Genomic DNA, 99,687 nt, shown 5'->3' on the forward strand with positions numbered 1-99,687 from the left:
TAAAAATCTGGTTTATCTGCTGTTTTAGGAGCAAACTGCTCTACTTTTGGGCCTTTTATAAAAGCTACATTATCTTTATATGCCGAAACAATATCGTTAGGATATTGTTTTGATGTTTCTTTAATTAATTTAAAAAGCGATGTTGGTTTTTCTACGCCATCGATTATAAAAGTTCCGTTAAAGATTTTATGACGACAATGTTCTGAATTAACTTGAGAGAAACCAAAGACTTCAGAGTCTGTTAATGGTCTTTTAATTTTTTTTGCTACACTTTCTAAGTATTTAACTTCTTCCTCACTTAATGCTAAACCTTCTTGCGTGTTAAAAGCTGCAATATCTTTTATATTTAAAATAGGTTCTGGTTTAATAGCTATGGTAAACGCTTGTTGGTTTAAGCTATTATATTTTTCATAAATCATAGGATCGAAATCTTTAAAATCTATGGTACAAGCTTCAAATTCTTCAATTCTAATAATGCCTTCTATTCCCATGTTTTGGGTAATTTCAACCGCATTTGTACTCCAAGGCGTAATCATTGCAGCACGAGGACCAATAAAAAAAGCGTCTAGTGACGCTACATTTATTTTTGGTTGGTCTCCAAAGAGCCATGTCAGTTTTGAAATGGTTTCAGTTGATAATTCTTTTGTTGCTTGAACAGCAAAAAGTTTACTGTTTTGGTTTCCGAAGAAATGAATCATTTTATAGAAGTTTGAAGTTAATTTTAATACGCACAAATTTAAGTTTTTTACTTAGATTACTTTATAAAAAACGCACATTAATTTTTGAGTTATCCACTAACTTTTAAACATAAAAAAGCGACTCTATTTAGAGTCGCTTTTTTATGTTAATACAAATTTTTTAAAAAATTATTGCTTAATTATTTTCTTTGAAGTAATTCCAGCTTCATTTTGAAGTCTTAAAATGTAAACACCTTTGTATAAAGACGAAACATTTAATTTGTTATGGTTAGTTGTAATTTTTCCTTCTAATATTTTTTTACCCAAAACATTATAGATTTCAAAACTTGTATTTTGTTTAACCTCAACTGTTAATTGATTTCCTTTAACTGGGTTAGGATAAATTTTAAAGCTATTGATTTCTAGTTCTGGGACACTTAATGTTTGGCTATGAGTTCCTAGACCAGAGCACGTGTCTTGAGCTAAAACATTCCACTGACTACTATCAAAAGTAGTAGTTGGACTGGTTATAGTTGGTTGTCTTACTAAAGTAACATTTTGCGCAAAATTAGTAGAGTTTCCTTCTTCTCCAATAATATCTATTAATACATCATTTTTAAAAAGTCCTATTGCATCATTACCATTAAATCCAGTTATTGTATTATTTACAAAGTCTTGTTGAGCTTGACAAGCAGAAGAAAGTCCGCTGTTAGCTATTACGTAAACATCGCCATCTGCTATTGTAGCATTAACCGGAAAACTTACAGGACTACCAAACGCATTACCGTTTGATGCTAATTTTAAAGTGTAATTTGTTAATGAAATAGCGTTTCCAGTAAAGTTAGCAATTTCAAGTGCTTTGTTTGTGCTTCCACCTTCAACATATTCTGATAAAAATAATTCGTTTGAACCTCCACCAGAACCAGTATTTGTTGTCGTTTCACAATCTTGATTACTTTGATTTGATGTGTTGCCTGCAGCATCTTTTGCTAAAACAGTAAAGCAATAGTTGGTGTTAGCCGTTAAACCTGTTACTAAATAATTATTTGTAGTAGAGTTGTAAGATAATGTTCCATTTTGAAAAATGTCATAACTAGTTACACCAACATTATCTGTTGCTGCTAACCAAGTTAAGTTTATTGAGGTGTCTGTTGGGTTATTAGCAACTAAATTTGATGGATCTGTGGGATTTGTGTTATCAGGAGAAGGATTCCAAATTAAATTAGCATAGGTTGGATTATCAACAAACGGATTACGGTTTCCTTGTACTATATAAGAAGCATTATTACGGTCAATTTCAAATTGAGAAGGAGGATTTGCATTGTGCCAATCTAGCATGGTGTTTATAAACCAAGTTTCATAAAACTGGTTGCTTGTTCCGTTCAACGGATTGTATTGTGTAGTGTGTGAGCTCCATCCAGAATCATTCCAATTATCTTCATATCTAACTGCAAAATATAACATCGCACGTGCAACATAACCTTTAAATTCATCAATAGGTTCAAAGCATCGTCCTGTGTAACCATAGTTGTTTCCAGTTCCCCATTTAGAACCATTACTATATGATGTATTAGTACTTGAAACAACACCAAAAGGATAATTGCTACGACCATTATTAACAAAACCATCTGTTGGAATTACATGATGAATGTCTGATACCATCGGTAAGTTATCTGCATTATTAAAAAAACCTTGTGGAAACAAATGCTCTCTATTATAACATTGTCCTTCTGCATTGTAACTACCACCACATTGGTCTGCTCCAGAGTGGTTGTAATTAAAACTATCTGTTGTGCTTGGTTTTTCTGTATAAATGTCTAAAACAGTTCCATCGTTTTCATAATAAATATCGGTATCTGTGTTTGCATATTCATTATATAAATTATCGTAACTATTACTATTCCAGTTATGACCATTAGTTATAATGGTTTTTAGCTGTGTTTTAAGCGTGTAACCACTCCCAGTAGCAGTATTATAATAACCAGCAGGAATTTGGGCAAATACCGAAATACTGATTAACAGAACAGATAAAGTAAAGTAAAATTGTTTCATTGTAGGAGTTAATTTGTTTTTTGAGATTTTTCTAAAAGCGCCATATAGAATCCATCAAAACCAGATTGATGAGATAATATTTTTTTGTCTTTTACAAAGGTAAATTCTTTTCCGTTTTCTGATGCTAAAAATTTTTCAACTTGCTGGTTGTTTTCAGAAGGAAGAATTGAGCAAGTAGCATAAACTAATTTGCCTCCAGGCGCTACCATTTTAGAATAGGAGTTTAATATTTCAATTTGTGTTTTTTTGATTTTCTCAATAAATTCTGGTTGCATTTTCCATTTTGCATCAGGATTTCGTCTTAAAACGCCTAGTCCAGAGCATGGTGCGTCTATTAAAACGCGGTCTGCTTTGTTGTATAATTTTTTAATAGGTTTGGTAGAATCTATTACTCGCATTTCTATGTTATGCGCACCAGCACGTTTTGCACGACGTTTTAATTCCTTTAATTTATTTTCATAAATATCCATAGCAATTACTTGGCCTTTGTTTTCCATTAAGGCAGCAATATGAAGCGTTTTTCCACCTGCACCTGCACAAGTATCAACAACTTTCATTCCGCTTTTTATATCAAGAAATTCTGCAACTAATTGAGAAGAGGCGTCTTGTACTTCAAACCAACCATTTTTAAAAGCATCTGTAGTAAATACGTTACCACGTTCTACTAACTTTAAAGCGTCTGGATAGCCTTTTATTTCCTCAGTTTCAATATCTAAATCAAATAATTCTGCTTTTAATTTTTCTTTTGTTGTTTTAAGCGTATTTACTCTTAAAATAACTTCTGCTTGTTCGTTAAGTGCTGTTGCTTCTTTATTCCAAACTTTTTCACCAAGCTCTTTTAAAATAAGCTCATCCATCCAATCTGGAAAAGACTCTTTTATTTTTCTAATTTTAGACAATTCATCAAAACGTCCTTTTATTTTTCTTGTTGGTGTGCCTTCAAAGTATTTCCAATCTGGTAGTGTTATCCCTTTTAAGGTTGCCCAAACTGCAAATAAGCGCCAAATATCGTCACGAGAAAAAGGTTCTTTTACATTTGCTATTTCTGCATATAAGCGTTTCCAACGTACAATATCATAAGTCGTTTCGGCTACAAAACCACGATCTCTACTTCCCCAACGTTTATCTCGCTTTAGGAGTTGTTGTACTACTTTATCTGCATAGTTGCCTTCGTTAAAAATTAGTAATAATCCATCAACAGTGGCAAAGCATAAATTTCTATGTAATCTCATTTTCAATATTTAGTTGAATTAGAAATCAAGTTGTTATGATTGATAATTCAGCGTGCAAATGTACGTTAAATTGTTTGTTTTTTTAATAGATTATCTGTTTATTCATATAGCTTTTTTACTTTTATAGAAATTTGAAAATTATGAAACAACTTCTAATAATATTTTGTGTAGCATTAACAATAGTTTCTTGTAAGAAAGAGGAAGATGAAAAAGAAGCTATTTTTATTCCTCGTGATTTTACTGAAGTTGAAATTGGTTTGCTTCTTAGAGATTCGACTTTAAATGTCAGAGCATTAGAATTAGTGAAAGATTATGATGGACTCTTTTTCTTAACATCTAGTGGAAAAGCTGGAATGATTGATAAGGATGAAGTTGTGTTTCCTATTGAAATTGACGACGACAATGAAAAGTTAAATTTTAGAGCTTTCGCTAGCACCAAGGACGCAGGCTTTGCATTATCTGTGGCAAGTCCAGCTTATTTATATAAATTGGGAGATGAGGAAACAAAATTAGTCTACCTAGAAAACCACGAAAAAGCATTTTACGATGCTTTGGATTTCTGGAACGACCAAGAAGGCATAGCTATTGGAGATCCAACAGACGATTGTATGAGTATTATAATTACACGAGATGGCGGAAACACTTGGAACAAACTATCATGCGATGTATTGCCAAAAGCAAAAGAAGGTGAGGCCGCTTTTGCAGCAAGCGATACAAATATTGCCATAGTTGGTGATAAAACTTGGGTAGCAACAGGAGGAAAGGCAAGTAGAGTATTGTTTTCACCAGATAAAGGTAAAACTTGGGAAGTTTTCGAAACTCCTATAGTACAAGGTTTAGAAACTACAGGAATGTACTCTTTAGATTTTTACGATGAAAATAATGGATTTGCTATTGGTGGAGATTACACTAAAGCTGGAGATAGCACTGCTAATAAAATAAGAACTCAAGATGGCGGGAAAACGTGGCAATTGGTTGCGCAAAACCAAAGTCCAGGTTATAGAAGTTGTGTACAATACATTCCAGGTAGAAATGCTAAAGAACTGGTTACTATTGGTTTTAAAGGTATTGACTATTCTAAAGATGCTGGAGAAAACTGGAAGCATTTAAGCGATGAAGGTTTTTATACGCTTCGTTTTGTAAATGATAGTGTTGCTTATGCTGCTGGAAGTATGAGAATAGCCAAGTTAACGTTTAGGTAAATAAATTGTACTTTTATACAAAAAGAGCAGCCATTGGCTGCTCTTTTTTTTTTAAACTATTTTTTGGATTTTTCTCCACGATGACGTTCTTTAAACTCTTGGATCATTTTATGTCTAAATGTTTTTTCAGCATACATGAGTTTTAAAATCTTTTTTGAAGATAATATGTCACTCAATTTAGTAAAATATTCTTTTTGAAGTTGTTGTCTAGACAATTCCATAGTTACAATTTTATCTAAATAGGCTTTAGCTTCAGCTTCAGTAACATTATCAAAATTTTCTAAACGCTTTAAACCAGAATTATCTCTAAGCTTATCGTTGGCTTCTTCGTTTGTATTGTAAACAGGCCAAAATGCTTGTGCTTCTTTTGCTGTTAAATCTAATTGCTCTGTTATGTGTGCAACTTTTAGGGCTTTTACCTTTTCTTTATTTGGTTTTTGCGCATATAGATTTACAGATAATAGTAAAGCAAAAACTGGAATAAGTATTTTTTTAGTTGTTTTCATTTTTATTCTGAATATAAGTCGTTAACATCTATGTCTTCTAGATAACTATCTAAAGTTTCGTCACTTATTGTGTAATCTATAAACTGAGTTTCACTTAGCTCGTTGTTTTGAAATAGTGATGTTAAATCACCTATTTCAGTTTCGTCTAAAATATAATTTTCTACAGTTGTACTGTCTAAATCTGTAAGCGTTAATGGTGAATTATTAAATATATTTAAACTAAAAAACAATACAATGGCAGCTGCTACGCTAGAAACAAATAATATGTTCTTTCTAGAAAATATAGAAATAACTTTAGTTTCTTTTTTAATAACAACCTCAAAATTATCTAAATAGCCTTCAGGTGCTTTAAAACCAGAGTTGCTAACTAAGCTTTTAAGCTTCGCTTGAGTTAAAATAGAATCTTCTAGTCCTTCAAAATAATCTTTAGGCACTTTAAATCCTGAGTTTTTAATGTTATGTAAATTTTCGTTTTTCATGTTTATATTCCAAGGCTTTCAAAATCTCTATGTTTAGTATTAAGACTCTTAATTTGTTAAATAGTTTAATTGTTAGTTAAATAAGCTTCAATTTTTTTTGCTGCAATATGGTAAGATGCTTTTAAAGCACCTTCACTAGTCTCTAAAATAGTAGACATGTCTTTATATTTTAAATCCTGAAAATATTTCATATTAAAAACCAATTGTTGTTTACTTGGAAGCGTTGCAATAGCCTTTTGAAGTTTTAATTGAATGGCATCTCCTTCAAAATACACATCAGATTCCATATTATTTATGGCTAGATTTTGTGCTTCTTCATTGGTAATTTGTAGACGTTTAGCATTTTTGTTTAAAAGTGTAATGGCTTCGTTTGTTGCAATTCTGTACAACCAAGAATATAGTTTGCTTTCTCCTTTAAAACCATCGATGCTTTTGTAGACTTTTATAAAAGTATTTTGAAGCACATCGTCTGCATCGTCATGAGATTTTACAATGTTTCTAATATGCCAGTATAATCGTTCTTTGTATTGTGCCACAAGCTCTTTAAAAGCAATGTCTTTGTTGCCTTTAGCTTGTAGTTTTAATAAAAGTTCGGTTTCAGTAGTCAACAAAAATGATTTTCTTTTAGACTGTAGTTTTTTATTTTGGTTTAAAACAAAAGTGTTTTTATTTTAAACTAAACAGATATTAATCAAAACTTTGCATATTTACAAGTTTTCTGTATGTACCATCCATGTTCATAAGTTCGTTGTGTTTGCCTTGCTCTGCAATTTCACCTTTATGCATAACTATTATTTCGTCTGCATTTTGAATGGTAGATAATCTATGAGCTATTACTATAGACGTTCTGTTTTTCATCATGTTTTCTAGAGCGACTTGTACCAAGCGTTCGCTTTCTGTGTCTAATGCTGAGGTGGCTTCGTCTAAAATCATAATTGGTGGATTTTTTAAGACAGCTCTTGCAATACTCAAGCGTTGTTTTTGTCCGCCAGATAATTTGTTTCCAGAATCACCTACATTAGTTTCTATGCCTTTAGGTAAATCTTTTACAAATTCCCAAGCGTTTGCAATTTTAAGTGCTTCTATAACTTGTTCGTCTGTAGCACCTTGCTTTCCAATTAGAATATTGTTTTTTACAGTATCGTTAAATAAGATAGAATCTTGCGTTACCAAGCCCATTAAACCTCGAAGCGAGTTTTTTGTAAGGTCTTTTATATTTTCACTGTCTATGGTAATACTACCTTCGTTTACATCGTAAAAACGCGTTACTAAATTTGCAATGGTACTTTTACCACTTCCAGATTGTCCAACTAGTGCAACGGTTTTTCCTTTTGGAACATTTACAGTGAAGTTTTTTAGTACTAAATCGTCTTCATATTTAAACGAAATATTATTGATTTTGATACCTTGGCTGAATTCGGTTTTAGTTTTTGCATTTGCACTATCTTTTATTGGACTTTCGCTTTCTAAAATTTCAAGCACACGTTCTGCAGAAGCATTACCACGTTTCACGCTATACAAAGCTTTACTTATTGCTTTTGCAGGTGTAAGTATATTATAAGCTAGTAATAGAAAAACTATAAATTCACCACCATCTAGTTGTTTATTAAAAACCATTGTGCCTCCAAATAATAAAATGGCTGCAATGGTTAAAATACCTAAAAACTCACTTGCAGGCGAGGCTAAGTTTTGCCTATTCATTAAAGAATTAGAAAATCTATAAAGTCTGTTTGTTGAACTTTTAAACTTGTTTTCAAACTGTTGTTCTGCATTATAACCTTTAATCACTTTTAAACCACCTAAAGTTTCTTCTAATGAAGACAAAAATTGCCCAACTTCATTTTGAACGAGATGCGATTTCTTTTTTAAACTTTTTCCTATAAATGAAATGATAAAACCTGAAATGGGTATAAAAACAAAGACAAATAATGTTAATTTTGGACTTAAAATTAACATAGAAATAATAGCAAATATAATTGTAAGTGGCTCGCGAATAATAAGTTCTAGCACTGCTAATAAAGACATTTGCACTTCTCCAACATCTGATGCTATTCTAGAAATAGTGTCACCTTTTCGTTTTTCGGAAAAGTAAGAGATGGGTAAGTTTACTACTTTTCTAAACATTTCATCTCTAATGTCTTTTAAAACGCCATTTCTTAAAAAAGTAATAAAATAGAGTGATAGGTAGCTGAAAAGATTTTTTAAAAGGAATAAAACTACAATTATTGCGACTATTAAAAACAAAGCACTTTGTTCTCCTTCAATTTCAATTCTTTGACTAATTGTAAAATTAAAAGAGTCTACTAAATAGTCTTTTAAATTTGAATAATCACCATCCCAAAGTGGTTGCGATAGTACTTTGTCGGTTTGTCCAAAAAGCACATTAATCATCGGCATCATTGCAATCATAGACAATGTGCTAAAAAGTGCATAAAAAATATTACAAATAATATTTAGTATACCATACTTTTTATAAGGAATTGCGAAGCGTAATATTTTTTTTAAGTAATTCATTTAGTTAAAGATTCATGTCTTTTAAAATGGCATCAATCTTTGTTTCCAATTGTTGTTCCGTTTTTTTAAAAGCAGACATACTGTCTAGACTCGTGTTTACGCTAATGTAGAATTTTATTTTTGGTTCTGTACCACTTGGTCGTAAAGCAATTTTACTACCATCTTCTGTATGGTATATTAAGACGTTAGATTTTGGAATATATATAGTTGTAGTTTCTCCAGTAATTGTGTTTTTTGATAATGATAATTGGTAGTCTTCAATTAAAACAACTTTAGAGTTATTAACTACTTCAAGTGGTTTTTCTCTAGCATCAATCATTATTTGTTTGATTTCTTGTGCGCCTTCAATTCCTTTTTTAGTGATAGAAACTAAACGTTCTTTATACAAACCATGTGTTATGTACAGTTTTATTAATTCTTGATATACACTACTGCCTTTAGCTTTGGCTTGTGCTGCAATTTCGCAAGCTAAAAGCGTGGCAGTTACAGCATCTTTATCGCGAACAAAATCGCCAACCATAAACCCAAAACTTTCTTCTCCACCACCAATAAAATTAAGGTTTGGAAAATCTTTTATCATTTTTGCAATCCACTTAAAACCTGTTAGGCCAATTTTGCATTCTACATCGTATGCTTTACCTAAAACGCTCATCATTGGAGTAGAGACTATGGTGCTTGCTATAAACTCTTTACCATTAATTTTATTCTCATTTTGCCATTGTTTTAGTAAGAAATCAGTCATTAATATCATGGCTTGATTACCATTTAAAATAACCAATTTGTTATCTAAATCTCTAACTACAATTCCTAATCTATCGCAATCTGGATCTGTACCTATTACAATATCGCCTTCGGTTTTATTGGCTAAATCCATAGCCATTTTTAATGCTGCTGGTTCTTCTGGATTTGGTGAGGCTACTGTTGGAAAATTGCCATCAGGTTTGCGTTGTGCTTCAACTATATTTACGTTTGTATATCCAGCACGTTTTAGCGTTTCTGGAATTGCAGTAATAGAGGTTCCGTGAAGCGATGTAAATACAATATTCAAATTTTCTTTAGCTTCCGCTGAAGTATTAAAGCTTCCGTTTTTAACAGAAGCATTTATAAAAACATCATCTATGTCTTTACCAATGTAATGGATTAACTCTTCGTTTGCATTAAATTTAATTTCAGCATAATCTAAAGTATCAATCACTTTAATAATTTCTGCATCTTGAGGTGGCACTAATTGGCCACCATCTTGCCAGTAGACTTTATAACCGTTGTATTCTGGAGGATTATGTGAGGCTGTTAAAACAATACCACAATGGCAATTTAGATGTTTTAAAGCGAACGATAATTCTGGAGTAGGACGAAGGTCTTCGAATAAAAAGACTTCTATATTGTTAGCAGAAAACACATTTGCTACAACTTTAGCTAATGTTTTACTGTTATGTCTGCAATCGAAAGCAATAGCTACTTTTAATGTTTCGTTTGGAAACATGTTGTGCATATAATTACTAATGCCTTGAGTATTTTTTCCAAGTGTATATTTGTTAATTTTGTTGGTGCCAATTCCCATAACACCTCGCATTCCACCTGTTCCAAACTCTAAGTTTTTATAAAAACTTTCTTTTAGTTCTTTTGGGTTGGTAGCTATTAAGTCTTTAATGTATAGTTGTGTTTCTTTATCGAATGTAGGCGTTAACCAAGTGTTAACTCTATTTAATAATTCTGGTTCTATATAAATCATATTCTAATGTAATAGAATGCAAAAGTAAGCATTATAAAAAAGGTAATGATTAACAGTTTGTTAATTTGAAAGTTTGTTATTGAAATTTAATTCATTCTTTATTAAATAACGGTTTTTGTGTTGCTTAGAGCGTAAAATGATTTCGCCTAAAAAGCCAGCAACAAAAAATTGGGTACCAATTATCATGGTAAAGAGCGCAATATAAAATTCTGGTCTTTGCGTTATTAATATTCCATTTTGATGAAAAAACAATTTATCAATTCCTAAATAGGCAGAAAAAACAAAACCTATAGCAAACATTATAACACCTAAAGCGCCAAATAAATGCATTGGTCTTTTACCAAAACGTGAGATAAACCAAATAGTAATTAAATCTAGAAAACCATAGATAAAGCGCTCCATACCAAACTTAGTTTCACCATATTTTCTTGCTTGATGCTGTACAACTTGTTCTCCAATTTTTGTAAAGCCAGCATTTTTAGCTAAAACAGGAATATACCTATGCATTTCACCATTTACATCTATGTTTTTTATAACTTCGTTTTTATATGCTTTAAGTCCGCAATTAAAGTCGTTTAATTTTACACCAGAGGTTTTACGGGCAGCCCAATTAAATAATTTAGATGGTAAGTTTTTAGTAAACTTATTATCAAAACGCTTCTTTTTCCAGCCCGAAACGAGATCAAAACCATCATTAATAATTTTGTTATAAAGTGCTGGGATTTCTTCAGGATTATCTTGTAAATCGGCATCCATTGTAATAATAACATCTCCTTGCGCTTTTTCGAAACCTGCATGTAATGCTTGAGATTTTCCAAAGTTTTTTAAAAATCGAATGCCTTTAACATTGTGGTCTAATTTTGTAAGTCTTTCTATAGTTTCCCATGAACCATCGTTAGAACCATCATCTATGAATAGTATTTCATAAGAAAAACGATTGGATTGCATAACTTTTGCAATCCAATCGTGTAATTCTGTAAGCGATTCTTGTTCGTTAAGTAGTGGTATGACTACTGATATATCCATGTGCTATTTTTGAAATGATATTTCAAATATAAAACTATTATGCGTTTTCCGTGTCTCTTTTTACTATTAAAGCTACAATTAACCCAATTACTGCTTGTATTACCAAAAAGATAGCATTAGACTGTAATTGAGGAGCGATAGAAAATTGGTTTTTTTGGGCTTCCATTTGCTCTAATGTTTGTGCAACAGCTTCTTCGGGAGCATTAAAGCTACGCATCATTTGTATAGTGGCATCAATTGTTTTTTCTTTTAAAGCAATAGCTGCATCTGGATCAATAAAATTAAATATTAAAATACTAATGACCATACTAATAATTATTCCGATGGCAACTGTAATAAAATAAGAACTAAAAGCCTCTTTAAAAGTGATCACTCCATTTTGTATGCTTTTAGATTTTAATGCAGATAGTATTCCAAAAACAATAATTACAATAAATAATAATATACCAAGCCACCATTTTGTTAGCAGGTCTAGATATAATGCATAACCTAAAATTGTAGTAAGTGCCATTAGGCCACCTAAATAAAGCCCATAATTAATTGCAGATGATTTTGTTGAAGTTTCCATGTTTTTTAGTTTATTAGTTTTAGTATAATTGTTAGTAGTCAAAGATAAAAAAACGTTACATAAATAAGTTTAAATAATTTTTGTAAAAAGTGTTGTTATTTTGTAAAAAACACTTAAATTTGCACCTCGAATTTAGAATACAATAAAAGCATTTAGCGATGAAAAAAGATATACATCCAGAAAATTATAGATTAGTAGCATTTAAAGACATGTCTAACGAAGACGTGTTTTTAACAAAATCTACTGCTAACACAAGCGAAACTTTAGAAGTAGACGGTGTTGAATACCCATTAGTAAAAATGGAAATCTCTAGAACGTCTCACCCGTTTTATACTGGTAAATCTAAATTAATAGATACAGCTGGACGTATTGACAAGTTTAAAAACAAATACGCTAAATTTAAAAAATAATTTAGTAAGCCATATTTTTAAAAGCCTTTCATATAATTTGAAAGGCTTTTTTGTTTTATACATTTACATTACTTTTGAAATTATAAACCTAAGTTAGAAGCTATGAGTGAGAAAAACTTATAACTTATAACTTATAACTTATAACTTGTTTATGAATTACATTCTTTTTGACGGACCTTCAAGAAACCAATTATTACCATTTACATACACACGACCAGTAGCAGAAATAAGAGTTGGTATTTTAACCATTCGAGAGAAATGGGAAACCTATTTGCAAGCAACCACAACTACAGTTACAGAAGAGTATTTATCTGAAAAATGGCCAATGGTTGAAATGGAAGTAAATGTAATGATTAATGCATCGTTTTGTCCTACGGAAGCATTAGCCGAAAAGATTAAAGATTTAAAAAAGAATCAAGCGATTTTTAAAGACGAAGAAGTGATTGCTTTTTTTACTGAAGAAGATCAAGAAGATATAGATTTATCAACTTTTGAAGCCATAGAGTTTGAAGACAATTTAATTACCATAGAACATACTTGGGATATTTTTTCTAAAAATGCCGAAGCAATAGCTCAGGATTTTCAATTATTGACTAAAGATAGAGACTCTCAGCCAATAGCAAAGACAAACAATATAATTGCACCAGAAAATATTTTTTTAGAAGAAGGTGCAAAAATGGAATTTGCAACACTAAATGCTAGTTCGGGCCCAATTTATATTGGAAAAAATGCCGAAATTATGGAAGGTAGCGTGGTTCGTGGCCCATTAGCTTTATGTGATAATGCTACTTTAAAATTAGCCACTAAAATTTATGGAGCAACAACCGTTGGACCGCATTGTAAAGTTGGAGGAGAAGTCAATAACTCTGTTTTATTTGGATATTCTAACAAAGGTCATGATGGTTTTTTAGGAAATTCTGTACTTGGTGAATGGTGTAATTTAGGAGCAGACACTAACAATTCTAACCTAAAAAACAATTACGCAGAAGTGAGGTTATGGGATTATGAAACCGAAGGTTTTGCAAAAACAGGATTACAATTTTGTGGCTTAATGATGGGTGACCATAGTAAATGTGGTATTAACACCATGTTTAATACAGGCACTGTAATTGGTGTAAATGCAAATATTTTTGGAAGCGGATTTCCAAGAAATTTTGTACCAAGCTATAGTTGGGGAGGAAGCGCAGGTTTTACAACCTATTTAACAAAAAAAGCTTTTGAAGTTTGCAACGTAGTAATGTCTAGAAGAGCTGTTGCGTTTACAGAAACAGACCAAGCTATTTTAGAACATGTTTTTGAAGAAACAAAAAAGTTTAGAAGAGAATAATTGGTATTATTTTTTGGTGACGTGCTTTAACTCTAGCATGTTTATTGGGTTTATACCCAGATTATTTACGTTTTTTTGTGTAAACCTTACAACTTCGTCGTAATACAAAGGCACAATTGGTGCTTCTTGCATAACTAAACTATCCATTTTACTATAAATTTTTTCTCTAGTTTTAGTAGTGGTTTCAGTAAAAGATTGAGAATACCAAGTATCGAAGTTTTCATTTTTAAAATGTGTATAATTAGGGCCATTTGGCGCAAAATTACCACTGTAAAATAGAGATAAATAATTTTGTGCATCTGGATAATCTGCAACCCAACTGGCTCTAAATAAATTTAGCTTTCCATTTGCTTTAGCGCTTTTTAAGGTTGATGCTGGAATAACATCTACAGTTACTATTAGTCCTGTTTTTTGGAGTTCACGTTGTATGTATTCACAAAAATTTAAATAGTTACTAGTGGTTGTAATGGTTATTTCTGGAGCATTATTTCCAGTTTCTTCTTTAAATTGCTTAATTAAGGCTTTAGACTTTTCAGGATTATAAGTATAGCCAATAGTAGCATTATAACCTGGAAGTCCTTTTGGAATAAAGCCACCATTTGCAGGAATACCAATGCCATTTCGAAGGTAATTCATCATTTTTTTTCTATCGAAGCCATAATTAACAGCCTGTCTTATTAATTTAGATTGTATTTCTGGAGTTTCAGAATCCATAAAAAAGCCTAAATACTCTGTGTTTAAATAAGGACCACGTATCATGTTAATATCAGTTTCATACTTTTCTCTTAACTCACCTTTACTAGTTAAAATATCATCTTGATAAGACGCATCAAGCGAGTTTAAAAAATCCAGATTTCCTTGAATAAATTGTAAGAATTCACTTTGTTTGTCTGGTAAAAAAGTAATAGCAACTGCTTCTAAATAGGGTAACTTTTTACCATTGCTATCTTTTTCGAAATAATTATTATTTTTCCTAAAAACAAGTTTTATATTTTCTTCCCATCGCTTAAATTTAAAAGGCCCAGTACCTATTGGGTTAGCTCTAAAATTACTTCCATAATGTTCCACAACTTCTTTTGGTACTACAGAGCAGTATTTCATGGTTAATAAACCCAAAAAAGCAGGAAAAGGTTGTTTAAGTTTAATAGTGAAAGTACTATCATTTTCTGCTGAAAAGCTCTCGACTTTATTTAAAACCCAACGTCCAGAAGATGCTATTTTAGTATCTATTAGTCTGTTAAAACTATATTCAAAATCTGAAGCTTTTACAGTTCGTGTTGAATCTTTACCAAACAGTTTCTGTTTATGAAAAAACACATCGTCTCTAAGTAAAAAAGAGTAAGTGAGTGCATCTAGAGAAACTTCCCAACGTTTTGCAATACAAGGTTGTACGTTAAGCCCATCATCCATTTGTACCAAACCATTAAACAATTGGTTTACTGCCCAAATATCTGCATTGTCTTTTGCAAAAGCAGGATCTAATGAGCCAATATTTTTATGTTCATTATATCTAAATACTTGGTTTAAATCTTTTTCATTTTTAGTGTTTCCACATGAAAAAAACAGATACGATAACTGTAATAACAATAAGCCTTTTAAAATTGTATTTAGTGTTCTGGATTTCTTTTCTTGTTTAAATTTTATCATATTTTAAAATCACTTATAAGCTTACTTGTAAACAATTATGTAAATTTGCAATCTCAAATAAAGTTTAAAGTAAATATAAGAATTCTAACTTAGGAACAGTATAATATTTTGACAGTAAACACTAAAAAGAAAGTCGCTTTTTACACTTTAGGATGTAAGCTTAATTTTTCTGAAACCTCTACAATTGCTAGGAGTTTTAAAGATGAAGGTTTTGAGCGTGTTGATTTTTCTGAAACTGCAGATATTTACGTTATTAATACTTGCTCTGTAACCGAAAACGCAGACAAACGTTTTAAAACCATTGTTAAGCAAGCACAAAAAACAAATGCAGATGCTTTTGTTGCAGCAGTTGGTTGTTATGCACAATTAAAACCACAAGAGCTAGCAGACGTAAATGGTGTTGATTTAGTGCTTGGTGCTACCGAAAAATTTAAAATCACAGACTATTTAAACGATTTAACCAAAAACGATTTTGGTGAAGTACACTCATGCGATATTAACGATGCCGATTTTTATGTTGGCAGCTATTCTATTGGAGACAGAACACGAGCTTTTTTAAAAGTGCAAGATGGTTGCGATTACAAATGTACGTATTGTACCATTCCTTTAGCAAGAGGTATTTCGAGAAGTGATGAACTTGAAAATGTAATTAAGAATGCCAAAGAGATTTCTGCTAAGGGAATAAAAGAAATAGTATTAACAGGAGTTAATATTGGAGATTATGGAAAAGGTGAATTTGGTAATAAAAAACATGAACATACTTTTCTAGAATTAGTTCAAGCCTTAGATATGGTAGATGGTATAGAGCGTCTAAGAATTTCTTCTATAGAACCCAATTTATTGAAGAATGAAACAATAGAGGTGGTAAGTCAATCTAGAGCATTTGTACCACACTTTCATATTCCCTTACAAAGTGGTCATAATGCTATTTTAAAGCTAATGAAACGTCGCTACATGAGAGAATTATATGTCGATCGTGTTAAAAAAATTAACGAAGTCATGCCACATGCTTGCATTGGTGTAGATGTTATTGTTGGATTTCCTGGTGAGACCGATGAACATTTTTTAGAAACTTATAACTTTTTAAACACCTTAGATATTTCTTATTTACATGTGTTTACTTATTCTGAACGTGATAATACAGAAGCTTCTAATTTTCAAGACATTGTACCTAAAAATATAAGAAGTAAGCGTAGTAAAATGTTACGTGGTTTAAGCGCCAAAAAACGTCGTGCTTTCTATGAAAAACAAATAGGGACTTCCAGATCTGTTTTGTTTGAAAGTGAAAATAAAGCTGGTTATATTCATGGTTTTACAGAGAACTATGTAAAAGTAAAAGCGCCTTGGAATCCAGAATTGGTAAATACTATACATCAAGTAAACCTTACGACTATTGATGATGATGGTTTAGTGCGTTTTGAGTTTAAAAATATAATGGCATAAAAAAAGCCAAAACAATAGTTTTAGCTTTTTTATTTCTTATTTATAATTTGAGATTAAATCCTTAATCCAACAGGTAATAACTTTTTATATTGTCTATTTTTTCTAATAAATTTTGCAATTTCTGGACTTGTAGGTACAACGCTTAAATTACGCTCTTCTATGTTCTCGAAAACCAGTTTTAAAAAATGAGGCGTAAAATTTTTATCTGTTACACCTTCAGGAATAATTAATTTTGTAAGGAAAATTTTGCGTTCTTGTAAAGAGTATTCAATCTTAGCAAAATGGTCTTCGGTTTTTAGTTCAAATTGACGAAGAAAATCATTATCAACTAGTTCATCAGCATCAGTCATAAGTAATAAGTTTAATTTATTGATGGAGTTTCAAAAATAGTGCCAACTATTTTATAGCTTTACATTCTACAAAAGTACTAAAAATTATTGTTAATTCGCTTTAAAACGCTATTAAAACCTTATGAGTCAAGACATAATACATGTTTATTTAATGCCAGGAATGGCTGCAAATCCTTCAATTTTTGATAATCTGTCTTTACCTGAAAACCAGTTTCAATTGCATAAATTGCATTGGGAAATTCCTTTAAAAAATGAATCTTTAAGTAACTATGCATTAAGGATGACTAAGAAGATAGAACATGAAGACATTGTGCTTTTGGGAGTTTCTTTTGGTGGTATTTTAGTGCAAGAAATGAGTAAGCATATTACGTTACGCAAATTATTTATAGTATCAAGTGTTAAAACAAAGCACGAACTACCCACAAGATTTAAAGTGCTAAAAGCAACAAAAGCCTATAAGCTATTGCCAACCCAACTCGCTAGTAATTTAGACTTACTTGCTAAATTCTCTTTTGGAGACACCATAAAGAAACGAATAGATTTATATAAAAAGTACCTTTCGGTGAACAATAAGTATTATTTAGATTGGTCGATTGAGCAGGTTATAAATTGGGAACAAGATAAAGTTATACCAGAAGTAATACATATTCATGGAGAAAAGGATCTTGTATTTCCTTACCAATATATTTCGAATTGTATTACAATTAAGAATGGAACACATATAATGATAATAGATAAATATAAATGGTTTAATAAAAATTTACCTAAATTAATTTTAGAGTAAAATAGGAGGTTTTAATAGTAAATTATCATAATTTTATAAAAAACGAAACGATGATGAAAATTGTACAAAAAGTATTGGCTGGAATTGGTTTTTTATGTTTAGCAGCATTATTTATAAATGCCTTTCAAGATGCACCAACAGATGAGAATTTAGAAAAGAAAATTATAAACGATTACAATATATATGCATTAAAAGTTCCAGATTATTTAGAATTTGCTGGTGAGCCTGTGCCATTAGCTAATCCAGATATATTAGAACGTATGGATAAAGAATTACTAGTAAACACTTATTGGCAGTCTAATGGTTTGTTAATGTTTAAACGTGCACAAAAGTATTTTCCGGTAATCGAACCTATTTTAGCTAAAAATGGGATACCAGACGATTTTAAATATTTAGCTGTAATAGAAAGTGGACTTACAAATGCAAGGTCTCCTGCTGGAGCAAGTGGTTTTTGGCAAATTATGAAAGCTACAGGAAGAGAAAATGGATTGGAGGTTAACGATAATGTAGATGAACGTTATCATTTAGAGATGGCTACAAAAGTAGCATGCGATTATTTAAAAAAATCTAAAGAGCGTTTGGGATCTTGGACTAATGCTGCTGCTGCATACAATGCAGGGAACTATGGAATTTCTAAACGATTAGACGAGCAAAAGGTCGAGAATTACTACGATTTGCTTTTGGGCGAAGAAACAGGTCGTTATGTCTTTAGAATTATTGCTTTAAAAGAGATTTTATCACATCCTAAAAAATATGGCTTTAACTTTAGAAACAAAGATTTATACACTGCAGTAACAACTTATAAAGTTGGTGTAGATACAGTGGTAACAGATTTTGCTTCTTTTGCTAAAGGATTTGGAATTAATTATAAGATTCTTAAAATCCATAATCCATGGCTTAGAGAGAATAAGTTAAACAACGCTTCAAGAAAGCAATATTACATAGAGATACCAGAGAAAGGACATTATTCTACGACACCTTAAATGATTGAATTTCTTAAAGAAAATTGGCTTGTAATAATAATAGTTTTAAATTATTTACTAACTATTTCGGCAGTAATTACAATCTTTTACAGAAACTTAAATCCTACAAAAACACTAACATATATTATTGTGCTAGTGTTTTTTCCATTTTTAGGACTTTTGATTTATTATTTATTTGGTCAAGAATACAGGAAAACTAAAATATTTAACAGAAAGAATATTCTTAATAAGCAAATTATTAAAGAACTTAATAGTCAGTTAAATCTCGATAACAAAGCACTAGAAGATCTTGAAGATCATTTTTTAAATGAAAAAATAAGATTAGTAAAGCTGATTCAAAACAATGACAAAACGCCTTTAACACTTTACAATAAGGTAAAGATTCTTAAAAATGGAGAGAATAAGTTTAAAAAACTTTTTGAAGATATTAATGCAGCCAAACACCATATTCATTTAGAATATTACATATTAAAAGACGATACAATAGGCACTGAGCTTTTAAATTTACTTTGTAAAAAAGCTAAATTAGGAATTGAAGTAAGACTAAGTGTTGATGATGTTGGCGCAAGTATTTCAGGAGATATGAAGCAAAAAATTATTGATAGCGGAATTGAATTTTACGCGTTCATGCCTGTTTTATATCCTAAGTTTACCAGTAGAATGAATTATAGAAATCATAGAAAAATAGTTGTTATAGATGGAAACATAGGATATCTTGGAGGTATTAATATTGCAGACGACTATGTTAATGCTCCTGACAAAAATAAATACTGGAGAGACACACATATTCGTATAGAAGGAGAAGCTGTTATAACTTTACAGATTCAATTTCTAATAAATTGGGAATTTGTTTCAAATTCAAAAATAAATATTATTGCAAATTACTTTCCAAAAAAGCCTTGTAAAGCTAAATTAGCAATACAAATTGCCGCAAGTGGACCAGATACAGATTGGCCAAATATTTTGGATGCCCTTTTTTCTGCGATTACATCTGCAAAAAAATATATTTATATTACAACACCCTATTTTATTCCTAATGATGAAATTATTATGGCTTTACAAATAGCATCACGAAGTGGAGTAGATGTTAGGTTACTAATCCCGAATGAGAGTGACTCTTGGACTGCTAAGTATGCAACAAATTCTTACTTACAGCGTCTTTTTGATGCTGATATTAAAATATATCGTTATACTAAAGGATTTTTACACGCAAAAACACTAGTTGTAGATGGCATAATTTCTACAATTGGAACTTCTAATATGGATTACCGAAGTTTTAGTATTAATTTTGAAATTAATGCATTCTTTTACGATAAGAAAACAAGTGAAAATTTAAAAGATATCTTCATAGAAGATTTAAAAAATTCAATTGAAATGTCTCTTGAAATTTGGAAAAATAGATCTAACCTTGAAAAGTTAAAAGAAGCTTATTGTAAACTTTGGGCGCCTTTACTTTAGATAACTAGATAAATGAAAACAAAAATGGATTTACAAATACTACTTATTCTAATAATTGTTGGATTACTAGCAGGATTGTTTAGTGGTATGTTTGGTGTGGGAGGTGGTGTAATAATGGTGCCTTTATTGGTTTTTGCTTTAGGTTACACGCAGCATCAAGCACAAGGTACAAGTTTAGCTGTACTTGTAGTCCCTGTTACTTTTTTGGCTGCATATACATACCATAAAACAGGAACACAACCACTTAATTTTAAATATGCATTAATTATTGCGGTTTGCTTTGTTTTAGGAGGCTATTTTGGGACTAAAATAGCAATTTCAATAAACGAAACACTTTTAAAAAAAATGTTCAGTGTACTTTTAGTTCTTGTGGCTGTAAAAATGTTTTTTAGTAAATAGCCCAAACAAAATTTTAAAACTTCAATTCAATAATAAAACCAACAAAAAAGCCCACTTATGTGAGCTTTTTTGTTGGTTGTGTAGTTTTTATTGTTATCTAGAAGCTCTTCGTTGAGCTCTCATAGAGCCACCTTGTCCAAAATGTTGATTGGGAACACCTTGAGCACGCTTCATATTAGCTTTCATTTCTTTAATTTGCTCTTTTAACATGCCCTGTTTATCTAATTTTTGAGCTTCATTAATAAGTTTTGTTGCTTCTTGTTTTCTACGCTTAGAAAAAGCAATTCCAGCTAAGTTTAATTTAGTCATAGCCATGTCTTGATCCATACTTAAACCAAGATTCACTGCTTTTTTAAAGTGCTTTTCGGCAAGATTCATATCTGTTTGAGATACCATAATGCCTTGCAAGTAATTATAGTAACCTTGTTGTTTTGTTACTAAAGCTGCTTCAGGATTTTTAATTTTATTTAACCATTTTTGGGCACCTGGAAAATCTTGTTTACGTAATTTTAAGAATGCAAGTAGTATAAGCTCATTTTTAAAATATAAGAATACAAAAATTAGAGCTAAGAAAATAAGCGCGATTCCATTTCCTATACCACCTTCTGTAAACTGCCATACAGCAGTAGCTATAATTAAACCTGCAATTATTAATTTAAATACTTTATTATACATTGTAATTTGTTTAATTGTAATTTTAGAGTACAAAGAAACTCATTTTTTCTGAAATAGCAATCTATAAAAATTGTATTTATGGACAGTATACTCCATAATACATAGTAAATAACATTAAATTTTAGGTTTAAAATAAACTTAATAAAATATTTTAAAATAAGGTTTGTGAAATAAAAAAGTCGTTGTATATTTGCGCTCGGTTTTAGAGGAAAGCTAAAACAAATAAAATATTTACAATCCAGATTTAAAAATATAAGACAATGCCAAAAAGAACGTTTCAGCCATCAAAAAGAAAGAGAAGAAATAAACATGGTTTTAGAGAAAGAATGGCTTCTGCTAATGGTAGAAAGGTATTAGCTCGTAGAAGAGCAAAAGGAAGAAAGAAAATATCTGTTTCATCTGAAACTAGACATAAAAAATAATGATTAACAATTGTTAATATTTTAAAGGCGTTACTTAGGTGTAACGCCTTTTTTTATATCCATTGATTGCCTATTTTTGAAATCGTTAAAAAAACTAGAAAAATGCCAAAAAATCCTAAATTAAAATCTATTCTAATTATTGGTTCAGGTCCAATTATTATTGGTCAAGCTTGTGAGTTTGATTACTCTGGTACACAAGCTCTAAGATCTTTAAGAGAAGATGGAATTGAAACTATTTTAATCAACTCTAATCCAGCAACAATTATGACTGATCCAAGTATGGCAGATCATGTTTACTTGTTGCCTTTAACCACAAAGTCTATTATAAAAATATTAAAAGAGCATCCTCAAATTGATGCTGTTTTACCAACAATGGGTGGACAAACAGCCTTAAATCTTTGTATAGAAACAGACGAAAAAGGAATTTGGGATGACTTTGGTGTAGAAATTATAGGTGTAAATATAGATGCCATTAATATTACTGAAGATAGAGAACAGTTTAGAGAATTAATGCTTAAAATTGGTGTGCCAATGGCACCTCAAGCTACAGCTAATTCTTATTTAAAAGGCAAAGAAATTGCACAAGAATTTGGTTTTCAATTAATTATTAGAGCATCCTTTACTTTAGGTGGAGCAGGAGCTTCTTTTGTTTATAAAGAAGAAGATTTTGATGAGTTATTAACACGTGGATTAGAAATTTCGCCTATCCATGAAGTCATGATCGATAAAGCCTTAATTGGTTGGAAAGAATATGAATTAGAATTACTTAGAGACTCCAATGGTAACGTAGTTATTATATGTTCAATAGAAAATATGGATCCTATTGGAATTCATACTGGAGATTCAATTACTGTTGCTCCAGAAATGACATTAAGTGATAAAACGTACCAAAAAATGCGTGATATGGCAATTCACATGATGCGTAATATTGGCGATTTTGCTGGTGGGTGTAATGTGCAATTTGCTATAAGTCCAGATAAAAACGAAGACATAATTGCTATAGAAATTAATCCAAGAGTATCGCGTTCTTCAGCATTAGCAAGTAAAGCAACAGGTTATCCTATTGCTAAAATTGCTGCAAAATTAGCTTTAGGTTATCATTTAGACGAGTTGCAAAACCAGATTACAAAATCTACTTCAGCATTATTCGAACCTACTTTAGATTACGTTATTGTAAAAATTCCGCGTTGGAATTTCGACAAATTTGAAGGAAGCGATAGACGTTTAGGTTTACAAATGAAATCTGTTGGTGAAGTCATGGGCATTGGTAGAAGTTTCCAAGAAGCGCTTCATAAAGCAACACAATCTTTAGAAATTAAGCGTAATGGATTAGGAGCTGATGGGAAAGGCTATAAAGATTACGACCAAATAATACAGAAATTAACTTACGCAAGTTGGGATCGTGTTTTTGCTATTTACGATGCCATACAAATGGGAATACCACTAAGTCGTATTCATGAAATCACAAAAATAGATATGTGGTTTTTAAAGCAATATGAAGAATTATATTTCATAGAAAAAGAGATTTCTACATTTACAATAGATACTATTCAAAAAGATTTATTGCTGGAAGCTAAACAAAAAGGCTATGGTGACAGACAAATAGCACATATGTTAGGTTGTTTAGAGAGTCAAGTTTATAATAAAAGAGAAGAACTAGGTATTAACAGAGTCTATAAGTTAGTAGATACTTGTGCTGCAGAGTTTAAAGCAAAAACACCATATTATTATTCAACTTTTGAAAGCGATGTTGAAACTGCAGATGGTAAACGTTTTGCAGATAATGAAAGTATTGTTACAGATAGAAAAAAAGTCATTGTTTTAGGTTCTGGTCCAAATAGAATAGGTCAAGGAATTGAGTTCGATTACTGCTGTGTACATGGTATTCTAGCAGCTGCAGAATGTGGTTACGAAACCATCATGATTAACTGTAATCCTGAAACCGTTTCAACCGATTTTGATACCGCAGATAAGCTATATTTCGAACCTGTTTTTTGGGAACATATTTATGATATTATTAGACATGAAAAACCCGAAGGTGTTATTGTACAATTAGGTGGACAAACTGCTTTAAAGCTTGCAGAAAAATTATCTAAATATGGCATTAAGATTTTAGGAACAAGTTTCGAATCTTTAGATCTAGCCGAAGATAGAGGGTTGTTTTCTAATTTGTTAAAAGAAAATAATATTCCATATCCACAGTTTGATATCGCTACAACAGCAGATGAAGCAGCAGCAATTGCAGATGTTTTAGATTTTCCAATTTTAGTTAGACCATCTTATGTACTTGGAGGACAAGGCATGAAAATAGTAATTAATAAGCAAGAACTAGAGGAACATGTAGTAGACTTATTAAGACGTATGCCTGGAAATCAATTATTGTTAGATCATTATTTAGATGGCGCAATAGAAGCAGAGGCAGATGCTATTTGCGATGGCGAAAATGTTCAAATAATAGGTATTATGGAACATATTGAACCTTGTGGAATTCACTCTGGAGATAGTAACGCCTTGCTTCCACCTTTTAATTTGGGTAATTTAGTGATGCAACAAATAAAAGACCATACTAAAAAAATAGCTTTGGCTTTAAATACTGTTGGATTAATAAATATTCAATTCGCTATAAAGGATGACATGGTTTACATTATAGAAGCCAATCCAAGAGCATCAAGAACGGTTCCATTTATTGCAAAAGCTTATGGACAACCTTATGTAAACTATGCTACAAAAGTTATGTTAGGTGAAAAGAAAGTAACCGATTTTAATTTTAATCCACAATTAAAAGGATACGCTATTAAACAACCTGTATTTTCTTTCGATAAATTCCATAATGTCAATAAGAAATTAGGACCAGAAATGAAGAGTACTGGAGAAAGTATCTTATTTATAGATGATTTAAAAGATGATGAGTTTTATAACTTATATTCGCGTAGAAAAATGTATTTAAGTAAATAGTAACATTTACAGTTTTAATTTTTTTCTTTTTAAACAATCACTAAGTGAGTTATATTATAGGTATTTCAGCGTTTTATCATGACTCAGCAGCATGTTTAATTTACGAAGGTAAAATTATTGCAGCAGTACAAGAAGAACGTTTTACCAGAATAAAGCATGATTCAGCATTTCCTATAGAAGCCATTAACTTTTGTTTACAAAAAGCAGAAATAGATATCGCATCTGTAGATTTAGTTGTTTTCTACGAGAAGCCTTTTATAAAGTTCGATCGTATTATTAACACATTACAAAACCAAGCACCATTTACTTTTAATTTATTTAGAAAGACACTCATGTCTTGGTTAAAAAGTAAACTTTGGGTGTCAAGTACCATCGCTAAAGAATTAAATTATAAAGGCGAAATTATTTATACCGAACATCATGAAGCTCATGCTGCAGGAAGTTTTTTTACCTCTCCTTATAAAGAGGCAGTAATTGTAACTATAGATGGAGTAGGAGAAAAAGCATGTACTACAATTTCTGTTGGAAAAAACAATACAATAGAGATTATTAAAGAGCAACATTATCCACATTCCGTAGGGTTGTTATATTCTGCATTTACACAATATTGTGGTTTTATGGTAAATTCAGGTGAATACAAACTCATGGGTTTAGCACCTTATGGAAAGCCAATTTATAAACAACAGATTTTAGACCATATTGTTAGTTATGATAACACAGGACTAATAGAATTAAATTTAGATTGTTTCGCTTTCGAAAAAGGAAAATCTACAATAAACTCTAAATTTTGTAATGTTTTTGGAAAACCACAAAGGCAATTAGAAGATAAAATGGATGATTTTTATTGCGACATAGCTTGCTCAATTCAAGCAGTTATAGAAGATATTATTATTACAATATTAGCTTACGCAAAAGAACTTACTGGTTTAGATAATTTATGCCTTTCTGGAGGTGTTGCATTAAACTGTAAAGCCAATGGAGAACTTTTAGGCAATTCTTTATTTAAAAACATTTGGGTACAACCAGGTTCTGGAGATTCTGGTTGCGCTAAGATACATAATAAATAAAAGCAAAATAACCAGCTATTAGCATTACAATTACAATACCTGTTTTAAAAAGAAATTTCATAGTCGTTTTTTAGTAATTAAAAGTCTTCGTTGGCGCGCTTAATAATTTTTTCTGGTAAAGCTTTTTTTGCTTTCGCTCCTAATTTTTTTATTTTTTCAACGCTTGTAATTAAGTTTCCTTTGCCATCTACTAATTTGTTCATAGCAGCAGAATAATCTTTTTTGGCGTCATCAATTTTCTTACCAACACCAGTTAAATCTGTTACAAGACCATGAAATTTATCGTATAAGGCACCAGCTTGACGTGCAATTTCTATGGCATTTTGTTGTTGTTTTTCGTTATTCCACATGCTATCTACAGTGCGTAAAGTAGCTAGAAGTGTAGCAGGTGTTACAATTACAATATTCTTTTCGAAAGCTTTGTTGTAAATCGAATTATCAGCATTAATAGCAACAGCAAATGCTGGTTCTATAGGTATAAAAAGCAAAACAAAATCTGGACTTTCTATATCGTATAAATCTTCATATTTTTTATCAGAGAGCTGGTCTACGTGTCTTCTTATAGAATTAATATGTGCTTTTAAATAGGTTTCACGGTCTTCATCATATGCATTTACATAACGTTCGTAATCTGTTAAAGAGACTTTACTATCAATCATCATTTTTTTGTTGTCTGGTAAGTGTAATACAATATCTGGTAATACTCTTGTGCCATCTTCTCTGGTAAAACTTTGTTGTACAAAATATTCTCTATCTTTTTCTAAACCAGATTTTTCAAGTACACGTTCAAGTACTAATTCACCCCAATTTCCTTGCATTTTACTATCGCCTTTTAAGGCTCGTGTGAGGTTAGTGGCTTCTTTTGTCATTTGTTGGTTTAAATCTTTTAGACCTAGCAATTGTTCTTTTAAAGCCGAGTGCATCGAGATACTTTCTTTTTGTGTAGAATCTACTTTCTCTTCAAACGTTTTAATTTTTTCTTGAAGCGGATTTAATATATTCTTAATGTTTTCTTTGTTCTGAAGTGTAAATTTTTCAGACTTAGCATCTAGGATTTTATTGGCTAAATTTTCGAAATCTGTGCGCAATTGCTTTTGGCGTTCTTCTAATTCTTCGTCTCTTTTTATATTAAGTTGTTGAAGGTTTTCGTATTCTGAATTTCTACGTGTTAATTCGGTATTTAAAAAATCTTTTTCACGACGAATAGCTTCACGCTCTGCTTCAATTTTTGAAATAACATCTCTTAACTCCGTTAGTTTAACATCGAAATTATGATTTTGTTTTTGGTTTTCGGATTCCGAGAATTGCTTAAAGTCGTTTAACTGTTGTTGTAAATTAGTGTTTCGTTCTTCAAGAGTACTTTTTTCGCTTTTGCTTTTTAATTTTGTAACGAGCATACCTAAGTAGGCTCCAATTATAGATGAAATTAAAATAGCAAGTATAAGAATTAGGTTATCGTTCATTTAAAACATTGAATTTTATCAAAGATAAATAAATTTGAGTGGAAGACTCACAAACTGAGACTGTAAACTGAATACTATTTTTTTACTCTAAAACTTCCTGTTTTGTCATCAAAAGCAATTAAATCTTTTGGAAATAAAGTGTTAAATGTCCCTTTTTCTATAAGATTACAAGGCGCATCGCAAATCACTTCAGTATTTGTCATTACAATTATAGTATCGCATAATTGTATTGCTAAATCTATTTCATGAGAGGAGAAAAGTATCGTTTTACCAGTCTCTTTAGTTATTTTTTGAAGTAGTTTTAATATGTATGCTTTGTGATACATATCTAAATGAGTTGTGGGTTCATCTAGAATAATAAGGTCTGTATCTTGAGCTAAAGCTCTTGCAATCATTACTTTTTGTAGTTGTCCGTCGCTAAGTTCGAAGCATCTTTTAAATTTTAAAGACTCTATATTTGTTTGCGAAATGGCTTTGTTTATTATTTCTAAATCTTGATTCGATAGGTTTCCAACCCAATTAGTGTAAGGTTGTCTACCTAAAGCAATGAGCTCGAAAACAGATAAATTTTTAGAAGCAATCTGCTCTGTTAGTACCAAACTTTGCACTTTTGCTAAATCTTTGGCTGCATATTGATTTATTGGTTTGTTATGAATGCTTATTTCTCCATGTAAAATAGGTTGCACGTTTGTAATTGTGCGTAGTAATGTAGATTTACCAACACCATTTCCACCTACTAAACCTATTAATTCTCCTTTTTGTAAATTTAAATTAATATTTGAAGCCACAATAGTTGTAGTCTTTTTAGACTGGTAACCAATGAAAAGGTTTTTTGTTTTTAGGATGGTATGTTGGTTTTTGCTTTTCATTTAAAATACCATTTTACGTTTTCTAACTAATAACCAAACCACAACAGGAGCACCAATTAAACTAGTAATTGCATTAATAGGTAAAGTATAATCTGTATTTGGTAATTGAGCTATACTATCGCAAATAAGCATCACAATTGCACCAAATAAGAACACTGCTGGTAATAATAATCTATGGTTAGAGGTATTAAAAATCTGTCTGGTAATGTGCGGAATTGCCAAACCAATAAATGCAATTGGTCCTGCAAAGGCAGTTATAGTTCCTGCTAATAAACTAGTAGCTATAATTATAATAAGACGACTTTGTTTTAAATTTAAACCTAAACTTTTTGCATAGTTTTCGCCTAATAAAAGCGTGTTTAGTGCTTTTATAGATGCTATACTAAACAGAATACCAATAGTGTAAATAATAGCAAATATTTTAAGTTCTTTCCATTGTAAATCGCCTAAACTACCAAATCCCCAAAAAATGTATTGCTGTAATTCTTCGGCAGAACTAAAATAGGAGAGTACGCTTACAACTGCAGCTGTAATACTGCCAAACATAAGCCCAATAATTAAAATAGCCATAGTATCTCTTACTTTAGACGATACTATTAAAACCGTTAATAACACCAAAAAACTACCTAAGCTAGCAGCAATAACTAAACTCCATTTTGATACTAAAAGCGTTGCAAAAAAGCCACCAAAAACCGAAGAACCCATTATTAAAAGCGCGACACCTAAACTTGCGCCAGAAGTAATACCTAAAACAAAAGGACCTGCTAATGGATTACGAAAAAGCGTTTGCATTAATAATCCTGAAATTCCTAATCCAGAACCTACCAAAATGGCTGTTATTGCTTTTGGTAGCCTATAGTTTTGAATAATGTATTCTTGTCTAGTATAATCTTCTGCGTGAGCAAAAAAACTATGTAATATGGTTTTAAATGGTATTGAGATAGAGCCCAAACTTACATTCGCAAAAAAGAGTATAACAAGTATTATTATAAGTATTATAAAATTGTATTTATAGTTTTTGCTCATGTAATGTAAATCCGTATTCTATTTTAATTTTTTAAAGAAAAAAGTATTGTAGTCTGGTAGTAGTTCTGGATGGCAAATTTTAACAATGTCTTTTAAAACTAAATCTGGTCTTGCTGTACCTAATTCGTAATATAAAACACCACCAGTTTCTCCTGTGGTATTTGCAAACGTATAAATATTATCGTTTTTAAAAGCATTAAATTTAGAATAATGCGAACTGCCTTTTAATAGAGCGTCTTTGCTAGTATAGTAAGATGGACTCAACCAAAAATCTGCATTTTGTGCTTTATTAAATACAATTTCAAAGTTAAGTGGTATACTGCCTTTGTCCTTAGTGTGGCTCCATAAATAATTAGTGTTGCCATCTTTTAAAAGTTGGGCTTCTGTGCTTGTTCCATTTGGCAAATACCAAATATCTTTATACATCGCTCCACATAAAATAGTAGGTTTAGCATTAGCGTTTTGAGCTAATATTTTTGCTTCATTGTAATCTTGTTTAATGGTATTAAATATAGAATCGGCTTCTTTCTCCTTGTTATAAAGTGCGCCAAAAAACTTGATCCATTCTGCTTTTGCAAGTGCAGATTTTTCTATCCAATCGCCATTATAAATTACTGGAATACTAGCTTTTTTTATTGTTTCTAGAGACTTGCTTTTTCCATCTACACCAAAAGCAACAACTACATCTGGATTTAATTCCAAAAGCACTTCTGTATTTAGACCTTCATTTTTACCAAGTTCTCTAATGTTTTTATTATCTATTCTCGCTCTTGTTTTATTAGAAGAGACATAATCTGTTCCAGGAAACCCAACTAAAGTTTGTTCTACTCCTAAAAGTTCTAATGCAGGAATGTGTGTGGTAGAGGTTACAACTATTTTTTGAACTGGTGTAATAATAATACCATCATACGCATCATTATTAAATGTTGTTTTCGCAGCTTCTTCTTTAGAAATTAAAACATATTTAAAGGTTTGGTTGCTTTCAGGCCAAGGATTTTTTATTTCTAAAATACTGTGGTTATTATTTTTTGTTACTAAAAAACCTTCTGCATAATTGTTTTTAGTATTATCTCCTTCTTCAATATAAAAATCATCAGGTGTTAAGTTTTGAGTCGCTTCTTTACAATTCAGTAAAATTGAGAATGAAAATAAAAACAATAAAAAAGGTTTGTTTGGTAACATTAGTGACATTTAGGTAGGTGAAATTCTTGTAAATTTATATTAAAATCTAGACCATGAATAATAATTCAAATTTAATAATATATATAGTAGGAGGCATTATTTTACTTCATTTTTTAGTTGGTTTTATTTATTTATTCTACAAAATGAATAAGAAAAAGTAAATTTTGTTAGTCTGTAACTAAAAAACACTCTACTTTCGCGTCGAATTTTGGTTTGATTTCGCAAAAAAAAGCAAAATCGATTAAAAGGGAATCTAGTTAAAATCTAGAACTGTTCCCGCAACTGTAAGTTTTTACTGAAATTATTTTTAGTACTTCTATAGAAGGTGTTATTACTTCAAAACCACTGGCTTTGGCTGGGAAGGTATAATAACATATAACGAGTCAGGAGACCTGCCATTTTCAAAACAAATAAGTATAACTTTCGGGATAAAAGTTGCTGTATGGAAATCTATACGCTCTCGATTTAATTTAATTTAAACATGAACAATAAAACTGTTCTTGGCTTACTATATATGTTAGCCTCAAGCTTTGCGTTTTCGCAAACTCAGGAAAATGAAGCAAAATCTTTTGATTTAGATGAAGTAATTCTGTCTGACTCGCGCTTCGAACTAAAAAGAGAAAATTCTGGTAAAACTGTAATTAAAATTACAGCTCAAGAATTAGAACAAAAATCGGGACAAACGGTTGCCGAAATTATTAACACTAAGTCTGGTATTACAATTAATGGTCAATATGGTCAAGCAGGAAACACTTTAAGTACCTTTGTGCGTGGTGGCCAAAACCGACAAATATTAGTACTTATAGATGGAATTGCGGTTAATGATCCTTCGCAAATTGAAAACAATTTTGATTTAAACTTATTAAGCTTAGATCAAATAGAATCTATAGAGATTTTAAAAGGCGCATCGAGTACATTATATGGAAATAGGGCATCTACTGCAGTTATAAATATTCAACTAAAAAAAGGAGGTGAAGAAAAAATTAGTGCTAATTTCTCTTCTTTTTTAGGAACAAATAATACTCAAAATGATTCTGATTTTGATATTAATAACTTTACTAATGCAGTTGGAGTTCAAGGACGTATAGAGCAGTTTAACTATCAAGTTAATTTTAGTAATACATATACTGATGGTTTGTCTGCCATACGTTCAACTGATGGTCAGCCAGAAAACGAAAGTGATGTGTTTTCTAAATATTCAACAAATACAAAGCTTAGTTATACTTTTAACGATGATTTTGAGCTTACAGGATATGCAAATTATGATAATTATAGAACAGGTTTTGATGGTGGTTTTACTCTAGCAGATGAAAACAATACCTCTAATAACAAACAATACCGTTTTGGCGTAGCACCCAAATACAAGTATACTAAAGGTAGTGTTAATGTAAATGCAGCTATAAATACTGTAGAACGTGAATTCGAATCTGATTTCCCTGCTCAATTTTATGCGCAATCTTTAGTAGTAGATGCTTTTAATAAATATAAATTTAGTAAAAACCTTTATACTGTTTTAGGTATTAATTATATAAAATCTGACATGAATACTATAGACGATTTTACAACTATTTCTGAACAAACAGCAAACGATGAGAATCTAGATGTTTATGTAAATGCAACCTATTTATCAGATTTTGGATTGAATATTAATGGTGGTTTGCGTTTAAATAACCATAGCGAATATGGTAGTAACATGGTTTATAATTTAAACCCAAGTTATGTGTTTAAATTTAAAGACAATTCTATTAAACTAATGAGTTCTTATAGCACAGCTTACATAACACCATCTTTATATCAATTATTTGTACCAGGTTTTGGAAATGAAAATTTAGAGGCTCAAGAAGATAGAACATTAGAAGGTGGTTTTGAAGCTAAAGTGCTAAAGAATAAATTACGTTTTAGTGCACTTTATTTTAACAGATTACAAAAAAACGCAATTGATTTTATAATTTTAGACTTTACCACTTTTGAAAGCGAGTACCAAAATATTGATGATGAATTTACAGTAAAAGGAGTAGAAGTAGAACTAACATATAAGCCAATAGAAGCTTTAGAGTTTAATGCTAACTATACGTTTACAGAAAGTAAAGATGCTTTACTATTTCGTGTACCAAAACAAAAAGTAAATGCAAGTATAGGTTACCAAATGTGTAATACAACGTTTATGTCTCTAGATTTTCAATATACAGGAGACAGAAAAGCTGCTGCTTTCGAACCAGACTTTATTAACAGAAGAACTTTAGAATCTTTTAGCTTAATCAACTTTAATATTAACCACAAAGTATTAGATAACAAATTGCAGTTATTTGCTGGAGTTAGTAACCTTTTAGATGAAGATTATGAAGAAGTGTTTAGATTCTCTACTAGAGGAAGAAACTATCGTTTTGGATTTAAATTAAGTTTGTAATTTTTATAAAGTAATTAAACCATAAATTAAAAGAGCCTACATATTGTAGGCTCTTTTTTTATCGTTCTATATACATTTCTTTGCTATGTGGTAATAAATCGTTGCTATCAAATAAAGAAACAGCTTTCTTACTTTCTTGAATATTAGGCATGCGATTAGTTGCAGCAATATGTGCTAACGCTTCAGCTAAAAGCGGTTCGTTTTCATCACCTAAAACTCCAAAATTATTTATTTGCTCTTCAATTTCTATAAAAGGCGTTAAGCCTTGAGCAGGAACTTGAGAATCGTTTTTATTTACAGTAATAGCAACAAGAGGTTGCATGGCATATGTATGACGAGGATCTGCCTCAGTTCTTGTAAAGTTAGGTGAATCGTAAAGTGTAATTGACGCTTGAGATTTTCCAACAGTTAAAGTGCCTACATGTAAAACCTCTATATAAGCATCTAAACTGTTTATAAGCATTTCGCTAGCAGATGCCGAAGCTCCTGTGGCTATTACATAAACTTTATTAAGGTTTAAGATATTAAGTACATCTCCACTACTATTACTAACAAAAGTGTAATCAAAATTATTGCTTTGTTGTATGCTGTTGTAATTTAGTTTTGCAAAAACTTGACCAGAAAATTGTCCTGTAATTAAACTACCCAATAAGGTAGCAGAGTTTACAGAACCTCCCGGATTATAGCGTAAATCTACAACTAAGTGTTGTACATTATTTGCTTTAAACTCCGCAAAAGCCGTATTTAAAGCAGAATCAAAATTACCTACAAAGCCATTATACATTAGATAACCAACATTTTCACCTTCAACTTGCAGTATTTCTGTTTTAAAAACTGGATTTTCTACATACTGTATAGCAGAAAGTTCTATTGTATTAGCAGTCGCATCTATACTATCGTCGTCTATGGTAGAGGTTCCATTGTTATTATATTCGGCAAGATTTAAAGTTAAATTATCTTGGCTCAGTAAGCTTCTCCAATTATTTACTGTTAATTGTACACCATTTACTGCATTAAACAAATCACCACGTTGTAATCCGTTAGTTTCTGCACTTGTATTAGGTAATATAAAGCGAACTATTCCATACAACTCATTACCACCTGGAACATAACGCTCTAATCCAAACTCCATACCGTTAGATTTTGTAATACCATCAAACTGTTGTTCAAGTGCAATATAATCGTCTACTATCCAGCTAAATTTATCAGTATTTTGCCTGTCGTAAATTAAGCTTTCAAAAAGTGCTTCAGGAGAATCAAAACCATTTAAATAATTATTAAATGTTGTACTATTAGCTTTATCTTCAATTAAATCGTCCACTAAATCTCTATATAAATAATAGGAATCCATACCACGATATACAAAATTATTAATTTCAAGAGTATTAATTGGGTTATCATCTTTATCTTCAAAACAGCTAGTAAAAAATAAAGAAAATAGTGTAGTTGCAAGCAGTAACTTGTAGGTTTTCATAATATATAATGTTTTCTTTTTCAGCTTAAAAGTACTTAATTTAAAATTAAATTTAAATGTTTTGTAACAAAATAGAAAGACGTTCGTCGTAATAACATAAACCAACCAATTTAAATGACACCATTAGAATTTCTAAATATTGTATCTCCTTTTAAGGATAAAGTCTTTAGGCTAGCAAAAAGATTGCTAGTATCTCGAGAAGAGGCTGAAGATGCAACACAAGAAGTTTTAATTAAACTTTGGAATAATAAAACAAAGATTAAAGATTATAAAAATGTAGAAGCTTTTTCTATGACGATGACAAAGAATTTTTGTTTCGATAAATTAAAGTCTAAACAAGCACAAAATTTAAAAATTGTGCATAATAATTATCAAGACCATAGTGTTTCGCTTCAAAAAGAAGTAGAATTAAACGATAGTATTGATTGGGTTGGTAAAATAATGGAAGCGTTACCAGAACAACAAAAAATGGTAATACAATTACGAGATGTAGAGCAATACGATTTTAAAGAAATAGCTAAAATGCTTGATATGAATGAAACTGCAATACGTGTAGCTTTATCAAGAGCAAGAAAAACAATAAGAGAAAAATTAACTAATACACATAATTATGGTATTAAATAATATAGAAAATTTACTAGAAAAGTACGAAAACGGTGAAACATCACTACAAGAAGAGCAACAGTTAAAAGACTATTTTTCGCAAGACACTGTTGCGCCACATCTAGAAATGTATAAACCAATGTTTACCTATTTTTTGATAAACCAACAAAAACAGTTTACTAAACAACTACCACTAAAAACGAAAAAGCGATTTAACTACAAGTGGTTATCTGTTGCAGCAGTTGCGGTTCTTATGGTATCTGTTTTTATTACTAAACCTTTTAGTACAGGAGAACCAACATTTACAGATCAAGAGATAATTGAAATTAACAACGCCAAAGAAGCTTTAGCAATTATGTCTAAACACCTTAACCAAGGTACAACACAAGTAGGTTATTTAGATGCCATTAATAAAGCTGGCACACAAATTGACTATTTAAAAGAAGTAATCAATCCTATGGATCGCATACTAAAAAGGTAGTATAGTTTACTTGAAACTAGCGCAAAATAAATTTAAACACTAAAAACAAATTTTAAACGCAAACTCAATAATCTAACTACAACACATTAAAATGAACACTTTAAAAACGAAAAAAATGAACACAATAAATAAATTAAACACAATGAAAAAGACCCTAATTGCATTTGCTTTTGCAATAGTATTAATGCCATTAACAGCAATGGCTCAAAGCGATATTTTTGAAAAATATAGCGCAAATGATAATGTATCATACGCTTCTATTAAGCCTAAAATGTTTCAAATGTTAGCAAAGATTAATGTAGACACAGATGATGCCGATGCTGAAGATTTTATAAAAATGGTAAAAAGTATTACTAGCTTTAAAACTCTAGCGACAGAAAATAAAACCATTTCAAGCGATATGGCTAAATGGGTAAACTCTCGATCAAGTGCTTTAGAAGAATTAATGGAAATTAAAGACAATGGTATGGTGGTGAAATTTTATGTTAAAGAAGGTAAAAACGAAGACCATATAGCAGAACTATTAATGTTTGTTAATGGCTTAGATGCTGTATTAAAAGATTCAGACATCACTATTAACGGAAAGAAAAGAGGTATGGAATCTGTGTTAGTTTCTTTTGTAGGCGATATAGATTTAAACCTAATTTCTAAACTTGTTAACGCATTTGATTTACCAGGTGGAAAAGAATTAGACAAGAAAAGTAAAAAATAAAAAATCACTAAACTCATCAATCCTATCACTATGAAATCATTTATAAAAACCATTTGTTTTAGCTTTTTGTTTGCACTTGCTTTTGTGAGTTGTAAAGATGAAAATTCTATACAAAACTACTTTGTAGATCATCAAGATAAACCAGAATTTTTAACTATAGATTTCGCTCCAGATATGTTTGACCTCTCTGAAGTTGAGTTTAGCGAAGACCAGAAAAATATTTATAATTCCTTTGAGAAGGTTAACGTACTTGCTTACAAAGTTACAGGTGATAATAAAGAAAATTATGACGCTGAGTTAAATAAAGCAGTAACCATCTTTAAAAATGATAAGTATGACGAGTTAATGGAGTTTAGCGATAATGGCTTGAAATTTAGAGCTAATACCATGGGAGCAGAAGATAGTGTCGATGAATTTTTAGTATTGGCAAGCTCTAGCGATTTAGGATTTGCTATAATTAGAGTTATAGGAGACAATATGCAACCAGAAAAATTATATCAATTAATTTCTGAAATGCAAAAATCAGATGTAGATGGCAATCAACTTCAAAAAGTTATGGACTATTTTAGAGAGTAATTTATAGCTTATATTTAAATAAAAAAGGCTTATCGAGAGATAAGCCTTTTGTTATTTTAAACGTATTTCTTGTTTAAGAGTCTTCGGTCTTTTCTTTGTTGTTTGTAACTATTACTAAGTTAACTAAAATTAAACAAAACAGGCATCCTAATACAATTTTTACAATCAGGTAATCCAGTAGGTTATTTAAGCCAGCTAAAAAAAATAGACCAGTTAAAATACCAATTAGATAAAGCGATTGTCTGTCTGTAAACATATTATATTCCTGTATAATTACTAGGTGAAATGGCTTTTAATTCTGCTTTAATAGTATCGCTTACTTCTAAAGTGTCTATAAAATTAGAAATAGAAGATTGAGTTATAGCTTCGTTAGTTCTTGTTAAACCTTTTAAAGCTTCATAAGGATTTGGGTAGGCTTCACGACGTAAAATAGTTTGTATTGCCTCAGCAACTACAGCCCAATTGTTTTCTAAATCTTGAGCAAATCTTGGTTCGTTTAATAATAATTTATTCAACCCTTTTAAAGTCGATTGAAAACCAATAAGTGTATGTCCAAAAGGCACACCAACATTTCGCAACACAGTACTATCTGTTAAATCACGTTGTAAACGTGAGATAGGTAATTTTGCAGATAAATGCTCGAAAATAGCATTAGCTATGCCTAAATTACCTTCAGAGTTTTCAAAATCTATTGGATTTACTTTATGTGGCATTGCGCTACTGCCTACTTCTCCAGCTTTAATTTTCTGTTTAAAGTAGTCCATAGAAACATAGGTCCAGATATCACGATCTAAATCTACAATAATAGTATTTATTCGTTTTAAACCATCGAACAAAGCAGCCATGTGGTCGTAATGTTCAATTTGTGTTGTTGGAAAAGAATGTTGTAAACCTAATTTTTCTTGAACAAAAGTTCCACCAAAAGCTTTCCAGTCTATGTTTGGGTAAGCCACTTTATGAGCATTAAAATTACCAGTTGCGCCACCAAATTTAGCAGCACTAGGTATGTCGTTTAGTAAATTAAATTGCTCTTTTAAACGTACAACAAATACTTCAATCTCTTTACCCAAACGCGTAGGAGATGCAGGCTGACCGTGAGTTCTTGCTAGCATTGGTATTGCAGCCCAATCGTTAGATAGTTCTTCAAGACGCTTTACTAATTCGAAGTAACGTGGTACGTAAACAGCGTTCATTGCTTCCTTAATACTTAACGGAATGGCTGTGTTGTTGATGTCTTGAGAAGTTAATCCAAAATGGATAAATTCTTTAAACTCAGATAAACCTAAAGCATCAAATTGTTCTTTAATAAAATATTCAACGGCTTTAACATCATGATTTGTAACACTTTCAATTTTTTTTATGGCTAGTGCATCTTCTGTCGAAAAGTTTTTATAAATAGCTCTTAAATCTTCAAAACTACTAGAGTCTACAGCTTTAAGTTGAGGTAAAGGAATTTCGCATAGCGCAATAAAATATTCAATTTCTACTAAAACACGATATTTAATTAGTGCTTCTTCAGAAAAATAATTGCCTAAAACTTCAATTTTATTTCTATAGCGACCATCTATAGGTGAAATCGCGTTTAATACAGATAATGACATAGATTTGTGTTGTTTATTTCAACATTTTCAAAGGTGCAAAGATAATTAACAAAGTGAAAAGTTAGGAGTTAAGAGTTAAAAGTTTTAATTAGTTTTCACCATTCACCATTCACCATTCACCATTCACCATTCACCATTCACCATTCACTATTCACTATTTTCTAATCTTTTTCAAAATATGCCTAGCTCTTGCCTTAAATCCGGAGCTTTGCATTTGGTAATCGCGTTCTAATATTATTTTTAATTCAGGATGTATCCATTTGTGATCACTTCCTAAAAGAAATAAAGTATTCATGGCGTAGGCTTTAGGCGCAATCTTCTCATCATTAATCATCCAATCAAAACAAGATTCTATAATTCGTTTTTGATGTACTGTATTCAGTGCGTGTTTTATAGCACTATCTTGTTTGCTGTAATACGCTTTTATTAAGTATTCGCAAACTTTTGCAACAGGTCTCACTGCAGAGTCCAAATGTACAGTATTCATTTTTTCGGTAAAACAATCTAAATATGGAATAATGGTATTTAGGTTTTCGCCACACATAAACTCGAATACCCAAGCAGCTCTTGGAGAAATCTTATCGTCAACCATAAATAGGATCTCCAGTAGTTTTGGGATTAAATTTGGATTATTAATAACTAGATTGGCATAGTATAATCGTTTCTCTCTAGAATGATTAACATAATTTAATTCTTGATATAAAGCTTCAGTAGTCAAATGAAATTATTATTTTTAGACTCTAAAATTAATAAAAATGAACTGCGCACACTAATAAGTGTCTCATCAAAATAAAACATCATTAAATAACTAATTCCTAATAACTTATGAAAATTTTAAAAAAAATACTGTTGCTTTTATTAATTGTATTTGTGGTTGCTCAATTCTTTGGGCCAGAAAAAAATGAAGGCTCTATAGAGTCTATAGTAGCATTTTATGAAGATACTAAACCGCCAGAAAACGTAAAAGCAATATTAACAGAATCTTGTTTCGATTGCCATAGTAGTTCGACACGATATCCATGGTACAGTAATATAACACCTGTAAATTATTGGATGGCAGACCATGTTAAGCATGGAACAAAACATTTTAATGTATCTACATGGGAAAATAGTTCTATTAAACGTAAAGACCATAAAATGGAAGAGTTAATTGAGATGGTTGAGGAAAAAGAAATGCCTTTACAATCTTACACTTGGACGCATACCGAAGCTAAATTAAGCGATGCTCAAATTCAAGATGTATTAACTTGGGCAAAGCAAGTTAGAGCCATATATGCACTAGCACCTAAACCAGAATAATTTTTTACATAAAATTACGTTACTTTAATAATACGTTTTAGATTTCTAAAATTGAATAAAAAATTGCTCATCATTGGTTTCGTTTGGCCAGAACCTCAAAGTTCTGCAGCTGGAAGCCGAATGATGCAAATTATAGAAATTTTTAAGTCTAAAAATTATCAAATTACCTTTGCTACAGCATGCACGAAAAGTGACAATGCTTTCGATTTAAAACAAATAGAGGTACAAACCAAAACACTATTACTAAACGATTCTAGTTTCGATACTTTTATTAAAAAATTAAATCCAGATGTAGTACTCTTTGATCGTTTTATGATAGAGGAACAGTTTGGTTGGCGTGTTGCAGAACAGTGTCCAAATGCCCTTAGAATATTAGATACAGAAGACTTACACTGTTTAAGACGTGGCAGACAGCAAGCTTTAAAAGATCATGCTGTTTTTGATACGAGTTACCTATATAATGATACGGCTAAGCGTGAAATAGCTAGTATATTTAGATGCGATTTATCTATTATTATTTCTGAAGTAGAAATTAAAATACTAAAAGAGCAGTTTCATGTTAGTCACGATTTGTTAATTTATTTACCTTTTTTATTAAATTCTATAACCTTAAAATCTCAACGAGACTTACCAAATTTCAAAAATCGAAAGCATTTTATAACAGTTGGTAATTTTTTACATCAACCCAACATAGATGGTTTATTACACTTAAAACAAAATATTTGGCCACTTATTAGGAAAAAACTACCAAAAGCCGAGATGCATATTTATGGTGCTTATGTTACCGAACAAGCAAAACAATTACAGAACAAAGCAGAAGGCTTTTTAATTAAAGGTTTTGTAGAAGATATAAATTCACTTATGCAGAAATATAAAGTGTGCTTAGTGCCTTTGCGTTATGGTGCAGGTTTAAAAGGAAAAATTATAGATGCCATGTTAAATGGCGTACCTTGTATAACAACAAGTATTGGAGCAGAAGGTATGTATGGCGATTTAGAGCCTAATGGTTTTGTAGAAGACCAGACTAAAGATTTTGCAGATAAGGCAGTAGAACTCTACACGAATAAATTTTTTTGGAATGGTAAACAAAAGTTAGGAGTAACAATTATAAATGTTCGTTTTGATAAACAACTATACACAAATGACTTTTTATTAAAAGTTGAAAACACCCAAAAAAATCTAAATTATATTAGGCTTCATAATTTTACAGGAAGCATGCTCATGCATCACACTATACAAAGTACCAAGTATATGAGTAGATGGATAGAGGAAAAAAATAAAAAATGAAGACAATAATTAATCTTAAAGGTATTATTATGAAAATTTCTACATTTAAAAAAGCCATTCTTTTAATTGTTTTAATGTTTACCTCAATGGTAAATGCACAAATGAACTCTAAGCAGGTAGACTCTTTAGTTAACTATGCAATGAGTAAATTTAATGTTGCTGGTTGTGCAGTTGCTGTTGTAAAAGACGGGAAAATAATACACAACAAAGGTTATGGTGTTAAATCTATTACAACACAAAGTCCATTATACGAGCATACACAATTTGCAATTGCCTAAAATAGTAAAGCCTTTACCACAGCTGCATTGGCTATTTTAGTAGAAGAAGGTAAGATAAGTTGGCTAGATAAGGTAAAAGACCATATTCCAGAATTTAGAATGTATAATCAGTATGTTGAAGATAATTTTAATATTCAAGATTTAGTAACCCATCGTAGTGGTTTAGGATTAGGCATGGGAGATTTAATGTTTTTTCCTGATGGAACCGATTTTACAATGGACGATTTACTGTCTAGCTTTCAATATTTTAAACCAGAGTCAGCTTTTAGAACCAAATGGGACTACGATAATTTATTATACTTAGTAGCTGGAGAACTTATTGCTAGAAAAAGTAATATGACTTGGGAGGAATTTGTTAGAATTAATATTCTAGAACCTTTAAATATGGATAATACTTATGCATCGTTAGATCAAATAAAAGATACTAGTAATTTATCTGCATCACATGCTGTAGAAAAAGGCGAAATTAGAGTGATACCCACTTTTAAAGAAATGATGAATGGAGCAGCAGGTGGTATTTTCTCTAATGTAGATGATCTTTCACAATGGATATTATTACAATTAAACAAAGGAAAGTTTGGAGAAGATTTAAAGAAACAATTGTTTTCTACAGTAAACCATCGCGAAATGTGGAGAATGCACACCGTAATGAGTGCAGATTCAAATCCAAGATACAATTCACACTTTTCAGGCTATGGTTTGGGTTGGTTTGTATCTGATGTAAAAGGAAACCTAAAAGTAGAACACACAGGAGGTTTGCCAGGTATGTTATCTAATACAGTCATGATTCCAGACCTTAATTTAGGAGTTGTTATTTTAACTAATACTAGTGATGATGGTGGAGGTTTGTTTTCTGCAGTTGCAAATGCAATTACAGACGATTATTTAGGCTTAGATAATTTTAACTGGGTAGATAAATATGCTGCTTATTTTAAGCAGCGTGCAACAGGAAATGATGATTATACCAAAAAGGTATGGGAAGAAGTAGCCACTGCAGACGCATCAAAAATTAATGCTAAAAACTATACGGGTTTTTATAGAGACAATTGGTTTGGTAAAGCAGAAGTTTTTAATAAAAAAGGTAAGTTATATATTAAATTTTTACGCTCACCAAAACTAAATGGAGAATTACAGTTTTATAAAAACAATACTTTTGCAGTAAAATGGGAATACCAAGATATGAATGCAGATGCCTTTGTAACGTTTAGTGTAGATAATAATAACAAAGTACAAAGTATCAAACTAAAAGGTATTTCTCCAAACATCGATTTTAGTTTCGATTTTCAAGATTTAGATTTACAACGCGAAGACTAATTGTGTAATTGGTAACAAATTAAAAAGCCTTAAAATTATATTTTAAGGCTTTTTTTATGGTATTGTTTTTTATGCTTAATTAAGCAACAACGTCTTTCTTCTTAATTTTTCTGTAAGTAAACGAATTAAAAATACTACGCTTAGCAAAACGTGTTTGCTTGTCGCTTTGAGAAAATTTTATATATAAGGCTTTATTAACACCAAAGTACTCATAAGTATTACCATCTAAAAATGTGATTTCTAAAAGTAAACCTTTGTGTTTCCAATCCATAATAGGAGAGTTAATAGTTGTGTTGTATTCCTCTAAGTTAGCCTCTTTAGTTTCTGGAGCAATACTAACTAAAAAATGGTAAGCATCTATAACCTTACGTCCCATTTCTTCTGCTTCTGCAGCTTTTTCATCGTTATCTTGAAACTTATCAGGATGCCATTCTTTAACTAAGTTTCTGTATTTTTTTTTAAGTTCTCCAAGTGTTGGTTGTGCTTCCACTTCAAATAACTTTCTGTACTCGTTTATGCGCTTCATAATAATCCTATTTTTAATAGTGCGCGAAAGTACTCAATTGTTTTGGATTGCGAGCGAGATTATTTGGGAAGTTTATTTTAATTATAATCTTGTACTTTAGATTGTATTGAACTTAATTATTTATAATTAAACACTAATTTTAATTATTCTTTAAACAACACATATATTGTTTCTGGTAATTAATCTTATAAATCTTAGCGTTGGCTATTTCAATATTCCAGTGAAAATTGAAACATAATATAATCCAGTTAATATGAAAACAACACCTGCAACTTTCCGCATTACTTTTTCGATTTTCGTAATTCTGTTGTAGAACACACCTACTTTTCCTGCTGTAAAAGCCAATAAATAAGTAAAAAGAATTGTATAACGTCAGCAAAAAGTGAACTAGTTATCACTTTAATATAAGAGAGAGGTTTTATTATTTCAGTCAATTCAGCCGAACAGTTATTCAATTCCGCTTTTGTTTGTTCAAGTTCAGTTTTTAATTCAGACAATTGCTTTTTCGTTTCTCCGTCTGAACAACTCAAAAATGTTAATAATCCAAAAGTAAGTGCTAGTAATTTTCTTTTCATTTTGTTAATGGTTTGTAATAATTGTAAATCTATTACGAAAATTTTAATGGTTATTGCGGATTTCCGTAATGTATGCTAACAAGTAAATATAGTTAATTAAAAAAATTAACGATTTCATATACTATCTACAAATTCTTTAAACACCTCTTTGTGTTTCTCTAAATCTAAAGAAGGAGAGAGTGAGGCACGTACAATATAATCTTTATCACCTTCTTTGGTTGTGCCTTGTGTAGATGTTGCTGGAATAGTCCAGTAACAGCCTTTTAGTTGTCCATAGCTTACACAGTATTTGCTATCGCTTGGTATTTTGGTAATCATTAAATTAATAAGTTTTAAATTTAAACTGCGTTTGTACTCTTCTTTTTCTGCATCAGTATTGCCTTTTGTTGGTAGATCTAAAGAAAAAACAGATGGTGTAAAACCTTGTGTTGATAAGGTTTTAGATATAAAATTAATTTTAGCTTCTGGTAAGGCCTCTTGTATAAAGTTTACAAACTCACGTGTATTTACATAAGCATCTTTAATTCTTTGCGTCATACTTGGCAATTGTTTTGCTAATATTTCTAGCTGCTGCTTTGTGGCTTGGTTATCACAGAGTATAAGGTGCTGTTCAATTTTTTCTATTAAATCCTCTGTTTTTGTATTACCTACACAGTAACCAGCAGTGCATTGTCCACCACTTGGAAATTTAGAACCACTAGCAAACGAAATGGTTTTAATACTAGACAATATATTCTCTTTTCCTAAAAATTGAACATTTGGACAAAACGTTTGGTCTAAAATAAAAATAGGAGCTACTGCTAAACTACCTGATGCAGTTTTACGTTCTTGGCTTAAAACAGCTTTTAATTGTAAAAGATTAGGAACCTCAACTCTTGGATTGGTTGGAATCTCTGCAATTATTAATGGTATAGCATCTTGTTGTGCAATAGTAGTTAAAACTGAATCTATGCTTTTAACCATATCATTACCACCATCTACTGGTAAATCCACCACTTCTACATGGTCAAGAGCGGCAGCAACACGTCTGGCTTGGTCGTTTGTACCTCCATAACAATTTGGTGGCACCACAATTTTAATGGGTTTTTCTTTATGGTTTTCTACTGCATGGTGTATTAAGCCCATTAAAATGGCATATTGAATAGACAAGCCACTTGAAGCTACTAATGGTTTAGTAGTTGTATTAGTAATTGTTTTAATTGCTTTTAGAACAGCAGCTTTGTGTGCTTCTAACTGAATATTTGAGTTATTAATTATTGAGTGATTAGTAAGTGCGTTTAATGCTGTAAGCGCATGATTTGGAGTCATTGCAATGGTTTCTCTACGTCTTACGTGCTGTATGTCTTTTACATAAGTTTCGTTTTGCTTGCCATGCATTAGTAAAACACTTCCAAGCGTAGCATAACCAGTAATGTAAAAATCAATATTAGCGTTAAGCGTTGTTGGGTTTATTTTATCTTCATTCGAAATAAAAATAGTTGAACCATTAAATGTTGAAACATCTAAAGTGTCTTCAACTTGTTTTAAATGAAACGAATAACCATAAATGGTTTTTAAAACGTTAACATCAAAAAAATGAGGCAAACTACCTGAATACAAGATTTGCGTGTTTTTCTTATCGAATTTATTTTTTCTAAGAATAGCTAAAATAGGCATGGTTTGAGATGAAAAACTAACAACATTTTCAGCCTTTAAGTCGTTTAGTTTAGCAATTGCCCATTCTAAAATACACGATAATGGATGGCCAAGTCTTATATAATCGTAAGCAGTAGGTAACTGGCTAAGTGCTTTGGTTTTAGAATTATTGTTATTAAATAAGTTTTCAAACTGCTCTAAAAATTCAGTTTTAGCTAATGCTTCGTTATAAATATCCAAGCGATGTGTGGTAAGATTAAGCCAATCTTTTGTTTTGTTTTCTAATACATCTTTTATATAATTTAGTATGGTATTCTCTTTCATAAATTTCATTTTTATATGACTTGCAATTTACGTTTTACTATTGTGAATTGAAATTACTGTAGTATAAAAAAGGTATTTTTTATTAATATAAAATCTAATTTTAATAAAGCGCGTATTCACCTTTTTATTAATTTCGCGCTTTCAAATGAATAGACATGATTACAGTAGATAATTTAGCAGTAGAATTTAGTGGTACAACTTTATTTAGTGATGTAAATTTTGTTATCAATCCAAACGATAAGATAGCTTTAATGGGAAAAAATGGTGCAGGAAAATCTACTATGATGAAAATTGTAGCTGGTGTACAAAATCCTACACGTGGTAAAATAAGTTGTCCAAAGGAGACTGTAATTGCTTACTTGCCTCAGCATTTACTAACCGAAGATAATTGTACTGTTTTTGAAGAGGCTTCTAAAGCGTTTGCACACATTTTTAAGATGAAAAATGAAATGGACGTTCTAAATAAAGCATTAGAAACTCGAACAGATTACGAGAGTGACGAGTATATGTCTATTATAGAAAAAGTTAGCGAATTAGGCGAACAATTTTATGCTTTAGAAGATGTAAATTACGATGCAGAAGTAGAGAAAGCTTTAAAAGGATTGGGTTTTAAGCAAGACGATTTTACCAGATTAACTAACGAGTTTTCTGGTGGTTGGAGAATGCGAATTGAATTAGCAAAAATTCTGTTGCAAAAGCCAGATTTAATTTTGTTAGATGAGCCTACAAACCATATTGATATAGAATCTGTAATCTGGTTAGAAGATTTTTTAGTAAACAAAGCCAATGCTGTAATGGTGATTTCTCACGATAGAGCGTTTATAGATAATATTACTAATCGTACTATAGAAGTAACTATGGGACGCATTTACGATTATAAAGCCAACTATTCACATTACTTACAATTACGCGAAGAACGTCGTGTACACCAAATAAAAGCTTACCAAGAACAGCAAAAGTATATTGCAGATAATATGGCTTTTATAGAACGTTTTAAAGGCACATATTCTAAAACTAACCAAGTGTCTTCTCGTGAGCGTATGCTAGAAAAACTAGAAATTATAGAGATTGATGAAGTAGATAATGCGGCATTAAAACTTGAGTTTCCACCTGCACAACGTTCTGGTGATTATCCTGTAATAGTAGACGAGTTAACAAAAAGCTATGGTAATCATACAGTATTTAAAAATGCTAGTTTCTCTATTGCTAGAGGAGAGAAAGTGAGTTTTGTTGGGCGAAATGGAGAAGGGAAATCTACCATGATTAAATCTATACTTGGTGAGATAGAAGTAGAGGGAAAGTGTAGTTTAGGTCATAATGTGCATGTTGGTTATTTTGCTCAAAACCAAGCCGCTTTGTTAGATACAGAATTAACCGTTTTTCAAACGGTAGATACTGTTGCAAAAGGAGATGTACGAACGCAAATTAAAAATATTTTGGGTCGTTTTATGTTTAAAGGCGACGATATCGATAAGAAAGTAAGTGTATTGTCTGGAGGAGAAAAAACCAGATTAGCTATGGTGAAATTATTACTAGAGCCTGTTAATTTGCTTATTCTCGATGAGCCAACAAACCACTTAGATTTAAAGTCTAAAGATGTTTTAAAAGATGCGCTCTTAAGTTTCGATGGTACACTAATTTTGGTATCTCACGATCGTGATTTCTTACAAGGCTTATCTCAAAAAGTATTTGAATTTAAAGAACAACGTGTTATCGAACATTTTGAAACTATTGATGCTTTTTTAGAAAGAAATCGTATTAAGAGTATTAAGGAAATGAATCTTTAAAAGGAGTTCGTTTAATTTTTTTGTGTTTCAGATTGTCGCATTGGCATCGCGTCTATAATACCAAACAATTGTTGTTTTGTTAAAGGCGTATTTTTAATCTTTTTTATCTTTCCATCTAGTCCAATTAAAACGACTTTAAATTTATCTTCAAAATTCATGTGTTTTTTATAAAGTTGCTTCTCTTTTTTCCAATTTGACTTGGTTTTATATAGTGTAGATTTATATTGATGTGGTAAAACTTCATAAATTATTAGTTGTCTTTCTTTAAAGCCTTCTTCACTATTTTTTAAAAAGCTTAATTGTATTTTATAGTCTTCAGCATTTTCTTCAGAAGTAAAAATTAATAACACTCTGTGTTTCCATTTCTGTTTACTAATATCTTGAGCAGACAAGGTCTTGAAACTTAATAAAACAATTAAAATAATAAATAATCTCATGTTACTTTTTAATTTTGCTTTTTAACCAATCTACTCTTCTTTCTAAAGATTTTGGTGCATTAAAACGATATCCAAAATAGAGTTTGGCATAACTTCTATCGCTTATAATATTAGTTTTTGTTTTGGCATTAGTCGCTTTAGAATCGAAATTAAAATTGGCACCTGCTACTATTTTTTCAGAAGTGTAACCAAAGTATAAACCTAAGTTTAAAGCTGTTGTAAATAAGGTGTTTTGCTCATTAACTTCAGCCAAATTATAATCGGTATAACGAATACCTATTGCTGGAGATACAGAAGGTGTTACAAACCAATTGTTTTCTATTACCCAAGTATAGTAATAGTCTGAAGCCAGAGCAATACTATAAATGTTTTGTGCTTCTTTATTACCATCTATTTTGTCTGAAAAGCGTTGGTATCCATAACGTAAAGTAGGTATTAAACTTCCAGTGCTTTTGCGTTGCCACTCTGTATTAAATAGAACATGTTTTAAAGAGAAATTAGGATTTATTACAAAAGACGTTGCACCATTCCAGCTTGTAGTTTTAAAATCTGGAAATTCCTCCTGTTGACCATTAAGAATTTCACCTTCTCTGTAAAACCCACGAACACGTCTGTACTGCATATTCTGTATCCATTGGTTTAAAAATAAGCGCAGTGTAATGTCTTGAAATGAAGATTTGTAAGGTAAACTTCTGTCTTTAGGAGAGAAACCAATACTTAAACCAATAAACTCATAATTGGCAGAAGCAGTAAACTTAAAAATAGTATTGGCTGCTAAACTAAAATTTTCAGTGTCACTTTTTTGTATGGAATACGACTCGGTTTGTGTATTAATATTGGCTTTTAGCATAATTTTATGCTTAAAAGAGGTAATAAAAGATGAGTTGTCTTGGCTATAACCTATAACTGTAAAACAAATAAAAAATTGAAGGAATAAGACTCTCATTTAATGTATTAAGTTAATAAATTCTCGAACACCTTTTGTTGCTGTATTTTTTATAACAGTTAAAGTTTTAGAGCTTGATATTGTTGGATTTGGATCTATAAAATAAGTAGGTGTGTTTTCTGGAACATAATGTATTAAACTAGCAGCAGGATATACTTGCATAGAGGTGCCAATAATTAACAAAACATTTGCTGTGTTACAAATGTCTACAGCCTTGTCAATTAAAGGTACAGCTTCACCAAACCAAACAATATGTGGTCTTAATTGGTGTCCGTTTTCGTCTAAATCTCCAAGATTTAAGTTATTTGTCCAAGGTTTCACAAGGTCTTCATTTTTTGTAGAACGTACTTTTAGTAATTCGCCATGTAAATGAATTACGTTTGTGCTTCCTGCACGTTCATGTAAATCGTCTACATTTTGAGTAATAATAGTTACTTTATATTGGTGTTCTAAACTTGCCAAATCATAATGTGCTGCATTAGGTTTTACATCTAGTAATTGTTTACGTCTTTGGTTATAGAACTCGAAAACTAGTTCAGGATTAGCAATAAATCCTTCTGGAGAAGCAACTGCCATGACATCGTGTCCTTCCCAAAGACCATTAGCATCACGAAAAGTTTTAAGTCCGCTTTCGGCACTCATTCCAGCTCCAGTAAGTACTACAATATGTTTCATTGTTATATATTAACGGTATAAAGTTACTGTTATTTCTTTTATCAAGACATGTAAAAATATAGATTCTAAAACGTAAGCTATTTGCATGAGGTTTTTTATTTTTACGATATGATTGACATTAAACTCCTAGAACATCTCGAAACCTTTCTTACCGAAGATAGAATAAAACGGTTTCATAAGGTCATAGATAAACGTACAAAATTTTATACAGTAGCTACAGAAGACGTATACCAATTACACAATACAAGTGCAGTAATGCGAAGTTGTGATGTCTTTGGTATACAAGAAGTAAATATTGTAGAAGAGACCAATTCTAAGCAGATAGATAAAGAAATTGCAATGGGAGCACAAAAGTGGGTAGATTTAAACCGATACCATTCTGTTAAAACGTGTATTAAAGATTTAAAAACTAAAGGCTACCAAATAGTTGCCACTACACCACATAAAGAGGATTGTGAGTTGTATGATTTTGATGTAACCAAAAAGTCTTGTTTTTTCTTTGGAAGAGAAACCGAAGGGCTTTCGGAAGCGGTATTAAAAGAAGCAGATGTTTTTTTAAAAATTCCTATGTCTGGTTTTACAGAGAGTTTAAATATTTCGGTATCTGCAGCTATTATTTTGCAACATGTTACAACTAAGTTGAAGAAAACAAACATAGATTGGCAACTTACCGAAAACGAAAAACTAGAGAAGCGTCTCGATTGGTGTAAAAAGACCATTAAAAGTTACAACGAAATTATTGAGCGTTATTATGAAGCTAAAAACCATTAGTCTTCTTGAAGCTAAAAATTATTATCTTTAGAGCAGTTCTATTAACTTTAATTAACGTCTATGGAAAGTAATTTAATTAGTTGGATTGAAATTCCAGTAACCAATATGGAACGCGCTAAAGCTTTTTACGAGACTGTATTTAATATTGAAATAAAAATAGAAACGTTTCAAGGTGTTTTTATGGGATGGTTTCCCATATATGATAAAAAACCTGGAGCCTCTGGTGCTTTAGTACTAAATGAGGCTTACACACCAAGTGATACTAAAGGTGTCTTAATTTACTTTAGCTCTAACGATATTAGTAAACAATTAGAAACAGTTGTAGAAAATGGAGGTGCAATTATTCAAAACTTTACAGAAATTTCACCAGAAATAGGTGCAATGGGATTGTTTATAGATACCGAAGGTAATAGAATAGCTTTATACTCTAATCCTAAGTTATAACCAGATTAAGTTTTAGATTTTACAATCTAAGTGCTTGAAATTTATTTGCAAATTGAACGTTGTAGACTAAGGAGTAATTACTTCTTTCTATCTCGACTTAATACCTTGTATTCTTCATAACATTGACTAATAGCATCTAACATTTGAAGATCGTTGGCTTTATTAATAAAATCTTTAGAGTAATTGCATTGAGAGACAATTTCATCTAAATCTACTTTGGTGATTTGTAATAATACCATAAGCGTTTCTCTATCGAATCTAGAAGCGAGAAGGTTTCTAATTTCGTCGTCTTTTTTCATCTGTTTTAGCTTTTTAAGCTCGGAGCCTTTTCTGCTAAAAGTATTGTAGAGAAAATCTAACGGATTAAATATAGAACCTAAAACTTTACTTATTTTATTTGGGGATTTATTATTACCAGCTTCATAACCAGAGCTTAGCCCAGAGATGCTATAACGATAGTTTGTGTTTACTTGTACTTGTTTAATGTCTATTTCTAGGTAGCCAGTAAGTTTAAGATCGTTAACTACAACTTCCTCTAAAGCAAGTGCTAATTCTGTTAAAATAATTTTAGAACTTCCAAATTTTAGCCAATCGTTTGTTACACGTACTTTAATAGATTTGTAACCAATGTATGTTAAATGTAACGTATCGTTAACTTTAGCTTTTAGAGTAAATTCTCCAGCTTCATTTGTAGTAGTACCAATAACTTGGTTTAAGTTAACAATGTTAACACTCTCAATTGGAGCGTTTGTTTGAGAGTCTATTAAAACACCTTCTACTTTATCTTTATTCAATGTGTTTTCTGTATCTCCTTCTTGAGCAAATGCAAAAAAGGAACAAAGTAATAAGAGTAAAATAAAAAAGTGTTTCATTGATTTTTATCAAGCCATAAAAGTACTAAACAAATTTTATTTAGTGCACTTAAAACTCTTTATTTGACTTAATATTAACAAAAAGGCTTAATTTTTTAGTTAAGTCTTTGTAGTATTATAAATTTTTAAATTATATGTTCATCTTTGTAAAAAATTATTAAATGAAATTTAAAGTATTATTACTGCTTACGTTCTTGTTATCGTTTTCTTCAATTCAAGCTCAAAACGAAGCAGCTATATGGTATTTTGGATTTAATGCAGGTTTAGATTTTAACAGTGGAGCACCTGTGGCTTTAACAAATGGTATGTTAAGTACAAATGAAGGTTGTTCAACAATTTCTAATAGTAATGGACAACTTCTTTTTTATACAGATGGTATTCGTGTTTGGGATAAAAGCCATAATGTAATGCCAAATGGTACTGGACTTTTTGGAAATCCATCGAGTACACAATCTGGTATCATAGTCCCAAAACCTAATAATCCTAATCTTTATTATATTTTTACTGTAGATGATGAAGCTGGACCTAATGGTCTGAGATATTCTGAAGTAGATTTAACTTTAAATGGTGGGAATGGAGATGTTAATGCTAATAAAAATATACTACTTACAACACCAACAGCAGAAAAAATATCTGCCATAGAGCACACAAACGGAAACGATATTTGGGTGATTACACACGAGTGGAACAGTAATAATTTTTTTGCATATTTAGTTACTCCAGCAGGTGTTAATACTACACCAATTACGTCTACTGTAGGTGCTTTTCATGGAGGAGGAAACACAAGTAACGCTATTGGGAATTTAAAATTTTCTCCCAATGGAGAACGGTTGGCACTTGCTCAAGCTTACGAACCAAATTTTGTTGAAGTTTTTGATTTTGATACTGCTACAGGATTAGTTAGCAACCCGATTTTTATTAATGGTATTTTTACTGAGAATGGATCTGATGGTCCTTATGGAGTAGAATTTTCACCAGATAGTAATACTTTGTATGTCTCTGATGCTAATTATTCTGGAAATTCTAAAATTCATCAATTTAATATTACTTTAAGCAATGCTACAGATGTTATAAATTCTGATACTATTTTGTTTGAAGGTTCTGGAACTTTTGCTGGTTTACAGTTAGCAATAGATGGCAAAATTTACATGTCTAAAGTAGATAAAACTTTTTTAAGCGTTATAGAAAATCCAGATATTTTGGGCACTGGAGCCAACTATATTGATGAAGCTGTGAGCTTAAATGGAAGATCTGCAAGATTTGGTTTACCACCTTTTATTCAATCGTTTTTTTCTGCTGGAATTGTTGTAGAAAACACATGTTTGGGAGCAGCTACTAATTTTTATGTAAATACAAGTAATACCATAGATTCTATTTTATGGAATTTTGGAGATGGTAATACTTCAACATTAGAAAATCCCACACATAATTATGCAAATACAGGACAATATAATGTTAATGTAACTACTACTTCAGGAGCAGATACAATAACACAAGATAGAGTGGTTACTATTAGCGATGTGCCTTTTGCAAATGCAGTATCAGATTATATTTTATGCGATGACACTTCTAACGATAGTATAGAAGTTTTTAATTTACAATCTAAAAACATAGAAATATTGGGCTTCCAGTCTGTTACACAATTTAATGTAAGTTACTTTCCCACAGCATTAGATGCTGTAAATGATACCAATATGTTGGCTAACAACTATTCTAACACAACAAATAATCAAGAGGTTTTTGTTAAAATTTTTAATGTAGACAATAGCTTATGTTACGCCATTACTTCTTTTAATTTAATAGTATCTCAAGTTCCAATTGCAAATACGGTTGCAGATGTGTTTTTATGTGACGACGCTACTCAAAACGGACAAGAAACAATTAATTTGTCGTTATTTAATGATCAAGTTTTGAATGGCCAAATGGCTTCTAGTTTTAATATTACTTATCACTTAACTCAAGATAATGCCAACAATAATGTAGGTGCTTTGCCAGATGTCTATCAATCTTCAAATGAAACTATTTTTATAAGAATTGAAAATACAACTCATGTAAATTGTTACGATACTTCCTCATTTAATATTACTATAGATGATTATTTTGCACCTAACCAACCAGACAATTTATTTTTATGTGAAAATGATAATGATGGAGTAGAGACTTTTAGCTTATCGTCTCAAGATAGTACAATACTTTTAGGTTCGTCTGGTACTTATAATGTGTCTTATCATCTTTCTCAAGATGATGCAGACAGTAATACAGATGCCATTTTAGGTAATTATCAAAACACAACTAGTTTCGAAGAAATTTTTGCTAGAATTGAAAAAACGACTAATGTGTTTTGTTACCAAACCTTATCATTTTTTATTGATGTAAGACCAGTTCCAGTTATAAACATGCAAACCGATTGGATTATTTGTTCTAATGAAACGCTAACCGTTTCAGCACCTGCTGGTTTCGATGCTTATTTATGGTCTACAGGTGAAACTACATCTACAATAGACATAACTTCTCCAGGTAATTACACAGTTACCGTAACTAATAATTATGCAACCGTTCCAGCTTTAAGCTGCAGCAGTTCTCAAAGCATAACTGTTACAGAATCTGATGAAGCTTTAATTAACGATGTAGCTATTGTAGATTGGACTATTAATGAAAACGAAATTAGAGTTTTTGTAGATGGTTTAGGTGATTATGAATATTCTTTAGATGGTATTACCTACCAAGATAGTAATCTCTTTAGTGGTTTAAATACTGGAGAATACTTAGTGTATGTAAGAGATAAATTAGGCTGTGGTGTAACATTAGAAGAGGTGTTTTTGTTGTTTTACCCTTATTTTTTCACTCCAAATAATGATACAGTAAACGATTTTTGGCAAATAAAATTTTCAGAATCTGAACCAGATTTAAAAATTTTAATTTTCGATAGGTATGGAAAACTATTAACACCTTTAGATCCACGTTCTCGTGGATGGGATGGTACCTTTAATGGCAAATTAATGCCAACTTCAGATTATTGGTTCTTGGTAAAAAGACCAAGTAATGGTAAAGAATATAGAGGTCATTTTACTCTAAGACGCTAAAAAAAATCCCAAACCTTAACAGTTTGGGATTTTTTTATTTAATCTTTTCTTCTAGAGCGTCCAGATCTAGAATGCGTAGTTTTAAATGCGCTTTTATCTTTGTCTCCACTTTCGCTTCGTCTTGAGCGTGTTGGTCTATCTTCGCTTCCTCGTCTTCTGTCGCTTCTGTTATTATCTCCAGAACCTTCACTACGTCTACTGCTGCGTCTATCTCCACCACCAGAAGAGCGTCTGTCTGCACCTCCTGAGCGTTTTCTGTCTCCACCATCTCGTCGTCTTCCACCACCAGAGTTTCCACGACCACGTCCACCACGACTTGGTTTATCTTCAGTAATTTCAACATTTACAAAACGACCTTCGTGTTTAAAGTCTGTAAAGAATGCTAATACTTTTTCTTGGTGTTCTTTTTCGGTATTAAAGAAAGAGAAGGTTTCTTTACAATCTACTTTAAAAACATCATCACGACCAAGATCTAAAACTTCTTTTAAGAAATCTTTTAATTTCATCCAATCGAAGCCATCTTTTTCACCTACGTTAATAAAGTAACGTGCAGCATTACCGCTTGGTTCACGACTTTCACGATTAGTATCTCCAGCAACTACGTTTAAGTTTTTAGACTTCTGGTAATAATTAAAGAAACGTGTAAACTCTACAGAGAAAAACTTCTTAATTAATTCATCTTTACTAGTATCTTCAAATAGTGCGTTTATATCTTCAAGATATTTATCAATTTCGTGATTAATTTCGGTATTATGAATTTTATTAGCTAAAGACATTAACTGTACTTCGCAAATTTCCATTCCGTTTGGAATTTCTTTTAATTCAAATTTCTTATTAATAATACGTTCAATACTTTTTAAACGTCGTACTTCACTTTTAGAAACAATTACCATAGAAACACCAGTTTTTCCAGCTCGTCCAGTTCTACCAGAACGGTGTGTGTAGGTTTCTATTTCGTCACTTAATTGGTAATTAATTACATGTGTAATATCATCTACATCAATACCACGTGCAGCAACATCTGTTGCTACAAGCATTTGTATTTGTTGCGATCTAAATTGCTTCATCACGATATCACGTTGATTCTGACTTAAATCACCATGTAATGCTCCAGCACTATAGCCATCTTCAATTAATTGTTCTGCAACTTTTTGTGTATCACGTTTTGTTCTACAAAAAATAACCGAAAATATATCAGGATTAGCATCTGCCAAACGTTTTAAAGCTTGGTAACGATCGCGTGCATTTACTAAATAGTATTCGTGAGAAACAGTATCTGTACTCTCGTTTTTATGTCCAACAGTAATTTCCTGTGGACTTTTCATAAACTTTTTTGCAATGGTTGCTACCTCTTTAGGCATTGTTGCAGAAAATAACCATGTGTTTTTATCTTCAGGTGTTCCAGATAAAATATCTGTAATATCTTCTTTAAAACCCATGTTAAGCATCTCGTCTGCTTCATCTAAAACTGCATATTGAATTTTAGTGATATCTACTAACCTTCTGCTAATCATATCTTTCATTCTACCAGGTGTAGCAACAATAACTTGCGCACCACGTTTTACTTCGCGCGCTTGGTCTGTAATGCTAGAACCTCCATAAATAGCAACAACATTTAAACCTTTGCAGTATTTACCGTAAGCTTTCATTTCGTTTGCTATTTGCAAACAAAGTTCACGAGTAGGAGATAATATTAAGCCTTGAGTGGTACGACTATCAATATCAATTTTTTGAAGCATCGGGAAACCAAATGCAGCAGTTTTACCAGTTCCAGTTTGCGCTAAGGCCACTAAATCTTTTTCTTCGTTTAATAATATTGGGATTGCTTTTTCTTGTACTTCAGATGGTGTTTCGAAACCTAAATCTGTAATACCTTTTAAAAGGTCTTCGTTAAGACCTAATTCTTGGAATGTGCTCATTCTTTTGTTATGTATTTCAATGTCAATCTATTTGGTGTTACAGATAGAAGTGCATTGAACATACTTAACCTAAAACTTCTAGTAACACATCCTCACTCTGAGGAGTCAATTTAACGCTTTTGCGTTTTTAAAGGTGCAAAGGTACGTAATAATATTAGATATTCAATTTATTAGTTTTAGTGTTTGTTTTTGAGCGCTTTAACACGCTATTCGTTATATCTTTTTTTTGCCATATATGGTAGCAAAAAAAAGGATGCCACTACTATCGTTAGCGCGAAAATGTTGTTTAATAGAATATCTAAAAAATATTTAATTTTTTTTAAATAAGAAAAACATTAAATTGCTGCACTAAAAAATAAATTATGAAGAAAATATATTTCGCATTTTTCCTATTAGCTTTAGGTTTAAATGTACAGGCACAAGAAGCAACTTTAAAATCAGATCAAGATAAACAAGCTAGAGCAATGGAACTCATGTCTGAAAAAGTAGACATTAAAGTTGATGAAAATCTTTTTATGGCTGTTACACCAAATACATATGTTTCAGAATCTCCAAAAGCTGTAATAATGGCTATGAAAGTGCCAGAATCTTATGCAGAAGCAAAAAAGAAAATAAATGATAGCCAAGATAATAAATTTAAAGTTAAAGATAGAGGAGAAAAAACTATTAATGGTGTTAATGTACTGTTTATGGAAGGCACTTCTGAGGCTGAAGGTGTCACTTTAAATAACACAATTTACTGTGTAGCCATCGACGAAAATACTTGTTTAATGTTTATTGGTATGGTTGAAGTAGGCGCAGACGCTAAATATACAGAAGCAATAACAGAAGCGGCAAATTCTGTAATAAAAAAATAATAAAATAGTTGGTCTTTTTAATTAAATAATATTAAAGTACTTAATGAGCTGTTTTACAGCTTTCCCACGATGTCCAATCTCATTTTTTAGTTTTAAATCTATTTCAGCAAAGGTTTTAGTATGGCCAGTTGGTTTAAAAATAGGATCGTAACCAAAACCTTTGTTTCCTTTTTTTTCTTGGGTTATTTCGCCTTTACAAACACCTGTAAAAGTTTCAAGCTTACCATTTAAATGTAAAGCGATAACGGTTTTAAATTGTGCTTTTCGATTGGACTTATCTTTTAAATTAGTTAAAAGTAAATCCATATTATCGTTTGCATCTCTTTGTTCACCAGCGTATCGTGCACTGTAGACTCCAGGTTCATTATTTAAAGCTGCTACTTCCAAACCTGTATCGTCTGCAAAGCAATCGTAGCCATAATTGGTTTTTACGTATTCTACTTTTTGTATAGCATTACCTTCAATAGTATCTTGAGTTTCTGGTATATCTTCAAAACAACCAATATCTTTTAAGCTTAATAATTTTATATGTTGCGGAATTAAAGATTGAACTTCCTTTAATTTGTTAGCATTGTTAGTTGCGAATACGAGTTTCATTTATATAATAAGTTTAATTTTTCACTATTCACTATTCACTATTCACTATTCACTATTCACTATTCACTATTCACTATTCACTATTCACTATTCACTATTCACTATTCACTAGCGATGATGATAAGGTTCATTCTTTAAAATAGTAAAACCACGATACAATTGCTCAATAATAAATAAACGTACCATTTGGTGAGAAAATGTCATTTTTGATAATGAGACTTTTCCTTTTGCTTTATTATATACATCTTCAGAGAATCCATAAGGTCCACCAATAACAAAAATGAGTTGTTTAATACCAGAGTTCATGTGTTTTTGTAAATATTTAGAAAAGCCAACACTATCATGCTGTTTGCCGTTTTCGTCTAACAAAATTAAAACATCTGTAGCACTTAATTTATTTAAAATAAGTTCGCCTTCCTTTTGTTTTTGTTGTGCTTCACTAAGACTTTTTACATTTTTAATATCAGGAATAATTTCCAAATTAAATTTAATATAGAAACTTAGGCGTTTTGTATACTCTTCAATAAGAGACTGCAGTTGTTTATTGTCTGTTTTGCCAATGGCAATAAGTTTAATAGTCATTAAAAACAGTGTTTTGAATTGTGATAAAATGGTATTTTTTCAAATAAACCATATCCATTTTCCATATGTGTTGTTTTTGATAACTCTAAATCATTCTTGTATTGTTCCCAATTTGAGTTTTCAAGAAGTTTTTCAACTCTTTTGTCTGTAGTGTGTCCACCATTTAGATAGAACTCTCCATCGGGTTTTATTATAGCAAGGTTATAGTTGTACATTATTTTAAAAAATTGGTTTTTAAAAACACCATTATCTTTTATCCAATTAAATCCACCATAGTTATTAACTACATTTTCTTCTGCTTTGTATAGGTAATTAATTTTAATTGAAAATTTTCTCTCATATTTTTCGATGCATTTATTTTGCTTTTTTAACCATTTTTTTCTGTTATTAATAAACTTTTTTTCATTAAAGTCATGGGTCCTTCTGCCTTTATCTCTTAAAGAAAGCGAAGTGTCTTTTTTTACGGCCAGAGTATGTTTAATATGTTTTTTATTGAGCGTAGAGAAGCTAAGAAGAGAATCATAATATTTTAAAACTATAATTTCTCCGGAATCAATTTTTTTCTTAGAATCTCTATTGATTAATAATCTAATTTGCTGGTATACTTGAGTGCTTAATTTACCAAAGTAAAATTTATTAAGCACTTTATTAACAACTAGACTATCGGTTTTATATTCCAAACATTTGTAGGTATGGTTTTTGCATTTTTTTAAATAGATAGTTTTATCTATTTCTTTATTGTAGGCATCAGTATAAATCTTTTTAGAATCTGTGTTTTGAGACCAAGAAATGGAAGTAAACAGCATAAAAAGTAAGTAGACAAATAATTCTAATTTCATATAAAATATTAGGTATTAATGCTAAACTACAATTAAATTTTAATAATCGTAAATCAATTTCTTATTTTAGCATAAACAATTCTTAGCAATGATTTCTCAAGAACAATTTAATAAAGAAATAGAACTAATAATAGCCAATGCTATTCGGGAAGATGTTGGTGATGGTGATCACAGTTCATTATCCTGTATTCCAGAATCTGCTCAAGGTAAAGCTAAACTTTTAGTAAAAGATAATGGCATAATAGCAGGAGTAGAATTTGCAAAACAAGTGTTTGCTTATGTAGATCCTAAAATGAAAGTTGAAACCCTTATAGAAGATGGAAGTAAAGTAAACTATGGTGATATTGTTTTTTATGTAGAAGGCGCCTCGCAATCCATTTTAAAAGCAGAACGACTAGTGCTTAATGCGATGCAGCGTATGAGTGCCATAGCAACCAAAACCAAACTTTTTGTAGATTTACTAAAAGGCACAGGAACAAAAATTTTGGACACACGTAAAACAACTCCAGGTATTCGTGCTCTAGAAAAATGGGCAGTTAAAATAGGTGGAGGAGAGAACCATAGGTTTGCACTTTACGATATGATTATGCTTAAAGATAACCACATTGATTTTGCTGGTGGTATTACAAAAGCTATAGAAAAAACACAACAGTATTTAAAAGCCACTAATCGCGACTTAAAAATTATAGTAGAAGCAAGAGACTTAAATGAAATTGAAGAAATCCTTAAAAGCGATGGTGTTTATAGAATACTAATAGATAACTTTAACTACCAAGATACCAGAACAGCAGTAAAGCTAATTGGAAACAAATGCTTAACAGAAAGTTCTGGTGGTATAAACGAAAAAACCATTAGAGAGTATGCGCTTTGTGGAGTAAATTTTATTTCGTCTGGAGCATTAACACACTCGGTTTATAATTTAGATTTAAGCTTAAAAGCTGTAGATTAATGGCAGACGCTGTAAAAGAGGAGCTTTTAGAAGAGAAAATTGCTGAAAAGCAATTAAAAGAAAAGCAATTAAAAGTTAGATTGCTCAAAATTCCTGTGCTTAATATTGTAATAAAATTATTAAGTAAAGTTAAGTTGCCTGGATTAGAAGGATTATCGCTTTACGATTTGTTAGAATTATATAGTATAGGTATTGCTAAAGGTGCATTAACAACTAGAGCAAGCGCTATAGCTTACAGCTTTTTCACAGCCTTATTTCCGTTTTTACTTTTTATTATTATCATTATACCAAGTATTCCTATTGATGATTTTCAGGACGATTTTTTAATCTTCTTAGAATCGGTTTTACCACCAACAACTTCAGATTTCTTTTCGGACAATATATTTTTTGCTTTAAAAGATAAAAATAGTAACAGTGGTTTACTATCTACTGTTTTAGTGGTTGCTATTTTTTTAATGACAAATGGTGTAAACGCCTTATTTTCCGGTTTCGAGAATTCTTACCATCAACAATTAACACGTAATGTATTTAGGCAGTATTTGTATGCCATGGGAGTTGCATTAATATTGTCTTTGCTTTTAATTATTACAGTTGTAGTATTGGGTTATTTTCAAATTTATGTTGTAGATAACACGTTAGAATTTTTTAAAGAATACGGTTACGAATCCAGAAGAAAAGCAGATTTTTGGGCAAATGTAGCACAATATACCTTTTTTGTAATTATTACTTTTTTCGCTACAGCCACATTATACTATTTGGGAACAAGAGAAGGTAAGAAAGCTAAATTTTTCTCTGTAGGTGCTTTATCTACCACTGTTCTAATCATGTTAACCTCTTATTTATTTGGTGTTTACATAGAAAATTTCTCTCGTTATAACGAACTTTATGGTTCTATAGGAGCCTTATTAATATTACTATTTTACCTTTGGTTGAATGCAAATATTTTACTGTTAGGTTTTGAATTAAATATGGCATTAATGAATCTTAGAAAACAACAATATCATGATTAAGCACTTTCTCATTCTAGTATTTTTAGTGTCTTTTTCTGGACAAGCTCAAGACATTTTTGGAAAGTGGAAAACGATAGATGACCAAACAGGTGAGGCAAAATCTATAGTTGAAATTTATAAACGCGATGGAAAAGTTTTTGGCAAAATTGTTTCCATTTTAAACCCAGAAGTAAAGGACGCGCTTTGCTTAAAATGTGAAGGAGAGGATAAAAATAAGCCTGTTTTGGGTTTCGAACTTATCAAGAATATGACAAAAGAAGGACGCTATTATAAAAATGGAACTATTTTCGATCCAGAACATGGCAAGAAATATAAATGCAGATTAATGCTAACCGAAAATCCTGATATATTACAAGTAAGAGGCTATATTGCCTTTTTATATGCTTCACAATATTGGCAACGAGTTAAAGAAAGATAATAGAGATTATCGTATTTATTTCTCAGTTGGAAGTAAATTAACGAGATATCAATACATCGAATACCAAACACTAAAAATCGAATACTTAATACTAAATTTTGAGTCATTTCATAGACGTTATATTACCAATTCCTTTGGAAAAAATGTTTACTTATAGCATTACCAAAGCCGAATCTCAATTTTTAAAAGTTGGTATGCGTGTATCTGTACCTTTTGGTAAAACCAAAATACACACAGGTTTGGTTGGCGCAATACATAACAATCCGCCTTTAATTTATGAGGCCAAACAAATTCATCAAATTTTAGACGAAAAGCCTATTGTAACCTCAAAACAATTATCTTTTTGGCAATGGATTGCAACTTATTATATGTGTACAATAGGTGAAGTTATGCGTGCAGCTTTACCAAATGCCTTTATTTTAGAAAGTGAAACACTCGTAAGTAGAAACTTAAATAAAGACATAAAAGATACTGATTTAAAAGACGATGAGTATCTGGTTATTGAAGCTTTGCATCATCAATCTACACTAAAAATTCAGGAGATTTCTAATATTTTAAATAAAAAGAATGTGCTTCCTGTTATTAAACGGCTTATCGATAAAGAGGTTATTTTACTTCAGGAAGAAATTTACGATAAATACAAACCCAAATATGTTAGGTATGTAAAATTGCAAGCAGAATATACAAATGAGATTGGATTGCATCAATTGTTAGATGATTTAAGCCGTGCAGAAAAGCAAAGAAAGGTGGTTTTGACCTTATTTTCGATTTCTGCCAAAACAAAAAAGCCAATAAAAGTAAAAACATTAGTAGAAGAGAGCGGAAGCTCTACTGCAATTATAAAAGCTTTAATAGATAAAGATGTTCTAGAAGAATATCATATTCAAACCGACCGTATAGAATATGATGGTGAAGAAAACGAAGCAACCAAAACTTTAAACGAATACCAAACTGAAGCGCTTAAGCAAATAGAAAAGACTTTTAAAACTCAAAATGTAACGTTGTTACATGGTATTACGTCTTCTGGCAAAACAGAGGTTTATGTAAAGCTTATAGAGCAAATTCTAGCCCAAGGAAAACAAGTATTGTATTTGTTGCCTGAAATTGCTTTAACAACACAGTTAGTTACCAGACTTCAAAATTATTTTGGAGAACAAGTTTCTGTTTTTCATAGCAAATACTCAGCTCACGAACGTGTTGAGGTTTATAATCATGTGTTGGGTAATTCCGCGAAAGCGAAAATAATTTTAGGAGCACGTTCGTCTATATTTTTACCATTTCATGATTTAGGATTAATAATAGTAGACGAAGAACACGAACAGTCCTTTAAGCAATTTGATCCAGCGCCTCGTTATCATGCACGTGATGCAGCAGTTGTTTTGGCGCATTTACATCAAGCAAAAACATTGTTAGGTAGTGCAACACCATGCTTAGAAAGTTATAATAATGCAGTAGAAAAAAAATACGGAATAGTAGAAATTAACCGTCGTTATAATAATGTGCAGCCACCAGAAATCGAATTGGTAGATATTGCAGATAAGCACAAAAAGAAACGCATGAAAGGTCATTTTAGCGATAGAATGATTGAAGAAATTACTGATGCTTTAGACCAAGGTCATCAAATTATCTTATTTCAAAACCGAAGAGGTTACTCACCAATTGTAGAGTGTAATACTTGTGGACATTCGCCACAATGTCCTAATTGCGATGTGAGTTTAACCTACCATCAATACAGAAAACAATTGCGTTGTCATTATTGTGGACATAACAATGCCATGTTACAAAAATGTATGGCTTGCGGCATTTCTAATTTAGATACTAAAGGCTTTGGTACAGAGCAAATAGAATCTGAAGCTAAAACATTATTTCCTAAGGCTAATGTTGCACGAATGGATTTAGATACCACACGTGGCAAATACGGATACGAAAAAATAATTACTGCTCTTGAGCAACAAGAAATAGATATTTTAGTTGGTACACAAATGCTTACTAAAGGTTTAGATTTTAGAAACGTTAAGCTTGTTGGTATTATGAATGCTGATAATATGCTAAATTTTCCAGATTTTAGAGCACATGAAAGGAGTTTTCAACTTATGTTGCAAGTTTCTGGTCGAGCAGGAAGAACAAAAAAACGCGGTAAAGTATTAATACAAACTTATAATCCATACCATAAAATTTTACAGCAAGTCTCTACAAACGATTATGTTGGCATGTTTAAAGAGCAACTACAAGAGCGTCGAGATTTTAAATATCCACCTTATTTTAGACTTATAAAAATAACGCTAAAACATAGAGATTATACTAAAGTAGAAACAGCAAGCGAGTGGTTTGCGAAATCATTACGTCAGGTTTTTAAAACAAATGTTTTAGGTCCAGAATTTCCACCTGTTTCTCGAGTTAGAAATCAATATTTAAAAAATATACTTGTAAAAATACCTCAAGCACAATCGTTAGGAAAAACAAAAGATGCAATAAAGAAAATTAATTTTAGTTTTGAGGCTGTACCAGCTTTTAAAGGTGTACGTGTTATATTAAATGTAGATAATTATTAACTGTTTGTTTATATTTAAAACAAAAAAAATCTACCGTTACATGGTAGGATTTTCCAGCTATTAACCAAATGCTAAGTGTGTTAGATGTTGTTTAAAGCATCAACAAGCATGGTTTTTTTATTCCTACTTAAAGGAATTTCATAAGATCCAACTTCAACATTTTTACTGTTAAATCGGTCTACTTTATCTAAATTTACAATGTAAGATTTATGAATCCTTAAAAATTTACCATCAGGTAATTCAGTTTCAAAAGCTTTCATTGTAGATAATACAACTAAAGAAGTGTCTTCTGTTACTAATTTAACATAATCTCCAAGAGCTTCAATCCACTTTATATCCTTAATGTAGACTTTACGTTTTTTAAGATTACTTTTTACAAAAATATGTTCGCCTTCTGTTTCGTTGAAGTCTAATTTTAGTTTGTGTTGTTCTAGAGCTTTGCCAACAGCCTGATTAAAACGTTCTCTCGTAATAGGTTTTTGTAAATAATCTGTAGCGTCGTAATTAAAGGCTTTAAATGCGTATTCTGTTTTTCCTGTTACAAAAATAATTTGAGGCTTGTTATTTAATACATCTAACAGCTGAAAACCATTAAGAACTGGCATTTCTATATCTAAAAAAATAAGGTCTACTTTGTATGTATTCAAACCATTTTTTGCCTCTAGTGCACTACAATATTGAGCTATAAGATTTAGTGCACTATTACTCTCTATCAATTTAACAATTGAAAGTCTTTGAATTGCCGAGTCATCAACAACTACACAATTTAGAGTCATAGGTTATTTGTGTTTAGATAATATTATCGACAATTTTACAAAAAATTCGGATTAAATCCAAAAAACATCGCTTAAACGTAATCTTTAACATTTTGTTATGCACTTAATCGAATGGTTTTTTATGTTTTTAATTTAATTAGAAAAGAATTGTATGTTTTAATAAAAAGACTTATTTTTGCACTCATTTTTAACACAATAAAATAGATTTTTATGAATCATTATGAAACTGTTTTCATCTTAAATCCCGTTTTATCTGAAACTCAGATAAAGGAAACAGTACAGAAGTATGAAGAATTTCTTACTAGTAGAGGAGCAAAGATGGTATCAAAAGAAGATTGGGGCTTAAAGAAGTTAGCTTATCCAATCCAAAACAAAAAAAGTGGCTTTTACCACTTATTTGAGTACACCGTAGATGGTGAACACATTAATCCTTTAGAAGTAGAGTTTAGACGTGATGAGCGTTTTATGCGTTACTTAACTGTAGCTTTAGATAAGCACGCGATTTCGTGGGCAGAAAGAAGAAGAGCTAAACTTAAACAAAAAGCATAATTATGGCATCTATAGAACAACAAGCAAAAGGAAAAAAAGAAGGTGAAATTAGATATTTAACACCTTTAAATATTGACACGAATAAGCAAAAAAAATACTGTCGTTTTAAGAAGTCTGGAATCAAATATGTAGATTATAAAGATGCAGATTGGTTATTAGGTTTTATAAACGAACAAGGTAAAATTTTGCCAAGACGTTTAACAGGAACTTCTTTAAAATACCAAAGAAAAGTATCTGTAGCTGTAAAAAGAGCGCGTCATTTAGCGTTATTACCTTATGTAACAGATTTATTAAAATAAAATTATCATAACAATGGAACTTATATTAAAACAAGACGTTGAAAATTTAGGATTTAAAGACGATGTTGTAACGGTTAAGAACGGTTATGGTAGAAATTTTTTAATTCCTTCTGGTCACGCTGTATTAGCTACATCTTCTGCAAAGAAAGTATTAGCCGAAAACATAAAGCAACGTGCATTTAAAGAAAAGAAAGAAATCGAAGATGCAACTGCAATTGCAGAAGCTATTAAAGGTTTAGAAATTAAAATCGCTTCAAAAACTGGTCAAGGAGACAAGTTATTTGGTTCTGTAAACAATATCAACCTTGCAGAAGCATTAGAAAAAGAAGGTCACGCAATTGATAAAAAATTCATCTCAGTTGTAGGTGGAAATGTAAAACGTTTAGGTAAGTATGATGCTACTGTACGTTTACATAGATCAGTATCAGCAGACATTCAGTTTGAAGTTGTAGCGCAAGCTTAAGATTTTAAATCACATCAAATAAAACCGTTTGGAGCTACTCTAAACGGTTTTTTTAATTTATAAATTTTGCTTTAAAAAAACAGTTTTTTTATAAGAGCAAAAGTTGATTATTTCAATAAACTTGTTTCAAGTAACCATTTGACATTAAAAAAAATAAGAAATACCAAATGAAATATTCTAGACTTACAAAAGAACAATTTGAAGAACTACATCAAGAATTTATTAATTTTTTGGCAACTCAATCTATAACAGTAGACGAGTGGCAAGATATCAAGACAAATAAACCATATGTCGCAGAACAAGAGTTAGATATCTTTAGTGATTTGGTTTGGGAAGGTGTTTTAAACCAAACTAAATATTTAGAGCACATATCTCCAAAAGATATTCATTTGTTTGCACTTAATGAAGACCATATGCACCTTATAGGTATTAAGGTAAAAGAAGACGTAGATTTAACTACTGCAGAAGGTTTTAATTGGTTAAGAGCAAACTTGATGCATGATCATGTAGAGTTTGTTCAAGCAAAAAAAGACTATACTAATGATAAAAATTTAGATAAGTTTACACTCATTCAACAAGGCTCTAATATTACAAAAGGAGAACTGTATCAATATATGTTTAGGCTTATAAATTAACAAATTTTTGAGTAATCAGGAATCTCATTAATTAACTTTCATAATTTATAACTAATCAACTATTTTTGTCATTCATGCGAATCGATAAAGACATAAAAAAATAAGTAATAATTAAAACAAATCCCTTTTTTTAAGGGAATATTATGGAACAAAAACCAAGCATACCAAAAGGAACAAGAGATTTTAATCCAGAGCAAGTTGCTAAACGTAACTATATTTTTAGTACCATAAAAACTTGTTTTGAAACTTTTGGTTTTCAGCCTATAGAAACACCAAGCTTTGAAAATAGCGAAACGCTAATGGGAAAGTATGGTGAAGAAGGTGATCGTTTGATTTTTAAGATTTTAAATAGTGGTGATTTTTTATCAAAAGTAAATAATCAGTTATATGCTGATAAAAACTCTAATAAAATTACTTCTAGTATCTCAGAAAAAGCCTTACGTTACGATTTAACAGTGCCTTTCGCGCGTTACGTTGTTCAACACCAAAACGAAATAGAATTCCCATTTAAACGCTACCAAATGCAACCGGTTTGGAGAGCAGACAGACCACAAAAAGGACGTTTTAGAGAATTCTATCAATGCGATGCAGATGTTGTTGGCAGTGAGAGTTTATGGCAAGAAGTAGAGTTTGTACAATTGTATGATACAGTATTTGATGCATTAGGTTTAAAAGGCACAACCATAAAAATTAACAATCGTAAAATACTTTCTGGTATAGCAGAAGTTATAGGAGCAAGCGATAAGCTTATCGATTTTACAGTTGCATTAGATAAATTAGATAAAATAGGAGAGGAGAAAGTTAAAGAAGAAATGTTGGGTAAAGGTATTCCGCAAAACGGAATAGATAAACTACAGCCATTATTCTCTTTAACTGGAGGTTTCGATTCTCAAATAGAAAGCTTAAAACAGATTTTAAGCACTTCCAAAGAAGGTAAAAAAGGTATTGAAGAATTACAATTTATAAACAATGCGATACAAAGCCTTGGCTTAAAAACATCTACATTACAGTTAGATGTAACACTTGCACGTGGTTTAAACTATTATACAGGAGCCATATTCGAAGTTTCTGCACCAGAAGGTGTTAAAATGGGCTCAATTGGTGGAGGAGGACGATATGCTGATTTAACTGGTATATTTGGTTTAAAAAATGTAAGTGGAGTAGGAATTAGTTTTGGTTTAGATCGCATCTACCTTGTATTAGAAGAATTAGGTTTGTTTCCAGAGACCATAACTAAAAGTACAGAAGTATTATTTATAAATTTTGGAGATAAAGAAGCGCTATTTAGTTTAAAAGCAATAAAATCTTTGCGAGAAGCAGGTGTTAACTCAGAATTATATCCAGATAGAATAACTAATGGTAAGCATATGAAAAAGCAAATGAATTATGCAAACAAGCGCAATATACCATTTGTGGTACTAGTTGGTGAGGAGGAAATGAATAATAGTTTATATACTTTAAAAGATATGAAATCTGGTGAGCAAAAAAAAGTGTCTTTAGATGTTTTAATTTCCTCAGTTAAATAAAGAAATATAGCTAAACTTATTGATTACCAAAAGATTAATTAAGCTTGATAATAAATAAAGTCTAACACGAAGGTGTTAGACTTTTTACTTGTAGCGAGAACGAGAATTGAACTCGTGACCTCCGGGTTATGAATCCGACGCTCTAACCGACTGAGCTACCTCGCCATAATTTTGAGTGTGCAAATATAAAAACAAATTCATAGTGCACAAACATAAAAGTGAATTAAAATTTTTATTTAATTTTTTTTCAAAACTTATTAATTAATGTATATATTGGAGACATAATATATATAGATAACCTACAAATGGACGAAAAAGTAAAATACGAAATGGAGTTTCCCATACATGCCTCACCTTCAATGCTTTATCAGTATATCTCTACACCTTCAGGGTTGTCTGAATGGTATGCAGATAATGTGAATTCTCGAGGAGAGCTTTTTAAGTTTATATGGGATGGAGCAGAGGAACAAGCAAAATTATTGACAAAAAAGAGTGGAGAGCGTATTAAATTTCGTTGGTTAGAAGATGAAGGCGAATCTTATTACTTTGAAATTAGAATTCAAGTAGATGAAATCACTAAAGATGTTTCTATAATGATAACCGATTTTGCAGAAGAAGATGAAATTGAAGAAGGGAAAATGCTTTGGGAAAATCAAATCTCAGATTTGAAACAAGTACTAGGCTCGGTTTAAAAAAAATACATATTTTAAAGTTATATTTGTGCTGAAGAAATTCAGCACTTTTTTTATGATAAATATTAACGGAAATTTTAGCAATAACAGTCAAGTAATAACACCAGAAAACCGAGGTTATAGCTATGGTGATGCTTTATTTGAAACTATTAAGTTTTCTCATGGGAAACTATTGTTTCTAGAAGATCATTATTTTAGGTTAATGGCTTCCATGCGTATTATGCGAATGGAAATACCTATGTTTTTTACAATGGAGTTTTTTGAAGCAGAAATATTTAAAACTATTGAAAAAAACAATTTAACTAATACATCAGCTAGAGTTAAGATTCAAGTGCATAGAAATAGTGGTGGTTTATATTTGCCAACAAATAAAGAGGTTACATTTATAATATCTGCGAAAGCTTTAGATACAGATTTTTACTTATTAAGTGAAGAGTCTTATGAAGTAGATTTATTTAAAGATTTTTACGTAGCTCCAGGATTATTGTCTACATTAAAAACCAATAACAAAGCTATAAATGTAATAGGAAGTATTTTTGCTAAAGAAAACGATTTAGATAATTGCTTGTTATTAAACACAAGTAAGAGTGTAGTGGAAGCTTTAAATGGAACTATTTTTCTTGTAAAAGGTTCTGTAATTAAAACACCACCTTTGGCAGATGGTTGTTTAAAAGGCATTATGAGACAACAAATTATTAATGTAATAGAATTATTGCCAGATTTTACTTTAGAAGAAACTTCTATTTCGCCTTTCGAACTTCAAAAAGCAGACGAGCTTTTTATTACTAATGTTATTCAAGGCATACAGCCCATTACAAAGTATAGAAAAAAGACTTTTGCTACAGAAGTAAGTAAAATGTTACTTCAAAAAGTAAATGTAAAAATTAGATTAGGTTAGTTATAACTTGGATTTTCTGGAGCATTTGACCAAATACTATAATTACCGCCTAATTCTAACATTTTTTCTTTCCAGAAAAACTCATAGTCTTTTTCTATTATAGATTTTTTATAACTGTTTTTTGTAACTACCCACGAGTTAGATTTTAATTCTTCTTCCAATTGGTTTAATTCCCATCCAGAGTAGCCTAAAAAGAATTTTATTTCTTTTTCGTTTATTTTGTTATCTACAATAAGTTTAGAAACTTCACTAAAATCACCTCCCCAAAAAATACCTAAAGAAATCTCTATGCTATTTGGTATAAGTTCTGGAACTTTATGAATAAAATATAGATTGTCTTGTTCAACAGGTCCACCATTATAAACTTTAAAAGGAGCTTCAATTTCTGGAATTAAATCGCTAATAGTAAAGTCTAGAGGCTTATTAAGTATAAAACCTATAGAACCTTCTTTGGTGTGATCTGTTAATAATACAATAGAACGATTAAAAGATAAATCGCCAATTATTGATGGTTCTGCGACTAACAAATCTCCTTTTGTTGGCTTGGTTAAAATCATATAAAAGAGAAATTTATAAAATAAATGTAAACTTTATTTATTTAAAAAACAATAATTTTAGTGCTTTATAATAGTCATAAAACTAAAAAAACCTTCTTAGTAGAAGGCTTTTTGTAAGTTATAATGGAGTAAAATTAGTTTACTGCACTAGCTAAATCAGATCCAGCTTTAAACTTAACAACATTTTTAGCTTTGATTTTGATAGTCTTTCCTGTTTGAGGGTTTCTTCCGTCTCTTGCAGCTCTTTTTGAAACTGACCAAGAACCAAATCCTACTAATGAAACTCTGTCACCTTTTTGTAAAGCGCCTTCAATTTCAATTAACGCACACTCTAAAGCTTTCTTAGAAGCTGCTTTAGTAATTCCTGCGTGTTCTGCCATTGCATCGATTAAATCTGTTTTGTTCATAATTTTAATTTTAAATATTAATAAATAGTTGGTAAACAATATTTTTGTTATATCCTCCTCCAAATTAATACGGATTATGCTACTATGCAAGTAATAGCAAGGGAAATACCTTATTTTGTTGATAACTTAAAGCATTTGTTAATAAAGATGCTCATTTTTTGTGTTTTTTAAATTTTATAGTATACATAAGGGCTTAGAGCATTTTAGCTTCAGTTTTAAAGGTGTAACCATTTAAAAGTGATTTTATATCCATTGTTCGCTTTCCTGGAAGTTTAATATCTAATATGTTAATGTAACCTTCTTTTACAGCAACTTTTACTTCTTTTTTAGTAGAAATAATAGTTCCTGAATTAAAATTATGGTCAATAATTTCTTTTTCAGCAGTATAAATTTTCACATCTAACAAATCTTCGCCATTAATAAGCTGGCACCAAGCAGCAGGATAAGGACTTAAACCGCGTATTTTATTATAAATAATATTAATAGAAGCTGTCCAATCTATTTTGCAATTGTCTTTATTTAATTTAAAGGCAGTTCTAGAAATGGCATCTTCTGGCTGTGGAGTGGTCTGTACTGTGTCTCTAGCTATCGCTTTTACTGTTTTTAATACAAGATTGCTTCCTAAGCACATTAGTTTATCGTGAAGGCTTCCAGCAGTCTCGTTTGGCTCAATAGCTATTTCATCTTGAAAAATCATTTCTCCTGTGTCTATTTTTTCATCTATAAAAAAAGTCGAGACACCAGTTTTGGTCTCTCCATTTATAATAGCCCAATTAATAGGTGCTGCTCCTCGATAATTTGGTAGCAAAGAAGCATGTAAATTAAAAGTGCCAAGATCTGGCATTTGCCACACTACTTTTGGTAACATTCTAAAAGCTACTATAATTTGTAAATTAGCATTTAAGCTTTTTAACTCTTCTAAAAAGGCTTCGCTTTTTAAATTAGTAGGTTGTAAAATAGTAAGTCCTTTTGTCTCTGCATATTCTTTAATAGCGCTTTTATTTAATTTTCTGCCTCGACCAGCAGGTTTGTCTGGAGCAGTAATAACACCTACAATGTTATATTCTTGTTCTATTAAGGTATCTAAAATGGTTACAGCAAATTCTGGTGTTCCCATAAAAACAATTCTTAAGTCTCTTTTTTTAGTCATTATATATGTGCTAATTTGTAAGTATTAGTATCTGTAACACTAATAATATTATGTTCTAGTAATTCTCTTAATTGTGCATTAATATTTTCTTCGGAAAAAGGAAGTTGTTTAAATAAAGCTCTCGAAGTGAGTTCACCGTGTTCTAAAGCTTGAATAATTTCTTTCTTAATAGCTCCAGAATCTAACTTTTTTGATGGTTTCCTAGTTATACAAACCGAACAAACACCACAATCTGAAATTTCAGTTTCTTCAAAGTAAGATAATAGCTGTACACTTTTACAAATGTCGTTATTATTAGAGTACTCTAAAACTGAAAGCACCTGTTTTTGCTTAAGTGCATTTTGCTGTTTAATAACTTTAGAAATCCTGTTTATTGTTTTATCGTCTTCACGAGGCATTAAATAGGTGATTTGCGCATCGGTTTTAGAATATTTTAACGTTATTATTTCGGCTTTTTCTAATCTTGTTAAAACTTTAATTATTTTATCTTCATTTGTATTGGCTTTTTCAGCCATTAGTGTTGTGTTTATTTTAGTTTCCTGCTCGAAAGCACCACCATAAGTTCGTAAAATAGATTTTACAATAATGCTAATATCTGGATGAGTTTCTAAGTAGCTAAAGAGTGCGTTATTAGTAACAGTAAATAATACTGTTGTTCGGTTGTTAAACTGCTTAGATAATGTTATAATACTTGTTCTGTCTAATAAAAGTATGGCATTATATGCTAGTAATGTATTAAAACCATAAGTTTTACAAAATTTATTAAAATTAAAATCGAAGGTTTGCTCTTGTCCTTCTCCATAAGGCACTTGAAAATAACTACTTAGTTTTCTATAGACTAATTTAATGAAATCGACATTTGGTAATACTTTTAAAAACTGATTTTCAACTAATAAATCATCGCTTTTATTTTTTAATATTACTGCATAGGCTTTGTTTCCGTCTCGACCTGCTCGTCCTGCTTCTTGAAAATAGCTTTCTAAACTCTCTGGTAAGTTTAAATGGATTACTGTTTTTACATCAGGCTTATCAATGCCCATTCCAAAAGCGTTTGTGGCAACCATAACTTGCTTTTGGTTGTTCATCCAGCTTTCAATAGCTTTATCCTTTTCGGTATTGCTCAAACCACCATGATAATAAGTCGCTGTAAAGCCACTATTTTCAAGAAAATTTGAAATGTCTTGAGTTGCTTTTCTATTGCGAACATAAACAATGGAACTAGCCTTATTTTTTGTTAAAATAGCTTTTAGCCTAAAACGTTTATCGTCTTCGGCAAAAGTCATATAAGCCAAATTAGGTCTTAAAAAAGATTGTTTAAAGACTTTTGGATTAATAAAATCTAATGCTCTAATTATATCGTCAACTACATTTGGTGTTGCAGTTGCTGTTAAAGCGATAATGTTTACTGTAGGTTGTAGTTGTCTAAGTTTAATAATATTATTGTAACTTGGTCTAAAGTCGTTTCCCCATTGGCTAATACAATGTGCTTCGTCTACAGCAATTAAGTTAACGTTCATTTGTCTTATGCGATCTTGAACAATATCTTGTTGTAAGCGTTCTGGAGAAAGGTAAAGAAATTTGTAGTTGCCATAAATACAATTGTCTAGTCGTGTATCTAGTTCTTTGTAAGATATTCCACTAGTTAACGCCATAGCTTTAATGCCTTTGTTTTGTAGCGCCTGTACTTGGTCTTTCATAAGTGCAATTAAAGGCGAAATAACAATACAAATACCCTCTTTTACAAGTGCAGGAACTTGAAAACAAACCGATTTTCCTCCACCTGTTGGCAACAATGCAAAGGTGTCTTCTCCTTCTAAAACCGAATTAATAATGTCTTCTTGAAGCGGTCTAAATGAAGTAAAAGTCCAATAACGTTCTAATATGTTAATGGGATGGTTCACTAAAGTGCTTTTACAACATCAATTATATAATCTGCTCTAGCTTCGATAGAACCAAATGGTACATCTCTTAAATTGTAGCCATATTTTGTATAAGTTTCTAAAAGTTTTTCATGGATTTCTTGGGCTTGGTCAAAGTTTTCGTAGCGTTCATTATCATTAGTAAAAATATCTTGCCAAGGTGCTAAAATAAATACAGAATCGTATTTGTGTTTTTTACAAGCAATAGTAAAAAAGTCTGGATAAGTATCACCTTTAAAGTCCATATAAGCTTGAATATCTGGAATACCTCTGTCTAGAAAAACAAATTCGTTATCACTCTCTAAGGCTTCATTAAATTGCTCTATCCTTCCTTCTAAAAGCGTTTCGCTAAATTGTAAAGGATTGGTAAGAAATAATTGCTCTATTCCTCGTTCTCTAGCTTTTAAGATAACTTCTCTTGATATTTCTTCAGAACAAGTAAAACCTCTTTTTGTTAAGGCTTTAATTATAGAAGTTTTTCCACTTCCAGGACCTCCAGTAATGACTATTGTTTTAGTATTCAATTATGGTATGATTTTAGTTGTAAAATTCGGAATAAAAAAGGTATAAAAAAAATGCAAAGGATAACTTATATTTGCAACCTATAATAAGACTTATGAGCAAAGAACAGAATCAAGACGAATTTTACGCAAAACTAAAAGACCAATTACTAGATACTACGCTTTGGCCTTCAGAATATTTATACAAATTTATAGTAAAGACTAATGCTGAAAAAATTGAAAAAATTGAAGCTATTTTTAACTATTTAGGAGCTGTAATTAATACTAAAGAGTCTAGCAATGCTAAATATACGAGTATATCTATTAATGTAAGAATGAAAAACCCAGATGCTGTTATAGCAAAATACATTGAAGTGTCTGAAAAAATTCAAGGCGTAATTTCTTTATAATTATTACGTTATACATAAACATTTTTGTATTTTGCGAAAGCATAGATACTACAATACAATCCACTAATCCAAGACAATTTTGAATTTAATAGACGATATAGAATACAATACAGAGCGTGAACATTTAATTATTCCAGAATATGGAAGACACGTTCAAAAAATGGTAAATTTCGCCAAATCAAGAGAAATAAAAGAAGAACGCAATAAAGTTTCTAAAGCTATTATTGCTGTAATGGGTAATTTACAGCCTCATTTAAGAGATGTTCCAGATTTTCAGCACAAGCTGTGGGACCAGCTGTTTATAATGTCTAAATTTGACTTAGATGTGGATTCTCCTTATCCAAAACCTTTAAAAGAAGTTCTTGAAGAACGTCCAGAAACTTTAGAGTATCCTCAAAATTTTCCTAAATATCGTTTTTATGGAAATAATATTAAAACCATGATTGATGTGGCTGTGTCTTGGGAAGATGGAGATTTAAAAGAAGCTTTAACGTATACTATTGCCAACCACATGAAAAAGTGTTTCTTGAATTGGAATAAAGATACTGTTGAAGATGATGTGATTTTTAATCATTTGTTTGAATTATCCGATGGTAAGATTAATTTAAAAGGTTCTAGAGAAGCGCTCGTAGATTCTGTAAGTTTATTAAAAACTACTTCAAAAAAGAAATATACAAATACGTCGTCTAAAAAAGGGCATCAAAAGAAAAATAACAACTCTAGTAGAGGTAAAAAGCGATATTAAGATAGCAAATGGGTACATTTATAATTGAAGGTGGTCACCAACTTAAAGGAGACATCCAGCCTCAAGGCGCAAAAAACGAAGCTTTACAAATATTATGTGCAGTGTTGCTTACTCCAGAAGTAGTAACCATCAATAATATTCCAGATATTATAGATATTAATAAGCTTATTGCTTTACTTAAAAATATTGGTGTTAAAGTTGCAAAACTTGGAGAAGGTTCTTATTCTTTTCAAGCAGACGCTATTAATTTAGACTATTTACAATCTGCCGAATTTAAAAAAGATGGTAGTGGATTAAGAGGTTCTATAATGATGGTTGGACCATTATTAGCGCGTTTTGGTCAAGGTTATATACCAAAACCAGGAGGAGATAAAATAGGTCGTCGTCGTTTAGACACCCATTTTGAAGGTTTTATAAATTTAGGTGCCAAGTTTAGATATAACAGAGCAGAACATTTTTATGGTGTTGAAGCAGATAGGTTAGTAGGTACAGACATGCTTCTTGATGAAGCTTCTGTAACAGGAACTGCAAATATTGTAATGGCTGCTGTTTTAGCAGAAGGTACTACAACTATTTATAATGCAGCTTGCGAGCCTTATTTACAACAGTTATGCAAGATGCTAAATAGAATGGGAGCTAAGATTACTGGTGTTGGTTCTAATTTATTAACCATTGAAGGTGTTGACGCTTTAGGAGGAACAGACCATACCATGCTTCCAGACATGATTGAAATTGGAAGTTGGATAGGTTTAGCAGCCATGACAAAAAGTGAATTGACCATTAAAAATGTAAGTTGGGACGATTTAGGACAAATACCAAATGTATTTGCCAAATTAGGAATTACTTTAGAAAGAAGAGGAGACGATATATACATACCTGCTCATAAAGACGGTTACGAAATACAAAACTACATCGATGGTTCCATTTTAACAGTTGCAGATGCTCCATGGCCAGGTTTTACACCAGATTTATTAAGTATTGTCTTAGTTATAGCAACCCAAGCTAGAGGAGAAGTATTAATACATCAAAAAATGTTTGAAAGTCGTTTGTTTTTTACAGATAAATTGATTGATATGGGAGCAAAAATTATTCTTTGCGATCCACATAGAGCAACAGTAATGGGACACGATTTTAAATCGCAACTTAAAGCCACAACTATGGTGTCTCCAGATATTAGAGCTGGAATTTCATTACTAATTGCTGCTTTATCTGCAAAAGGAACCTCTACTATTCATAATATCGAGCAGATAGATCGTGGTTACCAACATATTGTAGAACGTTTACAAAAAATTGGAGCAAAGATAACTAGGGTTGAAGGGAATTAATATTATGAAAAAAGACTTCAGTTTTAATGAAGCTTTTTTATTTAAAAATATTTTGTCAGAGCCACTTCTTCCGCTTAAAATAATACAACATACCTAAGAAAATAACAATCATTATTATCCAAAGAATATGGTAACTGTATTTGTAATGCAGTTCTGGAATATTATCAAAATTCATCCCATAAATACCAGCAATGAAGGTTAATGGTATAAATATAGTAGCAATAATGGTTAGTACTTTCATGACTTCGTTCATGCGATTACTAATAGTCGTCATATACATATCCATTAAACCCCAAATCATTTCGCGATAAATATCTATGGTATCTGAAACCTGAATAATATGGTCGTAAACATCTGCAAAATAATGTAAGGTCTTATCGCTAATAAGTTTGTTTTCACTTTTTTCTATGCGACTTATAATTTCACGAAGTGGAAAAATAGCGCGACGCACTTTTAAAACTTCACGTTTTAGACTTTGAATTTCTGTACTAATTTCATCTTTTGTTAAACCTTCGAATAAACTATCTTCAAGATCTTCAATTTTATTACCCATGGTTTCTATAATAGCGTAATAATGGTCTACTACAGAATCTATTAAAGCATATAATAAATAGTCTGATCCTAATCCTCTTACACGACCTTTTCCTTGACGAATACGTTCTCTTAATGCATCAAAAACATCGCCTTCTGCTTCTTGTAATGACAATACATAGTTTTTTCCTAAAATAAAACTAACTTGTTCTGAGACTATTTTTTCGTCTTCATCATAATACATCATTTTTAAAACTAAAAAAATATAGTCGTCATACTCATCAATTTTAGGACGTTGATTGGTACTTACTATATCTTCTAAAACTAATGGATGTAAATTGTAATGTTTTCCTAGTTTTTCAATTTCATTTATTTGGTTTAAACCATTAAGGTTAACCCAAGTTATAGAATTTGTAGATTTATAACCAAAAATTTCTTCAACGGTTTTTAATTCTTTTTCAGTAAAAAAATCGTTACTATAATCAAAAGATTCTATAAATAACCTTGTGTGTTCTTTTGTTCCAGTATATATTAATGTTCCAGGAACTTGTCCAACTTGTTTTTTATAATTTTGTGTTCGTTTTTTTGGTTTTCTCTTAGCCATGAATACATTATTAGTTGAAATCGCTAAAATCTTCTATGGCATCTTTCTCGACTAAAGTTACGGCTTTTTGAAGAATTAAATTATTTGGGTAGGTTACTAAATCTCCAGAATCTTCTCTAAGATGTAATTGGAAAGCTCGAATATCCTCAATAACAGCTACTATTGGATAGTCTTTATCGTGAATTTTAATTTTATCGCCTACTTTGTAAGGAAATGAAAAGAACATAATAACACCAGAAGTAACATTGCTTAATATAGACCAAATAGCAAATAAAGCCACGCCAATAACTGCAAAAACAGATGAGAAGACTACAGAAATATTATCGTATTCTGCACCAAATATAAAGGCTTCAACAAACAGAAATATTAAAAATAAAGTAACGGTGTAATATCTTGAAATAAGTTTAATTCTTGCATCGTTGATAGTGCTTTTTTGACCGATTTTTCTAATAGCTATTTTGCCTATTATTCTTATAATAATAAATATAACTACTACAATAGCAGTGTTTATAAGTTCTGGTTGGTACGTTTTTAAAAACATTGGTTATTTAAATTTATACAAAGGTATTATATTAATAATCGTCTGCTATAGTATTTAGAGTCTTGTATAATAAATGTGTTGGTAAACCCATAACATTAAAATAAGAACCTTCTATACCTATAACGCCTATTTGACCAATCCATTCTTGAATACCATAAGCACCTGCTTTATCTAATGGCGAACAGGTATTTATATAATACCATATTTCTTCGTCTGTAAAGGCTTTAAAGGTAACTTTTGTAACAGCATTTACTGTTTTTTGAAAGATTTTTGTACGTACACAAATAGACGTAATCACTTCGTGAGTAGCATTGCTTAAAGATTTAAGCATTGCAAAAGCTTCATCTTTATTTCTTGGTTTACCCAATGCATAACTATTATGCCATACAATGGTGTCACTAGTTACCAATATATCGTTCTCTTTTAATTCTTCGACATAAGGTAACGATTTTAATTGCGCGAGATAGTCGCTAATTTCATAATGCAATAGCTTTTTAGGATACTCTTCTTTAATGTCTTTTAATCGAATTTCAAAATCTAAGCCTAAATTCCTGAAAAATTGCTGACGCCTTGGAGAACCAGAAGCTAAAATAATGTGTTTGTTTTTTAGTTTTTCGTTTAACATTATTATAGAATTATTCTGTAAAGTACCATGGATAACATTCCAGAGACCATTACCAGTTTAAGCATTAAACTAATGTGTTTAAAGTGCGCATTGTTTTCTGCACTGTAAAGTTTTATGGTAATATAAATAAGCGGACCCACAACTGCAATTAAATAATAAGCAACTGCTACTTCATGCATGTATAAAAATGTAGTGATATAGTACAGAATGATTAGAATTGTAATTATGGTTAATACCATAGTTATTTTACTGGTTCTAGTTTTTCCAAAGAGAATAGGTAAAGTTTGCATACCTGCTTTGTGATCTCCATCCACATCTTGAATATCTTTTACTATTTCACGTATAAAATTGATTAAAAACGCAAAAATTCCAAAATCGGTTAAAATTTCAAGCATTGTGGTTTGTACATTTTCATTTTCAATGGTTATTACAGGAATAAGTTCAAAAATGCCAACAATTAACAAGCTTAAAGCTACTAAAATAGAGACCACAATATTTCCAGCAACTGCAATTTGTTTTAAATAAGAAGCATAAACGTAAAGTAAAGCAGAGATGATAACAAACAGGCCAAAAAATGGAGGTCTACCAACAGCATGAGACAAATAAAAGCCTAAACAAACACCTGTAATAGTAAATAAAAAATAGAGTTTGTTGGCTTTATTTTCTGTAATACTTTTTCCAATAATTACTTTGCTAGGTTTGTTAATAGCATCTGTTTCTATATCGTAAATATCATTTATAACATAACCACCAGCAGCAATAAAAACCGTTGCAAGTATTAAAACAAAGAAGTCTATGGTGTTTAATGTAGTTTCCATAGCAAAAGCTGGAAATAATGCGTATTTAATTAATAGTTGCACGATTGCAATCATTAATAAGTTTTTCCAGCGGATGATATTAAGTAGATTCAAAATTTAGTTGTATTTATTGAGAACACTTTGTATTAATGCTATAATTAAATAAAGTGTAGGAATTAAAATTGCAATTGAAATAATTAGTGTTAAAATGTTTTTGCTTCTGTGTTGAGCACGTATTTCTTTTTTAATATTTGCACGTTAACTACCAGTTAGTTCTTTATTTAAATAGTCTAATTTATAATTTTTTAGGCTAGTTCTGTTAAGTTGAGATTTAATTTTTGAAAACACTTTATTTGGTTTTCTATTAAAAACCGATGTGTTATTTCCAGCTCCAATGTAACTAAACCCAGTTTTATGTCTTCTCTTGTTTCTATTCAAATTATAAACTGCTATATCGAAGCATCATAATTACTATTCCAGTCGTTTTTAACTTTTAGAACTTGTTCTATGACATCGCGAACACAACCTTTACCTCCTTTTTTATGTGAAATATATTTAGAAATACGCTTAACTTCTTGAACTGCATCTTGAGGACAAGTAGCAAGACCAATGTTTTGCATCACTGGAATATCTGGAATATCGTCTCCCATATATAACACGTTTTCAGATTTTATATTTTTTTTCTTTATGTATTTTTTATAAGGTACAAGCTTGTCGTGAGCGCCTAAAAAAATATCTTCAAAGCCTAAATTTTCAAGTCTTTTTTTCACTCCTTCGTTCGTGCCTCCAGAAATAACACAAACATTATAACCTTTGTTTAATGCCTGCTTTAGTGCATAACCATCTTTTACGTTCATGGTTCTTAACATGTCGCCAGATGTCGTTATTGTTAGTGAGCCATCTGTTAAAACGCCATCTACATCAAAAATAAAAGTAGTTATGTTTTCTAGATATTCTTTATAGCTTTTATCGTATGCCATGTGTTTTTTTTATAGATTTAGTAAGTAACTCATAAACAGCTTTATGTTGTTCGTTTTCCAGTTGTTTTAAATGTCTTTTTATGGTTTTTTTATCATTACGCAGTACTGGACCTGTTTGTGCTAAGTAAGGAGAAAGCGATTCAATTTTATGAGCAGTTTCTTTAATTAATGGTTTTAAAATATCGAATTCTGCACCATTCATTTCTGTTATTTCATGAGCCATTCGGTATAACTGATTGGTAAAATTATTGACAAAAACAGCAGCTAAATGTAAGGCTTGGCGTTGGTCGCTATTAACTTTATGGCTTATGCTACCAATAGCTTCTGCCAATTGTTTTAAAATAGGCAAATCCTTTTTATTTAAGGCTTCAATACAAATTGGAACATTTTTAAAATCTAAATCAGCAGCTTTAGAAAACGTTTGTAATGGATAAAATACACCACGCTTTTGTTTCATATCTACTGCATATAAACTAGTACTACCAGAAGTATGTACAACCAATCTATTTTCGAATGGTAATTGTTTAGATAGCGTTTCAATAGCATCATCACTTACGGCAAGAATATAGATATCTGCTTTTACTAATGTAGATAAATTATCGGTTACTAAAACTTGAGCCTTATACTTATCGATAGTCTTTAAACTACGATTATACCATTGTTTTACTTCAATTTTTTCTGAAGCAAAAAAGGCTTTAAATAAGTGTGAGGCAACATTTCCTGCGCCTAATAATACAACTGAAATCATGCTGCTAAAATAACCAACCAAAAGCTGAAATAAAAGCGGTTTCTACTATCTTTGTAAACAATGCAAAAAAAAGATATAAATACTCGAGAAGATGTAGCGCAATTGGTAGATCTCTTTTACATAAAAGTAAGACAAGACACTACTTTAGGTCCTGTGTTTAACAATACTATAACAGATTGGCCTACACACCTTAATCATTTAACAACCTTTTGGGAGTCTAGTTTGTTTTTTTCTAGAAAGCTGGAGCATAAATATAGTGGCAATCCACTTGAAGTTCATGTAAAAGTAGACCAAGAACATAATAAAAGTATAACAGAGTTACATTTTGGGATTTGGTTAAACCTTTGGTTTCAAACCATAGATGAGTTGTTTATGGGTGAAGTTGCAGATAATGCCAAACGTCGCGCTCGAAAAATGGGAACATTTTTATACCTTAAAATCTTTGAAGTAAGACAGAAAAATTAAGCATAACTTTAACAGTTTTTCATGTTTTGGTTATTAAATAAAACAAACAAAAAGAACTATCTTTGCATGAGTTAAATATAGCCTTGTTATGATGCAAAATAAACTCGCAAAAATCCTCTTTTCTACACGTTTAACAGCTGTTTTATTTATTGTTTACGCTGGTGCCATGATTGCTGGTACATTTATGGATGCAGGACAAGAAACATCTCCAACTCCTTATTCTCGTGCTTTAATATATAATGCTTGGTGGTTTGAAGCTATCATGGTATTTTTTGTTATAAACTTTGTAGGAAACATCTTTAGATTTCGATTATACAAAAAAGAAAAATGGGCAACTTTAACGCTGCATTTGGCATTTATTTTTATATTATTGGGTGCATTTGTTACACGCTATATTGGTTATGAAGGCATGATGCCTATTCAGGAAGGTGAAACCGAAAACACCTTTTTATCTCAAAAAACATATGTTTCAGTTATTATAAATGGCGATTATAAAATAGATGGTGTACCGCAACAACTAAGAAAAGAAATAGAGGTTGATTTTTCTGAAAGGCTAAACAATTCATTCTCTTTTAATACCACTTACGACACTATTCCAATTGCTGTATCTCTAGAAAAATTTGTTGCTAATGCAGAAAAAGATATTATACCAGATGATACAGGTGATGTTTATTTAAAGATTGTTGAAGCTGGAAATGGAGCACCACATAACCACTTTCTAAAATCAGGTCAAGACCAGTTAATTCATAACATTATTTTCACGCTTAATAATCCTAAAAAAGGAGCAGTAAATATTGTTGAAAGTGAAAACGGATTAACTATAGATTCTCCATTTGAAGGTGAATATCTTCAAATGGCAACCATGACAGAAGGGAAGTTAGTTAAAGATAGCATACAACCATTAATGTTACGTTCTAGATACGTTATTGGTAACATGCAAATGGTTTTTCCAAAGCCAGTTGTAAAAGGACATTTTGATATTGTAAAAAAATCTAAATTATTAAAGAGCGATGAAGACGGTTTAGTTCTAAATGTAAAAGCAAATGGTGAAACAAAACAAGTGCAACTTCTTGGTGGAATGGGAACAACTAATAGTTGGCAACCATTAAAAGTAGGAGGTTTAAATTTAGATTTTAGATTTGGAGCTAAACTTTTACAGTTGCCGTTTAGTATTAAACTAAACGATTTTGTTGCAGAAAAATATCCTGGAACAGAAAATAGTTACTCTGCATTTTCAAGTGCCATAACAGTATTAGATAAAGAAGAAGGAGATTTTGATTATAAAATTTTTATGAATAACGTTTTAGACCATAGAGGATACCGTTTCTTTCAAGCAGGTTTCGATAATAACGAAACACTTACAAAACTCTCTGTAAACCATGATCGTTGGGGAACTTGGTTAACTTACTTTGGATACATTTTACTTTATTTTGGATTAATGGCAATCCTCTTCAATAAAAACACACGCTTTGCAGATTTAAAACGCGCACTCGATAAAGTAAAAGACAAAAAGGCTGAAATTATTTCTGTATTCTTAATTTGCTTTACATTATCAGGTTTTGCTCAAGAGCAACATTCTGAAAACGATGGACATAGTCATACCACACAGGCCGAACAAACAGAAGTACAACTTAATACTGAAGCCAACCTGAAAGAATACACTTACGACGAAAATAAGGCTCAGGTAGATTCTATTTTACGTGCTAATATGGTGCCTAAAGCAGAAGCAGATAAGTTTGGACGTTTAGTAATACAAGATGTTGGAGGACGTATGATGCCTGTAAATACTTATGCATCAGAATTTTTAAGAAAACTAAGTAAAAGTGATACTTATGAAGGTTTTACAGCAGATCAAGTATTTCTTTCAGTGCATGAAAGTCCTCAATTTTGGTATAATGTGCCAATTATTTATTTAAAGTCAAAAAAAGGAGATTCTATAAGAAAAATTATAGGTCTTGATAAGTCTGTAAAATATGCAAGTCTAGGTCATTTTTTAACTAACGAAGGAGAATATAAGTTAGCACCTTATCTAGATGAAGCCTATAAAGCTTTAGCGCCAAACGCTTACCAAAAAGAGTTTAGAGAAACAGACCAACGCGTTACATTACTTTATAATACAGTTAGAGGAAACTCTCTAAAAATATTTCCAATTCCAGATGATGACAATAATAAATGGATTTCTTCAAACGAATACAGAAATGAAGGTTATAAAGAGGTAATAAAAGACTCTATGTATCAAAGCTTTGTTAATCAAAGTTTTAACTTGTATCTCTATCGTTTAAATAGTGCAAAACAATCAGGTGATTTTTCTGAGGTAGATAAGATATTAGATGCTTTTAAAAAGAACCAAGTCAAGTTAGGTAGTGATGTGATGCTTAGCGACAAAAAAATAAACACAGAAATTCTTTACAATAAATACGATATTTTTAAGAATCTGCATTATGCATATATGCTATTTGGAGCATTACTATTTGTTTTGCTAATTGTGGAAATTTTTAAAGAAAAAAGCAAAGCTATTAAGATCTTAATAATAGTATTTAAAACCTTAATTCTTTTGTCGTTTGTTGCACATACAATAGGTTTAATTTTACGTTGGTATATTTCTGGACATGCACCATGGAGTGATGGTTACGAGTCTATGATTTATGTGGCTTGGGCAACTATGCTTTTTGGATTAATGTTATCTAGTACCTCTAATAAAAATATACTAACAGTATTAAAAAGTTTAGTGATAACAAAAAACGCCTCAAACTTAACTTTAGCAGCTGGTGCATTTGTAACTTCTATGTTACTAATGGTAGCACATTTAAGTTGGATGGATCCAGCAATAGCAAACTTACCACCTGTTTTAGATAGTTATTGGTTAATGATTCATGTTGCAGTAATTGTAGCCAGTTACGGACCGTTTACTTTATCTATGATTTTAGGAATAACGGTTTTAATACTAATGCTATTAACAAATAAAGAAAATAAAGAAAAAATGCTCTTAAATATTAAAGAGCTAACTATAATAAACGAAATGTCTTTAACAGTAGGTTTAGTAATGCTAACTATTGGAAACTTTCTTGGAGGTATGTGGGCAAACGAAAGTTGGGGACGTTATTGGGGCTGGGACCCAAAAGAAACTTGGGCGCTTATTAGTATTATGATTTATGCGTTTGTAATTCATGCGCGATTAGTTCCTGGTTTAAGAGGTAGATGGACTTTTAATTTTATGTCAATTATTGCAATTGGATTTATAATATTTACTTATTTTGGAGTTAATTTCTATTTGTCAGGATTACATTCGTATCAATCTGGACAAGATTTAAGTTATAAATACATTGCATTTGCATTGTTAATTATAACAGTATTGGGTGTTTTTTCTTACAGAGCTTATGCCAAGTACTATAAAAAATAAACCCTTTAGTTTTGATAATAAATTATTATCTTTAATTTTTAACTTCAACAAAAAAATGAATTATATTAAAAAAATTGGCATACACAATGTATTGGTGTTGCTTCTTTGTCTTGTTATTATAGTAATTGCTGAGTATTTATTCCTTACAGGTCATGAACTTCATGGTATCTTTTTAGGTTTATGGGCTCCAACTATTCTCGGTATAATTATTTTTTTAAAACTTATAGATAATGGATCCAAATAGTTTTATACTATATTTTTCGATTTTCGTTTCGATGTGTGTAGTTGTTTGGGCTATAACAATGATAAGGATTTACAACAAAAGGTTTAAAGAATAAAAGCCTAAATACTACTCAAATGGAATTTTTTAAAGAGTTCAAAGAATTTGCTGTAAAAGGTAATATGATGGATATGGCTATAGGTATAATTATTGGTGCCTCTTTTAATAAGGTTATAGATGTTCTTGTTAAAAAGGTCTTATTACCACCTTTGTCTTTAATGAGCGATGGTATTAATTTACAGAACAGAAAAATGATACTTAGAGAAGGTGTTTTAGACAGTTCTGGTAATATTGTAACTCAAGAAGTTGCTATTGAATATGGAGCGCTAACCGAAGCTTTTATGGACTTTTTAATTATAGGCTTAACAATCTTTCTTGTTGTAAAAGGGATGAATAAACTAAGAAACAAATCTGAGGATACTAAAGATAAAACAGTTAAAACACCCAAAGACATAGAGCTGCTTTCTAATATAACGCAACTAATGGAGGAACAAAATAATCTGTTAAAAGCAAATGCACAGAGTAAAGTTTAAAAAAAACAGCTAGTAAATTAATACGCACTGTTTTTAACTTTAGTCTTTTTATAACTTAATTAATGTTTTGTGTAAATTTAAATCATTAAGCACATCATTTGTAAACTTATAATGTCCTCGTGTTGTTATTATTCTAAACTTATGGTCATTCATTCTACTTAAAACATCTAAAAATCGCCATTTAGATTTTAACAAACGTGGTTTATCACTTTTTAGTCCAATTTCAAAATAGTATTTTTTAGTTCTTCTTGTTGCAGTAATATCTGGAGTTATTTTGACCTCTCCATTTTGCTTAATGTAAGATTTTGGAGGTTCAAATCCTTCAGCATCTGCCTTAATGTTTTCAAAACCTAAGTTTTCTAAATAATTTACCGATTCTTTAATAAACGCTACGTTATCTTTTTTCTCTGTATGTATCATAATATCAACAATATACAAAAAGGCTTAATGTTTTTACGTTAAGACCTTGTTAAACCATTAATTTTAATAAGTTATATATTAATGAAATTGTTTTTCTAACTTTTAAGAATAAAAAATTACAATTAGTATCTTTACAATATGAGTAAGAAAAAATTAGGTTTAAATACCATTTGTGCACACGTTGGTGAAATTAAAGATGAGCAATTTAAAGGTGCAGTCTCTCCAATATATTTATCTAGCTCGTATGAGTTTATAGATGTAGATGTAAAGCGTTACCCACGCTATTTTAATACACCAAATCAAGAATATTTAGCAAAAAAAATTGCTGCATTAGAGCGTAAGGAAACTGCAATGATATTTGGTTCTGGAATGGCAGCAATTAGCCACATGTTTTTAGCGTTTTTAAAATCGGGAGACCATATTGTGGTTCAAAACACTCTCTATGGTGGAACTAGTAATTTTATTCGAGAAGAATTTCCGAAACTTAAAATAGAATTCACTTTTACAGATGGTTATTCTGTTGCAGATTTTAAAGCAGCAATTCAGCCAAACACAAAATTGATACATATAGAAACTCCTTCTAATCCTTTATTAACTATTACAGATATTAAGGCAATTGCAGATTTGGCTAATGAAAAAGCTATTGTTACAAGTATAGATAATACATTTGCAAGTCCAATAAACCAAAATCCAGCAGATTTTGGTATTGATTTAATTATGCATTCTGCCACAAAATATTTTGGAGGACATAGTGATATTTGTGCTGGAGCAGTTGCAGGTTCAAAAGAACATATGGATAGAATTTGGAACGTCTCTAAAAATCTTGGAGGTAGTTTAAGCGATTTTACAGTTTGGATGCTTGAAAGAAGTATGAAAACCATGGGTCTTCGTGTAAAAAAACAAACAAAAAATGCTGGTAAAATAGCAAAATGGCTAGAAAAGAATAAAACCATAAAAAAAGTAAATTATCCAGGTTTAAAAAGCCATCCAGAACACAAATTAGCAAAATCTCAAATGCATGGTTATGGAGCCATGTTATCTTTTGAATTGGCCAACGGAATAGATTCAGAAAAATTCCAAAAAGCTTTAAAATTAATAAAGGCTTCTATGAGTTTGGCTGGAATAGAGAGTACAGTCTTAAGTCCAGCAAAAACATCTCATTCACTTTTAAGTCAAGAAGACAGAGACAAAATAGGAATTAGCGATGGATTAATTAGATTTTCTGTTGGCATAGAATCTATAAAAGATTTAAAAGAAGATATTCAGCAGGCTTTAAATAAACAATAACAATTTGAACAAAAAAAACAAACATCAAGAAGATTACGACTTTAAAGCATTAATTGAAGTTTATACCGAATTAGAGCCTTTTGTTTTTATAAATAAATACGACAAGCAAACTATAGATTTTGCAGATGCTAAAGCTGTTAAAGCACTAAATACAGCATTGTTAAAAGCGTATTATTATATAGATTTTTGGCAGTTTCCAGACACAAATTTATGTCCACCAATTCCAGGACGTGTAGATTATATACATTTAATAGCAGATCTTTTAAATGCTTCTAAAATAAAAAGTGATATTACAGTTTTAGATATTGGTACAGGAGCATCATGTATCTATCCCTTACTTGGTTATGCAGAATATAAATGGCAATTTGTAGCTACAGATAGTAATAAGAAATCTATTGCTTACGCTGAAAAAATAATTATTAAAAACAAGTTGAAGAAAGCGATTCAGCTAAAACATCAATCTAATACTCAAAGTATTTTTATAGGCATCATAAATACAAATGATGCGTTTTCAGTTTCTATGTGTAATCCACCATTTTTTAAAAATGAAGCAGAAGCTTTTGAAGCTACTACAAGAAAATTAAAAGGATTAGGCAAACTTACAGACTCAGTTACTAGAAATTTTGCAGGTCAGGCTCACGAGTTATGTTTTAAAGGAGGAGAAAAAGCATTTTTGCATACGTATCTCTACGAAAGTTCATTATTTAAAACACAATGTTTTTGGTATACTAGTTTAGTATCAAATAAAGACAATATAAAGTCTATGAAACAGTCTTTAACTAAATTAGGAGCAACAACCATTAAAATTATAGAAATGAATCAAGGTAACAAAAAGAGTAGAGTAGTAGCCTGGACTTTTTTAACTACTAAACAGCAACAAGACTGGATTAATAAAAAATAAGTTATTAATATGAAATTAGACATACTAGCCTTTGGAGCACATCCAGATGATATAGAATTAGGAGCAGGAGGTACCATTGCAAAAGCTATTGCAGAAGGTAAAAAAGTAGGCGTAATAGATTTAACACAAGGAGAGCTAGGAACAAGAGGAACAGCAGAAACTAGAAAAGCTGAAGCAGAAAATGCGTCTAAAATTTTGGGTTTATTTGTTAGAGAAAATCTTGGTTTTGCAGATGGTTTTTTTACTAACGACAGAAAGCATCAACTAGAAATTATTAAAATGCTAAGAAAGTATAAGCCAGACATTGTGCTTTGTAACGCAATAGAAGATAGGCACATAGATCATGGTAAAGGAAGTAAACTAGTAAGTGATGCTTGTTTTTTAAGTGGTTTAATTAAAATTGAAACAGCGCTTGGTGGTTATTCTCAAGAACAATGGCGACCAAAACATGTATATCATTACATACAATGGAAAAATTTAGAACCAGATTTTGTAGTTGATATCTCCAATTTTATCGAAATAAAACAAAAAGCAGTAGATGCTTACCAAACCCAGTTTTTTAATAAAGATAGTAAAGAACCAGAAACGCCAATTACAAGCAAAACATTTTTGGAGAGTATTAATTATAGAGCTAGAGATTTAGGACGCTTAGTAGGAGTAGATTACGCCGAAGGTTTTACTGTAGAGCGATATATAGCAGTAGATAGCTTATTCGATCTAAAATAAATTTTAGCTAAATTTTACTCAAAATTTTAATAAAAGTCTTTGTAGTAAAACCAAATTAATTTACATTTGCACACGCATTATAAAAATGTGCACAAATGGTGGTTGTAGCTCAGCTGGTTAGAGCGTCGGTTTGTGGTACCGAAAGTCGCCGGTTCGAACCCGGTCTTCCACCCAAAAGCAAAAAGCCTTCAATTTTATTGAAGGCTTTTTTTGTACTTGTAAGTATTTAAAATTTACTCTGTTGCTTTATCAACAACTATTCTAGCGTCTCTATTAGCTAATTCCCAAGCAGTATAAAATACTAAACGTGTTCTGTTTTCTAATAAATCGTATTCAATTTTATCTGGTGTATCGCCTGGTTGGTGATAATCGTCATGAGTACCATTAAAATAGAAAATTACAGGAACATTGTTTTTTGCAAAGTTGTAGTGATCACTTCTATAATAATAACGATTTGGATCGTTTTCATCGTTAAAAGTGTAATCTAAATCAATATTCATATACTTATTATTAACCATTTCAGAAATGTTATGTAACTCTGTACTTAACTTATCACTTCCAATTAAGTAAAGATAATTTCTGTTTTTCTTTTCGCGTTTAGGATCTAAACGACCAATCATGTCTATATTTAAATTTGCGACTGTATTTGCTAAAGGAAAAATAGGATCGTTATCTGTATAATGTCTAGAACCTAATAAGCCTTTCTCTTCTCCAGTTACATTTAAAAATACTATTGAACGTTTTGGGCCATGACCTTCTTTTTTTGCTTTTGCAAAAGCTTCAGCAATTTCTAAAACAGAAACGGTTCCAGAACCATCATCATCTGCACCATTATAAACTTTTCCGTCTTTAATTCCTTCGTGGTCTAAATGAGCAGAAATTACTATATATTCATCTGGTTTTTCACTTCCTCTAATTATTGCAGCTACATTTTCTGAACTTATTTTCTTAGCGTTACTCTTATATGTAATAGAAACCTCTGTTTTTGCAGACATAGATTTTTCGTTTGTTTCAATATCACTCACCAGAGCTTTTGCTAAATCTGTGTTAATAAACATATACATCATGTCTTCACCACCACCTGCTAAATTCATTCTTCCACTTGCACTACCAAAACGGTTGGCTACCATAGAATAAATATCTGGATGATAAAACAATAGTGCCTTTGCGCCTTTACTTTTTGCAATTTCTTGTTTAGATGAAAACTCCTGACGAAAATTAGACCACTTAGATGCTTCTTCTGTACCAGTTATTACATACATTCCGTCTGCTTTTTTTGGTTCTCCAGAGCGAATAACAACAACTTTTCCTCTAACATCTATACCATCGTAACTTGAGTAGTTAGTATCTTCAATACCAAATCCTGCAAAAACAATTTCTTTAGTATCTAGTGTACCATCTTTTGCTGAGCTTACAGAGGTAAAGTCTTCTATAGTTTTAAAAGTTTTTCCGTTTACACTTAAATTAATATCTGCAGGAGCCATAACTTCTAATGGCACATCTTGAAAATAGTTTCCGTCTGCTTTTGCAGCTGGAACACCATCTTCTATGTAGTGTTCTTTAATAAAGTCTACAGCCATTTTTTGACCTTTTTCGCCTGTTTCACGACCTTCAAAAGCATCTCCAGCATAAACATAAAGTGCTGTTTTTAAATCTTCGGCAGTAATAGTCTCTGCATATTTAGTTGGGTTTGCTGGTTCTTTTACTTTAGTTGTAGCTTCTTGGTTTTTAGAAGAACCACAAGATGCTAATACTAAAGCAATAGCAAGAGTAGAGAGTGTTTTTTTCATTTTGGTGTAATTGATTTAATTAAGTAGTAAAAATACAAGAAAAAAGGAAGTTTACTATTTTTCTTGTACATTTTTTAACAGTTCTAAAATTGTTAGTTCGTTATGAGAAAGTCTTTTTTATTGGCTAATTGCCAGGCTGTAGCAAAAATTAACTTTGTACGTTTAGCTAACAGAGGATAGTTAATTTTATCTTCCGTATCTGTTGGTTTATGATAATCTTTATGTTCTCCATTGAAGTAAAAAATTACAGGTATGTTTTGTTGTGCAAAATTGTAATGGTCACTTCTATAGTAATATCTGTTTTTATCATTTTCAACATTGTACTTATAATCTAGTTCAAGGTTTGTAAATGTTTCATTGGTTTTTTCTGAAATATCATGCAATTCTTTACTAATTCTATCTGCTCCAATTATGTATAAATACTCAGGATTTTCTTCATGCGTTTCATCTACACGACCAACCATATCTATATTTAAATTTGCAATGGTTTTATTAAGTTTAAAAATAGGATTTTCGACATAAAATTTAGAGCCTTGCAAACCTATTTCTTCTGCAGTAAGATGTAAAAATAAGATACTTCTTTTGGGAGAATGGCCATTAAGTTCTGCTATTTTAAAAGCTTCGGCTATTTCTGTAATTGCAATTGAGCCAGAACCATTATCGTCTGCTCCAAAATGAATAGTTTTATCTTCAACTCCTAAGTGGTCTAGATGTCCAGAAATTATTAAAACTTCATCTGGTTTTTCACTTCCTTTTATGTAGGCTAGAACATTTTCTGAAGTTCCAATATCTTTTGGAAGAAAATCAGCAGGAATGGTTTGATAATAAGTTGAATCGTTAATTGCTGGTAAAATACCTTTTGTTTTGTAAAAATCTCTTAGATAATTTGTTGCTGTTTTTTGGCCTTTAGTTCCAGTGCCACGACCTTTAAATTCTTCTGAAGCAAACACACTAAGTCTATCTTTTAGGTCTTTTGGAGTTATAGTTTTACAATACTCTAGAATAAGCTTACTATCTATTATTTGTGTGGTATTTTTAAGCGTGTTCGTTTTGGTGCTTTGTTTTGTCTCTGCACATGAACCAACAATAATTAGAGCAGAGGCTATAAGTAGAGATTTCATTTGTTTACTTTTTGTTCTATTTTTAATTCTTGTAAATGTAAAATGTCGCTTAAAAATAGGAATAATTATGCGACACTTACTTTAATTTAAATAGATTTTATTCTGTAAAATCGATATCCTCTAATTCTTCTATTGCATTTTCTTCAGACTCTTGATCGCGTTGTTCTAATTGTTCTGTATTGCCAACTTCTGTAGTTGCAGTTATAGATTTGTATGTAGCTAAAGCTAAAGCAATGATTGTAAGTAAAAATATAAGTTGAATTGTATGTTTTGGTTTGTTCTCTTTGCGTCCTTTTAAAAAGGCTAATATTCCAAAAAGTAATCCTGCTATTGCTGGAAAAAAAGCAAAATTAGATAGTGGTAAAACAGCTAGAATGACTGCAAAAATGGCACTTATTAAACCCAAAATAATAAATAATTGTCTCATAGTTTTATTAGTTTTTTAAACCTGTTGCACTTTTAATTTTTAATTCTCCATTACCTACTGCTAGTTTAAACTTGGCATAAACAGGAACCTTATTTTCGTCTGCTGTTAACCAAATTAAATTGTCATTACCTTTTAAGGCATCATTATTAATAAGATTTATACGCAGTTTATAACATTCTTTACTACCAATAGCTGTGTTAATAGTTTCTTTGGCAACATAAGTAAACTTACACTTAGTTTCTTTACCATCAAACAAAACAGTAAAAGTATCAATAGCTCCAACTTTAGCTTTTTTTATATCTAAACTTCTTATGTGATAGATTGTAGTAACAATATCTTTAGTACCACTATTAATTTTTATGTTTGCATTTCTATCCCAAAAACCAGACTCAAAGTTTTTACTTTTCTTTCTAATTAAGCTTTTTACTGTATTTGTTCTATGGTTAAAGTTGTATTTAACAAACTTATAATGTCCACCTTCATCAATATCACGCTTGTATAAATAAGGTTTTAATGTATTTGGGTTTACATAGCTTTCGTATAAATCTCTAATTTTAAAAAAATTATCCCATTTACTGTAAGTTGTAGCCTTACATTTTAAACGTAATAATGTTGAACTCGATGTTTTTACTTCGCTAGTTTGCATGGTGACTTGTGCAAAGTCTGTCATTAAACCAGACATATTATAACCAGCTGTAAAAGTGAGTGATTCTCCTGCTTGAAAAGCATTGTTTTGCGCCTTTGAAAACAACGAAAAGCTAAGTGCTAAAAATAGAAATAAATGTTTCATAAATAGATTTTAAATTTCAAATATAGATAATGTAAACACTAATTGTGCCGAAAATATTGTGCTAGGCTTTAATTTAAGATTTTTCAACTTTATTTTAAAAGGATGTTTCTTAAAATACTTTGGATATCTCTATTATCTTTTTGTTTAATTAAAAAATGTTCAAGCTCGTCTTGGTGTGTTATTTGTTCGCTTTTATCTATAAAACCATAGCCTAAATAGGTGCCGTTTTTTATTAATACAAAAGCGTCTTCGTTGTTGTTTCTGCCTTTTTCTTTAATTATTAAGTCTTTACTTTCATTAACAATTTTACAAATGGCATTAGTTACACGTTCATTGTAATTTGTAACGTTTTCGTTTCCTTTACAAACACCTTTACAGTTTTTTATGGTAAAATGCGAGCATTCGCTTACACCTTCTTGTAAGTGACAAAATTTTGGGCATAACGAAAATTGCTCGCAAATACGTTCTAAAAACAAACGTGCTTCACGCAAACTGTAGAGCGTAACTATTGGTTTTGTAACAGCTTTACTGTTGTTAATAGCAATATGTATAATATCGTTTCTGTCTTGATAACTAAATAAGGAAAAACCTTTAGGTGTACGTTTAGCCACTTTATTATATAGTGGAAAGTGGTGTTTAATTGCTGCATCTTCCATGAGCAATGCAATAAGTTCACTACCAGATAATTCGAAATCGATATCTGCTGTTTCACGAACCATATCCAAGCTTTTTTGTGATTTACTATAAAAGTGACTAAGTACTCTTTTTTTTAAGTCTTTAGCTTTACCAACATAAATTATTTCTCCTTTTTTATTTTTAAAGTAATAAATTCCAATGCTATTGGGAATGGCATTAAATATTTCTTTTGGCAGGTTAGGAGGTAAGGTTGCTTCTTTACTATTTTTATTTAAAAAGGCGCTAAAAACTTCTCGCGATTTTTCTTGTGCTTGTAGTTTTTGAAACAGAATAACTGTAGCTTCTGCATCTCCTCGAGCGCGATGTCTTCCGTTTGCATTTATATTTAAATCTTTACATAGTTTGCCCAGACTGTAGCTTTTGTGTCCTGGTAAGAGTTTTCTACTTAAACGAACAGTACATAGTTTTTTTCTATTGAATTCAATATTTAATGATTTGAATTCGTTTCTAATAACGTTATAATCGAAATTAACATTGTGAGCAACAAAAATAGCATCTTCAGTGATGTCTAATATTTGTTGTGCAATATCCTGAAAATCTGGAGCATTAGCAACAGTACCATTATCTATTCCTGTTAAAGCTGTTATGTGGTCTGGAATATAACAATTTGGATTTACAAGCGAAGTAAACTCATCTACAACAGTATCACCATTATATTTAAATACAGAAATTTCGGTAATTCTGTTAGTTCTTCCAGAAGTTTCAACATCTATTATAGTATAAAACAATATGTTTTGGTTTAAGATTGAAATTGAGTTATTTTAATTTATGCTCTGCAGTTTCAACTTTTTTCCACATGTGTTCTGAAGTTAAATAAAAACTACCCATACAATCGAAATTACACTCGTTAGGAGCAATTATAGATAAAAATGCTTCTCCTTTTTTATCTTTATATAAATGATAAACCTCACCAAGAATAGGTTGAAAATTAAACTTAGCATTATAAACAAGATTATTGTATTCTAGTTCATATATCATTTTATCGTATTCTGCTTTAAGCTCTAAATATTTAGCTTTTAATTGCTTATTGGCTTTATGCACGTTTTTGTTTTTCCAAGTAATATTTTCTGTAACCTGTATTGCAGGAGCTCCAACATTTGTAGCATAAGGCTTTAATGCAGCATCGTATTGTTGAGTTTCTGTATTAAAAACAACGTTATCTGGTTTTTTTGCGTCAGACATTTTCTTCTTTTTTTTAGCAATGTAAAGATAGAGGTTTTACGTGTTCTAATAAAACATTTAAGAAATTGTAAACAGTATTTTTTTAGAGCTCAATATTTAATAAGCTGACGTTTGTCATCTTATACTCTTAGAATTGAGTTTAAATTTGCAATAAAATAGTCTTAAAAAGATGAACACTTCTTTAGTAGCAAAATATAATGTAGCAGGACCAAGGTATACAAGCTACCCAACAGTTCCGTATTGGGATAAAAATTCATTCTCTTTAAAAGCTTGGAAAACATCTCTTAAAAAAAGTTTTGACATTAGTAATGATACTGATGGTGTCAGTCTATACATTCATCTTCCGTTTTGCGAAAGTATGTGTACTTTTTGTGGATGCCATAAACGTATTACAAAAAATCATTCTGTAGAAATTCCATATATAGACGCTTTAATTCAAGAGTTTAGACTTTATAAAGCTTTTCTTGGAAAACGCCCTAATATTAAAGAATTGCATATTGGAGGAGGAACACCAACCTTTTTTAAGCCAGAAAATATTAAGTTCTTAATAGATTCAATTAACACAGTAGGAAATATAAGTAAAGACTGCGAATTAAGTTTTGAAGGTCATCCTAATAATACAACAGAAACGCATCTTAAGACTTTTTCTAATCTAAATTTTAAACGCGTTAGTTATGGTGTTCAAGATTACAATCTTAAAGTTCAAAAAGCAATACATAGAATTCAACCATTTGAAAACGTTAAACGTGTTACAGATGCTTCTAGAGCTAATGGTTTTACTTCTGTTGGACACGATATTATTTTTGGATTACCATTTCAAACAGTAGAAGATGTTATAAATACAATAAACAAAACCATAACATTAATGTCCTGAAAAAGAACGCGAGTTGTTGTGGCAAGGCAATATAGAAGTCACTAAATCCATAAGTAATAAAAAAACATAAACGATTTCACCAAAACACTACTCAAAAGCTTAAAGGATAACGATTTACTTTTATAGGTTTTTTCTAAAATAAAATTGTTGCCAATACATAAAAATTAAAAAACCCTATGAACTTTAAGTTTATAGGGTTTATGTAATAATTTATATTATTAAGCGGAGAAAGAGGTAAGTGAACCTCTTTCGTAGTGCCTTTATTTATTACTGTTTCAGTCCTGTACCATTGTTGGGTCACCTAATAGGTCACCTTTATACCTTGTAGTAAAGATAAGGAATTTACTTGATTAATCCTTGTACTTTACTGATTTCAAAGCCCATAAAGTCGCAAAATTCATCGATAGTAACTAACTGATGAGCTTCTTTGTTTAGGCGTTCTTTAATCGCTTTGATTATTGTTCTGCCATAACGCTCACTCTTTCCTGTTACTACCTGCACGTCTTTAGGGTAAATACAGATTCTACTCATTCACTTTTAATTTAAAATTAATACTCTAACTATACTTTATCCATACCGTTGCTATAAAGCACTTATATACAATATACGACTAATATCCCATTGAAAAAACTAACTAAATCGGAAGTTTTGGCAACTTATAAACACTACGGAAGCACCCTAATACATTGACAGTCAATAGCTCGTATATTTGATATTCATCATCAAAAAATGTATTAGTTATGGCAAAATTGAAAGGTATTATTAAGTTAGAAGGAACGTTAGACAATCTAACTTTTTACAAAGCAAAAGAGGGTTATTTAGTAAAAACTAAAGGCGGTGTTTCTAAAGAGCGTATTCAAAATGACCCAGCGTTTGAACGTACTCGTGAAAACGGTTCAGAATTTGGAAGTTCTGCATCATCTGGTAAGTTATTGAGAACATCAGTTAGAAACTTAATGATTAGAGCAAAAGACAATCGAGTTTCAAGTCGTGTTACTCAAAAAATGACACAAATTAAAAACTTTGATACAACCTCTGTAAGAGGACAAAGAAATGTAGCTACAGGATTAGCAACACCAGAAGGTAAAGCCACATTAAAAGGCTTGGATTTCAACAATAGAGCCATTTTAAGTGCTGTTTTATTCGCTCCGTTTACTGTAGATGGTGCGACAGGTGAAATTACTATCCCAAATTTAACACCTACAAATGATATTGCATATCCAAGTGGCGCAACACACGTAAGTTTAAGTTCAGCATTTCTAAAAGTTGACTTTGATACTACAGATAACGCAATCGAATACAGTCCAACTGTAAATATTCCGATTGATTCAACGTCTGCAACGCAAACACTAACTCCAGCAGGTGTGCCAACAGGTACAGGAAACGATATATTCGTTTTATTAGTAGAGTTCTTCCAAGAGATTAACGGTGTTCAGTATCCGCTTAAAAATGGCGCATATAACGTTTTAAATATCGTTGAAGTAGCATAGTTTCATTCTGACCTTTGAAGCTGCAAGAGTCCTATAATTTTTATTGTAGGGCTTTTTCTTTTGCCATAATTTTTTTGAAGAAAAGAAAAAAGACAGCCAATGTTAAAGGTAGCGTGGATGATGCTGTCAAGGTTTTTGGGTAAAAGTTTTTTACTCTAAAATCTTGAAACCTTTTACGATAGCTACTTAAAAAAGTTTTATTCAAAACCCGTAGGGCTTGACCTTTACAGTATTGAGCGTTGGCAGAAGGAAGCTACCTATATTTGCTTTCTTTTTTATTTTTTTATGTACTTCATTTACAAGTTTAGCACAATCTAATCACCTTTTAATTATAGCACTATGCTTCTTGATATTTGTTAACGAAATGAAACAAACAAAGACTTGAGGTAAGGAATACTTGGACTTAACGATGGTTTTGTGCAGATGAATGAGATAACTAATATTCTAACCTACTTTATCTTACTTCTGTTTCATTAGAGTTCCAAATGTGGTTGTGTGTTCCAATGTGAGCGTGGGTTAAGCGGATATTTTACATAATACCAGTTATAGCTACGAAAATATAAGAATACTGCGTTAGCAAACCTTTGAAAGGATTTTTGCTACTATAACTTGTATTATGTAACATAGCTTGGGTGAGTTTAGGGTTTTATGATATAATAATAACAGAATAGCTTATTGCAGTTTGGTTTGATTTTATGAAAACCAAAGCTGTAATATGCTATTACCTTAAAGACAAAAAAACGCTAAACTTGTTAGGTGAGCGGAACAACACAAAAGACAGAGGATTTTGAGGTACGAAAAAACTGGATTTTGGGTTGTGGGGAATAAAAAAGAGCCTTCCGAAAAAGACTCTTTCATTATTGACCTAATGGTCGTGATTTGAATGGTCATCACTTTTTGTTTCACCTGATTGATTCATCATCATTTCGTGGTCGTATTTACAACAACCTGGTAAATTTTTGTAGGCATCTTCACTACCTTCAACTTTATCAGTATCATAACCTGAAGCTGCTATTGCTTTATGAATTGCCATTATGTTTGTTTTTTTACTGTCAAAAGACACATCAATCTTCTTTTTATCGACATCCCAATTGGCACTTGCAACACCTTCAACACCGTTAGCTGCTTTTTCGATAGTGTTTTTACACATTCCGCAATTTCCTCTTACACCAAAAGACAGGTCTGTCATTGCCATATCTTTTGACATTTCAGTAGTTGTGGTTTCTGTTTCTTTTTTGGTTTCGTTTTTACAACTTGTTAAACCTAATGCTGCTATTACAGCTACACTTAAAATTACTTTCTTCATTGTTTAAAATTTAATTGTTATTACTTGATTTATTATTCTATTAC

99 protein-coding genes, 2 tRNA genes, 2 pseudogenes and 1 riboswitch (1 of these 104 cut by a window edge) are annotated in these 99,687 nt (G+C 31.0%); of the genes and pseudogenes, 49 read left to right on the forward strand and 54 right to left on the reverse strand.

Annotated elements, in window-relative coordinates; all coding sequences use genetic code 11:
- From purL to P8H50_RS07480, 3 genes are all read right to left on the reverse strand, one after another.
- A protein-coding gene (gene purL, locus P8H50_RS07470) for a phosphoribosylformylglycinamidine synthase (protein ID WP_300207321.1) crosses the window boundary here: on the reverse strand, nt 1-698 show its 5' portion. It extends 2,965 nt beyond the left edge of the window; only the first 698 of its 3,663 coding nucleotides appear in the window; it begins with the start codon at nt 696-698; its stop codon lies off the left edge, out of view.
- A 168-nt stretch (nt 699-866) separates the two neighbouring features.
- On the reverse strand, nt 867-2,729 hold the full coding sequence (locus tag P8H50_RS07475; RefSeq protein WP_300207325.1) for an endonuclease: 1,863 nt from the start codon (nt 2,727-2,729) through the stop codon (nt 867-869).
- Between the two features lie 8 nt (nt 2,730-2,737).
- Nucleotides 2,738-3,961 (reverse strand): methyltransferase domain-containing protein, encoded by a 1,224-nt coding sequence (locus tag P8H50_RS07480; protein WP_300207328.1) that lies wholly within the window; start codon nt 3,959-3,961, stop codon nt 2,738-2,740.
- A 140-nt stretch (nt 3,962-4,101) separates the two neighbouring features.
- Here P8H50_RS07480 and P8H50_RS07485 point away from each other — a divergent pair, with 140 nt between their 5' ends.
- Nucleotides 4,102-5,163 (forward strand): oxidoreductase, encoded by a 1,062-nt coding sequence (locus P8H50_RS07485; RefSeq protein WP_300207331.1) that lies wholly within the window; start codon nt 4,102-4,104, stop codon nt 5,161-5,163.
- Nucleotides 5,164-5,219: 56 nt separating this feature from the next.
- Here the strand turns inward: P8H50_RS07485 and P8H50_RS07490 are convergent, their stop codons facing one another.
- From P8H50_RS07490 to P8H50_RS07520, 7 genes are all read right to left on the reverse strand, one after another.
- The gene (locus P8H50_RS07490) at nt 5,220-5,669 is read right to left on the reverse strand and encodes a sensor of ECF-type sigma factor (RefSeq protein WP_300207334.1); all 450 of its coding nucleotides are present in this window, start codon (nt 5,667-5,669) and stop codon (nt 5,220-5,222) included.
- A gap of 2 nt (nt 5,670-5,671) precedes the next feature.
- Nucleotides 5,672-6,148 carry a hypothetical protein gene (locus P8H50_RS07495; protein WP_300207337.1) on the reverse strand — a complete coding sequence of 159 codons (477 nt, stop codon included), beginning with the start codon at nt 6,146-6,148 and terminating at the stop codon, nt 5,672-5,674.
- A 65-nt stretch (nt 6,149-6,213) separates the two neighbouring features.
- Nucleotides 6,214-6,756, reverse strand: a complete 543-nt coding sequence (locus P8H50_RS07500; RefSeq protein ID WP_300207339.1) for an RNA polymerase sigma factor — start codon at nt 6,754-6,756, stop codon at nt 6,214-6,216.
- A gap of 79 nt (nt 6,757-6,835) precedes the next feature.
- Nucleotides 6,836-8,662, reverse strand: coding sequence for an ABC transporter ATP-binding protein (locus P8H50_RS07505; RefSeq protein ID WP_300207342.1), 1,827 nt, complete (start codon nt 8,660-8,662; stop codon nt 6,836-6,838).
- Between the two features lie 4 nt (nt 8,663-8,666).
- On the reverse strand, nt 8,667-10,394 hold the full coding sequence (locus P8H50_RS07510; protein ID WP_300207344.1) for a phospho-sugar mutase: 1,728 nt from the start codon (nt 10,392-10,394) through the stop codon (nt 8,667-8,669).
- Between the two features lie 60 nt (nt 10,395-10,454).
- A complete protein-coding gene (locus P8H50_RS07515; RefSeq protein WP_300207347.1) occupies nt 10,455-11,420 on the reverse strand; it encodes a glycosyltransferase family 2 protein in 966 nt (321 codons plus the stop codon).
- A gap of 37 nt (nt 11,421-11,457) precedes the next feature.
- Complete coding sequence (locus tag P8H50_RS07520; protein WP_300207350.1) at nt 11,458-11,988, reverse strand: DUF4199 domain-containing protein; 531 nt, start codon at nt 11,986-11,988, stop codon at nt 11,458-11,460.
- A 158-nt stretch (nt 11,989-12,146) separates the two neighbouring features.
- Here P8H50_RS07520 and P8H50_RS07525 point away from each other — a divergent pair, with 158 nt between their 5' ends.
- Both P8H50_RS07525 and P8H50_RS07530 read left to right on the forward strand, forming a co-directional pair.
- Nucleotides 12,147-12,398, forward strand: a complete 252-nt coding sequence (locus P8H50_RS07525; RefSeq protein WP_290699841.1) for a type B 50S ribosomal protein L31 — start codon at nt 12,147-12,149, stop codon at nt 12,396-12,398.
- 151 nt (nt 12,399-12,549) lie between these two features.
- A complete protein-coding gene (locus tag P8H50_RS07530) occupies nt 12,550-13,725 on the forward strand; it encodes a GlmU family protein (protein WP_300207354.1) in 1,176 nt (391 codons plus the stop codon).
- A gap of 6 nt (nt 13,726-13,731) precedes the next feature.
- Here P8H50_RS07530 and P8H50_RS07535 read toward each other — a convergent pair whose 3' ends face one another.
- Complete coding sequence (locus P8H50_RS07535) at nt 13,732-15,372, reverse strand: ABC transporter substrate-binding protein (RefSeq protein WP_300207356.1); 1,641 nt, start codon at nt 15,370-15,372, stop codon at nt 13,732-13,734.
- A gap of 108 nt (nt 15,373-15,480) precedes the next feature.
- Here P8H50_RS07535 and mtaB point away from each other — a divergent pair, with 108 nt between their 5' ends.
- Nucleotides 15,481-16,815: a tRNA (N(6)-L-threonylcarbamoyladenosine(37)-C(2))-methylthiotransferase MtaB gene (gene mtaB, locus P8H50_RS07540; RefSeq protein ID WP_300207359.1), complete on the forward strand. Its 1,335-nt coding sequence runs from the start codon at nt 15,481-15,483 to the stop codon at nt 16,813-16,815.
- A gap of 53 nt (nt 16,816-16,868) precedes the next feature.
- Here the strand turns inward: mtaB and P8H50_RS07545 are convergent, their stop codons facing one another.
- A complete protein-coding gene (locus P8H50_RS07545) occupies nt 16,869-17,165 on the reverse strand; it encodes an N-acetyltransferase (RefSeq protein WP_300207362.1) in 297 nt (98 codons plus the stop codon).
- A 121-nt stretch (nt 17,166-17,286) separates the two neighbouring features.
- Here P8H50_RS07545 and P8H50_RS07550 point away from each other — a divergent pair, with 121 nt between their 5' ends.
- Genes P8H50_RS07550 through P8H50_RS07565 form a run of 4 tightly spaced genes read left to right on the forward strand, consistent with a single transcriptional unit; the run spans nt 17,287 to nt 20,789 of the window.
- Nucleotides 17,287-17,949 (forward strand): alpha/beta hydrolase, encoded by a 663-nt coding sequence (locus P8H50_RS07550; RefSeq protein ID WP_300207365.1) that lies wholly within the window; start codon nt 17,287-17,289, stop codon nt 17,947-17,949.
- 53 nt (nt 17,950-18,002) lie between these two features.
- The gene (locus P8H50_RS07555; RefSeq protein WP_300207542.1) at nt 18,003-18,932 is read left to right on the forward strand and encodes a lytic transglycosylase domain-containing protein; all 930 of its coding nucleotides are present in this window, start codon (nt 18,003-18,005) and stop codon (nt 18,930-18,932) included.
- Nucleotides 18,933-20,390 carry a cardiolipin synthase gene (gene cls, locus P8H50_RS07560; protein ID WP_300207367.1) on the forward strand — a complete coding sequence of 486 codons (1,458 nt, stop codon included), beginning with the start codon at nt 18,933-18,935 and terminating at the stop codon, nt 20,388-20,390. It abuts the gene before it with no gap.
- A gap of 12 nt (nt 20,391-20,402) precedes the next feature.
- Nucleotides 20,403-20,789, forward strand: coding sequence for a sulfite exporter TauE/SafE family protein (locus P8H50_RS07565; RefSeq protein ID WP_300207370.1), 387 nt, complete (start codon nt 20,403-20,405; stop codon nt 20,787-20,789).
- A gap of 93 nt (nt 20,790-20,882) precedes the next feature.
- On the opposite strand, the gene P8H50_RS07570 is transcribed toward P8H50_RS07565, so the two are convergent.
- Entirely contained in the window at nt 20,883-21,464 is a 582-nt protein-coding gene (locus P8H50_RS07570; RefSeq protein ID WP_300207372.1) for a DUF2892 domain-containing protein, read from the reverse strand.
- A 260-nt stretch (nt 21,465-21,724) separates the two neighbouring features.
- Here P8H50_RS07570 and rpmH point away from each other — a divergent pair, with 260 nt between their 5' ends.
- The 3 genes from rpmH (at nt 21,725) to P8H50_RS07585 (ending at nt 25,908) form a co-directional block, all read left to right on the forward strand.
- Entirely contained in the window at nt 21,725-21,886 is a 162-nt protein-coding gene (gene rpmH / locus P8H50_RS07575; RefSeq protein WP_028281753.1) for a 50S ribosomal protein L34, read from the forward strand.
- A 102-nt stretch (nt 21,887-21,988) separates the two neighbouring features.
- Nucleotides 21,989-24,841: a carbamoyl-phosphate synthase large subunit gene (gene carB / locus P8H50_RS07580; RefSeq protein ID WP_300207375.1), complete on the forward strand. Its 2,853-nt coding sequence runs from the start codon at nt 21,989-21,991 to the stop codon at nt 24,839-24,841.
- 44 nt (nt 24,842-24,885) lie between these two features.
- Entirely contained in the window at nt 24,886-25,908 is a 1,023-nt protein-coding gene (locus tag P8H50_RS07585; protein WP_300207378.1) for a carbamoyltransferase N-terminal domain-containing protein, read from the forward strand.
- A 77-nt stretch (nt 25,909-25,985) separates the two neighbouring features.
- On the opposite strand, the gene rmuC is transcribed toward P8H50_RS07585, so the two are convergent.
- The 4 genes from rmuC to P8H50_RS07605 all read right to left on the reverse strand — a co-directional run bounded on the left by rmuC (nt 25,986) and on the right by P8H50_RS07605 (nt 30,448).
- Nucleotides 25,986-27,371: a DNA recombination protein RmuC gene (rmuC, locus tag P8H50_RS07590; RefSeq protein WP_300207381.1), complete on the reverse strand. Its 1,386-nt coding sequence runs from the start codon at nt 27,369-27,371 to the stop codon at nt 25,986-25,988.
- A gap of 74 nt (nt 27,372-27,445) precedes the next feature.
- Nucleotides 27,446-28,240: an ABC transporter ATP-binding protein gene (locus P8H50_RS07595; protein WP_300207384.1), complete on the reverse strand. Its 795-nt coding sequence runs from the start codon at nt 28,238-28,240 to the stop codon at nt 27,446-27,448.
- A complete protein-coding gene (locus tag P8H50_RS07600) occupies nt 28,241-29,266 on the reverse strand; it encodes an iron ABC transporter permease (protein WP_300207386.1) in 1,026 nt (341 codons plus the stop codon).
- 18 nt (nt 29,267-29,284) lie between these two features.
- Nucleotides 29,285-30,448, reverse strand: coding sequence for an ABC transporter substrate-binding protein (locus P8H50_RS07605; protein ID WP_300207388.1), 1,164 nt, complete (start codon nt 30,446-30,448; stop codon nt 29,285-29,287).
- Nucleotides 30,449-30,640: 192 nt separating this feature from the next.
- Nucleotides 30,641-30,863: riboswitch (cobalamin riboswitch) on the forward strand.
- Between the two features lie 66 nt (nt 30,864-30,929).
- Between P8H50_RS07605 and P8H50_RS07610 the strand changes: the two genes are divergently transcribed.
- Nucleotides 30,930-32,855, forward strand: a complete 1,926-nt coding sequence (locus P8H50_RS07610) for a TonB-dependent receptor plug domain-containing protein (protein WP_300207390.1) — start codon at nt 30,930-30,932, stop codon at nt 32,853-32,855.
- 58 nt (nt 32,856-32,913) lie between these two features.
- On the opposite strand, the gene P8H50_RS07615 is transcribed toward P8H50_RS07610, so the two are convergent.
- On the reverse strand, nt 32,914-34,329 hold the full coding sequence (locus tag P8H50_RS07615; RefSeq protein WP_300207392.1) for a S41 family peptidase: 1,416 nt from the start codon (nt 34,327-34,329) through the stop codon (nt 32,914-32,916).
- A gap of 114 nt (nt 34,330-34,443) precedes the next feature.
- Between P8H50_RS07615 and P8H50_RS07620 the strand changes: the two genes are divergently transcribed.
- From P8H50_RS07620 to P8H50_RS07635, 4 genes are all read left to right on the forward strand, one after another.
- On the forward strand, nt 34,444-34,953 hold the full coding sequence (locus tag P8H50_RS07620; protein ID WP_300207394.1) for a sigma-70 family RNA polymerase sigma factor: 510 nt from the start codon (nt 34,444-34,446) through the stop codon (nt 34,951-34,953).
- Nucleotides 34,940-35,413 carry a hypothetical protein gene (locus tag P8H50_RS07625; protein ID WP_300207396.1) on the forward strand — a complete coding sequence of 158 codons (474 nt, stop codon included), beginning with the start codon at nt 34,940-34,942 and terminating at the stop codon, nt 35,411-35,413. Before P8H50_RS07620 ends, P8H50_RS07625 begins: the two co-directional genes overlap by 14 nt.
- A gap of 142 nt (nt 35,414-35,555) precedes the next feature.
- Nucleotides 35,556-36,125, forward strand: a complete 570-nt coding sequence (locus P8H50_RS07630; protein ID WP_300207398.1) for a DUF4252 domain-containing protein — start codon at nt 35,556-35,558, stop codon at nt 36,123-36,125.
- Nucleotides 36,126-36,155: 30 nt separating this feature from the next.
- A complete protein-coding gene (locus P8H50_RS07635; protein WP_300207400.1) occupies nt 36,156-36,701 on the forward strand; it encodes a DUF4252 domain-containing protein in 546 nt (181 codons plus the stop codon).
- A 257-nt stretch (nt 36,702-36,958) separates the two neighbouring features.
- Here the strand turns inward: P8H50_RS07635 and purB are convergent, their stop codons facing one another.
- Together purB and P8H50_RS07645 are read right to left on the reverse strand one after the other, a co-directional pair.
- A complete protein-coding gene (purB, locus tag P8H50_RS07640; protein WP_300207402.1) occupies nt 36,959-38,302 on the reverse strand; it encodes an adenylosuccinate lyase in 1,344 nt (447 codons plus the stop codon).
- Between the two features lie 154 nt (nt 38,303-38,456).
- Nucleotides 38,457-39,020, reverse strand: coding sequence for an adenylosuccinate lyase (locus P8H50_RS07645; protein ID WP_300207404.1), 564 nt, complete (start codon nt 39,018-39,020; stop codon nt 38,457-38,459).
- A gap of 107 nt (nt 39,021-39,127) precedes the next feature.
- On the opposite strand from P8H50_RS07645, the gene P8H50_RS07650 reads away from it, so the two are divergent.
- From P8H50_RS07650 to P8H50_RS07665, 5 genes and pseudogenes are all read left to right on the forward strand, one after another.
- A complete protein-coding gene (locus P8H50_RS07650) occupies nt 39,128-39,601 on the forward strand; it encodes a heme-binding domain-containing protein (RefSeq protein WP_300207406.1) in 474 nt (157 codons plus the stop codon).
- Between the two features lie 51 nt (nt 39,602-39,652).
- Entirely contained in the window at nt 39,653-40,888 is a 1,236-nt protein-coding gene (locus tag P8H50_RS07655; protein ID WP_300207407.1) for a glycosyltransferase, read from the forward strand.
- Entirely contained in the window at nt 40,885-41,166 is a 282-nt protein-coding gene (locus P8H50_RS11080) for a hypothetical protein (RefSeq protein WP_366900969.1), read from the forward strand. The genes P8H50_RS07655 and P8H50_RS11080 overlap by 4 nt, the downstream gene beginning before the upstream one ends.
- A gap of 15 nt (nt 41,167-41,181) precedes the next feature.
- A pseudogene (locus P8H50_RS07660) lies at nt 41,182-41,991 on the forward strand (serine hydrolase domain-containing protein); the annotation flags it as partial.
- Between the two features lie 21 nt (nt 41,992-42,012).
- On the forward strand, nt 42,013-42,480 hold the full coding sequence (locus P8H50_RS07665) for a DUF3471 domain-containing protein (protein WP_300207544.1): 468 nt from the start codon (nt 42,013-42,015) through the stop codon (nt 42,478-42,480).
- A 79-nt stretch (nt 42,481-42,559) separates the two neighbouring features.
- On the opposite strand, the gene P8H50_RS07670 is transcribed toward P8H50_RS07665, so the two are convergent.
- The 3 genes from P8H50_RS07670 to P8H50_RS07680 all read right to left on the reverse strand — a co-directional run bounded on the left by P8H50_RS07670 (nt 42,560) and on the right by P8H50_RS07680 (nt 45,540).
- The gene (locus tag P8H50_RS07670) at nt 42,560-43,006 is read right to left on the reverse strand and encodes a KTSC domain-containing protein (protein WP_300207409.1); all 447 of its coding nucleotides are present in this window, start codon (nt 43,004-43,006) and stop codon (nt 42,560-42,562) included.
- A 320-nt stretch (nt 43,007-43,326) separates the two neighbouring features.
- A complete protein-coding gene (locus P8H50_RS07675; protein WP_300207411.1) occupies nt 43,327-43,581 on the reverse strand; it encodes a hypothetical protein in 255 nt (84 codons plus the stop codon).
- 114 nt (nt 43,582-43,695) lie between these two features.
- The gene (locus P8H50_RS07680; protein WP_300207414.1) at nt 43,696-45,540 is read right to left on the reverse strand and encodes a PLP-dependent transferase; all 1,845 of its coding nucleotides are present in this window, start codon (nt 45,538-45,540) and stop codon (nt 43,696-43,698) included.
- Nucleotides 45,541-45,695: 155 nt separating this feature from the next.
- Between P8H50_RS07680 and P8H50_RS07685 the strand changes: the two genes are divergently transcribed.
- Nucleotides 45,696-47,327, forward strand: a complete 1,632-nt coding sequence (locus P8H50_RS07685; RefSeq protein WP_300207415.1) for an ABC-F family ATP-binding cassette domain-containing protein — start codon at nt 45,696-45,698, stop codon at nt 47,325-47,327.
- A gap of 11 nt (nt 47,328-47,338) precedes the next feature.
- Here the strand turns inward: P8H50_RS07685 and P8H50_RS07690 are convergent, their stop codons facing one another.
- From P8H50_RS07690 to P8H50_RS07700, 3 genes are read right to left on the reverse strand one after another with little or no spacing between them, the layout of a single operon-like run.
- Nucleotides 47,339-47,764 (reverse strand): DUF4174 domain-containing protein, encoded by a 426-nt coding sequence (locus tag P8H50_RS07690; protein ID WP_300207418.1) that lies wholly within the window; start codon nt 47,762-47,764, stop codon nt 47,339-47,341.
- 1 nt (nt 47,765) lies between these two features.
- Complete coding sequence (locus P8H50_RS07695; RefSeq protein WP_300207420.1) at nt 47,766-48,710, reverse strand: DUF4421 family protein; 945 nt, start codon at nt 48,708-48,710, stop codon at nt 47,766-47,768.
- Complete coding sequence (locus P8H50_RS07700) at nt 48,711-49,385, reverse strand: NAD-dependent deacylase (RefSeq protein WP_300207422.1); 675 nt, start codon at nt 49,383-49,385, stop codon at nt 48,711-48,713. It abuts the gene before it with no gap.
- Nucleotides 49,386-49,493: 108 nt separating this feature from the next.
- Here P8H50_RS07700 and P8H50_RS07705 point away from each other — a divergent pair, with 108 nt between their 5' ends.
- Both P8H50_RS07705 and P8H50_RS07710 read left to right on the forward strand, forming a co-directional pair.
- Complete coding sequence (locus P8H50_RS07705) at nt 49,494-50,156, forward strand: RNA methyltransferase (protein WP_300207424.1); 663 nt, start codon at nt 49,494-49,496, stop codon at nt 50,154-50,156.
- 60 nt (nt 50,157-50,216) lie between these two features.
- Nucleotides 50,217-50,600, forward strand: coding sequence for a VOC family protein (locus tag P8H50_RS07710; RefSeq protein ID WP_300207426.1), 384 nt, complete (start codon nt 50,217-50,219; stop codon nt 50,598-50,600).
- Nucleotides 50,601-50,677: 77 nt separating this feature from the next.
- Here P8H50_RS07710 and P8H50_RS07715 read toward each other — a convergent pair whose 3' ends face one another.
- On the reverse strand, nt 50,678-51,472 hold the full coding sequence (locus P8H50_RS07715) for a carboxypeptidase-like regulatory domain-containing protein (RefSeq protein WP_300207429.1): 795 nt from the start codon (nt 51,470-51,472) through the stop codon (nt 50,678-50,680).
- Nucleotides 51,473-51,633: 161 nt separating this feature from the next.
- Here P8H50_RS07715 and P8H50_RS07720 point away from each other — a divergent pair, with 161 nt between their 5' ends.
- On the forward strand, nt 51,634-54,555 hold the full coding sequence (locus tag P8H50_RS07720) for a T9SS type B sorting domain-containing protein (RefSeq protein ID WP_300207431.1): 2,922 nt from the start codon (nt 51,634-51,636) through the stop codon (nt 54,553-54,555).
- 38 nt (nt 54,556-54,593) lie between these two features.
- Here P8H50_RS07720 and P8H50_RS07725 read toward each other — a convergent pair whose 3' ends face one another.
- Nucleotides 54,594-56,474, reverse strand: coding sequence for a DEAD/DEAH box helicase (locus P8H50_RS07725; protein ID WP_300207433.1), 1,881 nt, complete (start codon nt 56,472-56,474; stop codon nt 54,594-54,596).
- Between the two features lie 362 nt (nt 56,475-56,836).
- Here P8H50_RS07725 and P8H50_RS07730 point away from each other — a divergent pair, with 362 nt between their 5' ends.
- A complete protein-coding gene (locus P8H50_RS07730; RefSeq protein ID WP_300207435.1) occupies nt 56,837-57,331 on the forward strand; it encodes a hypothetical protein in 495 nt (164 codons plus the stop codon).
- A gap of 21 nt (nt 57,332-57,352) precedes the next feature.
- Here P8H50_RS07730 and P8H50_RS07735 read toward each other — a convergent pair whose 3' ends face one another.
- The 3 genes from P8H50_RS07735 to P8H50_RS07745 all read right to left on the reverse strand — a co-directional run bounded on the left by P8H50_RS07735 (nt 57,353) and on the right by P8H50_RS07745 (nt 59,349).
- Nucleotides 57,353-57,928: a non-canonical purine NTP diphosphatase gene (locus P8H50_RS07735; RefSeq protein WP_300207437.1), complete on the reverse strand. Its 576-nt coding sequence runs from the start codon at nt 57,926-57,928 to the stop codon at nt 57,353-57,355.
- Nucleotides 57,929-58,036: 108 nt separating this feature from the next.
- Entirely contained in the window at nt 58,037-58,510 is a 474-nt protein-coding gene (gene rlmH / locus P8H50_RS07740) for a 23S rRNA (pseudouridine(1915)-N(3))-methyltransferase RlmH (RefSeq protein ID WP_300207439.1), read from the reverse strand.
- Complete coding sequence (locus tag P8H50_RS07745; protein WP_300207441.1) at nt 58,510-59,349, reverse strand: hypothetical protein; 840 nt, start codon at nt 59,347-59,349, stop codon at nt 58,510-58,512. Before P8H50_RS07745 ends, rlmH begins: the two co-directional genes overlap by 1 nt.
- Nucleotides 59,350-59,437: 88 nt before the next feature.
- Here P8H50_RS07745 and nadC point away from each other — a divergent pair, with 88 nt between their 5' ends.
- From nadC to priA, 4 genes are all read left to right on the forward strand, one after another.
- Nucleotides 59,438-60,298: a carboxylating nicotinate-nucleotide diphosphorylase gene (gene nadC, locus P8H50_RS07750; protein ID WP_300207444.1), complete on the forward strand. Its 861-nt coding sequence runs from the start codon at nt 59,438-59,440 to the stop codon at nt 60,296-60,298.
- A complete protein-coding gene (locus P8H50_RS07755; protein WP_300207447.1) occupies nt 60,298-61,308 on the forward strand; it encodes a YihY/virulence factor BrkB family protein in 1,011 nt (336 codons plus the stop codon). The genes nadC and P8H50_RS07755 overlap by 1 nt, the downstream gene beginning before the upstream one ends.
- Complete coding sequence (locus P8H50_RS07760; protein WP_300207450.1) at nt 61,301-61,726, forward strand: DUF2147 domain-containing protein; 426 nt, start codon at nt 61,301-61,303, stop codon at nt 61,724-61,726. Before P8H50_RS07755 ends, P8H50_RS07760 begins: the two co-directional genes overlap by 8 nt.
- 98 nt (nt 61,727-61,824) lie before the next feature.
- Complete coding sequence (gene priA, locus P8H50_RS07765) at nt 61,825-64,278, forward strand: primosomal protein N' (protein ID WP_300207453.1); 2,454 nt, start codon at nt 61,825-61,827, stop codon at nt 64,276-64,278.
- Nucleotides 64,279-64,358: 80 nt separating this feature from the next.
- Here the strand turns inward: priA and P8H50_RS07770 are convergent, their stop codons facing one another.
- The gene (locus tag P8H50_RS07770; RefSeq protein ID WP_300207455.1) at nt 64,359-65,054 is read right to left on the reverse strand and encodes a LytTR family DNA-binding domain-containing protein; all 696 of its coding nucleotides are present in this window, start codon (nt 65,052-65,054) and stop codon (nt 64,359-64,361) included.
- 210 nt (nt 65,055-65,264) lie between these two features.
- Here P8H50_RS07770 and rpsF point away from each other — a divergent pair, with 210 nt between their 5' ends.
- From rpsF to hisS, 5 genes are all read left to right on the forward strand, one after another.
- Entirely contained in the window at nt 65,265-65,603 is a 339-nt protein-coding gene (rpsF, locus tag P8H50_RS07775) for a 30S ribosomal protein S6 (protein ID WP_300207457.1), read from the forward strand.
- Between the two features lie 2 nt (nt 65,604-65,605).
- On the forward strand, nt 65,606-65,902 hold the full coding sequence (rpsR, locus tag P8H50_RS07780) for a 30S ribosomal protein S18 (protein ID WP_300207459.1): 297 nt from the start codon (nt 65,606-65,608) through the stop codon (nt 65,900-65,902).
- Nucleotides 65,903-65,915: 13 nt separating this feature from the next.
- Nucleotides 65,916-66,365: a 50S ribosomal protein L9 gene (rplI, locus tag P8H50_RS07785; RefSeq protein WP_300207461.1), complete on the forward strand. Its 450-nt coding sequence runs from the start codon at nt 65,916-65,918 to the stop codon at nt 66,363-66,365.
- Between the two features lie 167 nt (nt 66,366-66,532).
- Complete coding sequence (locus P8H50_RS07790; protein ID WP_300207464.1) at nt 66,533-67,000, forward strand: DUF6495 family protein; 468 nt, start codon at nt 66,533-66,535, stop codon at nt 66,998-67,000.
- A 143-nt stretch (nt 67,001-67,143) separates the two neighbouring features.
- A complete protein-coding gene (hisS, locus tag P8H50_RS07795) occupies nt 67,144-68,526 on the forward strand; it encodes a histidine--tRNA ligase (protein ID WP_300207466.1) in 1,383 nt (460 codons plus the stop codon).
- A 91-nt stretch (nt 68,527-68,617) separates the two neighbouring features.
- On the opposite strand, the gene P8H50_RS07800 is transcribed toward hisS, so the two are convergent.
- Nucleotides 68,618-68,691: transfer RNA gene (locus P8H50_RS07800), tRNA-Met, on the reverse strand.
- A gap of 140 nt (nt 68,692-68,831) precedes the next feature.
- Here P8H50_RS07800 and P8H50_RS07805 point away from each other — a divergent pair.
- Complete coding sequence (locus P8H50_RS07805; protein WP_300207469.1) at nt 68,832-69,218, forward strand: START-like domain-containing protein; 387 nt, start codon at nt 68,832-68,834, stop codon at nt 69,216-69,218.
- Nucleotides 69,219-69,273: 55 nt separating this feature from the next.
- The gene (locus tag P8H50_RS07810; RefSeq protein WP_300207471.1) at nt 69,274-70,116 is read left to right on the forward strand and encodes an aminotransferase class IV; all 843 of its coding nucleotides are present in this window, start codon (nt 69,274-69,276) and stop codon (nt 70,114-70,116) included.
- Here the strand turns inward: P8H50_RS07810 and P8H50_RS07815 are convergent.
- The 5 genes from P8H50_RS07815 to P8H50_RS07835 all read right to left on the reverse strand — a co-directional run bounded on the left by P8H50_RS07815 (nt 70,113) and on the right by P8H50_RS07835 (nt 74,673).
- Nucleotides 70,113-70,673 carry a YqgE/AlgH family protein gene (locus P8H50_RS07815; RefSeq protein ID WP_300207473.1) on the reverse strand — a complete coding sequence of 187 codons (561 nt, stop codon included), beginning with the start codon at nt 70,671-70,673 and terminating at the stop codon, nt 70,113-70,115. The two genes, P8H50_RS07810 and P8H50_RS07815, sit on opposite strands and share 4 nt — an antisense overlap.
- A 134-nt stretch (nt 70,674-70,807) precedes the next feature.
- A complete protein-coding gene (locus tag P8H50_RS07820; RefSeq protein WP_299890817.1) occupies nt 70,808-71,080 on the reverse strand; it encodes an HU family DNA-binding protein in 273 nt (90 codons plus the stop codon).
- Between the two features lie 193 nt (nt 71,081-71,273).
- Entirely contained in the window at nt 71,274-72,230 is a 957-nt protein-coding gene (gene fmt / locus P8H50_RS07825; RefSeq protein WP_300207476.1) for a methionyl-tRNA formyltransferase, read from the reverse strand.
- A complete protein-coding gene (locus P8H50_RS07830) occupies nt 72,230-74,131 on the reverse strand; it encodes an ATP-dependent DNA helicase RecQ (protein ID WP_300207479.1) in 1,902 nt (633 codons plus the stop codon). The genes fmt and P8H50_RS07830 overlap by 1 nt, the downstream gene beginning before the upstream one ends.
- The gene (locus P8H50_RS07835) at nt 74,131-74,673 is read right to left on the reverse strand and encodes an ATP-binding protein (protein ID WP_300207481.1); all 543 of its coding nucleotides are present in this window, start codon (nt 74,671-74,673) and stop codon (nt 74,131-74,133) included. The genes P8H50_RS07830 and P8H50_RS07835 overlap by 1 nt, the downstream gene beginning before the upstream one ends.
- A 92-nt stretch (nt 74,674-74,765) precedes the next feature.
- Between P8H50_RS07835 and P8H50_RS07840 the strand changes: the two genes are divergently transcribed.
- The 3 genes from P8H50_RS07840 (at nt 74,766) to murA (ending at nt 77,129) form a co-directional block, all read left to right on the forward strand.
- The gene (locus P8H50_RS07840) at nt 74,766-75,059 is read left to right on the forward strand and encodes a DUF493 family protein (protein ID WP_300207484.1); all 294 of its coding nucleotides are present in this window, start codon (nt 74,766-74,768) and stop codon (nt 75,057-75,059) included.
- Nucleotides 75,060-75,138: 79 nt separating this feature from the next.
- On the forward strand, nt 75,139-75,804 hold the full coding sequence (locus tag P8H50_RS07845) for a DUF4290 domain-containing protein (protein ID WP_300207485.1): 666 nt from the start codon (nt 75,139-75,141) through the stop codon (nt 75,802-75,804).
- An 8-nt stretch (nt 75,805-75,812) separates the two neighbouring features.
- Nucleotides 75,813-77,129 carry a UDP-N-acetylglucosamine 1-carboxyvinyltransferase gene (gene murA / locus P8H50_RS07850; protein WP_300207488.1) on the forward strand — a complete coding sequence of 439 codons (1,317 nt, stop codon included), beginning with the start codon at nt 75,813-75,815 and terminating at the stop codon, nt 77,127-77,129.
- A gap of 55 nt (nt 77,130-77,184) precedes the next feature.
- Here murA and corA read toward each other — a convergent pair whose 3' ends face one another.
- From corA to P8H50_RS07885, 7 genes are all read right to left on the reverse strand, one after another.
- Entirely contained in the window at nt 77,185-78,264 is a 1,080-nt protein-coding gene (corA, locus tag P8H50_RS07855) for a magnesium/cobalt transporter CorA (RefSeq protein ID WP_300207490.1), read from the reverse strand.
- Nucleotides 78,265-78,274: 10 nt separating this feature from the next.
- Nucleotides 78,275-78,805 carry a mechanosensitive ion channel domain-containing protein gene (locus P8H50_RS07860; protein ID WP_300207493.1) on the reverse strand — a complete coding sequence of 177 codons (531 nt, stop codon included), beginning with the start codon at nt 78,803-78,805 and terminating at the stop codon, nt 78,275-78,277.
- Nucleotides 78,806-78,836: 31 nt separating this feature from the next.
- Nucleotides 78,837-79,430, reverse strand: coding sequence for a Maf family nucleotide pyrophosphatase (locus P8H50_RS07865; RefSeq protein ID WP_300207495.1), 594 nt, complete (start codon nt 79,428-79,430; stop codon nt 78,837-78,839).
- Nucleotides 79,431-79,432: 2 nt separating this feature from the next.
- Nucleotides 79,433-80,341 carry a geranylgeranylglycerol-phosphate geranylgeranyltransferase gene (locus tag P8H50_RS07870; RefSeq protein WP_300207497.1) on the reverse strand — a complete coding sequence of 303 codons (909 nt, stop codon included), beginning with the start codon at nt 80,339-80,341 and terminating at the stop codon, nt 79,433-79,435.
- A 144-nt stretch (nt 80,342-80,485) separates the two neighbouring features.
- A complete protein-coding gene (locus P8H50_RS07875; RefSeq protein WP_300207500.1) occupies nt 80,486-80,665 on the reverse strand; it encodes a hypothetical protein in 180 nt (59 codons plus the stop codon).
- Nucleotides 80,666-80,676: 11 nt separating this feature from the next.
- Entirely contained in the window at nt 80,677-81,207 is a 531-nt protein-coding gene (locus P8H50_RS07880; RefSeq protein WP_300207502.1) for an HAD family hydrolase, read from the reverse strand.
- On the reverse strand, nt 81,194-81,955 hold the full coding sequence (locus P8H50_RS07885) for a Rossmann-like and DUF2520 domain-containing protein (RefSeq protein WP_300207505.1): 762 nt from the start codon (nt 81,953-81,955) through the stop codon (nt 81,194-81,196). Before P8H50_RS07885 ends, P8H50_RS07880 begins: the two co-directional genes overlap by 14 nt.
- A 60-nt stretch (nt 81,956-82,015) precedes the next feature.
- On the opposite strand from P8H50_RS07885, the gene P8H50_RS07890 reads away from it, so the two are divergent.
- The 3 genes from P8H50_RS07890 to mscL all read left to right on the forward strand — a co-directional run bounded on the left by P8H50_RS07890 (nt 82,016) and on the right by mscL (nt 86,633).
- Nucleotides 82,016-82,420, forward strand: coding sequence for a group III truncated hemoglobin (locus tag P8H50_RS07890; RefSeq protein ID WP_300207508.1), 405 nt, complete (start codon nt 82,016-82,018; stop codon nt 82,418-82,420).
- A 91-nt stretch (nt 82,421-82,511) separates the two neighbouring features.
- A complete protein-coding gene (gene ccsA, locus P8H50_RS07895; protein ID WP_300207510.1) occupies nt 82,512-85,820 on the forward strand; it encodes a cytochrome c biogenesis protein CcsA in 3,309 nt (1,102 codons plus the stop codon).
- 357 nt (nt 85,821-86,177) lie between these two features.
- Complete coding sequence (gene mscL, locus P8H50_RS07900) at nt 86,178-86,633, forward strand: large conductance mechanosensitive channel protein MscL (RefSeq protein WP_300207513.1); 456 nt, start codon at nt 86,178-86,180, stop codon at nt 86,631-86,633.
- 48 nt (nt 86,634-86,681) lie between these two features.
- Here mscL and P8H50_RS07905 read toward each other — a convergent pair whose 3' ends face one another.
- Nucleotides 86,682-87,053 (reverse strand): hypothetical protein, encoded by a 372-nt coding sequence (locus P8H50_RS07905; RefSeq protein ID WP_300207515.1) that lies wholly within the window; start codon nt 87,051-87,053, stop codon nt 86,682-86,684.
- A gap of 138 nt (nt 87,054-87,191) precedes the next feature.
- Between P8H50_RS07905 and P8H50_RS07910 the strand changes: the two genes are divergently transcribed.
- The 4 genes from P8H50_RS07910 to P8H50_RS07925 all read left to right on the forward strand — a co-directional run bounded on the left by P8H50_RS07910 (nt 87,192) and on the right by P8H50_RS07925 (nt 90,140).
- Nucleotides 87,192-88,340, forward strand: coding sequence for a PLP-dependent aspartate aminotransferase family protein (locus tag P8H50_RS07910; protein ID WP_300207517.1), 1,149 nt, complete (start codon nt 87,192-87,194; stop codon nt 88,338-88,340).
- Between the two features lie 4 nt (nt 88,341-88,344).
- Nucleotides 88,345-89,241 (forward strand): 23S rRNA (adenine(1618)-N(6))-methyltransferase RlmF, encoded by an 897-nt coding sequence (gene rlmF, locus P8H50_RS07915; RefSeq protein ID WP_300207519.1) that lies wholly within the window; start codon nt 88,345-88,347, stop codon nt 89,239-89,241.
- Between the two features lie 9 nt (nt 89,242-89,250).
- Nucleotides 89,251-89,967 carry a bacillithiol biosynthesis deacetylase BshB1 gene (gene bshB1, locus P8H50_RS07920; protein ID WP_300207521.1) on the forward strand — a complete coding sequence of 239 codons (717 nt, stop codon included), beginning with the start codon at nt 89,251-89,253 and terminating at the stop codon, nt 89,965-89,967.
- Nucleotides 89,968-90,064: 97 nt separating this feature from the next.
- Nucleotides 90,065-90,140, forward strand: a tRNA-His gene (locus P8H50_RS07925).
- A 60-nt stretch (nt 90,141-90,200) separates the two neighbouring features.
- Here P8H50_RS07925 and P8H50_RS07930 read toward each other — a convergent pair.
- The 6 genes from P8H50_RS07930 to P8H50_RS07955 all read right to left on the reverse strand — a co-directional run bounded on the left by P8H50_RS07930 (nt 90,201) and on the right by P8H50_RS07955 (nt 95,973).
- Nucleotides 90,201-91,757 (reverse strand): M28 family peptidase, encoded by a 1,557-nt coding sequence (locus tag P8H50_RS07930; RefSeq protein ID WP_300207524.1) that lies wholly within the window; start codon nt 91,755-91,757, stop codon nt 90,201-90,203.
- A gap of 92 nt (nt 91,758-91,849) precedes the next feature.
- Nucleotides 91,850-92,878 carry a M28 family metallopeptidase gene (locus tag P8H50_RS07935; protein ID WP_300207527.1) on the reverse strand — a complete coding sequence of 343 codons (1,029 nt, stop codon included), beginning with the start codon at nt 92,876-92,878 and terminating at the stop codon, nt 91,850-91,852.
- Between the two features lie 97 nt (nt 92,879-92,975).
- Nucleotides 92,976-93,305, reverse strand: coding sequence for an FUSC family protein (locus P8H50_RS07940; protein WP_300207529.1), 330 nt, complete (start codon nt 93,303-93,305; stop codon nt 92,976-92,978).
- A gap of 7 nt (nt 93,306-93,312) precedes the next feature.
- Entirely contained in the window at nt 93,313-94,095 is a 783-nt protein-coding gene (locus tag P8H50_RS07945; RefSeq protein WP_300207531.1) for a DUF3108 domain-containing protein, read from the reverse strand.
- A gap of 89 nt (nt 94,096-94,184) precedes the next feature.
- Complete coding sequence (locus P8H50_RS07950) at nt 94,185-95,519, reverse strand: exonuclease domain-containing protein (RefSeq protein ID WP_300207533.1); 1,335 nt, start codon at nt 95,517-95,519, stop codon at nt 94,185-94,187.
- A gap of 28 nt (nt 95,520-95,547) precedes the next feature.
- A complete protein-coding gene (locus P8H50_RS07955) occupies nt 95,548-95,973 on the reverse strand; it encodes a DUF2452 domain-containing protein (protein WP_300207536.1) in 426 nt (141 codons plus the stop codon).
- Nucleotides 95,974-96,142: 169 nt separating this feature from the next.
- On the opposite strand from P8H50_RS07955, the pseudogene P8H50_RS07960 reads away from it, so the two are divergent.
- Nucleotides 96,143-96,838, forward strand: a pseudogene (locus P8H50_RS07960) (radical SAM protein); the annotation flags it as partial.
- A 351-nt stretch (nt 96,839-97,189) separates the two neighbouring features.
- Here the strand turns inward: P8H50_RS07960 and P8H50_RS07965 are convergent.
- Nucleotides 97,190-97,378: a hypothetical protein gene (locus tag P8H50_RS07965; protein WP_035325018.1), complete on the reverse strand. Its 189-nt coding sequence runs from the start codon at nt 97,376-97,378 to the stop codon at nt 97,190-97,192.
- Between the two features lie 209 nt (nt 97,379-97,587).
- Between P8H50_RS07965 and P8H50_RS07970 the strand changes: the two genes are divergently transcribed.
- Nucleotides 97,588-98,337, forward strand: a complete 750-nt coding sequence (locus P8H50_RS07970; protein WP_079738449.1) for a hypothetical protein — start codon at nt 97,588-97,590, stop codon at nt 98,335-98,337.
- An 865-nt stretch (nt 98,338-99,202) separates the two neighbouring features.
- Here P8H50_RS07970 and P8H50_RS07975 read toward each other — a convergent pair.
- On the reverse strand, nt 99,203-99,643 hold the full coding sequence (locus P8H50_RS07975; RefSeq protein WP_300207540.1) for a heavy-metal-associated domain-containing protein: 441 nt from the start codon (nt 99,641-99,643) through the stop codon (nt 99,203-99,205).
- Nucleotides 99,644-99,687 lie beyond the last annotated feature (44 nt).

Source organism: Lacinutrix sp. (assembly GCF_029238095.1).
GTDB lineage: Bacteria > Bacteroidota > Bacteroidia > Flavobacteriales > Flavobacteriaceae > Lacinutrix.

Coding starts and splice junctions, on each gene's coding strand:
- rmuC (WP_300207381.1), bottom strand. CDS start 27,371: ATGAACGATAACCTAATTCTTATACTTGCTATTTTAATTTCATCTATA.
- P8H50_RS07730 (WP_300207435.1), top strand. CDS start 56,837: ATGAAGAAAATATATTTCGCATTTTTCCTATTAGCTTTAGGTTTAAAT.
- P8H50_RS07520 (WP_300207350.1), bottom strand. CDS start 11,988: ATGGAAACTTCAACAAAATCATCTGCAATTAATTATGGGCTTTATTTA.
- P8H50_RS07510 (WP_300207344.1), bottom strand. CDS start 10,394: ATGATTTATATAGAACCAGAATTATTAAATAGAGTTAACACTTGGTTA.
- P8H50_RS07680 (WP_300207414.1), bottom strand. CDS start 45,540: ATGAAAGAGAATACCATACTAAATTATATAAAAGATGTATTAGAAAAC.
- P8H50_RS07535 (WP_300207356.1), bottom strand. CDS start 15,372: ATGATAAAATTTAAACAAGAAAAGAAATCCAGAACACTAAATACAATT.
- corA (WP_300207490.1), bottom strand. CDS start 78,264: ATGGCTAAGAGAAAACCAAAAAAACGAACACAAAATTATAAAAAACAA.
- P8H50_RS07805 (WP_300207469.1), top strand. CDS start 68,832: ATGGACGAAAAAGTAAAATACGAAATGGAGTTTCCCATACATGCCTCA.
- P8H50_RS07755 (WP_300207447.1), top strand. CDS start 60,298: ATGGCAGACGCTGTAAAAGAGGAGCTTTTAGAAGAGAAAATTGCTGAA.
- P8H50_RS11080 (WP_366900969.1), top strand. CDS start 40,885: ATGAAGACAATAATTAATCTTAAAGGTATTATTATGAAAATTTCTACA.
- P8H50_RS07930 (WP_300207524.1), bottom strand. CDS start 91,757: ATGAAAAAAACACTCTCTACTCTTGCTATTGCTTTAGTATTAGCATCT.
- P8H50_RS07685 (WP_300207415.1), top strand. CDS start 45,696: ATGATTACAGTAGATAATTTAGCAGTAGAATTTAGTGGTACAACTTTA.
- P8H50_RS07485 (WP_300207331.1), top strand. CDS start 4,102: ATGAAACAACTTCTAATAATATTTTGTGTAGCATTAACAATAGTTTCT.
- P8H50_RS07530 (WP_300207354.1), top strand. CDS start 12,550: ATGAATTACATTCTTTTTGACGGACCTTCAAGAAACCAATTATTACCA.
- P8H50_RS07700 (WP_300207422.1), bottom strand. CDS start 49,385: ATGAAACATATTGTAGTACTTACTGGAGCTGGAATGAGTGCCGAAAGC.
- P8H50_RS07605 (WP_300207388.1), bottom strand. CDS start 30,448: ATGTTACCAAACAAACCTTTTTTATTGTTTTTATTTTCATTCTCAATT.
- P8H50_RS07615 (WP_300207392.1), bottom strand. CDS start 34,329: ATGAAAACCTACAAGTTACTGCTTGCAACTACACTATTTTCTTTATTT.
- P8H50_RS07545 (WP_300207362.1), bottom strand. CDS start 17,165: ATGACTGATGCTGATGAACTAGTTGATAATGATTTTCTTCGTCAATTT.
- fmt (WP_300207476.1), bottom strand. CDS start 72,230: ATGACTAAAAAAAGAGACTTAAGAATTGTTTTTATGGGAACACCAGAA.
- P8H50_RS07565 (WP_300207370.1), top strand. CDS start 20,403: ATGAAAACAAAAATGGATTTACAAATACTACTTATTCTAATAATTGTT.
- P8H50_RS07670 (WP_300207409.1), bottom strand. CDS start 43,006: ATGAAGCGCATAAACGAGTACAGAAAGTTATTTGAAGTGGAAGCACAA.
- P8H50_RS07635 (WP_300207400.1), top strand. CDS start 36,156: ATGAAATCATTTATAAAAACCATTTGTTTTAGCTTTTTGTTTGCACTT.
- P8H50_RS07865 (WP_300207495.1), bottom strand. CDS start 79,430: ATGTTAAACGAAAAACTAAAAAACAAACACATTATTTTAGCTTCTGGT.
- P8H50_RS07885 (WP_300207505.1), bottom strand. CDS start 81,955: ATGATTTCAGTTGTATTATTAGGCGCAGGAAATGTTGCCTCACACTTA.
- P8H50_RS07475 (WP_300207325.1), bottom strand. CDS start 2,729: ATGAAACAATTTTACTTTACTTTATCTGTTCTGTTAATCAGTATTTCG.
- murA (WP_300207488.1), top strand. CDS start 75,813: ATGGGTACATTTATAATTGAAGGTGGTCACCAACTTAAAGGAGACATC.
- P8H50_RS07515 (WP_300207347.1), bottom strand. CDS start 11,420: ATGGATATATCAGTAGTCATACCACTACTTAACGAACAAGAATCGCTT.
- P8H50_RS07880 (WP_300207502.1), bottom strand. CDS start 81,207: ATGGCATACGATAAAAGCTATAAAGAATATCTAGAAAACATAACTACT.
- P8H50_RS07695 (WP_300207420.1), bottom strand. CDS start 48,710: ATGAGAGTCTTATTCCTTCAATTTTTTATTTGTTTTACAGTTATAGGT.
- P8H50_RS07940 (WP_300207529.1), bottom strand. CDS start 93,305: ATGAGACAATTATTTATTATTTTGGGTTTAATAAGTGCCATTTTTGCA.
- P8H50_RS07490 (WP_300207334.1), bottom strand. CDS start 5,669: ATGAAAACAACTAAAAAAATACTTATTCCAGTTTTTGCTTTACTATTA.
- P8H50_RS07525 (WP_290699841.1), top strand. CDS start 12,147: ATGAAAAAAGATATACATCCAGAAAATTATAGATTAGTAGCATTTAAA.
- P8H50_RS07970 (WP_079738449.1), top strand. CDS start 97,588: ATGGCAAAATTGAAAGGTATTATTAAGTTAGAAGGAACGTTAGACAAT.
- P8H50_RS07690 (WP_300207418.1), bottom strand. CDS start 47,764: ATGAGATTATTTATTATTTTAATTGTTTTATTAAGTTTCAAGACCTTG.
- P8H50_RS07715 (WP_300207429.1), bottom strand. CDS start 51,472: ATGAAACACTTTTTTATTTTACTCTTATTACTTTGTTCCTTTTTTGCA.
- P8H50_RS07935 (WP_300207527.1), bottom strand. CDS start 92,878: ATGAAATCTCTACTTATAGCCTCTGCTCTAATTATTGTTGGTTCATGT.
- P8H50_RS07710 (WP_300207426.1), top strand. CDS start 50,217: ATGGAAAGTAATTTAATTAGTTGGATTGAAATTCCAGTAACCAATATG.
- carB (WP_300207375.1), top strand. CDS start 21,989: ATGCCAAAAAATCCTAAATTAAAATCTATTCTAATTATTGGTTCAGGT.
- P8H50_RS07650 (WP_300207406.1), top strand. CDS start 39,128: ATGAAAATTTTAAAAAAAATACTGTTGCTTTTATTAATTGTATTTGTG.
- P8H50_RS07820 (WP_299890817.1), bottom strand. CDS start 71,080: ATGAACAAAACAGATTTAATCGATGCAATGGCAGAACACGCAGGAATT.
- mscL (WP_300207513.1), top strand. CDS start 86,178: ATGGAATTTTTTAAAGAGTTCAAAGAATTTGCTGTAAAAGGTAATATG.
- P8H50_RS07955 (WP_300207536.1), bottom strand. CDS start 95,973: ATGTCTGACGCAAAAAAACCAGATAACGTTGTTTTTAATACAGAAACT.
- P8H50_RS07610 (WP_300207390.1), top strand. CDS start 30,930: ATGAACAATAAAACTGTTCTTGGCTTACTATATATGTTAGCCTCAAGC.
- rpsF (WP_300207457.1), top strand. CDS start 65,265: ATGAATCATTATGAAACTGTTTTCATCTTAAATCCCGTTTTATCTGAA.
- hisS (WP_300207466.1), top strand. CDS start 67,144: ATGGAACAAAAACCAAGCATACCAAAAGGAACAAGAGATTTTAATCCA.
- P8H50_RS07905 (WP_300207515.1), bottom strand. CDS start 87,053: ATGATACATACAGAGAAAAAAGATAACGTAGCGTTTATTAAAGAATCG.
- P8H50_RS07495 (WP_300207337.1), bottom strand. CDS start 6,148: ATGAAAAACGAAAATTTACATAACATTAAAAACTCAGGATTTAAAGTG.
- nadC (WP_300207444.1), top strand. CDS start 59,438: ATGATTTCTCAAGAACAATTTAATAAAGAAATAGAACTAATAATAGCC.
- P8H50_RS07890 (WP_300207508.1), top strand. CDS start 82,016: ATGCAAAAAAAAGATATAAATACTCGAGAAGATGTAGCGCAATTGGTA.
- P8H50_RS07975 (WP_300207540.1), bottom strand. CDS start 99,643: ATGAAGAAAGTAATTTTAAGTGTAGCTGTAATAGCAGCATTAGGTTTA.
- P8H50_RS07790 (WP_300207464.1), top strand. CDS start 66,533: ATGAAATATTCTAGACTTACAAAAGAACAATTTGAAGAACTACATCAA.
- P8H50_RS07965 (WP_035325018.1), bottom strand. CDS start 97,378: ATGAGTAGAATCTGTATTTACCCTAAAGACGTGCAGGTAGTAACAGGA.
- P8H50_RS07705 (WP_300207424.1), top strand. CDS start 49,494: ATGATTGACATTAAACTCCTAGAACATCTCGAAACCTTTCTTACCGAA.
- rpsR (WP_300207459.1), top strand. CDS start 65,606: ATGGCATCTATAGAACAACAAGCAAAAGGAAAAAAAGAAGGTGAAATT.
- P8H50_RS07600 (WP_300207386.1), bottom strand. CDS start 29,266: ATGAGCAAAAACTATAAATACAATTTTATAATACTTATAATAATACTT.
- purB (WP_300207402.1), bottom strand. CDS start 38,302: ATGTCATTATCTGTATTAAACGCGATTTCACCTATAGATGGTCGCTAT.
- P8H50_RS07505 (WP_300207342.1), bottom strand. CDS start 8,662: ATGAATTACTTAAAAAAAATATTACGCTTCGCAATTCCTTATAAAAAG.
- P8H50_RS07625 (WP_300207396.1), top strand. CDS start 34,940: ATGGTATTAAATAATATAGAAAATTTACTAGAAAAGTACGAAAACGGT.
- P8H50_RS07725 (WP_300207433.1), bottom strand. CDS start 56,474: ATGAGCACATTCCAAGAATTAGGTCTTAACGAAGACCTTTTAAAAGGT.
- P8H50_RS07550 (WP_300207365.1), top strand. CDS start 17,287: ATGAGTCAAGACATAATACATGTTTATTTAATGCCAGGAATGGCTGCA.
- P8H50_RS07720 (WP_300207431.1), top strand. CDS start 51,634: ATGAAATTTAAAGTATTATTACTGCTTACGTTCTTGTTATCGTTTTCT.
- P8H50_RS07815 (WP_300207473.1), bottom strand. CDS start 70,673: ATGATTTTAACCAAGCCAACAAAAGGAGATTTGTTAGTCGCAGAACCA.
- P8H50_RS07860 (WP_300207493.1), bottom strand. CDS start 78,805: ATGTTTTTAAAAACGTACCAACCAGAACTTATAAACACTGCTATTGTA.
- cls (WP_300207367.1), top strand. CDS start 18,933: ATGATTGAATTTCTTAAAGAAAATTGGCTTGTAATAATAATAGTTTTA.
- P8H50_RS07770 (WP_300207455.1), bottom strand. CDS start 65,054: ATGACTCTAAATTGTGTAGTTGTTGATGACTCGGCAATTCAAAGACTT.
- rpmH (WP_028281753.1), top strand. CDS start 21,725: ATGCCAAAAAGAACGTTTCAGCCATCAAAAAGAAAGAGAAGAAATAAA.
- P8H50_RS07480 (WP_300207328.1), bottom strand. CDS start 3,961: ATGAGATTACATAGAAATTTATGCTTTGCCACTGTTGATGGATTATTA.
- P8H50_RS07675 (WP_300207411.1), bottom strand. CDS start 43,581: ATGAAAAGAAAATTACTAGCACTTACTTTTGGATTATTAACATTTTTG.
- P8H50_RS07555 (WP_300207542.1), top strand. CDS start 18,003: ATGAAAATTGTACAAAAAGTATTGGCTGGAATTGGTTTTTTATGTTTA.
- P8H50_RS07745 (WP_300207441.1), bottom strand. CDS start 59,349: ATGAAATTAGAATTATTTGTCTACTTACTTTTTATGCTGTTTACTTCC.
- P8H50_RS07570 (WP_300207372.1), bottom strand. CDS start 21,464: ATGTATAATAAAGTATTTAAATTAATAATTGCAGGTTTAATTATAGCT.
- bshB1 (WP_300207521.1), top strand. CDS start 89,251: ATGAAATTAGACATACTAGCCTTTGGAGCACATCCAGATGATATAGAA.
- P8H50_RS07595 (WP_300207384.1), bottom strand. CDS start 28,240: ATGAAAAGCAAAAACCAACATACCATCCTAAAAACAAAAAACCTTTTC.
- P8H50_RS07630 (WP_300207398.1), top strand. CDS start 35,556: ATGAAAAAGACCCTAATTGCATTTGCTTTTGCAATAGTATTAATGCCA.
- ccsA (WP_300207510.1), top strand. CDS start 82,512: ATGCAAAATAAACTCGCAAAAATCCTCTTTTCTACACGTTTAACAGCT.
- rlmH (WP_300207439.1), bottom strand. CDS start 58,510: ATGACTATTAAACTTATTGCCATTGGCAAAACAGACAATAAACAACTG.
- P8H50_RS07735 (WP_300207437.1), bottom strand. CDS start 57,928: ATGAAACTCGTATTCGCAACTAACAATGCTAACAAATTAAAGGAAGTT.
- P8H50_RS07945 (WP_300207531.1), bottom strand. CDS start 94,095: ATGAAACATTTATTTCTATTTTTAGCACTTAGCTTTTCGTTGTTTTCA.
- P8H50_RS07840 (WP_300207484.1), top strand. CDS start 74,766: ATGAGCAAAGAACAGAATCAAGACGAATTTTACGCAAAACTAAAAGAC.
- rplI (WP_300207461.1), top strand. CDS start 65,916: ATGGAACTTATATTAAAACAAGACGTTGAAAATTTAGGATTTAAAGAC.
- P8H50_RS07910 (WP_300207517.1), top strand. CDS start 87,192: ATGAGTAAGAAAAAATTAGGTTTAAATACCATTTGTGCACACGTTGGT.
- P8H50_RS07760 (WP_300207450.1), top strand. CDS start 61,301: ATGATTAAGCACTTTCTCATTCTAGTATTTTTAGTGTCTTTTTCTGGA.
- P8H50_RS07620 (WP_300207394.1), top strand. CDS start 34,444: ATGACACCATTAGAATTTCTAAATATTGTATCTCCTTTTAAGGATAAA.
- P8H50_RS07810 (WP_300207471.1), top strand. CDS start 69,274: ATGATAAATATTAACGGAAATTTTAGCAATAACAGTCAAGTAATAACA.